We start from the raw sequence: 111,801 nt of genomic DNA on the forward strand, positions 1-111,801 counted from the left end.
CAGCTGTACGTCGCCGCGGGCATCTCCGGCGCGATCCAGCACCGCGCCGGCATGCAGACCTCGAAGACCATCGTCGCGGTCAACAAGGACCCCGAAGCCCCGATCTTCGAACTCGTCGACTACGGCGTCGTCGGCGACCTGTTCACCGTCCTGCCCCAGCTCACCACCGAGGTCAAGGCCGGCTGACAGCCTGTCACCAACCGTCCCGGAAGGGCGCGACCGCCATGGTCGCGCCCTTCCGCATTTTCCGCTCGCGGACGCCCCGCGCTTGCGCCTCCCCCACCTCTATCGTCTACAGTCGCGTAGACGGTCTACTGCTCTGTAGACACTGAGCGCCTCGGAGGCCACGCCGTGTACGCCCACTCCGCCCTGCTGGCGGTCAACCCGCTCGACGCATCCTCCCTGCTCGGGGCGTTCGGTGCGCTCGGCATCGCCGCCGTGCTGTTCGCCGAGACCGGGCTGCTGATCGGCTTCTTCCTGCCGGGCGACTCGCTGCTGTTCACCGCCGGCCTGCTCTGCACCCCCGGCCTGCACTCCGGCCCGCACCTCAGCCTCCCGCAGGTCCTGGCCGCCTCCGTCGTCGGCGCCCTCGCCGGGGCCCAGGTCGGCCACCTGCTCGGCCGCAAGAGCGGTCGCGCCCTGCTGGAACGTTCCCGCAACCGCCGCCTGCACGAGGGCGCCCAGCGTGCCGAGGAGCTGCTCGCCCGCTACGGCCACGCCAAGGCCATCACGCTGGCCCGCTTCGTCCCCGTGGTCCGCACCGTCCTCAACCCGCTGGCCGGCGCCCTCGGCGTCCCCACCCGCACCTTCGCGCTCTGGCAGACCGTCGGCGGCCTGATCTGGACCGTCGGCCTGGTCCTCGGCGGCTACGCGCTCGGCTCCACCATCCCCAACGTCGACCACTACCTGCTCCCCGCCATCGCGGTGATCGTCGTCGTCTCCCTCCTGCCGCTCGCCCTCGAGTTCCGCCGCACGCGCACCGCCCGCCGCTGACGGACCGTCAACAGCTGGCGACAGTCGGCCTGTTCACTCCTCAGCGGACGACGTCGAAGACCTGCTTCTGCACGCCGTTGCGGTAGACCTCGTGCTCGACCAGCGCCAGCTTCTGGACGTCCTTGTCGGTGGCGCTGAACATCCGCTTGCCCGCGCCGAGCAGCAGCGGGAAGACCAGCAGGTGGTACCGGTCGATCAGCCCGGCGTCGGACAGGCCCCGGTTCAGGCTCGCACTGCCGTGGACGATGATCGGACCGCCCTCGGTCTCCTTCAACGCGGCGACCTCGTCCAGTGAACGCAGAATGCTGGTCTCGCCCCAGTTGGAGACCAGCTGGTCCGCACCGAGGGTGGACGAGACGACGTACTTCGGCAGCGTCCGGTACCGCGCGAACTCCGCCATCTCCGGCCAGACCGGGCTGAACGCCTCGTAGCTGACCCGGCCCAGCAGCATCGCCCCGGACTCCTCCTGCTCCCGGGCCTTGATCTCGAACGCCTCGGGAACGAACTCGATGTCCTTGAACGTCCAGCCGGCGTTGCGGTAACCGGGCTCGCCGCCCGGGGCCTCCACCACGCCGTCGAGCGAGACGAAGGCCGTGCTGATCAGGGTGCGCATGATGGGTGCTCTCCTCGGTGTACGGATCTGGTCTGTGTGGTCAGCGCCTCGCGCTCTGCGCGTTCGGCACGCTCAGCACGCTCAGCACGTCCGCGCTCACTGCTTCGACGCTCACTGCTTCGGCGCCCGGCGCTCGACGCTCAGCGCCTCGACGCTCAGTGCTCGGCGAGGACGCCGGCCGCCCACTGCTGCCACCCGGTGGCCGCGGCGGCGGCATCCGCATCCCGGCCGAACAGGTGGTGGAACATCAGCACCGGGCCGGGGCCGTGGTGGAAGGTGTACAGCCCGTCGGCGGTGCGGACCTCGCAGCGCTCCTCGTCGGACCACGTCACCTCCCCGGCCAGCGGCGGCAGCCCGGCCGGCTCGGCGTGCGCCCGCGCGCCGACGTCGACGGTGGCCGGCAGCGACAGGCCGCGGGCGAGCGCCGCCCGGACCTGCCGCGCGGGCCGTTCGCCGGGCAGCGCCATGGCGAAGACGGGGGTGCCGGTGCGCCCGGCGAAGTACGTCAGGTACTCGCGGAGCGTGTGCAGGTGGAACGGCCAGCCGCGGCGCAGCGCGTCGTACTCGTCCTGCCAGTCGTCGCCGAGCATGCCGCTGTGGACGACGCGCAGGACGGTGCTGCCGCCCTCGCGGCCCTCGATGAGGTACTCGAAGGCCATGAACCGGCCGTCCTCGGCGGTGCCCGTCCGGGTGGCGAACCGTTTGCCGGGCTCGTACGCGGTGACGACCGCCTTCTCCCGGTGGCCGCCCACGTCCATGGCGGCGGTGCCGTTCTCGCGGGGTTCGACCTCGTTGCGGCCCATGAACCAGGAGTCGATGCCGGGCCCGGTGGCGATCGCCTCCCAGACCTGTTCAGGGTCGGCGGGCAGGACGATCTCCTGCTCGATCTCGAAGGGGTGCGTCATCGGGAGGTCTCCTGTGCTGCGTCGGGCCGGTGACGGTCGGCGGCCGGGTGCGGGTCGGGGATCTGGTGCAGGCCGATCACCACCCGGTGCTTGCGGCCCTGCGGCGCGGACTCGTCGTGGTACCGGCCGACCAGGCCGGCCACGGCCTGCGCCAGCTCGTCGGCGAAGGCCGCCCGGTCGGCGGCGGAGGCGAACCGCACCTCGGCGTCGATGCCGAAGCTCGCCACCCGCTGACCGGCCCGGGCCGCGCCGGTCAGTAGCGACCCGACCTCCTGCACCAGCCGGGCCCCGAGCGCCAGCAGCCAGCGGGCCGACAGCTGATCGGGCGACCGGGCCGGATCGGGGCTGACGGCGGCCAGCGCGCTGGGCGAGATCACGTACGAGGCGGCCGTGGCGCGGTAGACCCGTTCGGTGACGTTGCCCTTCCGGCGCTCCTCGGCGAGCTCGACCAGCCCGTGCCGCTCCAGCTCCTTCAGGTGGTAGTTGACCTTCTGCCGGGGCAGCTCCAGCCGGCCCGCCAGCATGGCGGCCGAGCCGGGCTCCGCCAGGGCGGCGAGAATCCGGGAGCGTATCGGGTCCAACGACGCCTCGGCCGCGGCGGGCTCTTCGATCACTGCGACGTCCAGCACTTCTCCACCCTCCGCTTCGAACGCCCCCGGCGCTCCCGGGAACGACTCCAGCCTCCCTCCGAACAGAATTCCTGTCAAGACAAAATAATTTGTCGGTGAGCCCCTATGAGATATGGCCGCGCGGACGCCCGGTGCGCCTGCACCTCGGGGGCCCTGGGCACCTGCACCTCGGTCGCGCGCCGGGCTATGATCGCCCACCGACCGATCGACCAGGGGGAACCGATGCCGGCCACCACCACGAGCTTCGACACCAACGAACGCACCGCCTGGACCGGGCGGGCCGCCGCCTACGCCGCGACGTTCGGGCGGCTCTGCGCGCACACCGCGCCCGAACTCCTGGACGCCGCCGAGGTGTTCGCGGGAACCCGACTGCTGGACGTGGGCACCGGGCCGGGCACCGTCGCTGCCGCGGCCTGCGCCCGGGGTGCGGAGGTGACCGCGGTGGACGCCGAGCCGAGCATGGTCGAACTCGCCCGCCGCGCCGCGCCCGCGGCCCGGGTGGAACTCGGCACGCTGCCGGAACTCCCCTACAGGGACGGCGAGTTCGACGCGGTGGCGGCCAACTTCGTGCTCAACCACGTCGGTCGCCCGCTGCTCGCCCTGGCGGAGCTGCGCCGCGTCCTGCGACCGGGCGGCCGCCTCGCCCTGACCATCTGGTCGGGCACCCCCGCCCCGGGGCAGGCACTGATCCCGCTGGCCATGCAGGCCGCCGGCGCCGTCCGCCCGCCGCACCTGGCGCCACTCGACCCGGCCGACGACTTCCCCCGCACCCCGGACGGCCTGGCCGCGCTCCTCACCGACGCCGGTCTCCGGCAGGCCGGTTGCCGCACCGTCGACTGGGACCACCGCACCGCCGCCGACGACTGGTGGGCCGGCCCGGCCTCCGGCGTCGCCACCATCGGCCAGGTCCTGCTCGCCCAGAGCCCCGAAACCCAGTCCGAGGCGCGCCGCCAGTACGACCGCCTCGCCGCTCCCTTCCGCACCCCGGACGGCACCCTCGCCCTCCCGCACACGGCGCTCCTCGCGACCGGAACCCGCTGAAGCCCGCACTGCGGCGCGGTACAACTCCCGCCGCAGTGCGCCCCGTTCGGAATCCCGGACCGCTCACAGCCCCGTCCGAGGCTCACCAGCCACCGCCCGCCCACGGCTCACCAGTCGCGCGGCGCGATCAGCTCCTCGTGGTCCGCGCCGGTGAAGCCGTACGCCGCCGCGACGAACGCGAAATCCGCGCCGATCGCGTCCCGGGCGACCGTCTCGATCTCGCTGCCGGCGTCCTCGAACGCCTCGCCCAGGCGGTTGAACTCCTCCGTCGCGGCGTGCGTCAGCACGTACAACTCCGCCAGGTCGAGCGGCCGTTGCGCCTCGATCCGTTCGCACAGCGCGCGCAGCACCGCACGCCCCTGCTCGACCAGGTGGGCGGGGTAGTACGAGTCCCTGCCCATCTCGGGCAGGAACTCGTGCCCCGCCACCAGCTCGTTGCCGATCGCCATCCCGGTCGCTCCGTCCACTGGGGGATTCTCCTGCCGATCATCCCTCCGAGGACCGACAGCCCGTCAGGACGCAGGAACGGCTCCGCGCAGGAGGTCGGCGACCTCGCGGCGGGGGGTGGCTGCGCCGCGCGGGCCGTAGCCGATCCGGAGGACCACCTGGACCGTGCCGATGCCGGCCTCGGGGTTGCGCAACCGCCAACGGGTGTCGGGGAGTTCGACGGCCTGGTGGAGGACGGAGACGCGGACGCCGTGGGCGGTGGCCACCAGCCAGACGCGCTCCATCGACTGGCCGGCCCGCAGCCAGTCGGCGGCGGTGTCGCCGCGGGTGGAGATGGTCACCAACTGCGGGAGCGCCTCGAAGCGTTCCGCGTGGACGGGGCCGTGTCCGGTGAAGTCCCGTACGGGGACCCGGGCGTCGTGGTCCTGCGGGCCGAGCGCCTCGACCGGGATGCCGTCCGCGGAGGGTTCGCCGCGCAGCCAACTCCCGGTCTCCGCAAGGCGGGCGGCGTCGGCCACGATCCGGGCCTCGGCCTCGGCGATCAGCGCCAGCACCCGGCGCGCCTCGGACTCCTCCAGCGCGTCGAGGACGGTGTCCTCGGCGGCGGCGGCCGCGATCAGCTCGCCGATCACCGCCTCGGGGACGTCGCGGTTGTTGAACGGCTCCCGGCTGGAGTGCCGCAGCGCGATCGCGTCCGCCAACTCGGCGGTCTCGTCCGGGACTCCACGCCGGCCGAAGTGCACCACTGCGACCGGGGCGTCCGCCGCGACGGGGCCGGGCAGCAGTTCCAGCTCCTCCACGGGCAGGCCCTGCCGGGCGGCTGCCACCCGCAGGTTGAACAGGGCCGCACCGACCGAGAGCAGCATGCCGCGACCATCGGGGTCGGCCACCGGGACGGCCCGGTCCGGGTCCGCGAACACCAGCACCCCGTGGCCGTCCTCCGCCGCCCGGAACTGCCAGGGCTGGGAGTTGTGCAGCGACGGCGCGGCTCCGGCCGCCGCCACCAGGACCCGTAGCTCCTGCACGCCCAGTGCCGCCCCCGGCCCGCCCCTCGTACCCGCCGTCGACTCGACCATCGCGGATCACTCCTCGCCGCATCCTCGTCGCGTTCCACGTGCCTCTCTGTCTTGAGCGTGCGCCTCGGCCCGGCCGCGCCGGTAGGGCCCAAAGACCCCGGCCCGACGACCTCCGTCCCGTTTCCGGCGCACGGCCCACGCACGTGCCGCGTATGGCCCACGCACGTGCCGCGCACGGCCCACGCACGACCGGCTGCGGGCCGCGCGCATCCGTCCGCAGGCCGTGTCACGCCGACGCGGTGCGCTGCACGAACACCTCCAGCCGGGCCGACTCCAGGGCGGTCGCCACCGCGCCCAGCAGCACCGCGTCCTCACCGAGCGTGCTGGCCACCACCCGGGGTCGCAGTTCGCAGGTTCGGTGCAGCGCGTCCTCCAGCGGCGGCAGCAGCAGGTCCGCGCTGCGGCCCAGGCCACCGCCCAGCACGACCAGTTCCGGGTCGGCGACGGCGGCCACCACCGCGACCGCGAAGGAGAGTTGCTGCGCGTGCCGGGTGATCGCGGCGCGCGCGGCCGGATCGCCCGCCCGGGCCGCCGCGCACACCTCCTCGGCGGTGCTCGCACCGGTCAGTCCGAGCCGCCACGCCTCTCCGACCACGGCGTCCGCGGCCACCACGTCCTCCAGCGGAACGTCCCGGCGGCTCGCCAGGTCGCCCGGCGGGCACGGCAGTTGGAGCATGCCTATCTCGCCGGCCGCGCCGTGCGCCCCGGTCCACAGCTCGCCGTCGCGCACCAGGCCGACGCCGACGCCCGTTCCGACCAGCAGGTAGGCGAAGACCGAACTGCCCGCCCCCGCACCGTAGGTGTACTCGCCGAGCGCGGCGAGGTTGGCGTCGTTGGCGACCTGCACGGGCATGCCGAGACCGTCCGCGATCCGGTCGAACAGGCCCGTCCGGGCCCAGCCGGGCAGGTGCGCGGCGTGCCGCATCGCCCGCCGGCGCTCGTCCCACACGCCGGGGCTGCCGATCACCGCCCGCACCACCCCGTCCGCCGGGCAGCCCGCGGGGCCGCCGGCGCCCCCGGCGAGGCCCGCATCGGCGAGCGTGTCCCGGGCGGTGGCGACCAGCGCGTCCGCGACGGCGGAGCCGGTCCAGCCGCGGTTCGGGGCGTCCCGGCGGGCCACCACCCGGCCCGACAGGTCGGCGACGGCGACCCGCAGCCGGGCCCGGCCGACGTCCATCCCGAGCACGTGCCCGGCTCCGGCATGGGCCCGGTACAGCACGGCGGTGCGACCCCGGTCGGGGGCCAGGGTGCCCGCCTCCCGGACCAGCCCGGCCGTCTCCAGCGAGCCCAGCGCGGCGGACACCGTCGGCTTCGACAGGCCGGTGTCGCGGGCGAGTTGGGCCCGCGAGGACGGGCCGCCGGTGCGCAGCAGCTCCAGCAGCAGCCACTCGTTGTTGCTGCGCAGCCGCTGCCGACTCCATCTGGCGGGCTCGGGAGCCACGCCTGCGGGCCGTCTCCGCCCGGGCGACGCCGCTTGCGGGTGGGTCACGGTTCCTCTTCTCCGGTCGGGACAGTCCGCCCGCCCCCGCCGGCAACACCGTCACAGACTCAACTGTCGTCCACGTCCAGGTCGTCACACCCGCACCGGCGCCAGGAAACGCGACGCCGACACGCCCGCCCGACACCGGCCCGCTCCGGTTCCTGCGGCACGGCGATGGTACCCACCGGAGCCGTCAGCTGACGTACCGTACAGATCATGGAATTCCGTCACCTGGGCCGCAGCGGCCTGATCGTCAGTGAAATCGCCTACGGCAACTGGCTCACCCACGGTTCGCAGGTCGAGGAGGACACCGCGGCGGCATGCATCCGCGCCGCCCTCGACGCGGGCATCACCACCTTCGACACCGCCGACGTGTACGCGGAGACCCGCGCCGAGTCGGTCCTCGGCCGGGCGCTGAAGGGCGAGCGCCGCGAGGGGCTGGAGATCCTCACCAAGGTGTTCTGGCCGACCGGGCCCGGCCGCAACGACCGGGGGCTCGGCCGCAAGCACATCATGGAGTCGATCGACGGCTCGCTGCGCCGCCTTCAGACCGACTACGTGGACGTGTACCAGGCGCACCGGTACGACCCGTCCACGCCGCTGGAGGAGACCATGGAGGCGTTCGCCGACGTGGTGCGTTCCGGCAAGGCGCTGTACATCGGCGTGTCCGAGTGGACGGCCGACCAGATCCGGGCCGGGCACGCGCTGGCCCGCGAGCTGCGCGTCCCGTTCGTCTCCAACCAGCCCCAGTACAGCGCGCTGTGGCGGGTCATCGAGGGCGAGGTCGTCCCGGTGTCCGAGGAGCTGGGGCTCGGCCAGGTGGTGTGGTCACCGATCGCGCAGGGCGTGCTCACCGGCAAGTACCGGGTCGGCGCCGAGCCGCCGGCGGGCTCCCGGGCCACCGACGAGAAGGGCGGCGCGAACTTCGTCGCCCGCTGGCTGCGCGACGACGTACTGGAGCGCGTCCAGCTGCTGCGTCCGCTCGCGGACCAGCAGGGGCTGTCGCTGGCCCAGCTGGCCGTCGCCTGGGTGCTGCAGAACCCCAACGTGTCCGCGGCGATCATCGGCGCCTCCCGGCCCGAGCAGGTCACCGAGAACGTCAAGGCCGCCGGTGTGAAGCTGGAGCCGGAGCTGCTCGCCCGGATGGACGAAATCCTGGCGCCCGTCGCCGAGTTCAACCCGGCGAAGACCGCCGAGCACGCCCCGAAGAACCGTCCCTGACGCCGCACCGGGCCGGCGCCCCGCGGAAGACCGATCCGCGGAGCCGCCGGCCCGCCCGCCGACTCCCCCGCCCGCTACGTGTCGCTCCCACCGAGCCCGCCAGGGTCGTCGAGCCCGCCGAGGTCGTCGAGCCCGCCGATCTCCAAGTCCGGGACGCCCGTTGACGACAGGTCCTGCTGCGCCCAGATGGTCTTGCCGTGCCGGCCGGAGCGGGTGCCCCAGCGCTGCGCCAGATGCCCGATGATGAACAGTCCGCGGCCGCCCTCGTCGGTGCTCTTGGCGCGCCGCATGTGCGGGCTGCTGGCCGAGTTGTCCGACACCTCGCAGATCAGGCCCTGGTCGTGGATCATCCGCAGCCGGATCGGCGGCTCCCCGTACCGGATCGCGTTGGTGACCAGCTCGCTGACGATCAGCTCGGTGGTGAACTCCAGGCCCTCCAACTCCCAGGCGGCGAGCTGGTGTTCGGCCAGTCGGCGGGCGGTGCGCACCACCGCCGGGTCGTCCGGCAGGGTCCACACCGCGACCCGCTCGTCCGGCAGCGCCCGGGTGCGGGCCAGCAGCAGCACGGCGTCCTCGCGCTGCCGTTCGGGCAGCAGCGCGTACACCACCTGGTCGCACAGGTCGGGCAGTTGTTCCTCGTTGGCCTGCGCGAGGGTCCGTTCCAGCACCGCCCTCCGGGTGCCGACGTCCTCCGCCGGCCTGCCGTTCTCGCCGGTGTGCCGGGCCCGGCCGGACATCAACCCCTCGGTGTACAGCGCCAGTACGCAGCCCTCGTCCAGTTCGGCGGTGGTCGTCTCGTAGCAGCAGTCGCCCCAGCCCAGCGGCGGCGCGGGTGCGAGCTCGAACGGCAGCGGCCCGCCGTCCGGGCCGATCAGCACCGGCGAGGGGTGGCCGGCGGACGCGGCGGTGCAGGTCCGGGAGATCGGGTCGTACACCAGGTACAGGCAGGACGCGAGGCCGTCCGGGAGCCGGTCAGCTCCGGTCGGCAGGCTGCCGCGCTGCTCGTCGGTCAGGACCCGCGCGACCTCGTCGAGGCGGACCAGCAGTTCGTCCGGCGCCAGGTCCTGCACGGCCAAGGTGCGCAGCGCGGTGCGGAGTTGGCCCATCAGGGCGGCGGCTTCGATGCCGCTTCCGGTGATGCTGCCGATCGCCAGGCCGACCCGGGCGGCGGACAGCGGGATGACGTCGTACCAGTCGCCGCCGGGGCCGATCGCGCCCGGCAGGTACACCTGTGCGGTCTCCACGGCGCTCAGTTCGGCCGGTTCCCTGGGCAGCAGTTGGCGTTGCAGGGTGGTGGCGATGGTGCGTTCGCGGGCGTAGCTGCGGGCCTTGTCGATGGAGAGGGCGCCGCGGGCGGCGAGGTCGGCCGCAAGGTCCAGGTCGGCCTGTTCGAACGGGTCCGGCCGCCGCGTCCGGTAGAGGGCGAGCAGGCCGAGGACGGTGTCGTGCGCGACCAGGGGCGCGACGATCATCGAGTGCACGCCGAGTCCGGCCAGTCGGCGGCCGCGGACCGGGTCGGCGGTCAGCCAGTTCTCGTCGCCGTTCAATCCGCGCACCAGCCGGGCCCGCCCGTCGTCCAGCACCTGGCTGTACGGCGTGGGTGCGCCGTAGGTGGAGAGTTCGCCGTGCGGAATGGGCCCCTGTTCGAGGGGCGAGCGGCCGGAGCCGTGGGTGGCGCGGTAGGCGGCGCGGCGCAGCGGGGCGGTGGGGTCGACGGGTCCGGTACGGGGCGGCAGGCCGCGCAGTGGTTCGTCGAGGAGGTCGACGGTGGCGATGTCGGCGAGGCGGGGCACGGCGACGTCCGCGAGTTCCTGGGCGGAGCCGATGGCGTCGAGCGAGGCGCCGAGTTGGCGGTGTGCGGTGTGCAGGATGTCGAGGCGTTCGTGGGCGGCCTGGCGTTCGGTGACGTCCTCGACGGTGGCGACCAGGTAGCGGTGGCCGGTGGCGGAGTCGATCGGGAAGAACGTCACGGCGTCGACCGTGTCGCGGCCGGGCTCGCCGGGGGTGCGGACGCGGACCAGGTGCTCACGGATCCACTCGCCGTCGTGGAGGGCCTGCCGGGCGAGGGCCTGGAGTTCGGTGTCGTCGAAGCCGGGCGCGAGGTCGCCGACGCGGCGGCCGGCGGCGCCGGGGCTGGTGCCGGGACCGGGGCTGCTGACGGGACCGGGGCCGGGGCCGGCGGTGCCGGGGCTGCTGACGGGACCGGGGCCGGGGCTGGTGCCGGGCGGGCTGTCCGCGTGGCGGGCGGCGGCGTTGCGGCGGACCGGGCGCAGGTCCTGGTCGAGCAGGTAGAGGCTCATGGGGGCCTGCTCGAAAACGGCGTCGAGCACTGCCGCGTCGTCGGTACCCGGGGCGACCTGGCCGCCGTCGGGGGCGGTGTCGTGCGGCCCGCCGGCGGTCTCGGACCCTTCCCGGCCGCCGCCAGGAGCAGCACCTCGCGACCCGCCAGCAATCTCAGACCCTTCCCGGCCGCCGCCAGGAGCAGCACCTCGCGACCCGCCAGCAGTCTCGGGCCGTTCCGGGCCGCCGCCAGGAGCAGCAGCTCGCGACCTGTCGGCGCTGGTGCCGGGCCGTTCCGGGTCGTCGTTGGGGGTGGTCATGCGGGTCTCCCCGGCCGGAAGGCGATCAGGGCGATGTCGTCGCGGACGTCGACGACCCGGCCGGCCAGGTGTGCGCAGAGGTCGGCGAGTGGGCGGTGGCGGGCTTCGGCGGCGGCTGCGCAGAGGCGGGCGATGCCTTCGCCCAGGTGTTCGCCGGGGACTTCGACCAGCCCGTCGGTGTAGAACAGCAGCGTCTCGCCGGGGCCTATCGGGTCGCGGTGGGTGACGCGGGGGCGGCCGGGGTCGACGCACAGCGGAACGTCGGCGTCCTCGGCGGTGAGCAGGCGGGGCGGGCCGGTGACGGGGACCAGGACGGGCGGCGGGTGGCCGGCGTTGCTCCACTCGACCTCCCAGGCGCCGTCCGCGCCGTGCCGGGTGAGGCGGGCGTGCACGGCGGTGGCGAAGCTGCCGACGCCGAGTCCTTCGGCGGCGGTGTCGAGTTCGCGCAGGGTGTCGGCGGGGGTGTGGCCGTGCGGGCGGGTGTAGGCGATGGAGCGCAGCATGGCGCGGAGTTGGCCCATGGTGGTGGCGGCGGCGAGGTCGTGGCCGGCGACGTCGCCGATGGTCATGGCGAGTGATCCGTCGGGGAGGGTGAAGGCGTCGTACCAGTCGCCGCCGACTTCGGCGCTGCGGCTGCCGGGGCGGTAGCGGGCGGCGAGGTCGGCGCCGCCGATCCGGGGCGGGGTGGTGAGCATGGCGCGTTGCAGGACGACGGCGGTGTGCCGGGCGCGTTGCAGGGCGAGGGCCTGGCGCAGCGGGGCCTGGGCGCGTTGCAGGATTTCGTGCTGGAGGTCGATGTCGGCGGGGCCGGGCGGGGGTGCGCCTTCGCAGTCTGCGGTGACGGCGAGGGCGACGACGGCGCCGTCGACGACGATCGGCAGCAGGGTGAGGCTGGTGGCGCGGGCGCGGACCAGCCAGCGGACGGAGATCTCGGGGAGGCTGCCGCCGGGGACGTCGGCGCCGGTGAATTCGATCGTGACGGGGGTGCGGTCGGAAACCGCTTTCCGGGCGCGTTCGCCGAGGGTGAAGGTCTGCCGGTTGATGGGTGGCAGCGGGGGCAGTCCGGGGCGGGCGACGGAGGCGATGCGGGTGGCGACGACGTCGCCGCCGGCGGCGTCGGGTTCGCGCAGCAGGTAGACGGCGCACACGTCGGTGAGGTCGGGGACGAGGGTGGCGGCGAGTGCGGCGAAGGCGTCCTCGGGGCGTTCGGCCTCGGTGACGGCGCCGGCCCGGGCGAGCAGGCGCTCGCGCAGGCGGTTGCGCCACTGGTCCTCGATGTCGCTGGTGGTGCCGATCCATTCGGCGGGTCCGCCGTCGCGGACGATGGGGACGGCGCGGGCCCGGACGTGCCGGTAGCCGCCGTCCTTGCCGTGCACCCGGAAGACGTGTTCGAAGGCGGTGGGCAGGTCGCGGGCGGCGTCGGCCCAGCGGGTGGCGACCTGGTCGCGGTCCTGGGGGTGGACGACGTTCAGCCAGCCGGTGCGGGCCGCTTCGGCGAACGGTTGGCCGGTGAGGGCCTCCCAGCCGGGGACGAGTTCGTCGGCCGTGCCGTCGGCGTGGACCAGCCACACCATCTGGGAGGCGGCGGCCATCAGTGCCTCGTAGCGCCGCAGTGTCTGCAGGCGTTCGGCGGAGAGGCGTTCGGTCTCCAGGGCGGAGTGCAGTTCGGCGGTGGTGTCGACGGCGGCGGTGAGGATGGCGGGGCCGTACGGGATGCCGGGGCCGTGCAGGGTGCCGGCGGGCGAGCTGGAGTAGACGAAGTGCCGGTGGGCGGTGCCGCTGTCGGGGCAGCCGAGCGTGCGGGGGGTGGTGACCTGGCGGGCGGTGCCGTCGGCGAGCACCGCGTCGAGGGTGGCGACGAACCGCTCGGCGCCCGGTTCCGTGAAGACGTCGCGGGCCGGGGCGCCGAGCGGGCGGTCGCCGAACAGGTCGCGGAACGCGTCGTTGACGTACACCAGGCGGTGGTCGCTGCCGGCGGTCAGTGCGATCGCCACGATGGCCCGGTCGAACACCTCGGGTGTCAGTGGTGTGTCCGGCACCCTGCCGTTCCTCCTCCCGCCCGCCGGTCGGCGGGGTCTCAGGCGAGCAGTTTGCTCTTCGCCGCGCGGTATTCGTCGTCGGAGATGGCGCCGCTGTTCTTCAGGTCGGCGAGGCGGGCGAGTTCGTCGACGTGCCGGGCTCCGGCGTCGCGGTTCTCGGTGCCGGCGGCTTTGCGGATGTAGTCCTGGAAGTCGCCCTCGGCTTTCATGGCGCGTGCCCGGTCGCGGTTGCCCATGGATTTGCCTCGGGCGATCAGGTAGACGAGCACGCCGAGGTAGGGCAGCAGGATGACGAAGATCGTCCAGCCGGCCTTGCCCCAGCCGCCCATGTCGTGGCTGAGGAAGATGTCGGTGATCACCTTGAACAGCAGGAAGAGCCAGAGGATCCAGAGGAAAAGCCACAGCATCGTCCAGAACAGGTTGAGCAACGGGTAGTTCATCGGGGCTCCCTTCCACAGGTCCTTCGAGAGGTATCACCACATTCCGGGCGGCGCACGCTCAGCAGCCGGGCGCCCGGCGGCAGGTTCAGCGGTCGTTCGGGGAGATCCGCCAGGCGAGCAGGACGACCAGGAAGGACGCGGCGCTGAAGCCGGTGGACCACCAGGCGGTGGCGGTCTCGCCGCGCATCCAGGCGTCGGTGGCGACGGTGAGCGCCCACAGCTGGCCGATGACGACGGTGATGGCGAGGCCGACGCGGGCGGAGAGGATCGCGGAGCGTTCCGGCTGCGGGTCGGTGCCCGCGCCGGGGCCGGGGCCGGTGGCGGTGACCCGGGCGTCGGCGTAGCCGGAGGTCGGCCGGATCTGCGGGTAGCGTTCGTGGACGGGCCGGTTGAGGCGCGGTTCGTCGCTGCCGGGGTGGTAGCCCCCCGGGAAGTGGCCTTCGGGGACGCTCACCGCACTCTCTCCTGACGCTCCGTCAACTCTCTTCCACAAGTGCTCATTTGCCGCTCTTCCTGGTCGGGCATCCGGCGGCCTCGGCCAGTGCCGGGTTGCGGCCGCGCAGGCCCCGGCAGAGGCCGCTCTGCTCGTCCTCGCCGGAGCGGGCGGTGCCGATCGCCCACACCGCTCCCCGGGCGTCCTCGACCATCACCACCTTGGGCAGCGGCCGGGGCGGCGGGCCGGCTGTCACCGCGCCGGTTCGGGCGTCGAACTTCCCTTCGTGGCACGGGCAGTAGAGGTCGCCGTCGATGCCCTGGTCGGCTCGCCACAGCACGCCGCAGGCGAGGTGGGTGCAGACGGTGGAGTAGCCGACGAGGGTGCCGTCGGGCAGCCGGATCGCCATCGCCCGGTCGTCCTCGCCGGGGTAGTCGAAGCTCACCGCCTGCCCGTTCTCCAGCCGGTCGGCGACCTTCAGCGGGGCGGCGATGCCGTCGCCGTGCCGGTGCAGGGCGCCCGCCGAGACGACGACGGAGCCGGCCGCCAGGCCACCGGAGACGGTGGCGACGATCCGCAGGTAGTCGCGGCGGGTGGTGAGCGGGTCGGCGCTGATCCGCTCGCGCAGCGCGTCCTGCTCGGCGCGGTGGCGGTCCTCGGGGCTGTCGGGATCGGACGGGTCGACGGGGCCGGTCACGCCGGTGCTCCGTTCCCGGGCGTGGGCCGCCCGTTGACTTCGATCACGTTCAGCAGCCCGCCGGGGACGGGTGCGCGGCGCTCCGGCGGCACCACCATGGCGACGCCGGTGGAGACCGTGGTGGCGCCGAACACGAACTCGGTGGAGACCTGCACGCCGGGCCGTTCGGCCTGCAGCTCCTCGGCGGTGCCGTAGAACAGCGCGCCGGTCGGGCAGACGGTGGCGCACATCGGGGCCAGGCCGTAGGAGGTGCGGTCGTAGCAGAGGTTGCACTTCATCTGGAGCTTCGCGGCCAGGTCGATCTTGGGCACGCCGAACGGGCAGGCGTTGACGCAGTTGGCGCAGCCGATGCAGCGCGTCGCGTCGGCCTCGTGGACGACGCCGTCGGCGGTGATCAGGATCGCCTCGGCGGGGCAGACCTCGGCGCACGGGGCTACCGGGTCCTCGCAGTGCATGCACAGGGTGGGCAGCGAGGCGACGGTGCGGCCCTCGTCGGTGTAGTCCAGGTGGATCATCGTCTTTCCGCGGTGCGAGTCGCATTCGCGGCACGCCGACACGCAGGCCTGGCAGCCGATGCAGCGCCCGGGGTCGATGAAGACGGTGCGTCCGAGCATCGTGGCTCAGCCCCTCTCTCCGGTGCCGCGGCCCTGCGGCGACGTCGGCGGCAGCGGGTCGGTGCGCGACGCCTGGGCCTCCGGGTACGCCTCGCGGCCCGGCGGGGTGGGCGGCGCGGGCACGGGTTCGACGGTGCGGGCGCGTTCGATCCGCACCGCGCACACCTTGTACTCGGGGATCTTCGAACGCGGGTCGAGGGCGTCGATGGTCAACTCGTTGGCGGCCACCGGGTACGGCCAGTGGTAGGGCACGAACACGTGGTCCGGCCGGATCGCCTCGGTGACCAGCGCCGGCAGCACCTCACTGCCACGCCGGGTGACCACCCGCACCGGCTCGCCGTTGCGGAAGCCCTGCGACGGGTGCACCTCCACCCACGGGCGCGGTGTCTGCTCGACCAGCCCGCCCAGGCGCCGGGTCTGGTTGCCCGACAGGTAGTGCGCGACGGTGCGGCCGGTGGTCAGCGTCATCGGGAACTCGTCGTCGTACGGGTCGGCCGGCGGGTGCCACTCGACCACCTGGAGGTGGATCTTCCCGTCCGGGTGGTAGCTCTTCCCGTCCTCGAACAGCCTTGGCGTACCCGGGTGTTCCAGGCCCGGGCAGGGCCACACCAGGCCGCCGGTCTGCTCCAGCCGGTCGTAGGTGATGCCGTAGTAGTCGATCACCGTGCCCGCCGAGGCGCGGCGCAGTTCGTCGAACACGTCGCGCGAGTCCTCGAAGGCGAACTTGCTTCCCGCGCCGAGCCGTCGGGCGATTTCGCACATCACCCAGGTGTCGGTGCGCACGCCCTCGGGGGGTTCCTGCGCCTTGTTGTGCTTGACGACACGGGCCTCGGCGTTGGCCATCACGCCCTCGTCCTCGGCCCAGGTGGTGACGGGGAAGACCACGTGCGCGTTGGCGGCGGTCTCGGACAGGAAGAAGTCGAACTGGGCGTGGAACTCCAGCTTGTCGTAACCGTCCTTCACCACCGCGTAGTTGGGCAGCGAGACGAACGGGTTGTTGCAGATGCCGATCAGGCCGCGGATCTCCTGGCGCTGCATCTGCCACACCATTTCCATCATCGACGTTCCGGCGGGCGGGAGTTCGGACTCCTCGATGCCCCAGATCGCGGAGATCTGCCGGCGGTGCGCCGGGTCGTTGATGGACCGGCCGCCGGGCAGCAGGTCGGACTTCTGGCCGTGTTCGCGGCCGCCCTGCCCGTTGCCCTGGCCGGTGAGGGTGCCGTAACCGGCGCCCGGGCGGCCGAGGTTGCCGGTCGCGGTGCACAGGTTGATGACGGTCAGGCAGTTCTCCACGCCCTGGGTGTGGTGCTCGATGCCGCGCGCGTGCCAGCCCATCGCCCGCCGCGCCCGGCCGAACGCCCGTGCCACTTCCACGACTTGCTCGGCCGGGATGCCGCAGATCTCGGCGGCCCGGCTCGGCGGGTACTCCTTGACGGCGGCCTTCACCTCCGCCCAGCCGGTGGTGTTCGCCGCCAGGAACGCCTCGTCGGTCAGCCCCTCCTCCACGATCACGTGCAGCACAGCGTTGAAGAACGCGGAATCCGTACCGGACTTGAGCGCGACGTGGATGTCGGCGGTGCGGGCGACCGCGGTCTCCCGCGGGTCGACGACGATCAGCGTCGCGCCCCGGTCGCGGGCTCCCCACACGTACTGGGTCAGCACCGGGAAGCACTCGCCGACGTTGGAGCCCGCGATCAGCAGGCAGTCGGTCTGCAGGATGTCGGCGAACGGGTTGGCCGCCCGGTCGATGCCGAATGCCAGCTTGTTGGCGCCCGCGGCGCTCACCATGCACAGCCGGCCGTTGTAGTCCACGTGCCGGGTCTTCAACGCGACCCGGGCGAACTTGCCCACCAGGTAGGTCTTTTCGGAGAACAGGCTGGCCCCGCCGAGCACCCCGAAGGCGTCCCGGCCGTGCTCGCGCTGGATCCGGCCGATCTGCTCCACCGTGAACTCCAGCGCCTCGTCCCAACTCACCTCCCGCAGCGGCTGGTTGCGCTCCCGCCGAAGCAGCGGCGCGGTCAGCCGGTCCGGGTGGTTGACCTGCTGGTAGGCATTGATTCCCTTGGGGCACAGGCGCATTCGGTTGATGTCGTGGTTGCGCGGCTCGACGCCGAACACCTTGCCGCGGCCGTCCACCCGCAGGTACATGCCGCACTGGACGCCGCAGAAGCAGCAGTGGGTGGGGACAAGGGTCTGCTCGGTCTGGTCGGCCCGCCAGGCAGCAGCGGGCAGGCCGCCGGCGTCGCGGAAGTTCCGCGTCCCGATCGGGGCGACGCTCGGGTCCAACGGAACGTGCTCGGCGCTCACTTGAACCCCCGCTTGACGTTCGACAGGTACGCGGTGCCGCGCAGCACCCGCTTGCAGCGCGGGCAGTACTCGACCCACTCGTCGAAGCCGAGCCGCAGGTCCCGCATGGTGGCGCGCAGGTTGTCGACGGCGGCGACGGTGTCGATCGGCTGCCCGCAGCGGCGGCACGCCCGCAGCTCCACGGCATCCGAACCCTTGCGCCCCGCCGTGTACTTGAACAGCTGCATGCCGACCGCGGCCGGGCGCTGCATGATGTGGAAGAACTTCCCGAACGGCAGGTAGACCAGGGTGAGCACCACCGACGCCATGTGCAGGATCGCCAAGAACTCGTAGCCACCGCCGTGCAGGAACATCTCGGAGAAGGTCAGCAGCAGGCCCGTCACCGAGATCGTGAGCAGCGCCAGCAGCGGAAGGAAGTCGTAGCCGAACCGCTGACCGGTGGTCGCGGCCCGGTCCCGTACCCGGCGCCACAGGAAGTAGCCGACGCCGCCGATCACCATCACCGCGGCCAGGTCCAGCCCGTGGTAGAGCGCCCAGCCGAGGAAGCTGCCGGAGTCGAAGCCGAACAGCTTCAGCCCCCACAGCCGCATCTCGTAGCCCGGACCGGTCGCACTGGAGGCGGTGAAGGTGAACCAGCCCCAGGTCAGCGGGAAGGTGATGACCGCCGCCAACAGGCAGCCCCAGAAGATCAGTTGATGTGCGGCCCAACGGGCGTGCGAGCGCGCGCCGAGGAACTTCTGGAAGCCCAGGTAAGTGACGGCCATCCGCGGCAGCGCGGTCGGCGAGCGCTTCAGGTTCTCCCAGGACAGGGCCGCACTCCAGCCCTCCCGGAACAGTCGGCGGGCGGCCGGCGCGGAGACCCACATCATGTACCGGTACACCACGCCGAAGGTCAGGAACACCGACGCCACCGCGTACGGCACCAGCGCCGAGTCGAAGTCGCGCAGCTCCCGGCTGCCCATCAGGATCGCCGCGATCAGCAGCACGCTCGCCGCCCCCGCCACCATCGACGCCCGACCGGCCGGCGAGGTCGTCTCCACCGGACGCGAATCCGCGCGCGCGGCGCCCGCGCGGTACGGAGGCGGCCCGTCCCCGGCCGAACTGCCCTCCGTACCCCCGTCCGGTGTCCCCCCGGGGGGCGGCGGTGTCGCGGCCACGCGCACTCTCCTAGCGCTCGACTCGGTCCGATCCTCGATCGGGCGGCCCGGCACGGCACCGCGGCCCGGATGCCCTCCCGCCCTCGGACGCTAACGAGCACCTCCCCTCCCCGCGCGCCGACTGCGCCGTCGGCGGCGCGTCGCTGCGCCGAACGGTCGAGCGGGCGAGACCTGTCGCCAAGCCGCATTCTCCGCCGGTGGGTTGATCGGCCGTCAGTCAGGCTTCGGGGCTGGACCATCAGGGTGACAGCATTTAAGGTACTGCTTCATGTTGAAGGACGTACATAACTTGCCCGCCCCTGAACCCACTCCCGAACCCGCTCTCGCCACCGACCCCGACGGTCACCTCTACGACCCCGGCGTGCGCGCCTCCATGGCCGCATTCGCGCTCGACGACGACACCCTCGCACTCGAAGCCGCCGCCGCCGTCCGCTCCGCCTCCCAGTCCGTCGACCGCCTGCGCGCCCGCGGCGCCGGCGGCCGCGGCCTCAGCGCCGGAGCCCTCGATCTGCTCACCCGGCTCGGCAACGCCGGCGCGGACGGCCTCACCATCGGCGAACTCGCCCGCGCGGCCGGCGTCAGCTCCCGCAACGTGACCGGCCTGGTCGACACCCTGGAACGCGAGACCCTGGCCCGCCGCGTCCAGCACCCCGAGGACCGGCGCTCCGTCCGCGTCACCATCACCCCCGCCGGTCGCGACTGGCTCGACGCCTTCCGTCTGCCGACCCAGCGCGCCATGTCCGCCGTCTTCCGCGGCTTCACCCCCGACGAGCTCACCCAGTTCCGGCACCTCTGCCTGCGCCTGGTCGTCAACCAGCAGCAACTGGAGCAGTACCTCGGCGGCGGGCAGTCCTGACGCTCCTCCCCGCCGCCCACTCCGGTCCGCCGCAGCGCCTTTCCTTCCCTGCGGCCGACCGGAGGACCGCCCACCGCGGCACGTCGCCGTCCGGCCGGAACGCGTCGGCGCTGCGCGCTCAGCCGGTCGCGCACGCGGCCGGCCGGCTTCCCAGCGGTCGTGCCACGGTGCCGGTGCGCGGCCCGACGGTGTCGGCGCGCAGCAGCGTGACCCGCTCGACGACGGCACCGGCCGGCGCCTGCGGCACTCCGCCGGGAAAGCGGGACGGGACCGCCTCGGCGGGCCTCTCCACCGGGCGGACCGCGATGCGGCGGCCGGTCGCCGTCACGAGGATCCGGACCTGCTCGGCGACCGTGAGGCGCTCGTCGCCGAGCAGCACGCATTCCGCGCGCGCCTTCGCGGCCGTCCCCGGTGCGGACCTTGGCGGCGACGGCGGCGATATCGGCCGGCTCCCAGAAGGCAGCTCTCCGCGCGGATCGTCGACACCCACTCGACGGCGCCGGTCATGACGCCGCCGGGCCGCAGCACCGCCGAATGCCGCAGCCGCGCACACTCTCCTCGCGTTGGCGGTGCCAGCCCCGCACCGCGAGCATCGGGCCGCCCAGCCCGCCCGCCGACAGGTGCACCACACGGGGCACTCCCACACCCCCGGCGGTGGCAATGGCGTGCGCGGTGTTCGTGGTGTGCACGGTCCCGATGCCGGGCATCCGCAGGAACAGCCTCTCCACACCCGCCAACGCCCCTTCCGACGTGGGCGGTTCGCTCAGATCCCCGGCGAAACGCTCGGCACGGGCGGGCAGCCCGGCGGCCCGGTCCGATGCGCGAACCAACGAACCAACAGGCGCAGCTCGGCGTCCATCATGTCGAGCGTGTGCACCAGCTCCCGCCGGGTGTTCCCCGGTCGCGCCGATGATCAGTATCATCGACCCCCCTGAGGACGTTAGCCGACTAACGATCCGGCGGGAACGTCAACCAAAAACTGATTGACCGTCAATCAATCCTCCCCGCAAGCCCGTTCCGACCCCAGCCCCACTCCCCTCCGGAGGCCGCGATGCCCGAGTTCCTGGACCTGCACGGCAAGACCTCGAAGGCGCTCCGGGCGCTCGCCGACGGCGCGATGCGCCGCCACGGCCTCCACCTCGGCCAGAACCATCTCCTCGCCGCCCTGTGGGAACGTGACGGCCGCACCCCCGGCGAAGTCGCCGCCGCGCTGAACGTCACCACCCCCACCGTGGTCAAAATGGCCACCCGGATGGCCACCGCCGGCCTCCTCACCCGCCGCCCCGACAACCATGACAACCGCCTGGTGCGCCTCTGGCTCACCGGCGCCGGCCGCGCCCTCCAACACCCCGTCGAAACCGAACGTCAAACCATCGAGGACCAGGTCATGGCCACCCTCACCCCCACCGAGCGCAAGCACCTCCTGATCGCCCTCGCCAAGATTCACCGATCCGCGACCGACCTCCTGTCACCCCCGACCGACGGCTGCCCCCGCCCCGGGAGCACCGCACCCCGCAAACGGTCCGCACCGCATTCGGGACAGGGTGCATAGTGTGCGCATGGACCGGTACTTGGGCCCGGCACGCATGGAATGGCGGGCCAATGACTAGCTCTGCATCGACGAGTACGACATCGACCTCACCGTGACGGTCGACGCGGCCGGCACGCGGCGCGCGTCCGGCCGGCATTCCTCGACGCTCGGCACGGATCGACGTGCGGGCTGGGACTTCCTCATGGGGACGGACCCCCACTTCTCGCTCGCGTTGCCCAACTTCTCGCTCACGTCGCCCGGTGAGGATCGCGGCTGCCTCATGGTGCGGGTCGACGAGGCAGCGGACGGAACGCTCGCCCTCCGGGAGGCACCGGACCGGGACGGCTCCACCGCCCCCCGGGCCGAGCTCAGCTGAGAGCGGCAGTCCGCCGCCCGGCACACCTGCGTGGGCGCCGCCCCTGTCACTCGGCAGCGACCGGAACAGCGCCCGAGCCCACAGTGCGCACGATTCCGCGGCCCGGCGCGCGGGCCGAACGCGAACGACTTCGGCCCCCGGTCCCGACGCTGGCACGTGCCGGGTGGAGCTGACGGTCAGGCGAGGCCCAGCGCGGGGAGGCACTCCTGGACACCCGCCAGCTCGATGTCCTCGCGGCGGGTCCGTTCCCACGCGTCCCGGGTCAGCAGCCAGCGCTGTATCGGTGCGACCTCGCCGCGGCGGCTGTCCCAGGTGGTGCCGTTCGGCTCGTAACCCAGTGTCCGGGACACCTTGTTGGACGCGTGGTTGTCGACGAACGCATCACTCTCGGCCTCACGGGCGCCCAGCCCGGCGAACGCCAGGTGCAGGACGGCCGCGCGCATCTCCCGTCCGATGCCCTGCCCCCGGCGGTCCGGCGCCAGCCACGAGAAGGAGGAGACCGTCCCGAACCTGGCGAAGTCGGCTCCCACCAGGTCCTGCATCCCGATCGGCTCGCCGTCCAGCAACACCACGAAGTACAGCCGCCAGAAGCTCTCGCTCACCCGCGCCCGCCCCGCCCAGATCGCCCGCAACCACTTCCACTCGCGGTCCGGGCTGTCCGCGTACAGCGACATCGGATCGTCGAACGGCCACGGCGGCTCATTGGCAACTCCCGCACGCACCAGCGGAACCAGCCGCTCCAGCAGCTCGTCCGTCGCCCCGGCGAGCGTCAGCCGCGGCGTCCTGATCCGAACATTCAGCGGCGGGTAGGTGTGGGTCACAGCCGGACGCTACGAGGGCACGCTCGCCGGGCGCAATCGTATTTCCCACCGCCCGGCCGGCGCCGAGGCCCGAACGTCAGTACAGCTCGCACTCCCACGCCTCGAGCTCGGGCTCGCCCGGCGGCAACTGCCCGGTGCAGTACTGGTAGAGGTACGTTGCGGCCCGGCGCTCGGCGTACTTCTCGTTGACCGGCTCACACCTGGACCGAGAGACGAAGCCATGCCGGACACTCGATGCCGCACGGTCCGCCCCGTCTGGACAGGACGGATGAAACGGATGAGACGCACTGCCCGAACGGCCCGAACGGCCCGCGCAGCCCGGACGGGACGGCATCGCGGCAACGCTCACCCGCGAGCCGAGCCGTCCCGCTCCGTCCCGTCCCGTCCCGCTCCGTCCCGTCCCGTCCCGGGCCGCTCCATCCCGTCCCGACGCGACGTCAGTCGGTCCGCGGTGCGGCCGTGCTGTCGCGCAGCACTACCTCGGCTCGGGCGGAAGCCGTGTCGGCCCTGCCCTCCCGACCGCCGCCCTCGCGCAGGGCCAGTCGGACGGCGGACTCGCCCATCCTGGCGAGCGGCAGGCGGACGGTGCTCAGCGCCGGGGCCAGGTCGGTCGCCAGCGGGATGTCGTCGAAGCCGGCCACCGAGATCTCGTCGGGGACGGAGATGCCGCGGTCGCGCAGTTCGGCGAGGACGCCGGCGGCGCAGATGTCGGAGAGGGCGAGCACGGCGGTGGGCAGCGGGGTTCCACTCTCCCGGGCGACGTCCAGGATGCGGGCCATCGCCGCCCGACCGCCCTCACGGGTGAACTCCGTGCGCTGGAGCATCCCTTCGGGCAGCGTGAGCCCGTTCTCGCTCAGCGCGTCCAGGACACCGTCGAGGCGGTCCTCGGCGACCCGCATCCGCTCGGGGCCGGTGATCACCGCGAAGTGGTCGTGGCCGAGTTGGGCCATTGAGTGGGTGAGCGACGCGGCTCCCGCCTTGTTGTCCACCTGGACGGTGTCGTACAGCGGGCCGTGGTCGGTGATCGCGGCGACTCGGCCGCCCTGCTCCTGATAGGCCGTCAACGCCTCGTCCAGCTGCTGGATCACCGAGACGTCGTTGTACGCGGACCCGGCCAGGATGATCGCCCGGGCCCGGTGCGCGTGCAGCATCCGGATCGCCTCCAGCTCCCGCCGGGGATCACCGTCGGTGCTGGTCACCAGCGACAGCAGGCCCGCGCGGGCGGCGGCGTCGCCGATACCGCGGGCGATGCCGCCGAAGTACGGGTCGGCGACGTCGTGCAGCAGCACGCCGATGGTCGCGCCGGACGACCGGGCCAGGGCCTGCGCCGGCGCGTTCGGGAGGTAGCCCAGAGCATCGGCACTCGCCCGAACCTTCGCCGACAGCTCCTCCGTCACCGACCGCGCCGAGCCGTTCAGGGCCCGGGAGGCGGTGGCCAGCGAGACACCAGCGTGCCGCGCCACATCCCCGAGAGTGACAGCCACCCGATACTCCCCGCTTTCCGCGCCCTGCTTGCCAATGATCGAGGGACAGGGTACCGCTCGGCCGGGTCCGGGCGGCCGAGGCGACCGCAACGCCTTGACCGGGGCGGGCGGGCCGCTTAGCCTCGGCGCATGGAAAGCGCTTTCCAAGGGTCTTGCGCGGCCGCTGCGGAAAGCGCTTTCCAGCAGGCCGCACAGGGCCTCTGCAGCACCTCGACCCACCCCTCGAACACCATCGCGGGCCGGTCGGCCAACCGAACTGGAAAGCGCTTTCCCGCACCGTGCCGGGAACGCCAGCGGAACACCCCGGGAACGTCCAGGGATCGCCCCCGGGACGCCCCTGGGTCGCTCCCGGGCCAACCCCTGCGGGTCGCTCCCGGGAGTGACCCAGGGGCCGTTCCCTGGCTTCTGCGGGCGCAACCGGTAAGCGCTTTCCAGCTCCGTCGGCCGCCCCTCCCCGTCACCACAACTTCCGTCCACGGAAAGGACCCCCCATGTCCCGCAGGGTCATCGGCATCGTCATGAACGGCGTCACCGGCCGGATGGGTTACCGCCAGCACCTGGTGCGCTCGATCCTGGCCATCCGCGAACAGGGCGGCCTGCCGCTCGGCGACGGCCAGGTGCTGTGGCCGGAGCCGATCCTGGTCGGGCGCAGCGCCGCGAAGCTGGAAGAGCTGGCGAAGCGGCACGGCCTGTCGCACTGGACCACCTCGCTGGACGAGGCGTTGGCGCACCCGCTGGCTGAGATCTACTTCGACGCGCAGGTCACCCAGGCCCGGGAGTCCGCGATCAAGGCCGCGATCGCGGCCGGGAAGCACATCTACACCGAGAAGCCGACCGCCGAGTCGCTGGACGCGGCGCTGGAGTTGGCGCGCCTGGCGCGGGCCGCCGGGGTCTGCAACGGCGCGGTGCAGGACAAGCTGTTCCTGCCGGGTCTGCTGAAGCTGAAGCGCCTGGTGGACGGCGGCTTCTTCGGCCGCATCCTGTCGGTGCGCGGCGAGTTCGGCTACTGGGTGTTCGAGGGCGACTGGCAGGACGCGCAGCGTCCGTCCTGGAACTACCGGGCCGAGGACGGCGGCGGCATGATCCTGGACATGTTCCCGCACTGGCGTTACGTGCTGGACGGCATCATCGCCCCGGTCCGCTCGGTGTACGCGCACGCTGCCACGCACATTCCGCAGCGGGTCGACGAGCAGGGCCGCCCGTACCCGGCGACGGCGGACGACGCGGCGTACGGCGTGTTCGAGCTGGAGGGCGGGATCGTCGCCCAGGTCAACTCGTCGTGGGCGGTCCGGGTGGACCGGGACGAGCTGGTGGAGTTCCAGGTGGACGGCACCGAGGGCAGCGCGGTCGCCGGTCTGCGCAACTGCCGTATCCAGCACCGTGGTTCGACGCCGAATCCGGTGTGGAACCCGGACCTGCCGGCCACCGAGCAGTTCCGCGAGCAGTGGCAGCAGGTGCCGGACAACGCCGAGTTCGACAACGGCTTCAAGGTGCAGTGGGAACTGTTCCTCAAGCACGTCGTGACCGGCGCGCCGTACCAGTGGGACCTGCTGGAGGGCGCCAAGGGCGTGCAGCTGGCCGAGCTGGGCCTGCGTTCGGCCCGCGAGGGACGCCGACTGGACGTGCCGGAGCTCAGCCTCTGACCGTCCCGCCCCGCCCCGCCTCTCTCTTTCCTCCCCGCACCTCCCTCCGCCCCTCCCCTCTCGTCGATCCGTGTGATCGCCCGATCCCAAGGCCTGACACCATGACTCATCTCGATCTGCCCGGCATCGGCCGGTACCAGTTGCGCGAGCCCGTGGCGCTCGCCGCCCCGTCGGGGCCGGCCGCGTCCCGGGTGGCGTTCGCGGCCGCCCACGTGGTGGCCGATCCGCTGGGCGGGAACGCGCCCGGTGCGCCGGCCGCCGTGGACTGGGAGGGGACGCTCAAGTTCCGGCACCGGCTCTGGGAGTTGGGCCTTGGTGTCGCCGATGCGATGGACACCGCGCAGCGCGGAATGGGCCTGGACTGGGCTGCGACGCAGGAGCTGATCGCCCGTTCGGGTGCGGCGGCGAAGTCCGTCGGCGGCCGGCTGGCGTGCGGCGCGGGCACCGACCAACTGACGTCCGTGAACGTCTCGTTGGCCGAGGTGTCGGCGGCGTACGAGGAGCAGCTCGCGGTGGTCGAGGCGGCGGGTGCGCAGCCGATCCTGATGGCGAGCCGGGCGCTGGCGGCGTCGGCGCGCGGTCCGGAGGACTACCTGTCGGTGTACGGGAAGCTGGTCGAGCAGGCCGAACGGCCAGTGATTCTGCACTGGTTGGGCGAGATGTTCGATCCGGCGCTGGCCGGCTACTGGGGTTCGACGGATCTGGATGCGGCCGCGCAGACGGTGCTGGAGCTGATTCGCAGCCACCCGGGGCGGATCGACGGCATCAAGGTGTCGCTGCTGGACGCGGGTCGGGAGATCGCGCTGCGGCGTGAACTGCCGTCCGGGGTGCGGATGTACACCGGTGACGACTTCAACTACCCGGAGCTGGTGCGGGGTGACGAGGTCGGGCACAGCGATGCGCTGCTGGGTGTGTTCGATCCGATCGCGGAGGTCGCGGCGGCCGCGTTGCAGGCGCTGGACGCCGGTGATGTGGCGCGCTACGACGAGCTGTTCGGGCCGACGGTGCCGCTGGCCCGGCACTTGTTCGCGGCGCCGACGTTCCACTACAAGACCGGCATCGTGTTCCTGGCCTGGCTGTGCGGGCACCAGGACCACTTCACCATGGTGGCGGGTGCGCAGAGCGGCCGTTCGGTGAGTCACCTGGTGGAGCTGTTCCGACTGGCGGACGTGGCCGGGGTGTTGGGCGATCCGGAGTTGGCGGCCGGTCGGATGCGGGAGTTCCTGGCGCTGGCGGGGGTGCGGGCATGAGCGCGGCGGTGCTGAAGGTGGCCGAGGGGTGCGAGCGGCTGTCGCTGAACCAGATCACCACCAAGGGCTGGAGCCTGGAGGAGGCAGTGCGCGGCTGCGTGGACGCCGGGATTCCGGCGATCGGCCTGTGGCGCGACAAGGTCGCCGAGGCGGGACTGGCCCGGGCGGCGCGGCTGTGCCGGGACGCGGGTGTCGCGGTGAGCAGCCTGTGCCGGGGCGGGTTCCTGACCGCCGGTGACGAGGAGGCGCGCCGGGCGGCGCTCGCGGACAACCTGGCGGCGATCGAGGAGGCGGCCGAACTCGGCACCGACACACTGGTGTTGGTAGTGGGCGGCCTGCCGTCGGGCAGCCGGGACCTGGTCGGGGCGCGTCGGCAGGTGGCCGACATGATCGGTGAACTCGCCCCGCACGCGGGTGACTTCGGGGTCCGGTTGGCGATCGAGCCGCTGCACCCGATGTTCTGCGCGGACCGGGCGGTGGTCTCCACGCTGGGCCAGGCGCTGGACCTCGCCGAGGCCCACCCGGCCGAGCAGGTCGGCGTCGTGGTGGACAGCTACCACGTCTGGTGGGACCCGGAGTTGGAGCGCCAGATCGCCCGCGCGGGTGCGGGTGGCCGGATCGCCTCCTACCAGGTGTGCGACTGGACGCTCCCGCTGCCGGCGGACGCGCTGCTGGGCCGGGGCCATGTCGGCGACGGGCACATCGACTTCGGTTGGCTGACCGACCGGGTGGCTGCCGCCGGCTACGACGGCTGGATCGAGGTCGAGCTGTTCAACGAGCAGGTGTGGAACACGCCGGGCGCGCAGACCCTGGCCACACTGAAGGAACGTCACCGGACGCACCTGGTGCGTCGCTGACCCTGGTGCGTCGCTGACGCATACGGACGGGCACGCGGGCCGGCCGCTCTCCGGTCGACCCGCACCCGCCCTGCCGTTGCTACCACGCGGTGCCACGCTGCGTCGGATCGTGTCGTGGTGGTGGGCGTACGGTTCGGTCCGGTTGAGTGGTACCGCGCCAAGGGCACCGGCCACGGCGCGACCGGCCGGTCCGAGGTCGGCCGGTCCGACCTGGCGAGTCAGAGGCGGCCGGTCCGAGGTTGGCCGGTCCGAGGTAGCGAGTCAGAGGCGGCGGGTCGGCGACGGCCGGTCGAATCGAGAGAGGCGGAGGTGGGGCGGATGCGGATCGTCGTGGCGCCGGACTCGTTCAAGGGAACGATCGACGCGGCGGACGCCGCCGAGGCGCTGGCTGCGGGCTGGCGTTCGGTCCGGCCGGCGGACGAGGTGCGGTGCGTTCCGATGGCGGACGGCGGGGAGGGGACGCTCGCGGCAGTCGTCTCGGCCAGCCCCGGCGCGCGACTGGTCGACGTCCCGGACGTCACCGGGCCGGACGGGCGCCCGGTGCGCGGGCAGTTCGCGCTGCTGCCGGACGGCACGGCGGTGGTCGAGCTGGCCGTGGCCAGTGGACTTCCGCTGCTGGGTGGCGAGTTGCGCCCGCTGACCGCGACCACGCAGGGCACCGGCGAGACCATCTCCGCCGCGCTGGACGCCGGCGCAACCCGGCTGCTGATCGGCCTCGGCGGCTCGGCATCCACCGACGGCGGTTTCGGGCTGCTGTCCGCGCTCGGCGCCCGCCTGCTGAACGATGCAGGCCAGGAAATCCCTTACGCTCCGTCAACTTTCGATGCAGCAATGGCTGTTGCGGTCACCTTCGACAGGTCAAGGATGCGTTCCGCCCCGCCCGCCGGGGTGGTACTGCTCACGGACGTGACCAATCCGCTGCTGGGCGAGCGTGGCGCGGCAGCCGTGTACGGTCCGCAGAAGGGTGCCGGTGAGAACGAACTTCCGCTGCTGGAAGGGCGATTGACGCGCCTGGCAGAGCTGATGGGCGGCGATCCGTCACATCCGGGCGCGGGTGCGGCAGGCGGAACGGGCTACGGGCTGTTGGCCGGTTGGGGCGCGGTGGTCGAGCCGGGCGCCCCGGCGGTGGCTCGACTCCTCGGGCTGCCGGGGCTGTTGACGTCGGCAGACCTGTTGATCACCGGCGAGGGCCGGTACGACGCGACCAGCCTCCAGGGGAAGGCCGTCGGCGAGGTGGTGCGCCTGGCCGAGACGGCGAACGTCCCGGCGAGCGTGGTGGCGGGCGAGTCGGCAGTGGACGGGGTCCTCACCCTCTCCTCGTTGGCCGGCTCCGCGTCCGCGGCCCGGTCCGAGCCGGCTCGCTGGCTGCACCGGGCGGGCGCCGTCCTCGCCGAGCGATGGACGGCCGGGCCGCTCACCTGATCGGCCGTCAACTTTCCGGCATCCGAGCCGCCGACCGGGTGTCCGCTGGTTCGACTTACCGGAAATCTTGTTGACCGGCCACCGGCAACCGGGAAGGCTCTGCCGCCATGTCCGCCTTCTCCGACGCCCCCCGGGCCGTCCCAGCCACGCCGAGCGACTCCCCCGCCCTGGCCGTTCCGTCGACCCCGGCCGTTCCATCCGCTCCGCCCGCTCCGTCTGCTCCGCCCTCTCCATCCGCTCCGTCCGCCGACTGGACGGACTGGCAGGCGGCCAATCGTGCGAACTGGGACGAGCGGGTACCGGTCCATGTCGGTGGGGCGTTCTACGACGTTCCGGCGTTCGTGGGCGGTGCCGAGGTGTTGCGGGACTTCGAACTCGCGGAGGTCGGGGACGTCACCGGAAAGCGCTTGCTGCACCTGCAGTGCCACATCGCCCTGGACACCCTTTCGTGGGCGCGGCGCGGTGCGCTGGTGACGGGGTTGGACTTCTCCGAGCCGGCGCTCGTGGAGGCCGCGCAGTTGGCGAGGCGGATCGGCGTGGACTCGGCGCGGTTTGTCGCCTCGGATGTGTACGGGGCGGTGGCGGCGCTCGGCGGCGAGACGTTCGACGTGGTGTACACGGGGATGGGTGCGCTGAACTGGCTGCCGGATCTGGCGCGTTGGGCGCGCACGGTGGCGGCGCTGGTCCGCCCGGGCGGGTTCGTGTACCTGTCGGAGTTCCACCCGGTCGCGGAGCTGGTCGCGGAGGACGGCCGCACCGTGGTGGAGGACTACTTCGACCGCGCGCCGGCCGTGCTGGACACGCCGGGCAGCTACGCCGACCGGGACGCGTCGATGTCGGCGACCCGGACGGTGCAGTGGCGGCACGGCATCGGCGACGTCGTCAGCGCGCTGGCCGCGGCCGGACTGCGCCTCGAGTTCCTGCACGAGCACGCGTACGGCCACTTCTTCCTGCCACCCGGCCCCCGCCTCCCGCTGGTCTACTCGCTGCGCGCCTCCCGGCCGTCCTGAAGCCTCGCCGCCGGACCGCCGGACCGCCGGACCTTCCAGCGGCCGACGGCACCGGGCCGAGAGGCGATCCGGACGGACTTTGACACCGGATGTCGCGGCTCTCGCACGGCTCCCGTGTCCACCGATCAGCGCGCCTCGTCGGCCAGGGCGTCGATGGCTGCCCGGACGGCCGCCGGGCGGTCGAGCAGGTCGGTGCTGTCGGCCCACTGGTCGACTGCGCCGGTCAGCGGGAGGTCACGCAGTTCGGGGTCGGTGACGGTGTGTCGGAGGGCGCGGGCGAACCGGTCGGCGTGCAGGACCTGGTACGGGCGGCTGTGGTACGAACGGCGGGCCGGGTCGAGCGGCTCGGTGAGCGCCAGCGCGTTGTGGGTGCGGGCGGCGGACTCGTAGGCGTCGCACAGGTGGCGTTCGCGGGTGTCGTGGTCGGTGGCGGCGAGGGCGGCACGCAGTGCGGGGCCGAGGGCGGGGTCGGCGGGCAGTCGGGTGAACGCTCGGCCTAGCCACTTGCTGTAGGGCGCGTAGGCGCGATGTTGCAGCAGGGTGAGCCGCATCAGGTCGCGGGCCAGGCGGGCGGCGACGACGGCCGCTCCGAGGTCGTCGTCGGTCTCGGCGCAGCGGCCGACGAACGCCTCTTCCTGGCCGATGCGCTGCCACTGGCAGGCCATCAGGTACCGCCACAGCTGCTCGGGGTACCAGTGGAGGCGTCGGCGGACGGCAGTGAGGGTTCCGTGGTCGTCGCGCAGGACGGTGCCGGCGGTGAGTTCGGCGAGTCGCTGTTGCGGGAGGGCGAGCCAGTCGGCGGTGGTGGGGTCGGCGTCGGTCCAGCCGGCGGCTCCGGGGCCGAGGTGGGTGGTGAGCCAGCCGGGCAGCTGGTGGACGGTGACGCGGTGGTCCACGGTGCTGCCGGCGGCGGGTTCGAGGTGGCTGACCGGGTTGTCCGGGTCGCCGGTGTGCCGGAAGTGGGTGGACCAGCCGCGGATCTGCCGGGGCAGGCGGTCGGCGAGCAGTGCGGTGATGGCCGCGCCGTGCCGCTCGGTGTCCTCGGGGGTGAGGAAGAGTTGCAGCCGCGGCCCCCAGTCGTGGTCGGCGGAGCGGGCGGTGTCGAAGCCGAGTACGTCGGAGCCGGGGCCGATCCGCGCGGCGGCGTAGCCGAGCTGCGGGTAAGCGCTTTCCAACAGGGGTCGGACGGCGTCCCCGTACAGTGCTGCGGCGAGTTCGAGTCCCGGTACGAACGGTGGATCCGGCGTGATCATGCGGCCCACTGTGGCAGTGGGGGCAACTGGGGTCCATCGCTTATCCGCGCACGGCGACCTGCGGTGTCTCCGTCCGGCCGACGGCGGCCGGGCGTTTGCGGGACCGTCCGGGGCGGGGGTTGTCGACGGGGACTGCGCCCGGTCCGACGGGGTCGGCGCCCGGTCCGGCAGGGGCGGTGCCCGGTCCGGCGGTGCGGGTCCGGGGAGGCAGGGGCGCGGTGGGCTCCGGGTGGTCGTCGGGGCGGTGGCGGATCGGCATGGCGACCAGCAGCGCGAAGGTCACCAGGACGTAGGCGCTGCCGCCGAACAGGGTGCCGGGGGTCCGTCCGTCGGGGCGCCAGAGCCACACCATGCCGCTGGAGAGCACCAGTTGGAGCAGCCAGCTGACGGTGAGCAGGTCGCGACGGCGTTCGCGCAGGGCGGCGTCGGCGAGGACGACCAGGGCGGGCAGTGCCCACACCAGGTGGTGCACCCAGGTGATCGGGCTGACCAGGCAGCAGGCCAGGCCGGTGAGGCTGTAGGCGGCAAGGGTGTCGCGGGCCCGGGTGGCGCGGCGAAGACGGTGGGCCCAGATCGCGAGGACGGCGACCGAGGCGGCCACCCACAGGACGCGGCCGGGGAGTTGGGGGCCCAGGCGGGCGATGAGCCCCTGCAGGGACTGGTTGGACATGTTGGCGAAGCCGCCGACCCGGTCGGTGTCCCAGAGTGTGCTGGTCCAGAACTGGCGGGACACCTCGGGGCCGATCAGGAAGCCGACTCCGGTGGCGCCCAGTGCGGTGACGGTGGCGGTCGCGGCGGCGCGCCACTGGCGGGTGAGCAGCAGGTGGGCGATGAACAGCGCGGGGGTGAGTTTGATCGCGGCGGCCAGTCCGGTGCCGATGCCGGCGAGGAACTTCCAGCGGCTGTCGGCGAGTTGGCGATCGGCAAAGACCAGGGCCACCAGGAGCAGGTTGACCTGTCCGAAGCTGAAGGTGTCGCGCACGGGGTTGGTGAGGGCGCACAGGCAGGCCGCCAGTCCGAAGGCGTACCAGCGGCACCAGCCGCGTCGGCGCGCGATCGGGTCGATCAGCCAGTACAGCAGCAGACCGGTGGCGACGGCGGACAGCGTGACGCCGACCGCGATCGCGGGGTGCCAGCCGAGCAGGCGCATCGGCAGCATGCAGACCGCGGCGAACGGCGGGTAGGTGAACCCGTAGACGGTGCCGGGGCGGACGTAGTCGTAGAGCCGGCCGGTGTCCAGCCAGTGCTGCACGGCGCCGTAGTACACGCCGATGTCGAACCAGCCGCGGTGGCCCGGGATGACCGCCAGGACAACGGCCGTGACCAGCACGGCGACGGAAAGGACCGCCGCCCGCCCGCCCGTGGTGCCTCGGGTCAGCACGCCAACTGCCTTTCGTCGAAGAGCTTCCCGCGTTCCGCCGCCAGTACGGCGGCGGCCCCGATCACGAACCCGCCGACGGCGAGCACCAGTTCCGCGCCGTCGGGGCTGAACCCGTCCGGCATCACGGTGAACGCCAGGACAGCGCACCCGAGTTCGGCGACCCGGCGGACGGTCGGGGAACGGGCGGCAAGCGCGGCGGGCAACACGGCCCACAGCCCGTACCAGGGCCGGAACGCCGGTCCGAGCGCGACCAGGGCGGTGAACGCGAGCGCCAGGGCCGCCACCGGTTCGTCCTCCCGTCGGGCAACTCTTCGTACCAGTACGGCGATTGTCACGGCTGCGAGCACCATCCCGAGCAGTCGGGCGGCGGCGACCGCGCCGTCCGGGCCAACGCCGGTGAGGGCGGTGGCCAGTCGGCCGAGGCTGGTGCTGGGTGACCAACTGGTGCTGGTGGCCGAGGTGGTGAGGGCGGCGATCCAGCCGTATCCGGTTCCGGCGGCGGCGGTGACGGCGAGCACCGTCACGGTGGCGGCGGCCACTGCCTTTGCCGCTGCTCGCAGTTGGGGACGCCAGGCGCGATCGGTCTCGGCGAGCAGGCACGCCACGGGCAGGGCGATCCCGGCCGGGGCCTTCACCAGTGCGGCGAGGGCGATCAGCGCGGCGGCGAGCACGACCCGTCGTCGGGTGGCGGCGAGCAGTCCGCCGAACAGCAGGGCGAACGCCAGGGCGTCGTTGTGCGCACCGGCGATCAGGTGCAGCAGCACCAGCGGGTTGAGCGCGCCCAGGCGCAGCGCGGCGGCGGGGTCGACGCCGAGGGTGCGGGCGAGGGCGGGCAGCAGGGCGGTGAGCGCGGCGACCGCCAGTACGGCGGCCAGGCGCAGGGCCAGCGTTCCGGCCCAGGGGTGTTCGGCGAGCGGGGCGGCGGCGCGGGCCAGCAGCAGGAACGCGGGCCCGTAGGGGGCGGGGGTGTGCTGCCAGACTTGCGGTATCTGTAGGGCAGTTGGGCCGCCGAGGTCGGCGGGGCCGTGCGTGTAGACGTCCAACCCGTGGGCGAGCATGGCCCCTTGGGCGAGGTAGCTGTAGACGTCGCGACTGAACAGCGGCGGCACGAGCAGCAGCGGGGCGGCCCACCAGGCCAGGGTGGCGGTCAACCAGCGGGTTCCGGGGGGTGGTTGGCCGTCTGCGGGGCGTCCGAGGAGCAGCCAGGCGGCGGTGAGGGCGGCGAGGCCGGCGAAGACCAGGACGGTGCCGGCGCCACCGGAGGCGCGCAGGGTGGGGCCGGTGTCGGCGGCGGACCGAGCGCCTGCGGTGAGGGCGCCGGCGGCGAGGGCGAGCGACCCCAGGAGTCCGAGCCACCGGTACCGGCTCGGGTAGGCGTTCGCGCCCGTGTTCGGCATGTCGGGAACGCTGGCAGAGTGGCGTGGCGGCCGGGCGACAGGTCCGCGTCCGGCCGGTGACCACCGGGCGTCCGGATCGGGGCGGGACCGGATCGGGGCGGGGCCGAACCCGGCCAAGGCCGAACCCTGGCGGGCCGGACCCGGACGGACGGACCCGGGCGGCAATCGGCGTTCGGGCGGGGACGGACTCGGGCGGGGACAGATCCGGGCGGCAAGCGGCGTCCGGGGGATCACGAACTGCCCTACTCCGCTTGGCGAACCGGTCATTCAGCAGGTGCACATCTGGTCTCCCTCGGGTGTCCACCTGAGGGCCAGGCGAGTCGGGGAGACATACCCATGCCGCTCGCGACCGGCTCCGCCCGACCGGCGGACCGGCGGCGGGCGCCGTGTCGTCGCGTGTCGTCCCGTGCTGTTCGCCGCCACCGTACCGTGCCCCGAGACCCCGGAGAGTCCGCCATGACCACCGCCCCTGTCCGTCCCGTCCAGTCGTCCGCCGTCCCCACGCTCGCGGCGGCCGGTCAACAGCCCTCCTACCAGCTGGTGTTCGCACGGACCGAGGAGGACGTGCGGGCCGCGCAGCGGCTGCGGTACCAGGTGTTCGCCCAGGAGATGGGGGCGGTGCTGGACTCGCCGCTGCCGGGCCTGGACGCGGACCCGTTCGACGAGTACTGCGACCACCTGCTGGTACGCGAGCAGCCCAGCGGCGAGGTGGTCGGCACGTACCGGCTGCTGCGCCCCGAACAGGCGCGCCGCGCAGGCCGGTTGTACTCCGACACCGAGTTCGACCTGAGCCGGCTCGGCGGCCTGCGGGACGGCCTGGTGGAGGTCGGCCGGTCCTGCATCGCCGAGGCGCACCGGGGCAACGGCGCGGTCATCAACCTGATGTGGGGCGGCATCGCCCGCTACATGACGGCCACCGGCAACGCGTGGCTGGCCGGCTGCTGCTCGGTCCCGCTGTCCGACGGCGGCACGACGGCCGCCGGGGTGTGGGACGCGGTGTCCGCCAAGTACCTTGCACCGCAGGAGTACCGGGTCACGCCGCTGCGCCCGTGGTCGGCGGACGGGATAGCCCGCCAGGGCCGGACCCCGATCCCGGCGCTGCTGCGCGGCTACCTGCGCCTCGGTGCGTGGGTGTGCGGCGAGCCCGCCTACGACCCGGACTTCAACGTCGCAGACCTGTACGTGCTGCTGTCGCTGGAGCGCACCGACCCGCGCTACCTGCGGCACTTCCTGGCAGCGGCCGCCGACCTGCCGATCTCCACCATCAACTCTCTTGAGAACGGCGACACTTCCGACAATGCTGCAACAACGGCGACGCCGACCACGGTAACGGCGGCGACCGCGGCATGAGTGCCTGGCTGCCGACCGCGCCCTGCACGCCCGGTGACTGCGTGACGGTCACCGGGCCCCGGGTGGGGATGATCCGCCGGGCGCTGCGGCTGGCCGGGTGCCTGACGGTGCTGCTCGCGGGCGTCGCGGCGACGCCCGTGGTGCGGGCGCTGACGTGGCTGCCGGCCGAGCGGCTGGTGCGCTGCTGGGCGCGACTGCTGCTGGGCGCGCTCGGAGTACGGGTGCGGCCGATCGCCGTACCGGGCAGGCAGGTTGGCGGCTCGCTCCTGGTGTCCAACCACATCTCCTGGCTGGACATCCTGCTGGTCGCCGCCGTCCGCCCCGGCCGCATGCTCGCCAAGACCGAGGTCGGCCGCTGGCCGGTGCTCGGCCCGCTCGCCGCCTGGGGCGGCACCATCTTCATCGACCGCGACCGCCTGCGCGCCCTGCCCTCCACCGTCGACCGCATCGCGCTGGCGCTTCGCCGCGGCGAGCGGGTGGTCGTCTTCCCGGAGGGCTCGACCTGGTGCGGCCGGGGCGGCGGCCGGTTCCGCCCCGCCCTGTTCGAAGCGGCGGTACGCGCCGACGTTCCCGTTCAACCGCTGGCGCTGCGCTACCGTACGGCGAGCGGGCCGAGCACCGTACCGGCCTTCGTCGGCGAGGACGGCTTGCTGCCGTCGCTCTGGCGGGTGGTCTCGATGCGCGGCCTGGTCGGCGAGGTCGAGTTCCTGCCGCAACTGCCACCCGCGCTGTTTCCCGGCCGCCGCCAACTGGCTGCCGCCGCGCAGCGGGTGGTGGACCGCCACCGCTACACCGGGCACCGGACCTGCACCACCCACCTGTCGGAACCGCCGGTCCGCGTCCCCGACCGCCGGGAGGCCCCGCGGCCCCGCGCGGACGCCGCGCACCGACCCAAGCCGTCCGTACACGACGGGAACGGCAGGTACGACCGTACGGCTCCCGTATGATCGGGCGAGTTCAGAGAAGGCGAGGAGTGCTCCATGCAGGTGGACGAGGAGGCCGTCGGCGCGGTGCTGAACCGACTGCGCCGAGCCCAGGGCCAACTGACCGGCGTGATCGCGATGATCGAGGCCGGCCGCGACTGCAAGGACGTGGTCACTCAACTCGCCGCAGTGTCGCGGGCCCTCGACCGGGCCGGGTTCAAGATCCTGGCGAGCGGGATGCGGCAGTGCCTCGCGTCGGGCGACGAGAACGCTCCGCCGATGACCGAGGCGGAACTCGAGAAGCTGTTCCTCACCCTGGCGTAGTCGGGCGTGTCCACCTCGCGCAGCGCAACTGCGAGTCGGTAGCGCTCCTCACCGGCACCGACACCGGCCCGGTCGCGGCCCTTCTGGAGGACCCCCGCGCACAGCCCGTCGCGGTGCTGCACCAACTCGCCGATCACGGTCGCGGGTTGGCTGCCGTTCTGTCCCGCCGCACACTCCCCCGCCTGGGCGATTCCCGCCCGTCAGGCCGTGGCGCCGCTGGTCGCCGCCGCGTCCAGCCAGTCCTCCCGCAGGACTCGGCGGACCGCCTGGAGTGGTGGCGGCTGCGGTGGAATCGCGGGGCCGCCGAAGGAAGGTTCACGTCCGAAGCCGACCTGGCGACGGCACGCACAACGAGGCCACAGGCGGCCACCTGCCGATGGACACCTGCGGCCTCGCGCTGTGGAGGTTGAGCCGACGCCGAACGTCGCCCCGCCCTGAAGACGCTCAGCCGAGCGTGAGGGCTCCGAGGACGCCCGGGCGAGCATGGGGCCCCGAAGACGCTCAGGCGAGCGTGAGGAACAGCTTCTCCAGCTCCGCCTCGCTCATCGGCGCGCCGCCCTCCTCCGCCTCGGCCATGCACTGGCGCATGCCGCTCGCGACGATCTTGAAGCCGGCCCGGTCGAGTGCCCGCGAGACCGCGGCGAGCTGGGTGACGACGTCCTTGCAGTCGCGGCCGGCCTCGATCATGGCGATGACGCCCGCCAGCTGGCCCTGGGCTCGGCGCAGCCGGTTCAGTACGGCGCCGACGGCCGTGTCGTCCACCTGCATCGGGTCTCCTCCTTGTGCTGGGCCTTGCTCCGGCGGGTGCCGGGCGGGGCCGGTAATACCCCCGCCGGTATCAACCGGGGCGGCGGGCGGGACATTCCCGCCCACCGGTCGTGGCGGGGTCGGTCGTGGTCAGGCGGCGGATTCCCATGCGCCGTAGCCGCCGAGCAGGTCGGAGATCTGCGGGTGGCCGTGGTGGCGCAGCAGGCTGGCGGCGATGGACGAGCGGTGGCCGCCGGCGCAGTGCACGACGACGGCGCGGTCCTGCGGGACCTCGGCGAGACGCTTGGGGAGCTCGGCCAGCGGGAGGTGCATCGAGCCGGGGATCAGTCCGCCCTCGCGCTCCGCTCCGCCCCGCACGTCGAGCACCAACGGCGGCTCGCTGCCCGCGAGTTCGGTGCGCAGGTCGGCGACGGTGCGGCGGGCGGCCTGGCGCATCTGCTCGGGGACCGTGCGGAACGTCGCCTCGGGGTCGGCGAGGTGGCCGGCGACGCGGTCGAAGCCGATCCGGGCGAGTCGGGTGACGGTCTCCTGCTCGCGGCCTTCGGGGGCGACCACCAGCAACTGCCACGACGGGTCGAGGACGGTGCCGGACTGTTCGGCGAAGCGTCCGTCGGCGGGGACGTTGATGGCGCCGGCCAGGTGTCCGGCGGCGAAGTCGAGCGGATCGCGGGCGTCGACCACGATCGCGCCCTCGGCGCGGCGGGCGAGGAAGGTCTCGGTGTCCAGCGGGGTGGCGAGCGCGGCGGCGTCGAACAGTTCGCGCTCGCGCCGGTTGAGGTCGGCGTCGTAGCCGAAGTAGCCGGGGGCGGCGGGCTGGCCGGCGGTGACGATGGCCACGAACTCGTCCTCGGCCATCGGCGCGCAGGCGTAGTTGGTGAGGCGCTGCTGCCCGATGGTGGACTGCAGTTCGGTGGACAGGTTCTTTCCGCAGGCGGAGCCGGCGCCGTGCGCGGGGTAGACCCGGACCTCGTCGGGCAGCGCCATCAGCTTGCGCTGGACGCTGTCGTACAGCATCCGGCCGAGCTCGTCGGCGGTGACGCCGGCGGAGGCCAGCAGGTCGGGGCGGCCGACGTCGCCGATGAACAGGGCGTCGCCGGTGAGCACGCCGTACGGGACGGTGTCGTCGGCGTTCTCGCGGACCAGGACACTGATCGACTCGGGGGTGTGGCCGGGCGTCTCCAGGATCTCCAGCTCCACGGCGCCGAGGCTGATCCGCTCGCCCTCGGCGAGCTTGCGGATCGGGTACTCCGTCTCGGCGCGGCGGCCGTAGCCGATCCAGGCGCCGGTGCGGGCGGCGAGTTCGAGGTGGCCGGAGAGGAAGTCGGCGTGGAAGTGGGTGTTGATGACGCCCTCGACCGTGAAGCCGCGCGCTTCGGCCTCGGCCAGGTACTCGTCCACGTCGCGGCGCGGGTCGACCACCACGGCGCGGCCGGTGGTCTCGTCCGCGATCAGGTACGAGGCCTGGGAGAGGCAGTCGAGGTAGTACTGGGCGAAGAACACGGGCGTCCTCATTCTCTGCGTCGGCCGGTCACGGCCGGAGGGTGGGAGGTGCGGTGCGGGCGGTGGATCCGCATGCGGGCGCAGGTGGCTGTTCCGCCGCCCCACGACCGGGCCCGCCGATACCCCTATGGGTATTATTGCAGGCAGTTCCCGACTGTAGCGGATCTCGGACGATACGGGTGGGGGTATATGCTCGACCCCAACGATATACCCCCTCCGGTATCTTTCTCCGGGGGTCGCGGCCTCTGCGGCACGCAGCCGCGGCACGCCTCCGCGACACGCCGCTGTGGCACGCCGCTGTGGCACGCCTCTACGACGCCCGCCGCTGTGGCCCGCTGCCGTGGAGTACCGCTTTGGAGTGCCGCCGGACCCCCGGCGCGCACTCCGCACGCCCACCCTCATCACCGCCCAGGAGGACCCCGTGGCCCTGTCCCACCAGCCGCCCGCTCCCGCGCAGATCGACCCCGCCGAGGCGCACCGCCTGGCCGCCGCCGGCGAGGCCGTGCTGCTGGACGTCCGCGAGCCCGCGGAGTACGTCGAGGTGCACGCCCCCGACGCGGTGCTCGTCCCGCTCGGCCGCCTCGGCACGTACGACGGCTTCGACGGCCCCCGCGAACCCGGCGACGAAGGCCCGCTGGTGCTGGCGCTGTGCCGCTCCGGCAACCGGTCGAAGGTGGCCACCGACCTGCTGAACGCCCGCGGCGTCCGGACGGTCAACGTGGTCGGCGGAATGCGCGCCTGGCTGGAGGCGGGCCTGCCGTCGCACCAGGGCACGTGTTCCCACGGCGCCGCGATATGACAGCCGTCGTTCTCGCCCTGATCGCCGGCGCGGTGGTCGGGCTGGCCCTCGGCGGGCTCGGCGGCGGCGGCAGCATGCTGGCCGTCCCCGCGCTGATCTACCTGCTCGGCCTGACGCCGGGCACCGCCACCACCGCCAGCCTGATCATCGTCGCCGTGACCTCCCTCACCGGACTGGTCGCCCACGCCAGGGCCGGCCGCGTCCGCTGGCGCAGCGGGCTGCTGTTCGGCGCCGCCGGACTCCCGTTCGCCGCCCTCGGCGGCGCCCTGTCCCGGCACCTGCCCGGCTCGGCACTGACCGCCGCGTTCGCCCTGCTCGCGGGCCTGGCCGCCTGGCGGATGCTGGCCTCCGGACGCAACCCGCGCCCCCGGCACGCCGCTTCGAAGGCCCACCCCGCTCCGAAGGCCTCCGTCCCCACCCAGGGACGGGCCCCGGAAGCCGCCCCGGCGCTCGCCCTCCAGGGCGCGACGGGGACACCGGACGCGACAGGCGCGACGGGCACAACGGGGACAACGCGCGCGACGGGCGCGACGGGCGCGGCACAGGCAGCAGCCGTCGGCGGTGTGCCGGAGCCGGCACGCGTCGCGGATCAACAGCGGGAAAACGCTTTCCCACTGCCTTCCGAGCAGGCCGCGAGCGCGTCCGGGTCCGCCGCCTCGGACCAGCCGGACGGGTCCGCCGAAACCGATCCCGCTCCCGTCCCGGCGTCCGCGAAGCGGTCCGCGCTGGCGGGTGCGGGGCTGGGGGCGGCGACCGGCGTCCTGGGTGTCGGCGGCGGGTTCCTCGCCGTTCCCGCGCTGGTGTCGTTCCTGGCGTTCCCGATGGCCGAGGCGATCGGCACCAGCCTGCTGGTGATCACGCTGAACTCGCTGTCCGCACTGCTGCCCCGGCTCGGCGGCGCCGCCGACATCCCGTGGTCGGTGGTCGGCCCGTTCGCCGCCGCAGCGATCCTCGGCGCGTGGGACGGCAAGCGGCTGGCGTCGAAGCTGTCCGGCCGCACCCTCCAGCGGATCTTCGCCGCGGCGCTGCTCGCGGTGGCCGCCCTGATGCTGGTGGACGCCGTACTCTGACCGCCGCGCCCCACAGCGCGGCAGCCATCTGCGTCGTCCATCCCGCGCAGTCCCACCTGCGCACCCGCTCCACTGCCCCACCCGGCGGCAACACCGTACGCCGGACCACTCCTGTCGAAAGGCCCCACTCCCTATGACCACGCCCCTGACCGTCGACCAGCTCCAGCCCCGGCTTCAGCAGCTGACCGTCATCGACGTGCGATCGCCCGGCGAGTTCGCCGGCGGCCACATCCCCGGCGCGCACAACGTGCCGCTGGACCAGCTCGCGCAGGCGCTGCCCGCCCTGCGTGCCGCCGCCGAGCGCGGCGAGCTGGCGATCACCTGCGCCTCGGGCGCGCGGGCGCTCAACGCGTGCGAGCAGCTGTCCGCCGCCGGAATCTCGGCGCTGCTGGTCTCCGGCGGCACCGCCGCCTGGTCGTCCGGCGGCCACCCGCTGAACCGGGTGCCGGGCGAGAAGGCCCGCTGGGCGATGGACCGCCAGGTCCGGATGGTGGCGGGCTCGCTGGTGCTGGCCGGCGTGGTGATCGACCTGGCAGTGCCGGGCGTGCGCTGGGTGTCGGCCGCGGTCGGCGCCGGCCTCCTGTTCTCGGCGGCCACCAACACCTGCGCGATGGGCGCGATGCTGGGCAAGCTGCCCTACAACCGTCCGCGCAACTCCGGTGCCGCGTTCCAGACGACGCTCGCCGCCCTGCACAACGGCAAGTGACCCCGGCCGCCCCGGCACCCGGCGCCCCGTCCTGACGCCGGTCCACCCGGCGGTGGGTGAACTCGGCCCTCGGTGCCGCCCGTTGCCGTCACTGGCAGCGGCACCGAGGGCCTACGTAGGTCTCTCATCGGCCTGCGGGGTCACACGCCGTTGGCGCGGGAATGGCCCATTTTCAGAGGTTCCGGTGTACGCCGCCTCCCCCTCTGGTCGAAACCACTGTCGACGCGATGCGGCCCCGTAGATCGATGAACCACCTGCATGGGCAGGCTGCCACCCGTGACCGCGGAGGCTTCGCAAAAGGTGCTGCCATGCGGCGAGGACGAGCGTCAACAACGACATCGAGAACATGGCGGGCGGCCACCCCGGCTTCCGCGCCATTCACGGTCGGCGACCTGGTCGGCGGGCTGCGGGATCACCGCCCGGATCCCGCGCCGTCGCAGGACGGCGCGGATCGTCCGCGATGAACAGGCCTTGTCGGCCAGGACCGCCTCCGGTCTCGTGCGGGGCCGGGCGACCGGCCGGGGAACCCGGATCCGCGCCATGACCCGCCCGAACGCCGGCGCGTCGCCGGCCCGGCCCGGCGTGATCACGAAGGCGAGCGGCCCTCAGCGCCGCCCGTCGGCGGCCAAGTCGACCTCGTCGTCGCCCCACCGCGGAAGCGTCCGAGGGCACGATCGGCGGGCTCGCCGCCAGCCGCCCCTTTTGACGGGCGCCGGCGGCGTGCCGATGCGCGCGAACGATCGTCGAGTCGACCGCCACGACCCGGTCCGGCTCGCCGTCCGCGTCCGTCTGCGCCGGCAGGGCGGTGGACACCTTCTCCCTCGTGCCGCCGGGCGCCCACATCCGCAACCGGTTGTGGGCGCCCTTCCACGGCCCGAACCGCTCCGGCAGATCCGCCCACGGCGTCCCCGTGCGGTACTTGAACGCGATCGCGTCGATCACCTCCCGGCGATCCCGCCACCGCCCGCGCCGACGAGGCGTCCGGTCCGGCAACAACGGCTCCAGCCGCGCCCACTGCGAATCAGTCAACGGCACCCCAGATCCAATGGTCTGATGATCTGATAGGCGGCAAACTCGGGGCAGGACACTCGCCAACTGGGCCCCACCCACACGCCTTTTGTCAGTGCTCCGGCCTAGCCTTCGGCCATGCCACTGCCCCTCGAAAGCGTTCTCCGCAATGCGCTCGTACAGAACCTGGAGCTGATCGAGCCAGGGCTCCGGCCGGTGCAGTTCGAGGAGTACCCGCTGCCCAACACACACGGCACCAGGGGCAGCATCGACATCCTGGCCCGTGACCGTCATCAGATGTGGGTGGTCATCGAGCTGAAGCGGTCCCGGTCCAGCGCGCGGCAAGCCCTGCACGAGGTCAACAAGTACACCGAGCTTCTCTGCCGGGAGAAGAACATCGCGCCGGACCGCATCCGTGCGGTGATCGTTGCCATGCCGGATGACTGGGAAGAACTCCTGATCGCCGCCAGCCATGCCGCACGCGACTGGAGTCATGATCTTCGCGGCTACCAACTACTCCTGGACAGCGACGGCACACCCATCGGAGCCGAACGGGTGAAGCTTCTGCCTCGGGCCTTCGAACCCCGTATCACCCCCATCCACAACCTGTTCTTCTTCGCCACGGAGGAACAGCGTGAGCAGGGCTGGCGAATCATCTGCAAGGTCGCGGACGAGTTGGGGGCACTCGACCTGCTGGCGGCGGATCTGGACCGGGTAGCGGAGAAGCACTGCGTTCCTGCGCCGTTCGGCCTGTACCTGGCGGTCGGCCGGGTGAACGAGGAGCTCGCTGCAGCGGATCTTCTGGGTGGTTACGACGGGCCTGAGCCGTTCGCTGACGAGCACCAGGCGGAGTACCTGGCGCTCTGCGAGATCTGCAACCGTCTTGCGCGCAGCGAGCTACGCGGAATGAACATGGAGTCCGCACGGCCGGGGCTGTTGAAGAACCTTCAGGAGGACCCCAACTGGGCGGTCCGAGGCTTCCGCGGCACCGGCGCCTACGACGTCACAGCCGCGTTCGAGCAGCAGGACCTGTTCCGGTTTCTGTCCGGGGATGAACGAGGCGACAGCCAGATCCTGTACACAGGCACCGCCAGCCCGCAGGTAGCCAGCCGTTGGAAGGCATTCAGACAGGAGGCTCGGCAGAGCCTCGCCGGCAACCACGAGTGGGAGTCACTCTTGGACGGCTGGCTCGACGAGGTGGGTCCGAAGGTTGGCGAGGGAGACGTCGGACTACACGTCTACAACCCCTGTGACCTCCTGCAGGCCATCATCCATGGGTGGCCGGACGGCCTGGAGAATCTTCTGCCCATGGTCATGGCCGAGGCCGTACCCCGCCACGGGCTACGGCGCTCGGTGCGTGGCGCCCTGTGCTGGAACGGCCGAGGCATGTCGTTGCCCGATGCGGTACGGCTGGTGTACCGCGATCCGCTGTTCCTGATGGCCAACATGTACGCGGGGACCGTGTGGGAACGTGACCGAGAGCTCTTGGATCTCCTCGGCCTGCACTACGTGCTCCTGGAGAAGATCGGACCTTCTGGGGCCGAGCCGACAATGGCCGACGAGCACCGCATCTGGATACATCGAGAGCAGAGTCCTCGCGTCTACTCCTCCCGCACGGACCCTCGCGAGTACGCACAGGCATACGCGAGCATCGCGGCTGACGGCGAGATCGTCTCGATCGGGCAGTACCTCCACAGGCATTTCCACGAGGTGGAGCTGGTGGCCCGGGAGTACCGTGCCTTCACCCATGGCGTATAGGCCCGCTCCTTCGGATCGTCTCGCTGACCAGATGTAGATGGCGGCGAGGTGAAGTGCGGCGAGGTGACTGGTGGCGGTCTCGTCGAAGCGGGTGGCGAGGCCGCGCCACTGCTTGAGCTTGCCGATGCAGCGCTCGACCGTGTTGCGCCGCCTGCAGGTGTCACGGTCGAACGCCGGCGGACGGCCTCCGCGGCAAGGTGCGGCTAGTGTCCGGCGGCCGGGGTGCAGAGCCCGGCGGGTGCCGTGGGTGGTGCGGGTGCCGCGGGTGTGGCGGGTGCTGCGGTGTCGTGATGTCCGGCCAGCCAGAAGCCGATCAGCAGGCCGGCGATGCCAAGTGCCTTGTGGCGGTTGCGTTTCCACCATGAGGGTGTGCCGGCGGCCATGAAGCGTAGTTGGGTGAATTCCGGGTGTTCGCGCGGCGGTGCGTCTTTGAACAGGCCCATCGCGGATGATCCTCCTCTCGCGTCGGGGGAGTTCATGACCATACGCGGGGACCGCACCCGCCGCAGTTCATTAATCCCGTTTCCGGGCCCCTCACGCGCCCCTCACGCCCCCTTCCGCCCGCTGCGCCCGACCCGGACGCACCCCGGCCGGGGCCGGCATCACCAGTGCGCGGGCCGGGCCAGTGCGGAGCCGATGCGGGTGGTGGAGTCGCCCTTGGCCGCGTTGAGTTGGGACTGCGTCAGGAACAGCGCGCCGGTCAGGTCCGCTCCGCGCAGGTCGGCGTCGCGCAGGTCCGCACCGATCAGGTCGGCGCTGCGCAGGTCCGCCCCGGACAGGTCGGCGGCGATCAGGTAGGCGCCGCGCAGGTTCGCGCCGCGCAGGTCGGCGCCCTTCAGGCGGGCCCCGATCAGGTCCGCACCGCGATGGTTGCGCTTCTTGCCGGGCAGCGCGTTGCGCGCCAACTCGCTGGCGCGCAGCAGGAGTTCGCTGGTCTCGGCACGGATCGCGGGGACGTCGGCGGCGATCAGGGCGGCGGCGTCCCGGCGGGTCAGCTCGTCGATGGCGTCGCTCGCGCGGCGCAGTTCGGCGTGCACCGGCCGGGCCTGCGGAAGTTCCAGCGCGTCGGTCAAGTACTGGAGCAGTTCGTGAAGTTGACGCATCACCGGGAACGCCTCGAACATCTTCCGCGCGGTGTCCGGGTCTTCGCGCCAGCTGCGTCCACCGAAGGTGTGCTGGGAGATCTTCTGGCCGGCGCCGAGGCAGTCGAAGACGGTGCAGCCCTGGTAGCCGCGGTCGCGCAGCTTGACGTGGATTCCGCAGCGGTAGTCGGCGTCGAGGTTGCGGCAGGGAGTGCCGGCGTTCTTGTTGGCCGCGAAGTCGGCGGACTTGGCGAAGGGCAGGGCGACACAGCACAGCCCGAAGCAGGCGGAGCAGTCGGCGAGCAGGTCGAGGCGACGGCCGGTCGGGGCAGGATGCTGCTGGTCGGTCACGGTGCGGGGTCTCCTGCGGGGCGGGGGCGGCGGACTCGGATCGGTTCCGTCCGGACACCATTGTCCCCGGTCACCGAGGTGCACCCGCCCGAGGGCTCGTTCTCCGGCCCGCCCGGGCCCGCTCCCGGCCGTCCGGGGGCCGCTCTCCGGTCGGCGGGGCGCAGCGGAGGCCTGTGCGGCGCACTCGGGTCATCCCTGGTGCGGTGTCCGCGCGTCGCCGTCGCCCGGGCGGCCGGGGGCGGCACAGTGGTGGCTGCCGCGTCCGGGCCGGGCGTGGCGGCGGCCGGCAGGGCAGCGGGAGGAGCAGCGTGGGCATCACCGGCGACTGGTACAGCGAACTGGGTTCGCACATGCGGCTGGTGGCGGGTCCGGACGGATCGCTGACCGGGTCGTACGTGTCCGCGACGGGCCGGGCGAGCGGCGCGTATCCGCTGGTGGGACGCCTGGTGGCACCGGCGCAGGCCGGGCACGGCACAGCGGTGGGCTGGACGGTGGCGTGGCACAACGACCTCGGCGACGCGGGCTCGGTGACCTCCTGGAGCGGCCAGTACCAGCAGAACGGGGCGGAGTGGATCTCGGCCGCCTGGCTGTTGACGCGGTCCGCGGAGGCCCCGGACGACTGGGAGTCGACAGTGGTCGGGCACGACCTCTTCACCCGGCAGGAGCCCGATCCGGCGCGCCTGGAGGAGGTACGGCGGCTGGCCCGTCCGCTGCCGCATCCGAAGCCCTGAGCGGGGTGCGCTGCGAGTTGCCTGCCGAAGCGTGGACGGAACCGGTCGGCCGATGTTCGCCGACGCGGTGGGCTCGGGCCGTGACCGGCGCCGAGGTGGAGTACCACGCGGGAGCGGCTATGATGATCTTCGCCCATGGTGCTGACAAGCTTTGGGAATTGGTCCGGCAGCCGTGCGGTTCGGCACCTGCCCAGGCGGGTCCGCGAGAGCGGGCGGCTGTCGGGCCCGCAAGTCCGTTCGATCCATGTTTCGCGCGCCTCTCCGCACACCTCGCGGGCCGTTTGCGCGCCTCGCCGTGGCGGTGGCGGTGGCGGGTGACGGTCGGCAGCCGGCGGCCGGTGGCGTCGCCCGGGTGTGCGGAAATGGCGGCAGACGTTCGTCTGCGCGAAAGATCCCCTTGTCCGGGCGCACGCCCGGCTTGGCCACAACGTTGGCATGCGAGTCGCCATCGTCACCGAGTCCTTCCCACCCGAGGTCAACGGGGTGGCCCACAGCGTGCTTCGGGCCGCCGAGCACCTCGTCCGGCGGGGTCACCAGCCACTGGTGATCACGCCCGCGCCGGCCCGGGGCGCGCACTGTCCGCCGCAGTCCTTCGGTCCGGAACGGGAACCGCTGCCGGTGGTGCGCATCCCGTCCGTTCCGCTGCCCCGCTACCCGCAGGTCCGCATCGCGCTGCCCAGCCGCCGGCTGGCCGCCGCGCTGACCGCCCACCAGCCGGACGTGGTGCACCTGGCCAGTCCGTTCGTCCTCGGTGCGCGCGCGGCCAGGATCACCGAGCGCCTCGACCTGCCGACGGTGGCCGTCTACCAGACCGACCTGGCCGGGTACGCGCAGGCGTACCGGATGGGCCGCGGACTGGGGTCGGCGCTCGCCTGGGCGCGGATCCGCTCCGTGCACCGCTCCGCCGCGCGCAACCTCGCCCCCTCCACCCCCGCCGCCCAGGACCTGACCGCGCACGGCGTGCGCAACGTCCGGATCTGGGCGCGCGGCGTCGACTCGGCACGCTTCCACCCCGACCACCGGGACGAGGCGCTGCGCCGTTCACTGGCCCCCGGCGGTGAAGTGCTGGTCGGCTACGTCGGCCGGCTCGCCCCGGAGAAGCGGGTCGACCTGCTCGCCGAGACCTCCCGGCTGCCCGGGGTGCGGGTGGTGGTGATCGGCGACGGGCCGAGCGCCCCCGCCTTGAAGGCCGCCATGCCCGGCGCCGTGTTCCTCGGCCGCCGCACCGGTGCCGAACTCGCCCGCTGCTTCGCCTCGTTGGACGTGTTCGTGCACACCGGCCCGTTGGAGACCTTCTGTCAGACCATCCAGGAGGCGATGGCCAGCGGCGTCCCGGTGGTCGCGCCGGCCGTCGGCGGCCCGCTCGACCTGGTCGGCCACCACCGCACCGGTCTGCTGGTCGCCCCGCGTGACGCCGGAGCCGTCGCCCGTGCCGTCGCCGACCTCGCCGCCGCCCCCGCCCTCCGCGCCCGCTACGGCGCGGCCGGCCGCGCAGACGTCACCGACCGCACCTGGGAGGCCGTCGGCGACCAACTCGTCCAGCACTACCAGGACGTCCTCGCCGAATACCGTGCCCGCCTCGCCACCGCGCCCCCACGCACCAACGGGAAAACGCTTTCCCGCTCCTCTGCCGCTTCCCCCGCGCCTGATCCGGTACCTGCCCCGGGGTCCGGACCGGGAGCTGGCCCGGGGTCCGAACCGGCGGAGGAGCAGACCGTTCTGCCGCCGATACCGACGCCCCGTCAGCCCTCGCCTGCACCGGCCCTGCCGACCCCGACCACCCTGCCAGCCCAGACCTCCCTGCCCGCTCCGTCTGCCCTGTCCGCCCCGGCCGCTGCGCCCGCTGCGGCCACCGTGCCCGCCGCGGCCGGTGAGCTCGTCGAGGAGCAGCCGGCGTGAGTGGAGAACTGAGGATCGTCCGGGTGGCGAACTTCGTCACCCCGGTGTCGGGCGGCCTGCGCACCGCGCTCCGACACCTCGGTGCCGGCTACCTGGCGGCAGGTCACCTGCCGGTGCTGGTCGTCCCCGGGGAGCGCCGCCACGACGAATGGACGGAGCAGGGCCGGGTGATCACTCTGCCCGGCCCCCGGGTACCGGGCAGCGGCGGCTACCGGGTGCTCCGGGACCGACGTCAAGTGGCCTCCGTCCTTGAGCAGTTGGCCCCGGACCGGCTGGAGGTCTCGGACCGCACCACGCTGCGCTGGACGGGTGCCTGGGCGAAGGCTCACGGGGTACGGTCGATGATGGTCTCGCACGAGAGCGCCACGGGCGTCCTCGGCACCTGGGGCGTGCCCGGACGCACAGCCCGCGGCCTCGCCGACCGGCTCAACTCCCGTACGGCGAAGGCCTACGACACGGTACTGTGCACGACCGCATGGGCCGCCGAGGAGTTCGAGCGGATCGGCGCGGACAATCTCGCCCAGGCCCCGCTGGGCGTCGACCTCACCACCATGCATCCGGATCGCCACGACCCCGAACTGCGGGCGCGACTGGCCGATCCGGGCCAAGTACTGCTGGTGATGTGCTCGCGGCTGTCGGGCGAGAAGCGCCCGGAGCGGGCCCTCGAAGCGCTGGCGGAGCTGCGTCGTCGCCATCGCGTCCCGGCAGTGCTGGCCGTCGCCGGAACGGGCCCGCTGCGCCACCGGCTGGAGCGGCAGGCCGCCGAGTGGCGGCTGCCCGTGACCTTCCTCGGCCATCTCTCCGAACGTTCCGACGTCGCAGCCCTGTTGGCGACGGCGGACGCGGTGATCGCCCCCGGGCCGGTGGAGACCTTCGGCCTGGCCGCGCTCGAGACCCTGGCCTGCGGCACCCCGGTCGCGGTCAGCCGCTCCTCCGCACTGCCGCAGGTGGTCGGCCGGGCAGGCCTCGCCGCCGCCGACACCGGCCCCGGATTCGCCGACGTCGTAAGCGAGTTGCTGAACCGCCCCGAACCCGAACGCCGCAACGCCGCCCGCAGCCGCGCCGAGCAGTTCAGCTGGGACGCCGCCACCACCGCCTTCCTCACCGCCCACGACGCCCTGCACCCCGCCACCACCGGCCCCACCACCGCACGCCTCACCACGTAGCGAACGGCCTCCAACTCCCCCGGCCCCACCGGGCCCGCCGCCTACGTCTCGCGCCTCGCACGCTTCGCACGCTTCGCACGCCAACGGCCCGGTCCCCCGACTCCACACCCGTCACCCGTCACCCGTTGCCCCTTGCCCGCTGCCCGCTGCCCGCTGCCCGCTGCCCCGGACAAGTGGGCCCGATTCCCCGTCACACACCACTACGGGCGAACGCCAACTCCCCACCGGGTCCGCCGCCCACGCCTCGCACCACAGCGAACTGCCCCACTCCGCCCTCCCCAACGGGCCCGTCGCCCGCCGCCCGCCGCCACCAATGACGGAATCAACTCCCCACTCCCCCACCGCAATTCAATCCCCACCCAACCCCACTTGGAGGGACGTGATGACGGTACGGTTCGCTGCTCTCGGCGACTCCCTCACCGAGGGTGTCGGCGACCCCGTCCCCGGCGGCCGACGCGGCTGGGCGGCGCTGCTCGCACCCAGCCTCTCGCCGGGCCCCGTGAACTTCCGCAACCTTGCCAACAGCGGCGCACTCAGCCGGGACCTGCTGGTCTCCCAACTGCCCGCCGCGCTGGCCCTGCGGCCGCAATACGCGGCGGTGGTGGTCGGCGGCAACGACACCCTGCGCGCCTCTTTCGACCTCGATCTGACGGCTCGCCATCTATCTGCTGTTCTACGCTCGTTGACGGCAGTCGGCACCGTTCCGCTCACCGCATGCCTGCCCGATCCGGGTCGGCTGTTGCGGCTGCCGACACCACTCGCCCGCCCGCTGGCGCGCCGGATGCGCGGCGTCAACGCGGTGGTCCATGCGTTGTCCGAGCACCACCACGCGGTGCACCTGCATCTCGCGGACCTGCCGTGGACGGCCCGGCGCGCCCTGTTGAGCGTGGACCGGCTCCATCCCAGCGCCGCCGGGCACCAGTTGATCGCATGCGGCTTCCATTCCCTGCTCGTCGAGGCCGGCCACCCGGTGGGCCCGCCGCCTGCCGAACTGGCCACCGTCGCACCGGCTCCCGGCGCGGACCTGTGGTGGATGGCCACCCAGGGCACCCGCTGGGTCGCGGCGCGCTCCACGGACCTGCTCCCGGGCCTCCTCGCCCTCGCCGCGATCGAGGCCCGCCACCAGCTGCGCGGATCGGCCCGCCGCCTCGACCTGGCGGAGGCCGAGGCGACCGCCGCCATCGTCGCCCGCCTCACCGTCCCCACCCCCGAACCGTCCATCGGCGACCTGCCGGCTCCGTCCACGGCAGACACCTCGCCCACCGCGTAAAGCGGTTGGCGACACAGCAGCTCGGTACGGCAGCTCCCGCTCGGTGTCGCAGCAGCCACCGCGCACCCGCTTCCCGCCGATTCCGGCACCGGGCACGAACGGCGCCGCCCCTCTCGCGCGCGGCCCGCACATCGGTGGCGGCGCAGGTGCCCGCAGCGCCCGACGCCGCCCCCGCGGCACTCGCGCTCCCCGCAGAGCGGGCCCGACGCAGTCGCTCCCGGCAAGGCCCTGACCCCCGACTCGGCCAGGGGGACAACCCCACCAGCCACAGGGCCGGTGGCCCGACCGCGGATCCACCTGCTGCCACCATCGCGCAGTGGATCACGGGCGAAGCAGGCTGAACCCATACGCGTTCCCCGAACGGAAGGAACTGTCCGTGTTCAACCTGAAGCCGTCCCGCCGCAGTGCGACCCGGCTGGCCACTGCCGGAACCCTCGCCGCCGTCGCCTGCACCACCGTCCTGGCCGGAAGCGCCGGGGCCATCGTCAACGGTGGTGCCGCCAGCCAGAGTTACCCCTTCATGGCGGTGATCCCGATGGCGGCCCCGGACTACGGCCTGTTCGACGGCAGCTGCGGCGGATCGCTGATCGACCGCCAGTGGGTTCTGACGGCGGCGCACTGCGTGACGGGCGAGGGCATCGAACTGGACGGCACGGTCCGCGTCGGCAGCGACCACCGGAAGTCGGGCGGGACCGTCCGGAAGATCGACCGAACGTTCGTCCACCCCGGCTACCTGAACGGCGGCGGGACGGGCCCCAACAAGGACGACATCGCGCTGATCCGCCTCGACCGACCGGTCAGCCAGCAGCCCATCAGGATCGCGAACGAGGCGGGCCGGCCCGGCACTTCGACCCGCCTGCTGGGCTTCGGCACCACTGTGGACGGCGAGTTCGCCTTCTCGGAGCAGCTCCGGGAGCTGAACACCCGGATCGGCGCCGTCGACGAGTGCGCCCCTGGCTACGCGACCTCGAACAGGCTCTGCACGATCAGTCAGAAGGCCAACGCCATGGCCTGCAACGGCGATTCCGGCGGCCCGCAGCTCCAGAAGGCCCGCAACGGACGCTGGGAACTGGTCGGCGTCACCTCGGGCCCCGGCGCCCCGGGCGTTCCGTGTTCGGGAGGGCCGGGCCTCTACGCCAGCGCGCCCGCGTACGCCAAGTGGATCAAGCAGACCATGAGGGAGGCGACCGGCCACGGAGCTGCGGCTGCGAGCGGCGACGTGAACGACGAAGCCCAGTAGGCACGTTCGAGATCCGGGTGGACGACGAGCTGGGGTCCGAGGACGAGGCGTTCGTGGCCGCACACCACCCGGGGGCGGCGCTGCTGCTGCATTACGTGAACCCGCTCAAGGGACTGCGAAGAGCTGCGCGAGGAGGACTTCGCCGTGCCGCCCGCGTTCGCCACGGCCTTGACGGGCCCGTCAGCCCGTCGCCGGACGGATTCCGAGTGGACGCCGAGACCCCTTGAACGGCCGACCGAGCCGCGCCCGGGGTCCGCGCCGCCGTCAGGAGGACTTCGGCAGCCGGATCACGGCCGAACCTCGGGTGAGGTCGATTCGGCTGCCGTGGGGCGGGGCTCCGTCCTCGTCCTCGTCGCGGAGCATCAGCGCCGACTGCCGCTCCTTCAGCTCGTTCTGCTTGCCCGCCGAGAACTGGGCGTGCAGCTGTTCGAACCCGGTCGCCGATATCTGCCCCTGCCGGCCGCCGGGCCGCCAGGGCAGCAGGCCTGCCCGCCCGGCCCGTAGCAGCACCTGGTCGACCACCGCGAGTGCGGTGAGTATCAGCACCAGGCCCGGCAGCGTCATGAAGACGATGAACCCCATGCGGACCAGTATCGCCACCCGGCCGCCGCTCGAACAGGCCACCCCGCACGCATACGGCCGCGCCGTACCGCCCGACACGCGGAGTCCCGTCGTAGCATCGCCGTCGAAGCAGTCGAAGCAGTCGAAGCACCATACGCGCCCCGACCGGGAGGCAGTGAGCATGGACGTCGGTTTCATCGGTCTGGGCGCAATGGGGCGGGCGATGGCTCGTCGGCTGCTGGAGGCGGGGCACTCGGTACGGGTGTGGAACCGGTCGGCAGAGCCGGTGGCGGAGCTGGTCGCGGACGGGGCGTCGGCGGCGGGGACGCTCGCGGAGGCGTTCGGCGCGGAGGTGGCGATCTCCATGCTGGCGGACGATCAGGTGGTCGAACGGCTGCTGCTGGACGAGGAGTTGCTGTCCGTGGCACGGGTCGCGTTGCACGTCAACATGGCCACCGTCTCGCCGGGGTTGGCGCGCCGCGCCGCCGCGTTGCACGCGCAGCACGGTCTCGGGTACATCGCGGCTCCGGTGCTGGGCCGGTCGGATGCGGCGGCGGCCGGGAACCTGAACATCCTGGCGGCCGGTCCTGCGGCCGAACTCGACTGGGTGGCACCGCTGTTCGACGCCATGGGCAGGCGCACCTGGAATCTCGGCGAGGATCCGGCGGCAGCGAACGTCGCGAAGATCAGCGCCAACTTCCTCCTCGTGTCGGCGATCGAGGCGTTCTCCGAGGCCGCCGCGCTCGCCGAGTCGAACGGGCTCGCGCCGTCCGCACTGCTCGACGTCCTCACCAACTCCCTGTTCCCGGGCCCTGTTTACGCGGGCTACGGCGCGATGATCACCGAGCAGGCGTTCGAACCGGCCGGGTTCCGCCTTGCGCTCGGCCTGAAGGACGTGAACCTCGCCCTGGACACTGCCGCCGGCGCCAACGTCCCGCTGCCCCTCGCCTCGTTGCTGCGCGACTCCCTGCTCCAGGCCATCGCCCACGGCCACGGCGACCGGGACCTCGGCGCAATCTCCACCACCTCCCGCACCCGCGCGGCACTCTGACGCCACACAGAGCCCGCACGCACCAGCCCCGCACAACCCACCCCCACACCAGCACCAGCACCGCGCCGCACCGCACCCGCACCCGCACCCCGCGCCAGCGCCCCGCGCCGCAGACGGAGCGCTGCACGGCCACACCCCCGAACCCCCTTTTCGTCGTATTGACGACAACGGTCGGCCAGCCTTATCGTCATGGAGACGAAAAGAAAGGACGGTCGCGACACCATGGCCGACATCACCCGCCGCTTCGGTTTCCGCCACCTGCGCTCCGCCCCCACCAGCCACATCCGCCACCTGCGCGGCGGGCAGCTCGCCCACGAAGGCGTCGGCCTCGCTTTCTGGTTCCGACCGCTCACCGCCGCGATATCCGAAGTACCGGGTGACGACCGCGAGTTGGCGATGATGTTCCACGCCCGCACGTCCGACTTCCAGGACCTCGCCGTACAGGCCACCGTCACGTACCGGATCAGCGACCCGGCGCTCGCCGCCACCCGCATGGACTTCGGCATCGACCCGGACACCGGCGTGTGGCGGGCCGAGCCGCTCGCCCAGCTCGCCACCCTGCTCACCGAGACCGCGCAGCAGCACGCCCTCCAACTGATAGCCCGAACTGCACTGGCAGACACGCTGGTTGACGGTGTGGCGGCGGTCCGCGAACGGATCACCGAGGGCCTGGCCGCCGAACCCCGGCTGGGCGAAATCGGACTAACAGTGCTTGCGGTGCGCGTCACCGCCGTCCGACCCGAGGCCGAGCTGGAGCGGGCGCTGCGCACCCCGGCCCGCGAGCAGGTCCAGCAGGAGGCGGACCGGGCGACCTACGAGCGCCGCGCGGTCGCGGTCGAGCGAGAACGCGCCATCGCGGAGAACGAGCTCGCCAGCCGGATCGAACTGGCGCGCCGCGAAGAGGAATTGGTGAAGCAGCACGGCACCAACGCCCGCCGCGAGGCGGAGCAGAAGGCGGCCGCGGACGCGGTGCGCACCGACGCCGAGGCAGCCCGCCGCACCCGCCTGGCGGTGGCAGAGGCCGAGGCGGCGGGCACCCTGGCCGCCCAACAGGCCGAGGCGGCACGGTCGCTGGGCGAGGCGAAGGCCGCGGCCGAGGCGGCGTGGCTGTCGGCGCACCAGCAGGTCGGACCGGAGATCCTTCAGGCATTGGCGCTGATCCGGTTGGCCGAGCACCTACCGCGGATCGACAGCATCACCCTCACCCCGGACGTGCTGACCGGCCTGCTCACCCGGCTGTCCACCCCGATGCCCGCGGCCGCTGCCGGCACCCCGACCACTCCCGGCACCCCGGCCACTTCCGACACCCCAGACGCTGCCGACACCCCGGCCACCAAGGCCACCAGGTCCGCCCCGGGCCGCACCACGGGTCGGCCGGAGCGGTGAGCCTCGCCCCACGCGTGGTGCTGGTCCACCGCCGCACCGAGTACCAGGAGTTGATCGCCCACCACGGCACGCACGGCCAGGCGGAGTTCTTCCTCGCCGGCCGGGGCCGGTCGCTCGACGAGGCGGAGCGGCGGCACGACCTCGCCCGGGACGCGCTGGCCGAGGTCTCGGCTGCGGTGCCGCTGGACTGGCGGCAGACCCGGGTGGAGCGCGCGGACCTGGACCGTTTCCTGTTCGCGCCGGAGGACCTGGTGGTGGTGGTCGGCCAGGACGGGCTGGTCGCCAACACCGCCAAGTACCTGACCGGGCAGCCGGTGATCGGCATCGACGCGGAGCCGGGCCGCAACCCGGGCGTCCTGGTCCGCCACCGCGCCGGCCGGGCCGGGGCGCTGCTGCGGGCGGCCGTCGGGCCGGGCGCGGAGAAACGGCTGGAGCTTCGCACCATGGTGGAGGCGGTGGCGGACGACACCCAGCGGCTGTTGGCGCTGAACGAGATCTACCTCGGGCAGCCCGGTCACCAGACCGCCCGCTACCGGCTGTCCGCACCCGGTGGCGACCCGGAGTCGCAGGCGTCCTCGGGCGTGCTCGTCGGCACCGGCACCGGCGCGACCGGGTGGTGCCGGTCGGCCTGGCTGGAGCGGTCCAGCCGGCTCCCGCTGCCCGGACCGGCGGCGGCAGAGCTGTCCTGGTTCGTCCGGGAGGCGTGGCCGTCCCCGGTCACCGGCACCTCCCGGGTGGAGGGTCTGCTGGGCGCCGACCAGCTGCTGACCCTCACCGTGGAGTCCGAGCGACTGGTGGCGTTCGGTGACGGCATCGAGTCCGACGCCCTGCACCTCACCTGGGGCCAGACCGTCCGGGTCGGTCCGGCCGCGCAACGTCTCCACCTGCTGGCCTGACCGGGCCGCGGTCTCCGCTGCCTGGGAGCGACCGGCGGGCCGGGCGCTGCCTAGGATGGAACGAACGACCGGAAGGAGGTCCGGCCATGGCTCGACGATTCGCTCTCACCTTCCCCGGGGAGATCGGCGGCCACGCCGATCAGGACGTGGTGGTGGTCGAGGCGACCGGCACCCGAGGGCCCGGCGGGCACCCCGTGTACGCGGACGCGTCCGGCATCGTGCAGGCCGAGATCAGTGACGCCGGCGAGGTCCGGATGATGGCGAGCGGCGGCCACCAGACTCCCCGGACGCCGATGCACGCCGAACCACTGCCCTGATCCCCGCAGCGACACTCCGCCGCCACGCTGGACGCCACTACACCCGAACGCCCGCCCCGCCCCGCCCCAGCCCTGAACCCAGCCCCCGAAGCCTGAACCCCGGGCCCGAACCCTGAACCCCGGACAGCAACGGGAAAGCGCTTGCCGACACCACCCGGCAAGCGCTTTCCCGTTGTCGGCGCAGATCCGGGCGGATGAAACGGTTGAGCGGAAACGACCGTACGCGTGCACTCCGGGACGGATGCGGATGCACCGGCAGACAAAGCGGAACCCACTGACCGGCCCACGCTTGGCAAAGCCCAGTCGAGCGGAAGGTGCGCCATGTCCGAATCAGCCGGCCCTGCCCTCGCCCCCGTGCACGGCGCTATCGCCGTTGCGTCCGACTCCGCTCAGGCTGCGCCCGAACCGCGGTCGGGCACGGACGCCGGGTTCTCCGGCCGGCCCGGACACAGGACCGCAGGCTCGCCGAGGACATCGACGCCGAGCCGCGTGAGCACGGCCCCGACGGCACGCTCCAGGTGAGGCGCGAGCCGCAGCAGAAGTACCGCGACCTGCTGCTCGCGCACAGGCAACACGATCACGGCAGAGCGCCCGGCCTCAACCACACCCGCACGGCCGCCGGTGTCGAAGCTCCTCGTCTCCGTGAACGCCCACACCCGCGCCCACACCCGCACCCGCACCCGCACCCACTCCCGCGCCGATGCCCAGCTGCGGTCTGACACCTCGTCACCGACGTCGGCCCCGACTCGCTCCGGCCCTGCCCAGCCCCACAGCCGAGCCCCAGCTCCAGCCCCACAGCCCCAGCCCCAGCCCCAGCCCCAGCCCGGCCAGCGGAACACAACGCCCCACCGGAAGGTCCTGCCCCTGTCGAGCATGCCTTCGTCCGTGTGCCGAACCGGAAGATCCAGCCAGCCAGAACACCACAGGTCGTTTGAGGACAGTCCCGTGCGCGGCCTGTCCTCGGAATGGGAGTAAATGACAATGCAGAGACCTGCCTCGACCGACTCAACAGGCCGCGGCCGACGGCGAAATGTCGCCGTCTCAGTCGTGCTCACGCTGGCGGCCGGCCTGCTGGGCCTGGTGACGGCGGCGCCGGCTGCCGCCGTTCCAGGCTCGCCGCCGCTGATCACCTGGAACATGCAGGGTGCCCAGTCGGGTGGCCAGAGCAAGTGGACCATCAACATCGGCAACATGGTCAACGGGGCGGTGAGACCGCCGATCCTGGCGCTCCAGGAGATGGGATCGGACGTGCCGCGGGAGGCCCGCGGGACCACCAGGGAAAACCTCAGCCTCGCCAACGGCGGCCTGGTGCCCATCCCGGGCAATGCCAACCTCCAGGGCACCCTGCCGCCCTCCGCGAACGCGGGCGGTCCGCAGCAGGTGCGCCACAGCCAGTGGGCCTCCGGCGGCGTCAACCACGACGTGTACTTCCTGCAGACGGACACGCAGAACGGCACCTGGGACGGCGGGCGCGTCAACATCGGCTTCGTCACCGAACGGGGGGCGGACGATGTCGTCATCGTGCCCAACCCGCTGGGGCCGCAGACCGGTTGGGCGGCGCGTGCGACGCTGGGCCTGCGATTCGGCAGCACCTGGTACTTCACCGTCCATGCCCTGTCCGGCACCGGCGGCCCCGACGCTCCCGGGCTGCTGCGGAACATCAGCCAGTTCGTGGCGGCCCGCAATCAGGGCGAGGACTGGGTCGCCCTCGGCGACTGGAACCGGAGTCCGGCATCTCTCCAGGCGGCGGGGCTTCCCGCCGGGGCCGGCATCTTCAGCAGCGGGCAGCAGACCCAGGCGTCGGGCGGCGAACTCGACTACGCGGTCTACTCCGGCGGCAACCCTGGCGGTGTGATGGTCGCACCGATGGTCAACATCAACCGGGACTTCCTCGACTCCGACCACATGCCCGTGCTCGTCGGCCAGTTGACGGCCGCCGCGACCCACACGCAGTCCGTCGGCGGACGGGCGGTGGAGAGCATGGCCGCCGGCGGCGTCCTGGACGTCTACCACGAGCGGACCGACAACCTCACCCCCGTCGACTCCTACATCCGCAACGGACAGAGCAACCAGAGCTGGACGCTGGACTTCTACGGCGACAACACGGTCCGCTTCCAGGGCGAGGGCAGCGGCAGGTGCATCGACATCACCAACAGCGAGCAGAATCCGGGTTCCGGCCGGTCCCTCTCGCTCTGGGACTGCTCCGACACGGCCAGCCAGCGGTGGGTGCCCGTCTCCCTGGGCAACGAGCAGTACCAGTTCCAGAGCGTGCTGCTGCCCGGCCTGTGCATGAACATCGACGGCGGCCAGAGCGACCCCAACCTGACCGCGAACATCATCCTGTACGGCTGCGAGAACACCCCCAACGAACGGTGGGTCATCACGCCCGCCCACCCGAGCAACACGCAGGTCGCGCACCCTGACGACCTGTCGCGGATCACGCCGGCGACGGTCACGATCGGGGCCGCGATCTCCGGCGGCGTCCTGGACGCCTACCACGAGCGGACCGCCAACGACACGGACATCGTCTCCTGGCACCGCAACGGCCTGAGCAACCAGGGCTGGATCCCCCACTGGCGCGGAGACAACGTCGTCACCTTCGAGGGCGTGGGCAGCCACCGCTGCATCGACATCTACCAGAGCGACCGGAACGTCACCGCCGGCCGCAAACTCGTCCTGTGGGACTGCAGCGGCGGGACGAGCCAGCTCTGGCACGCCTACCAGCTCGACGACGGTCAGGTGGTCCTGCAGAGCGTCCTCTACCCCGATCTGTGCATGGACGTCGCGGGGGCTCCCAGCAACCCCAACGACGGCTACCTGGACGCCTGGAACTGCAACGCCGACCCCAACCAGCAGTTCATCCTCAGCCCGTTCGACCTGACCGGCTCACCGCAGCGCGACACGGACCCGGACGGCTTCGAGTCGTACCTGCGCATCGTCACCCCCGACGCCGGTCAGCCCGCGCAGCGGGTCGGCTACTACACCGGCTGGTCGACGTACGCCAACGCCTTCTACCCGAAGAACCTCGACACCGACGGCATCGCCGACAAGCTGACCGTCCTCAACTACGCGTTCGAGAACATCGACCCGGTCAACCTGACCTGCATGGCGGCGAACAAGCCGTCGTCGCCGGACGAGAGCGACACCACCGGCAACGACGGCTCGGCCGACGCGTACGCCGACTATCAGAAGATCTACACGTCCGACATCAGCGTCGACGGCAGCAGCGACAACTGGAGCCAGCCGCTGCGGGGCAACTTCAACCAGCTCAAGCAGTTGAAGGCCAAGTATCCGAACCTGAAGGTCCTGGTGTCGATCGGCGGGTGGACGTACTCGAAGTACTTCTCGGACGCGGCCGCCACCGACGACGCCCGCAAGAAGTTCGTCAGCTCCTGCATCGACATGTACATCAAGGGCAACCTGCCGACGGTCGGCGACGACCCGGCCGGCGGTGCCGGCGTCGCGGCCGGGGTCTTCGACGGGTTCGACATCGACTGGGAGTTCCCGGGCAGCGCCAACGGCCACGCGGGCAACCACGTCTCCCCGCAGGACGGGGCCAACTACACCGCCCTGCTCAACGAGTTCCGCAGCGAACTCAACGCCCTCGGCGGCCAGCACATGCTCACCGCCGCGCTGCCTGCCGGGCCCCGCGAGATCAACAACCTCGACCTCCCGAGCATCGCCAACGCCCTCGACCTGGGCGACGTCATGACCTACGACATGCACGGCGCCTTCGAGACCAACGGGCCCACCAACTTCCAGGCCCCGCTGTACGACAGCCCCGCAAGCCCGGCCTTCGGCACCGGCTTCACCGTCAACGACGCGATCACCCACTACCTCGGCGGCGGCTTCCCGGCCGGCAAGCTGGCCCTGGGCGTCCCGTTCTACGGACGCGGCTGGACCGGCGCACCCGACGGCGGACAGCACGGCCGCTACCAGTCCGTCACCGGCCCCACCGCGCCCTTCCCGCTCTCCCAGCAACCCGGCACCGCCGTCTGGAAGGAACTCAAAGCAGCAGGTCTGACCGGCAGTTACTACTACGACCAGCAGGCCAGGAGCACCTGGATCTACGACGGCACCAACTTCTGGAGCATCGAGACCCCCGACTCCCTCGCCGACAAACGGCAGTACATCAAGAGCATGGGCCTCGGAGGCATCATGATCTACTCCCTCGACGGCGACGACTCGTCGAGCACCCTGCTCAACGCGGCAACCGGCATGGGCAACTGACACCCCGGCACCGTGGGAGGCCCGTGCCCCGGCACGGGCCTCCACACATGTGGTCACGCCAACAGAAGCGGGCGGCGGGAGCGGAGTCGGACGCGGAGGCGGACGCGGAGGCGGAGGCGGAGGCGGAGGCGGAGGCGGAGGCGGGAGCGGGAAAGCGCTTGCCGACACCGACCGACACCACCCGACACCGCCCGACAACGCGTCCGACGCCGTCCGGTAAGCGCTTTCCCGTTGCCTCGCGGACGGTCAGCCGGCGCTCACCAGCGCGAGTGCACCTGCGCCCGCAGGCGGCGGTCGTACAGGTCCTGGACGGCGGTCAGGGTCTGCGGCGAGAGCGGCGGCAGAGCGGCCGTCTCGGCGTTCGCCCGCGCCTGCTCGGGGTTGCGGGCACCGGGGATGACCGTGGTGACGCCGGGCTGCTGAACGATCCAGCGCAGCGCGGTCTGCGCGGAGGTGGCTCCGGGCGGGGCGAGACGGGCGAACTCCTCGGCGGCCTCGACGCCGGTCGCGAAGTCGACGCCGGAGAACGTCTCGCCCTGGTCGAACGCGGAGCCGTCCCGGTTGTAGGTGCGGTGGTCGTCCGCGCCGAACAGGGTGCTCTTGGTGTACTTGCCGGACAGCAGGCCGGACGCCAACGGCACGCGGGCGATGATGCCGACCCCGGCCTTCTCGGCGGCGGGCAGCACCTCGTCCAGCGGCTTCAGCCGGAACGGGTTCAGGATGATCTGCACGCTGGCGACGCCGGGCCGGGCGATCGCGGTCAACGCCTCCGCGCACGTCTCCACGCTGACGCCGTACGCCGCGGTGCGGCCCTCCTCGACCAGGGTGTCGAGCGCGTCGAACACCTCGTCACTGGAGTACACCGCCGTGGGCGGGCAGTGCAGCTGCACCAGATCGAGCCGCTCCACGCCCAGGTTGCGACGCGAACGGTCGGTCCACTCACGGAAGTTGGCGAGGGTGTAGTTCTCCGGCAGCTGCGGCAGCCGCCGGCCGAGCTTGGTGGCGACCGTCAGGCCCTCACCCTGCCGGGACTTCAGGAAACGCCCGATCAACTGCTCGCTGCGGCCGTCCCCGTAGACGTCGGCGGTGTCGAAGAACGTCACCCCGGCGTCGGCGGCGGCATCGAGCACCGCCAGCGCGTCGTCCTCCAGCACCACGCCCCAGTCGGCGCCCAGCTGCCACGTCCCGAGACCCACCACCGACACCGGACGCCCGGTCCGGCCAAGTACACGCTGTTCCATGCGCCGAGCCTGCCACACCGCCCGCCCCCACCCAACCCCGACACCCCCGCCGCCACCACCGCGCCGCACCGCACCGCACCGCACCGCACCGCACCGAGACGACCCGACTGCTGCGCGGATGTCTTGTCACCGACGACCCGCCGCCGAACCTGCCGACGCCACCGTGCCGTTCGCCGAGCCTCGTCGAGGGTGCGGACCACGCCCGGTCCCACGCCTCCGTCGTAACGGCCGCGCTGGCGGCCGCGCTGGGAGCTGCGCCCACCGCGCGGCGACGGGCCGCCGCATCGTCAGCCCGTCTCGGCCGGAAGGTGCGGTTCGTCGAAGCGAGCGCAGAAAACGCGACGGGGGCCGGATCCCTCGGATCCGGCCCCCGGCTTGACCGCTGAATGCGTCAGACGTTGACGCCGTAGTCCAGCGCGATGCCGCGCAGGCCCGACGCGTAGCCCTGGCCGATGGCGCGGAACTTCCATTCGGAGCCGTAGCGGTAGAGCTCGCCGAAGACCATCGCGGTCTCGGTGGACGCGTCCTCGGTCAGGTCGTAGCGCGCGACCTCGCTGCCGTCGGCCTCGTTGATGACGCGGATGAATGCGTTGCGGACCTGGCCGAAGCTCTGGCGGCGCTGCTCGGCGTCGTAGATCGACACCGGGAAGACGACCTTGGCGACCTGCGGCGGGACGGCCATCAGGTCGACCTTGATCTGCTCGTCGTCGCCGCCACCGCCGCCGGTGAGGTTGTCGCCGCTGTGCTCGACCGAACCCTCGGGGCTGCGAAGGTTGTTGTAGAAGACGAAGTGCTGGTCGCTGAGGACCCGGCCGGCCTCGTTGCACAGCAGTGCGCTGGCGTCGAGGTCGAAGTCGGCGCCCGTGGTGGCGCGAACGTCCCAGCCGAGGCCGACGATGACGGCGGTGAGCCCCGGGGCCTCCTTCGTCAGCGAGACGTTTCCGCCCTTGGCGAGCGAGACTCCCATGTTGCCCTCCTGTGGTATCCCCGTGCCGGGCCCGGCAGTTCGGCCCGGCGGCCGGCCCCCGGCCGCGTCCGCAGGCCCAGGCCCCGTTCTTGAATCTACAGCACTGTAGATCAGTACGGAATCCACCTTCACACCGTCAGCACCCCTGGGACGGCAAAGGAAACCCCTGAGCGGCGTCAAACGTCACCCCCACCCCCGCCCGCACAATCCCGCCCCACCTGCCACCGCAACCCGTCGAGCCCGCCTCGCAAATCGCGCGGCGTCACACAAGGTCGCACAACGTCGCGCAGCGTCGCGCCGCGCCCGGGCCCCGTCTTACCGGCGTCGGCCGCCACCCCCGGCATACCCTTTCCGAGGAGGTGCCCGAGATGAGTGACGACACGACGATCCCCGGTATCGACCCGAAGGTGCCGCCCAGTGGCGACGGCTGCGTGGAGTGTCTGGCCGGCGAAGGTCAGGGCTGGTGGTTCCACCTGCGCCGGTGCGCGGCATGCGGACACATCGGGTGCTGCGACTCCTCGCCGTCCCAGCACGCCACCACGCACGCCCGGTCGGCCGGCCATCCGTTCCTGACCAGTTTCGAGCCGGGTGAGGACTGGTTCTGGAACACCGAGACCGAGGAGTTCTACGAGGGCCCGTCGCTGACCGGCCCGTCCGCGCACCCGGTCACCCAGCCGGTGCCCGGCCCGGCCGGCCACGTCCCGATCGACTGGCAGCAGCGCCTGCGCTGACCCGCCCGCCCCGTCCGAAGCGATCACGGCGACCGCAACAACCGCAACGACCGCGCCCGAGCACCGTCCACGCCGGGTACGGTCGTTGCGGCAGCACGGACGGCAGCACGGACGGCAGCACAGCCGGCGACACGGACGGCGGCGCAGCCTGCGGCGGCGAAAGGGGCGCGGACGTGGAAGCGCAGCAGTGGGAGACGGTGCGGCGACTGGCCGCGTGGCTGGCCGAGGGAAGCAGTCAATCCCCGGAGATGCAGCGGGTGTTGCAGTGCCTGAAGGTCAGCGAGGAGGCCGGCGAGGTGGCCGAGGCGGTGATCGGCGCGCTGGGTCAGAATCCGCGCAAGGGCTTCTCGCACACCTGGGACGACGTGGCGGGCGAACTGTGCGACGTGATGATCACCGCGATGGTCGCGCTGGCCCGGGTGCACCCGGATCCGGCCGCCGCGTTCGACGCTCACCTGGCCAAGGTCGCCGCCCGGGCGCTGCCCGGTCCGCGGACCGACACAGCCCGAAGTAAGGACACCGGTACAGCCCCGAAGTAACGGCACCGGTGCAGCCCCTCAGCAAGGGGCACTGGGGCAGCCCCGCGGCAGAGGGGTGCCGGCGCAGCCCCGCGGCAGGGGCGGTGTCAGCGGTGGCCGACGACGAACAGCAGGCCCACGAAGCCGGCAAACAGGTGGGTACCCACGATGTAGATCAGCGCGCGGATCATCATCTGCTTGCGACGCGCCTTCTCGTCACGCACGCCGTCGCTGGTCACACCGGTCTCCTGTCGTCGTCGCCCGCTCGCGTCTGCCCGTCCCCCGCACCCATGAAGAGTAGCCCGGCGAGGGCCCGTGGCGGAGATCACGGTCCGCTACCGGCCACCTACGGTGGCGTAGGTCACTTCACACAGTGAACTATCTCCTCCATGGCCGACTACCAGGAGACCCTCGACATCAGTTCGTACGCCGCGCTCGGTGACAGTTTCACCGAGGGCCTGAACGATCCCGGCCCCGACGGGCAGTTCGCCGGCTGGGCCGACCGGCTGGCCGGCATGCTGGCCGCGCGACGTCCGGAGTCCGACTTCCGGTACGCCAACCTGGCCGTGCGCGGCCGTCTGCTGGACCAGATCGTCGCCGAGCAGGTCCCGAAGGTCCGCGAACTCCAGCCCGAGCTGGTCACGTTGTGCGCGGGCGGCAATGACATCCTGCGTCCGGGCAGCGACCCGGACCTGATCGCCGAGCACTTCGAGTCGGCCGTCCTGGAGCTGCGCGAGCATGCCGGTCGGGTGCTGATCTGCACCGGCTTCGACACCCGCACCGTGCCGGTGCTGCGTCACCTGCGCGGCAAGGTGGCGACCTACAACTCCCACCTGTGGGCGATCGCCGACCGCAACGGCCTGGCCGTCGCGGACCTGTGGTCGCTGCGTGCGGTGCACGACCGCCGGGCCTGGTCGGAGGACCGGCTGCACCTGTCGCCGGAGGGCCACCAGCGGGTGGCGCTGCTGGCGGGGCGCGCCCTCGGCATGACGGGGCTCGACGACCCCGAGGCGGCCTGGCCGCCGGCGCCGGTCACCACCCCGGCGGAGCAGCGCCGGGAGAACCTCCAATGGGCCCGCACCTACCTGCTGCCGTGGGTGGGCCGTCGCCTGCGCGGCGAGTCGTCCGGCGACCACATCGAGGCGAAGCGCCCGGAGCTGCTCCCGCTCTGACCCGAGGCTTACCGGCCGACCCCCGGCCCGACCCACGCCCGGCCCGACCCAAGCCCGGCCCAACCGCTCGACCAACCGCTCGACCAACCTATCGACCGGTCGAGCAACCGAGCGACCGAGTCCCGGCCGGGCAAGTACCCGGACCACGCCGGGGAAGCACCTGGACAACGCCGGGCAAGCGCCCGTACAGCGCAGGGAAGTACCCGGACACCACTGCGGGCCGCTCCGCCCCCACGCGGATGCGGCCCGCAGACCCCAGGTGAGACCCCTGCCTGCTGCCTCTGCCCTACTCGACGATCAGCTCCACCGGAATGTTCCCGCTGATCGCCTTGGAGTACGGGCAGACCTGGTGGGCCTGCTTGACCAGCAGTTCACCGGTCTCGCCGGCCAGGTCTTCCGGCAGTTCCACCCGAATGACGACGGCCAGGCCGAAGCCGGTCTCGTCGGTGCCGATGGTGACCTCGGCGGTGACCGAGACGTCCGAGATGTCGACCTTCGACTGGCGGGCGACCAGGCCGAGCGCGCCCGAGAAGCAGGCCGCGTACCCGGCGGCGAACAGCTGCTCGGGGTTGGTGCCCACACCGTCGCCGCCCAGCGCGGGCGGCATCGAGAGCTTGAGGTCGAGCTTGCCGTCCGAGGTGACGGAGCGGCCCTCGCGGCCGTTGGAGGTGGCAACGGCGGTGTAGAGCGGTTCCATGTCGAGCTCTCCTGTCGTCCTGATCCCAGCGTTCGTCTTCGGCGGACCGGTTCCGTCCGGCGGCACTCGTCCGCGGCGCCGTCCCCGGCCTGCCCTGCCCCAGAAGTAAAGCACCCAATTCAATTGCGCACAACTCAATCGGGCTCGACCGACCCGCTTGCTACCCTTGAACCATGACCAGGCACGAGACCAGGCCCGACGAGAACCGAACTCCCGGGGCACCCCACGGAGTTGACGCGACGCTGGACGACCTCGCGGCCGCTGGCTCCGACCTGCTCCTGCTCGACCAGCAGCTCTGCTTCTCGCTGAGCGCCGCGTCCCGCGCGTTCGGCAGCATCTACCGGACGGCGCTGAAGGACATCGGTCTGACGTACCCCCAGTACCTCGTGATGCTGGTGCTCTGGGAGCACGACGAACTCCCCGTCAAGCGCCTCGGCGAGCGCCTGCGGCTGGACTCCGGCACGCTCTCCCCGCTGCTCAAGCGGCTGGAGGCGACGGGGCTGGTGGTGCGCGAGCGCAGCCCGCAGGACGAGCGGTCGGTGATCGTCTCGCTCACCCCGACCGGCCGCGACCTGCGCGAACCCGCCCGCGCCGTCCCCCGGTACATCGGCGCCGCGGCCGGACTCCCCCTCTCCGACCTGCGCACGCTGCGCGAACTGCTCACCCGCCTGACCGCGAACCTGGACGCGGCCGGGGCCTGAGACGAAGCGGCCGCACCCCGAAAACCCGGCAGCCGCAGCCGCAACCAGCCGCAACCGCAACCCAGCCAGCCAGCCAGCCGCAACCCGAACCCACCCAGCCGAAGCCTGAACGACGCAATCGCAACCTGAACCACGCAGCCGGCGCCCGGCCAGGGAGGTTCCTCCCCGCCCGGGCGCCGGCTGTCGTCAGGAGAGCGTCGCCCCGGCCGGTCCTACCGGTGCCGCAGGTACGCCGCCGCGGTCTCGCGGAGCTGCTCGTGCAGCCCGTCGTACGCGCGGGCCCGGCCGAGGACGGACTTCGGCAGCTTGGCGACCATCGTGTAGTTGGTGTCGCAGACGTTCGCGGCCGGCGCCAGACCGGCCTGGCTGACCAACTGGTAGGCGTCGAGCTGGTCCAGACCCAGGAGTTCGCCGGTCCAGCCGACCAGGTCGTGCTGGCTGATCCGGAACGCGTCCTCCAGCGGGCGGGCGGAGCCGGTGCTGATCAGGTAGTCGTCGTTCTCCAGGCGGGGCCAGGCCGGTCCGCCGCCCTTGATCAGGTCGACGATCACGGTGGTGCGCATGGCCGCCTCGACGGCGGTGCCGCACACCTCGCCCTCGCCCTGGCGGGCGTGCCCGTCGCCGATGGCCAGCAGGCCGCCATCGACGTTGACGCCGAAGTACGCGGTGGTGCCGGCCCGCATCTCGGGAGTGTCCAGGTTGCCGCCGTGCGCGCCGGGCGTGATCGAGGCCAGCACCTCGCCGGCGGCGGGGGCGACGCCGACGGTGCCGTGCATCGGGTCGAGCGGCAGCGCGACGGTGAAGTCGCCGCGCCGGGCCCGGAAGTGGCACAGGCCCGCGGCGACGTCGAGGTCGTAGATCCAGACGCGTTCCTCCAGCGCGGGGTGCAGCATCGCGGTCTGGTGGGTGGCGGTCAGCGCGCCGAAGTGCGGGAAGGTGCTGGAGATGCCGTGGTCCCGGGCGGGGGTGATCTCCACGAAGTGCACGGCGAGGACGTCCCCGGGCTCGGCCCCGGCCACCGCGATCGGGCCGGTCACGGGGTTGAGGTAGGGGAAGACGCAGACCTGGCTGGGCAGGTCGCCGGTGCCGCGGACCTTGCCGCCGAAGCAGTCCTCGGTGGTCAGTTCGACGATGCTGCCGGGCTGAACGGTGGTCAGCGGGGCGCGTCCGCCGAAGGTGTACGCCCAGTCCTCCGGCGCGGGGTTCAGCTGGACGATCTCGGGCAGGCTCACTTCTCGGTCTCCTCGGGGGTGGTGGTGGCGGCGTCGGCCTCGGTGACGGCCAGTCGGGGCCGGCGGCCGGTCAGCATCAGGCCGGCCAGGACGATCCCGCCGATCAACAGCCAGACGAAGCCGAGCCGTTGGGCGGCGATGTTGGCGTTGACGACCACGTAGGCGAGGATCGCGAAGCCCAGCAGCGGGGCGATCAGGTGCCGCCAGTAGTCCTTGCTGCGCTTGCGGATCAGGTAGTGGACGACGACGGCGACGTGCAGCACCAGGAAGGTGGTCAGCGCACCGAAGTTGACCAGGGTGCTGAGCAGGGTGATGCCGTCGCTGCGCGAGGCCATGTACAGGCCGAGCACCAGCGAGATGCCGGCGGTCAGCAGGGTCGCGTTGACGGGCACCCGGCGGGTGGGGTGGATCTTGGCGAGGAAGCGGGGCAGCTGGCGGTCGCGGGCCATCGCGAACAGCAGACGCGAGGTGGCGGCCTGCGCGACCAGCGAGTTGGCGAAGCCCCAGGCGACGGCGGTGGACGCGGCGGTCACGGTGGCCAGCCAGCCGCCGCCGGCGGTGCGGGCGGCGTCGTAGAAGGCGGTGCCGTTCGGGTCGCCGTCGCGGATCAGCGCGTCCGGGTCGGCGACCAGCAGCGACGCCACCCAGGTCTGCACGATGAACAGGGTGCCCGCGAGCAGCAGTGCGGCCACCATCGACCGGCCGATCGCCTTGGTGGAGTCGCGGTTCTCCTCCGAGAGGGTGGAGATGCCGTCGAAGCCGAGGAAGCTGAGCACCGCGATCGAGACCGCGCCGAAGGCCAGGCTCCACGAGAAGGTGTGCGAGTTGTACAGCGGCGTGAAGTCGAAGCCGCGGCCCTTGCCGTTCGCGAGCGCGATCACGCCGACCACCAGGAACACGGCGAGCACGACCAGTTCGCCGACCAGCACGGCCTTGTTGACCTTGGCGGTGGTCTCGATGCCCAGGTAGTTGACGACGGTGTTGAGCAGCACGAAGCCGACCAGCCACAGCCACACCGGGACGGACGGCACCAGCGAGTTCATCGCGACGCCGGCGATCAGGTAGAGCAGGCCCGGCACCAGCACGTAGTCCAGCAGGATCATCCAGCCGGACAGGAAACCGACGGGTGCGCCGATGCCGCGTCCGGCGTAGGTGTAGACCGAGCCGGCCATCGGGAACGCCCGGGACATCTGGGCGTAGGACAGGGCGGTGAACATCATCGCCACCATGCCGAGGACGTACGCCAGGGCGACCATGCCGCCGGAGCCCTGGAAGACGCCGCCGAAGATGCCGAAGGGGGCGATCGGCACCATGAAGACCAGCCCGTAGACGAGCAGGTCGGTGAAGGTCAGCGACCTGCGCAGCTCCTGTTGGTAGCCGTAGTTCTCGATGCCTCGGGGCGCGGGTGTGTCAGCCATGGTGCTCTCTCTCCGTGACGACCCTGCGGGTGTGTGGGGGAGACTGTAGAGCCAAGTATTTCCATATGGAAGGGTTTTGCCACGGCGTTCCGCCAGCTGAGAAAGCGACCGCTCAGCGGTACCCGCAGGTCAGCGGGCGCGAGGTGACGGCAGGACGGAAAATCCGAGACCCTCGGCGCGGGCCAGGTGCACGGCGCGCGGCGCGCCGCGCAGCAGTCGGCCGGCCGATCGGGCGAGGCCGCCCGGTTCCAGCGCGTGACGGTCGGCCAGTGCCGCGAGCAGCTGCAGCCCGTCGTAGAGCCCGACCGCGTAGGCGTCCAGCACGGGCGCCCACGGCCCGCACAGTGCCCGGTGCCGCTCGCCGAGCAGCTGCCGGGGCTCCTCGGCCAGGGTGGCGAAGGACGGCATGGCGGCGTACAGCGTGCCGGTGTCGTCGCCGCCGAGCGCGAGCAGGCCGTTCTCCTCCAGCGCGCCGGACAGCCGCACGAGCCGCCGGTCGAGCCCGCTGCGGCGCAGCGCGCGGTTGAAGTGGACCTGGTCGCGGCCGATCAGGCTGAGCAGCAGGGCGTCGGCGCGGGTGCTGCGCAGCGCGTCGAGCAGTGCTTCGACGGCCGGTTCGACGGTGCCGAACGGGATGCGGCGCTCCAGCACGATCCGGGCCCCGGCGCGGGTGGCGAGGTCGGCGGCGGCGCGGTGGACGGAGCGCGGCCAGATGTAGTCGTTGCCGATCAGGGCCCATCGGCGCAGTCGGTGACGCTCCGTCAGCTCGGTGACGGCGAAGGCGAGTTGGCCGGTCGGGTCGGTGCCGGTGCACAGGACGCCGGGGCGGCGGGTGCCGCCTTCGTGCGGCGGGGTGTAGATGTAGGCGAGGCGTCCGGCGGTGACGGTTTCGACGGCGCGGTGGACGTCGCTGGTGTGGCAGCCGGCGATGGCGTCCAGGGCGCCGGCGTCGAGCAGTCGGCGGACTTCCGCGGCGACGGGGCCGGGTGCGCCGCCGCCGTCGACCAGGACGAGGTCGAGGGGGCGGCCGTGGATGCCGCCGCGGGCGTTGATCTCGTGGGCGGCGAGCAGGGCGCCGTCGAGTGCGGACGGGCCGGTCAGGCCGAGCGGGCCGGACTGCGGGACGACCAGGCCGACGCGGAACGCGCCGCCCTCCCTGGGGAGGTGCAGCGCGTCGAGCGGGTCGACCAGTCTGACATCCGGCATCACCAGGGCGAGTATGGTCGGGATCCCGGCCCCGGGAAAGCCCGGGAGGCTCGGGGAGACCTCGGAACGGGAGGGTCGGATGGCCACGAAGGTCGCTGCCGCGAAGGATTCCGCCGTGCCCGCGGCGGCGGTCGAGCCGCCGCTGCTGGTGGAACTGGTGGCGCTGGCCCACCGCCGGCTCACCTCCGGCCTGGCGGCGGCGCTCGCGGAGGAGGACTGCACGGTCGACCAGTGGCGGGTGCTGCGGGCGCTCGCGGACGGCGAGGGCCGGGCGATGGGCGAGTTGGCGCAGGCCCTGCTGATTCCGCAGGCGAGCCTGAGCCGCCTGGTGGACGCGCTCGCGGACGGCGGGCTGGTCCACCGCCGCCAGGGCGACCACGACCGCCGCCGGATCACCGCGCACCTCTCCCGCCAGGGCCGCACCCGGCTGTCGCGCCTCGACGCCCTGGCCGCCGCCCACGACGCCGCCGTCCGCACCGCCTGCGGCCTCCCCGACCCGACGGGCCCGCTCACCCGCCTCGCCACCCTCTGACAGCCTCACCGCCCTCCCCGCTCCGGCCCGCCTCCCGGCCCCGGCTCGGCCCCGACGCCCCCCGGCCCGGCCCGCCCCCTGCCTCAGGCGAGTTGCGCCGCCACGTGGTCCAGCGCCACTCGCACCGCCCCCAGCGCCACCGCGTCCTCCCCCAGCGCCGAGGACGCGACGCGGGGCGGCATCGGGCAGAGGGTGTCGAGGGCGTGCTGGACGGGGGCCTGGACCAGGTCGTCCGCGCGGGAGAATCCGCCGCCGACGACGACGAGTTCGGGGTCGAAGGCGAGGGCGACGGTCGCGGCGCCGAGGGTGATGGCGCCGAGGAAGCGGCGGATCCGTTCGGCGGCGTCCGGGTCTCCGGCCCGCGCGGCGGCGATGAGCGCGGTGACGGCCTGTTCGGAGGATTCCGCGTCGGGGTCGTCGACCAGGTGGCCGGGGGCGGCGTTCCAGCCGATCTCGGGGAGGGCGCCGATCTCGCCGAGCGAGCCGTTGTGGCCGCGTTGCAGGACGCCGCCGTTGAGGACGCCGACGCCCATCCGCATGCCGGCGAGCAGGTAGACGACGTCGTCGACGTGGCGGGCGACGCCGAGCCAGCGTTCGGCGACGGCGGCGAGCCGGCAGTCATTGTCGACCAGGACGGGGCAGGCGAAGGTGCGGCCGAGTGAGCGGGCCAGGTGCAGGCCGGTCCATTCGGGGAGGGCGGAGCTGAGTTTGATCCGGCCGTCGCGGTCGACGATGCCGGTGGTGCCGGCGGTGACCGCCCACAGCCGGTCGGCGGTGAGCCCGACGGCGGCGAGGGCCGCCTTCGCCGCGGTGCGGGTCGCGGCCAGCCGGGCCTTGCGCGGCTGCGCCGGGTCGACCTCGACGCGGTGGGTGGCCACCACGTCGCCGTCGAGGTCGGCGACGACGGCGAGCACCTTGTACTTGCCGATGTCGAGGCCGAGGACGTGTCCGGCGCCGGGCCGGAAGCGGTAGTTGCGGGCGGGTCGGCCCATGCGGCGTTCGCCGGGGTCGGGGGCGAGTTCGCCGACCAGGCCGTGCGCGGCGAGCCGGTCCAGGGCGACTTCGACGGTGGGGCGGGAGAGTCCGGTCGCGGCGGCGGCCTCGGCGACCGTGACGGCCGGCGCGGTGGCGGCGCGCACCGCGGCGAGCACCTGGGCCGCACTGGCCGGCAGCATCGGCACCTGGGCGGCGGGTGGGTCCGCCGCCGCTTCCGGGTCGCCGCCTGCCGAAGTCGTCGCACGTCCCGCGGTCATCTGCCGCCTGCCTTTCGTATGTCGTCGGTGCGGACCGGCTCGAATCCGGCCCGGGCGCGGTCGGCCTGTCGGACATCGTTGCGCGCCGAAGTCTTGACGGTGGCCGGTTTCGCTCCCCATGATTCCACAAGCCACTTACATAAGTGGCCTTGGAAAGTCATCTTCGCACGGCTCGGGCGCCCGGTGTGCCGTCCGGCCGGAATTCGCCAACTGCTGGGAAATCGGGGTGTGTTGTGCCGGACAAGCAGGTGACGCTGGCCGTCGTCGGAGCGGGGCTGCGGGGCGGGGTCTACGCCCGCAGCGCGCACCGCGGCGACCGCGCCCGGATCGTCGCGGTCGCCGAGCCGGACCCGGAGCGCCGGGCGGCGTTCGCCGCCGAGTACGGCGTCCCGGACGACGCGGTGTTCGCGGACTGGCGGGAACTCGCGGCCCGGCCGCGGCTGGCCGACGCCGCGGTGGTGGCCACCCAGGACAACCAGCACACCGCGCCGGTCGAGGCGTTGGCGCAGGCGGGCTACCACCTGCTGCTGGAGAAGCCGATGGCCACCACCGAGGAGGACTGCCTGCGCATCGTGCGGGCCGCCGAGCGGGCCGGCGTGCTGCTCGCGGTCTGCCATGTGCTGCGCTACACCACCTACACCCGCACCCTCAAGGAGATGATCGACTCCGGCCGGATCGGCGAGGTGGTGTCCATCCAGCACCTGGAGCCGGTCGGCTGGTGGCACCAGGCGCACTCGTTCGTGCGCGGCAACTGGCGGCGCGAGGACGAGTCCTCGCCGATGCTGCTGGCGAAGTCCTCGCACGACGTGGACTGGCTGCTGTACCTGATGGGGCGTCCGCCCGAGCGGGTGTCCTCGTTCGGGGGCCTGGTGCACTTCCACGAGGGCAACCGGCCGGCCGCCGCCACCGACAACTGCCTGGACTGCCCGGTGGAGTCCAGCTGCCCGTACTCGGCGCCGCGGCTGTACCTCGGCTGCCTGGGCGACCCCGACAAGGAGTACTGGCCGCTCGGCGCGGTCACCGCCGACCGCACCGCGGACGGGATCCGCCAGGCGCTGCGCACCGGCCCGTACGGCCGTTGCGTTTACGCCTGCGACAACGACGTGGTGGACACCCAGGTGGTGGACTTCGACTTCGGCGGCGGCCGCACCGCGTCGTTCACCATGTCCGCGTTCACGCCGCTGGACTTCCGCAAGACCCGGGTCTTCGGCACCCGCGGCTACGTCGAGGGCGACGGCGTGCGGCTGTCGGTGCACGACTTCACCACCGCTGCCTGGGAGTTCATCGACGCCACCGACGTACCCGGGGCGGACGCCTCGGCGGCGGCCGGGCACGGCGGCGCGGACGACCGGCTGTTCGAGGCGTTCGTCGACGCGGTCGCCACCGGCGCCGGCGACCGGATCCGCTCCAGCGGCCGGGACAGCCTGGCCGCGCACCGCACCGTGTGGGCCGCCGAACAGGCCCGCCGCACCGGCGCCGTTGTCACCCTCGCTCCGGCCGACGACTCCATTCCTGCCCCCTGACCCACCCCCGACCCACTCCGACCCACTACGCCATACCCGCCTCGTGATCCGCTTCCGACCCGCTCCGGCCGACGCCGCCGCACCTGCCCCCTGACCCACCCCTCCCCTCTCCCCCACCGCCCGGCCACGCCCCCTCGATGGAGAAACGTCATGTCCCGTACCCCCTCCCCGGCCACCGCGGCCGCGGTCGCCGCCTCGCTGGCGGCCGTGCTGCTGGTGTCCTCCTGCGGCGTCAAGAACTCCGGCGGCGCGCAGGCCGCCAAGGGCGGTTCGGCCGCCGATGTGGCCTCCGCCGCGAAGGCGCAGGGCCAGGTCGACTACTGGTCGACCTGGGGCGAGAAGGAGCCGCAGGCCGCGATCTTCAAGGCGGCGGCGGACGACTTCACCGCGCAGACCGGCATCAAGGTGAACATCAAGTACCTGGGCCGGTCCGGCACCACGACGATGCCGCAGGCGATCGCCTCGGGCAGCGGCCCGGACATGTTCGACAGCGGCACCGACCACATCGCGGCGTTCGCGGGGCAGCACATGACGCAGCCGATCGACGCGGTGCTGAAGCTTCCGGTGCCGGGCGAGGACGGCAAGTCGGTGGCCGACGTGCTGCCGCCGAACGTCCTGAAGTCGGCCATCGACAAGGACGGCCGGCTGGCGTTCGTCCCGCACACCCTGATCTCCACCGCCGTCTGGTACGACGCGGCCCGCACCCCGGCGCTGGCGGCGCACCAGCCGGCCACCTGGACGGAGTTCCTGACGCTGCTCCAGCAGCAGAAGGCGGCGGGCGCCACGCCGATCGCCCAGGACGGCCTGGTGAACTTCTACAACGCCTACTGGTTCTACGAGTTGATGATGCGGTACGCGGGCCCGGGCTCGCTCTCGGCCCTGGGCACGGACGCCTCCGCGTGGGACCGGCCGGAGGTGCTGAAGGCCGCGCAGGGCGTGGCGGAGCTCAAGCCGTACTTCCAGGACGGCTTCATGGGCACCAAGTACCCGGCGGCGCAGAACGATTGGGCGCAGGGCAAGGCGGCGCTGAACCTGAACGGCACCTGGCTGCCGTCGGAGACGAAGCCGCAGGCGCCGGCCGACGCGAAGCCGAGCAGCTTCACCTTCCCGATGGTGGACGGCGGGCACTCGACCGTCGAAGTCGGTTCGCTGGGCTGGTCGGTGAGCGCGAAGGCGAAGCACCCGGAGGCGGCCGAGCTGTTCCTCAGCTACCTGCTGCGCTCCCAGGTGATCGGGAAGATCGGCACCGACGCGCTGAACATCCCGTCCCGGGCGGACGCGGCGGCGCCGGACGCGCTGCGGACGGCGCAGGAGGCGATCTTGAAGGCGACCGAGACCAACACCACGTACGACGGTGCGACGGCCAACGACAAGTGGTGGAACAACGTGTTCCTGCCGCTGGACGACCAGTTGCTGGCGGGCACGCTGTCGCCGGCCGACTTCGTCGCGCAGGGCAAGAAGAAGACCGCGGATGCGCTGGCCAATGGCTGACACCGCGACGCGAGGCGCCACGTCCACGTCCCGCGGTTCCCGGCCCGCGTTCCGCACCGCGGGCCGGGCCCGCCCGGGCACGGCCGCGCAGCGCGACTCCAAGGGGTACTTCCGGCTGTTCACCTGGCCCGCGCTGCTGATGTACACGCTCGGGTTCCTCGGCCCGTCGATGTACGGCGTGGTGATCTCGTTCGCCAAATGGTCGGGTCCGGGCTCGCCGGTCACCTGGGTGGGCTGGCGCAACTACGTCCGGGTGTTCCGGGACGACACGGTGCGGCAGGCGTTCTGGAACACCGCGGTGATCGTGCTGGTCGGCGGTGCGGCGGTGTTCGCGCTGGCGTTCCTCGCGATGGCGGTGCTGCGCGACATGCGCGGGCGGGCGTTCGTGCGGGCGGCGCTGTATCTGCCGTCGATCATCTCGATGATCGCGATCGGCACGTCGCTGGGCTTCCTGCTGAACCCGGGCGGGGTGGTCAACCGGGTGCTGGGCCTGATCGGGCTGGAGTCGTTGCAGCAGACCTGGCTGGATCCGCAGCACATCTTCGGCTGCATCGTGGTCGGCGTGGTGTGGATGGGGTCGGGTTTCTACATCGTGCTGCTGATGACGGCGGTCGACGCGATCCCCAAGCACCTCTACGAGGAAGCGCAGTTGACGGGTCTGACCCGGATGCAGCAGTTCCGCTGGATCACCCTGCCGCTGTCCCGCGACATGATCGCGATCGCGGCGGTGCTGTGGACGGCGAACAGCCTGCGCACCTTCGACATTGTGATCGGCTTCGTCGGCACGGCCGGCACCCCGTCCGTCAACTCCCGTACCTACGCCGTGCAGCAGTGGCTGTCGGCGGGGCACACCACCGGCGGCGGGGCGCCCGAGCTGGGCTACGCCTCGGCGATGGCGACGCTGCTGACGGTGCTCACCGTGGCGCTGGTGGTGCTGGTGCGCCGGCTGGGCCGCAGCGAACGACTGGAGATCTCGTGAAGGCCCAACTGCGGACTGTCAGAAGGTTCTTCGGCGACCTGGCGGTGCCCGGCGCCGTCAAGGTCCTGCTGTGGGCGGTGGCCGCGTTCAACGTGCTGCTGCTGGCGTGGACGTTCCTGTCCTCGGCGCGCACCTCTCGGGCGCTGTGGTCCTCGCCACTGGGCGTGGACGGGCTGGACCTGAGCGGCTACGCCCGGGCCTGGCACGCTGCGGACTTCGCCGGAATGCTGCTCAACACCGTTGTGGTGGTGGGTGTTTCGCTGGCGGCCATCCTGCTGGTCGCGACCCCGGCGGCGTACATGCTGGCGCGTTCGTCGCGCCGCTCGGCCGGGCCGACGCTGACGTACTTCGCGGCGGGTCTGGCGCTCCCGGTGCAGGCGGTGCTGATCCCCTATCAGACGCTGGCGTCGTCGGTGAGCCAGTTCATGGTGGACTGGGTGACCGGCTGGTGGGACGACCGGATCTCGCTGGTGGTGGTCGACGTGGCGATGTCGCTGCCGTTCACGGTGTTCGTGCTGACCGGCTACTTCCGCTCGCTGCCGGCCGAGTTGGAGGAGGCGGCGGCGCTCGACGGGGCCGGCCCGGTGCGCACCTTCTGGACGGTGATGGTGCCGGTGGCCCGGCCGGGCCTGACCACGGTGACGGTGCTGAACGCGATCGGCCTGTGGAACGAGTTCCTGCTGGTGTCGGTGATGGTGCACGACCCGGCGAAGTTCACGCTGCCGGCCGCCCTGAACCAGCTCAGCAGCACCATGCAGTACACCTCCGACTGGGGCGGCCTGTTCGCGGGCGTCACCATCCTGGTCGCGCCGATGGTCGCGCTGTTCTTCTGGTGCGGCCGGCGGATCATGGACGGGATGACCCTCGGCGCGACCAAGTAGCCGCCCCCGCGACCGGATTCGGTCCGGTCTCCGCGAATCCCATCTCAGGAGAGGGCAGTACGTGACCTCGACACACACCCCCGGACGGCCGAGAAGCCTGAGCGGCCTGGCGGCGCTCACCCTGGCCGCCGCGGCCCTGACCGTCGTCGCCGCCCCGGCCGCGCACGCCGCCGGCACCACCTACTACGTGTCCGCCTCGACGGGCAGCGACAGCAACAGCGGCACCTCGCCCGACGCGCCGTGGAAGTCGCTGGCGCAGGTCGGCCGGCAGACGTTCCAGCCCGGCGACACCGTGGCGTTCCGCTCCGGCGACGCCTGGACCGGACAGCTCGCCCCGCACGGCTCCGGCACGGCGGGCGCGCCGATCACCTTCACCTCGTACGGCGCCGGCGCCCGGCCGAAGCTGGACGGGCAGGGCGCGGTGGCCTCCGTGGTGCTGCTGGCCAATCAGCACGACGTCACGGTGAACGGCTTCGAGATCACCAATTCGGCCGGCCCGATCACGAGTTCGACGCCGTACCGGATCGGCGTGAACGTCTTCGCGCAGGACGTGGGGGCGGTGCCGAACGTCCGGATCACCGGCAACTTCGTGCACGACATCGACGCGCCGCCGAACAGTTCCAACCCGGGCTCGGGCGGCATCATCTACACCGTCCGCGGCTCGGCCACGCCCACCTACTTCACCGGGCTGACGGTGCGCGGCAACGAGGTGGCGAACATCGCCTCGTACGGCATCTCGGGCTGGTCGACCTGGATGCAGCGCGACGGCTGGACGTCGCTGTGGCCGTTCCTGGGCGCGCCGACCACCGAGTACCGGGCGTTCACACCGAGCACCGGCACGGTGATCGCCGACAACTACGTGCACGGCATCGCGGCGGGCGGCATCGCGCCGCTGGTGGTGCGCGACACCCTGGTGGAGCACAACACGGTCGCGGACACCGCGCAGGCGCACGGCAACGTGGCGATCTGGTGGGCGGACGCCGACAACACCACCGTCCAGTTCAACGAGATCTCCGGCACCAAGTACAACGGCCCGCAGATGGACGGCGACGCGCTGGACGCGGACGAGGACAGCCGCGGCAGCCTGGTGCAGTACAACTACTCGCACGACAACGGCGGCGGGTTCTTCATCTCGGTCTCCGGCGACTCGGCGCCCGCCACGGCGGTGGTCCGGTACAACGTCAGCCAGAACGACCGCAACGAGATCTTCACCTTCTCCACCAACACCACCTCGGTGCAGGTCTACAACAACACGGTGTGGGTGTCGCCGAACAGCGGCGCCGCGATGACCGCGCTGACGGCGGTCTACCACAACGCGGCGGGCGTGACGATGGCGAACAACATCGTCCACAACGGCGCCAACCTGCCGTACAACACCGGCAGCGCCATCAGCTACGACCGCAACTGGTACGACGGCGGCCCCGTCCCGGCCACCGACCGGGCCGCGCTGACCGGCAACCCCGGCCTGACCGCGCCGGGCACGGCCGCCTCGATCGCCGACCTGGCCGGCTACCGCCCCACCGCCACGTCGCCGGTCCTCCAGCAGGGCCTGGAGGTTCCGAACAACGGCGGCCGCGACGCGGCCGGCACCGCGCTGCCGCAGGGCATGCCCGACCTCGGCGCGCTCCAGCGCACCGCCGGCCCCGGCCTCGGCGAGGCCGCGCCGACCGTGACCAGCTCGTACGCCACCGGGCAGGGCGCCCTGGCCGCCGTCGCGGACGGCTCGGACACCACCAGCTGGGCCTCGCCGTCCAGCGGCGTCACGATGGGCGGCGACCTGACCCTTGCCTACCCGAACCCGCGCACCGTCTCGCAGGTCGAACTGGCCACCCACTTCGGGGCCGGCCAGGGCATCACCCGCTTCGACGTCCAGTACTGGAACGGCACCGCCTGGGTCACCGCGCTCGCCGACGCCACCGTCTCCTGGTCGCTCAACTCCGCGACGGTGGAACGCCGTTCGGTGCGGCTTCCGGCGCCGGTGACGACCGGCCGGCTGCGGCTGGTGGTCCGCGCGGCGAACCTCCAGTGGGGCAACTTCGCCGTCAACGAGATCGGCACCCGCTGAGTCCCGGCCCGGGGCCGGACCCGTCGGGCCCCGGGCCACCACCCACACCCTGGAGCGTCCCGTGCTGTCGCTGGTCCCCCGCCCCGCTTCCATGACGGTGACCGGCCCCGGCGGCTGGCACCTCACCCCGACCACCCCGCTGCACCTCGCCCCCGGCCTCGAACCCGTCGCCGACCTGCTCCGCGACGTCCTCGGCCGGCCGCTGCCGCTCACCTCCACCGCCCTGCCCGGCGCGCTGACCCTGCGCACCGAGCCCGCCCTCGCCGCGGAGGCGTACCGGATCTCGGTGACGCCCACCGGCGCGACCGTCACCGCCGCCGGCCCCGGCGGCCACCGGATCGCCGCCCAGACCCTGCGTCAACTCGCGGACGAGGGACGGCCCGACGGGCGCGGCGGCGTCCAGGTGCCGTGCGTGGAGATCGCCGACGCGCCCCGGTTCGGCTGGCGCGGGCTGCTGATCGACGTCGCCCGGCACTTCTTCCCGATCGAGTTCCTGCACAAGCTGGTCGACGTGGCCGCGCTGCACCGCCTCAACGTCCTGCACCTGCACCTGACGGACGACCAGGGCTGGCGGATCGAGATCGAGAAGTACCCGCGGCTGACCGAGGTCGGCGCCTGGCGGGCGGAGACCCTGGTCGGCCGCTACACCCGCCAGGACGACCCGGACGCGGTCTTCGACGGGACGCCGCACGGCGGTTTCTACACCAAGGCCGAACTGCGCGCCCTGGTCGCCCACGCGGCCTCGCGCGGCATCACGATCGTCCCGGAGATCGACCTGCCCGGGCACATGCGGGCCGCGATCGCCGCCTACCCGGAGCTCGGCAACGACCTGGAGCCGGCCCGCCCGGTCTGCACCACCTGGGGCATCACCGAGCAGATCCTCAACGTCGAGGAGTCCACCCTCCAGTTCTGCCGGGACGTCCTGACCGAGGTGCTGGAGGTCTTCCCCGGCCCGTACGTCCACCTCGGCGGCGACGAGGTGCCCAAGCGCGAGTGGCGGCAGTCGCCCCGGGTGCAGCAGCGGATGCGCGAACTCGGCCTGCCCGACGAGTCCGCGCTCGCCGCCTGGTTCACCCGGCAGCTCGCCGAGTTCCTCACCGCCCGGGGCCGCCGCCCGATCGGCTGGGACGAACTCCTCGAGGACGGCCTGCCCGCCGGGACGGCGCTGATGTCCTGGCGCGGCGAGGAGGGCGGCGAACGGGCCGCCCGGCTCGGCCACGACGTCGTGATGACGCCGCACCAGCTGCTCTACTTCACCGTCTACCAGGCCGACCCGGACCTCGTCGAGCAGCCGCTCGCGGTCGCCGAGGTGCTCACCGCCGCCGACGTGTACGCCTACCGCCCCGTCCCGGCCGGCCTGCCGCCGGGCGCCGCCGCCCACGTCCTGGGCGCCCAGGGCTGCCTGTGGACCGAGCTGATGCCGAACAGCCGGCACGTCGAGTACATGGCCTTTCCCCGGCTGTGCGCCCTCTCCGAGGTGCTGTGGGGCACCGCCGGCGACTACCCGGAGTTCGTGTCCCGCCTCACCGGGCACCTGCGCCGGCTCGACCGCCTCGGCGTGGCCCACGGCCCCCTGCCGTCCACCCGCCGGTAGCCGCGCCCGCACCGGGACCGGAACCGTCGGACCTCGTACCGTCGGACCTCGTACCGTCGGACCTCGTACCCGCTAGGACTCGTACCGCTCGACCTCCTCGACGCTGCGCACGGCGGCCTGGTTCGGGTCCTCGCCGGCGTCGGTGCGGGCACGGCGCTGGCGCAGCAGGTCCCAGCACTGGTCGAGCTGCTCCTCGAGGTCCTTGAGTTCGCGCTGTTCGGTGGACGGGTCGATGCGGCCCTCCACGAGGGCGGCGCGCAGCTTCCGTTCCGTGTCGACCATGTCGCTGATCCGGTCCAGGATGCGGCGGTCGGCGCCGCCCGTGTTCCGCTCGTCCATCGGGGCTCTCCTCGTGGTCGTCTGCACCTCACTGTAGGAAGCGGGGGCCGGGCGGGCGGGGGCGGCGTTCCGGCGTGGCGCGGGGCGTTGCCCCGAACGGGGGAACGCGATTGACAGGGCGTCAGGGGGATTGCCAGGATCCATTATTGAAAACGACTTCCACTTCCATTCACTGGAAAGGCCCTACCCCCATGTCGCTGGACGTCTCCCCCTCCCTGCTGGCGCTGGCCGAGCGCGACGAGGTCGCCGACGCCGACTTCCTCGCCACCGTCCGCACCTCGCTGCCCTACGCGTACCGGCTGGTCAACGACCTGACGGCGGAACTCGCCACCACGGACGCCGAGTTCGCGGACAACACGGTCGCCCCGACGGACGCCGAACGGGCCCAGCTGCTGCGCGCACTGGCCAGCGACTCGATCCGCGGGGCGCTGGAGCGGCACTTCTCGGTGAAGCTGGCCTTCCAGAACTGCCACCGTCTGGCGGTCTTCCACCCGAACGCCGAACAGACCGACGCCTACCGGAGGTTCACCTCGCCGCGGGCCCAACTGCTGAACCAGTCCCCGGAGTTGCGGGACTGCTGAGCACGACCGCCGCCGCCCGGATGCCCGCCGTCCCGGCACGGGGTCCGGGGCGGCGGGCATCCGGGCGGCATCCGCCCATCCGATTCCCCTCAGCCGAGGGCGACTTCACTGTCCCGCTCGGCCGCCGCGGGCTCCACCGGCGCGGCCACCGGGCGGGCGCGCCGGGACGGCACCAGCAGCGCGGCGAGCGCCGCGGCCAGGCAGAACGCCGCGAGCAGCGCGAAGCCGTCGGTGTAGCCGGACTCCAGCGGGCGCCCGGAGGGCTGCAGGTGGCCGGTGACCAGGCCGGTCATCAGCGCGGCGCCCATCGAGCCGCCGATGGTGCGGATGTTGGCGTTCATGCCGGTGGCGGCGCCGGTCTGGGCGGGCTCGACGCTCTGCACGATCAGGTTGCTCATCGAGGCGAACGCCAGACCGATGCCGAACCCGAACACGCCCGCCGCGAGGGCGACGTCCGCGGGCGTGCCGTGCCGGGCGGCCAGCAGCGCGCAGGCGACGGCGCCGAACAGCGCGCCGGTGACCAGCTGCGCCTTGGCGGGGAAGCGGCCGGCCAGGCGTCCGCCGAGGATGCCGGAGACGAACATCGCGCCGACCATCGGCAGCATCAGCAGGCCGGCGCCGGTGACGGTGGACCCGAAGCCGTAGCCCGCACTGGCGGGCGTCTGGACGAAGCCGGGCAGGAAGGCCCACACCGCGTACATGCCGCCGCCGAACAGCAGCGCCGCGGTGTTGGTGGTCCACACGGCGTGCTGCCGCATCACCCGCAGGTCGATCAGCGGGTTGCGGGAGCGGGCCTCGTTGAGCGCCCAGAGCGCGAACAGCACGACGGCGGCGGCGAGCAGGCCGAGCACCCGGGCCGATCCCCAGCCCCACTGGGCGGCCTGACTGACCGGCAGCAGCAGGGCGACCAGCCAGCCGGACAGCAGCACGGACGAGATCCAGTCCACGCTGCCCTCACTGCGGGTGGGCGACTCGGGGACGTAGCGCCAGGCGAGCAGCACGGTGGCGGCCACCACGATGACGGGCAGCCAGAACAGCCAGCGGTAGTCCAGCGCGCCGACGATCGGGCCGGCCAGCACCATGCCGAGGCCGCTGCCGACGGCGATCACGGCGGACATGTTGCTGATGCCGGTGGCCACCCGGCCGGGCGGGAACTCGTCGCGGATGATGCCGAAGGACAGCGGGAACAGCGCGCCCGCGATGCCCTGGAGCACCCGGGCGATCAGCAGCACCGCGATGTTGGGGGCGAGCGCGGCGACCAGGCAGCCGGTGAGCAGCGCGACCAGCGCGGCGACCAGGGTGCGCTTCTTGCCGATCAGGTCGCCGACCCGGCCGAGGATCGGGGTGAACACCGAGGCGGACAGCAGGTAGGCGGTCATCACCCAGGTGACGGTGGACTGCGAGGTGTGCATCGCCTCCTGAACGATCGGCAGGGCCGGTGTGATCAGCGACTGGAGCAGCGCGAACACGCCCGCTCCGGCGGCGAGCACGCCGAAGGTGACGCGGTGGGACTGGCGATTCATCGAACCCTCTCGGGACTCGGGTCGCGGCGCACGGGGACAACGGCGCGCCACGGCGCACTACTGGCAGGCAGACGCCCGAACGGGCGGTGGTGCGAAGAAAGGAGCGATCCGCGGGTGCGGGCGGTCAACGCCGCCATGGTCAAACGGAGTTGACGACGGCGGTGCGGATGCCGTCCATCACGATCGACGGCGATGGTGCGGGCCCGGTCAACCCCGGCTGACGGCAGGGATGCCGGCAGGGGCGACACGGGCGGCCTGTCGTCGATGGGGCGGCAGGCCGAAGTTCGGGCCCCGGTGCTAAAGTCGAGGCATGCCTCCAGATTAGCGGAGGTGAGCCTCCGGTTCAATCCGGATGTGTCGAAACGAGGTCCCCGTGTCCGAACCGGTCTCCGTCGCCGAGTTCCTCGCCGCCCGGCGCCCGCGCCGCGCCGACGCCGCGCGCAACTTCGACGCGCTGCTCACCGCCGCCCGCGAAGCCTTCGCCGAACACGGCGCCGAAGCCTCCCTGGAGGACATCGCCCGCCGGGCCGGCGTCGGCATCGGCACCCTCTACCGCAACTTCCCCACCCGCCGGCACCTCTTCGAGGCGGTCTACGCCAACGAGGTCGAGGACCTCGGCCGGGTGGCCGCCGAGCTGACCGACCGGCCCTCCTGGGACGCCCTGAACACCTGGCTGCGCCGCTTCGTCGACTACGCGATGACCAAGCGCGCCATCCGCGAGGCCCTCCAGGGCGAGGAGTCCGCGGTCTTCGTCGCCTGCCGGATCTCCATGTACGACTCCGGCACCCCCCTGCTGAGGCGCGCCCAGCAGGACGGCGTGGTCCGCACCGACATGGACATGGACGACCTGCTCCGCATGGTCTCCGGCATCGCCTCCGTCGCCTTCCCGGACGACCGGCAGCGCGCCAAGGTCCTCGCCATCGCCCTGGACGGCATCCGCCCCCGCCCCTGAAACCCCCTCCCCTCCTCCTGCCGCTCCCTCAGTCGCCGCCGAACGGGTCCGCGGGATCGCGGCCCACCAGGCCCAGCAACCGGGACTGCGGATCGGCGTCGGCCGGCACCGGCACCGCGTCCGCGAACAGGCCCGAGGCCGACAACGCCCCGGCCTGCGGGGCGACTTCGGCCAGCGCGAAGTCCGCCGCCGCCGGATCCATCCGGGCGTCCGCGCCGATCCCGGTGGCCAGGTCCCAGCCGTGCACGATCGCGTCCACCGTCATCTCCCGGCAGTACCCGGCCGCCCGCCGCTGCCCGTAGGAGAGGTGGACGGTGCGCTTCAGCGCGCCCGGCGCGGCGAACGCGGCCCGGGCGGCGTCGGCGGCGGCCGTCCAGGCCGCCACCGGGTCGTCGCCGAGCACGTCGCCCTCGTAACGGTCGCCGACCTCGGCGACGGTCGCGCCGGACAGCAGGTCGGGCACCCACAGCTGCTCGTAGGTCAGGTGCTCGACCAGCCGGCGGACCGTCCAGTCGGTGCACGGCGTGCGGGCCTGCCAGCGGTCGTCGGGAACGGCGCGGACCAGCCGGCCGAAGTGCTCCAGGGCCCGGGCGTGCAGCGCGAGCAGGTCCTGGTCGTCGAGGTGTGTCGCCATGGGCCCACGCTGGCCCGCCCGGACCGCCCGGGCAAGGCGACACCCCGCGCCGACGACGGACTACTCGACCGGCGCCTTCTCCCGCAGCAGCTGCACGAACGCCCGCATCCACCCGGGGTGGTCGGGCCAGGCACGGGCGGAGACCACCGTGCCGTCCACCACCGCGTCCCCGTCCACGAAGTCCGCCCCGCCCGCGGCCACGTCCGGCTCCAGCGCCGGATACGCGGCGGTGCGGCGGCCGGCCATGGAACCGGTCCGCAGGGTGATCAGCGGGCCGTGGCAGATCTGCGCGAGCGGCTTGTCGTCCGCGACGAAGTGCGACACGATCCGCTGCACCTCCGGGTCGTTGCGCAGGTACTCCGGCGCCCGGCCGCCGGGCAGCACCAGCGCCACGTACTGCGCCGGGTCCACGTCCGCGAACGCCAGGTCGGCGGGCCAGGTGTAGCCGGCCTTCTCGGTGTAGGTGTCGAAGCCCGGGACGAAGTCGTGCACCACGAACTGCAGGGTCTTCTTGGCGGGCGCGGCGATGTGCACCTCGTACCCCTCCTCCAGCAGCCGCTGGTAGGGGTAGAACACCTCCAGTGACTCGGCCGCGTCACCGGTGATGATCAGGATCTTTGCTGCCATTCGTGGCTCCCGTCCCGTTCCTCGCGCCTGGCGCGTCGCCCACCCCCCGACGGGGCCGACGCTGCCACCCTGCCTGCTGACACGCCGTCAATCAATGGGGCGCGCGCAGCACGGCGCGCGGCCGGGGCGTGCGCTCCGCCGCTCGATGCAGTGGCCCGCCCGGCCGGGGGTACTCCGGGGGCGACCCGCCCGGGGCGCGCCTAGCGTGCTGACGGGGCCGGACTGCCGGGGTGACGCTCGCGGCGCCGCCGGGCCCGGCCGCGACAAGTCCGCCGGCAGGGAGGTCGTCATGCAGCACTCGCACATCGTTGACTCCGCCACCGTCGCCAACCTGCGCGACCTCGGCGGCATCGACCTGCCCGGCGGCGCCCGGGTCCGGTCCGGACTGGCGCTGCGTTCCGGCCAGTTGGACCGGCTGGACCCGGCGGGCGACCCGATGTTCGACGCGCTCGGCGTGCGCACCGTGATCGACCTGCGCAGCGGCCCCGACCGTGCCGCGTACCCGGACCGGGTGCCCGGCGGGGCGCACCTGCTGGTCGCCGACGTGCTCGCCGACCGGGCGGGCCACGGCGTGACCGCCGTGCTGACCGCCGCGCTCGACGACCCGGCCGCCGCCAACCGCACCCTCGGCCGCGGCCGCGCCGCACTCGCCCGCACCGAGGACTACCGTGCCTTCGTCACCTCCGCCGCCGCCCGGCACGCCTACAAGCAGCTGATCACCGCGCTCGCGCACCAGGGCGGCGGCCCGGTGCTGTTCCACTGCACCGCGGGCAAGGACCGCACCGGCTGGGGTGCCAGCCTGATCCTGCTGCTGCTCGGCGCGGACGAGGCGACCGTGCGCACCGAGTACCTGTCCGTGGACCCGGCGGTGCACGCCCGGTACGCGCCATTGCTGGAACGTTTCCTCGCCGGGGGCGGCGACCCCGAGATCGCCGACGCGGTCCTGTCGGTCCGCGCCGAGTACCTGACCGCCGCCCTCGACACCCTCGCCGACCGCTGGGGCGACCCGGAGAGCTACGCCCGGGCCGCCCTCGGCCTCAAGGACGAGACCCTGGACAGCCTCCGCACCCGCCTGGTGCAACCCGCCTGACGGGGCGTCGGCGGGCGGCGGGCGGAAAGCGCTTACCTGGCGGCGCGGCGTCCTTTCCCCGAGGCAACGGGAAAGCGCTTTCCGGCTGACCGGCAACCGAAAAGCGCTCGCCCCGACCTGGCGTCAGCCCGTGGCGCCGGCCGCTCCGACGCAGGCCTCGTTGCCCTCGGGGTCGGCGAGGATCCACAGGGTGGGCGCGTGTTCGTCCGTCACCAGGCGTCCGCCGACGGCGAGGGCGGCGGCAACCCGCTGCGGGGCGACGTCGTGGGGCACCCACACGTCTACGTGCACCCGGTTGCGCTGCGGGCGGGGCTCGTCCATCTGCTGGAAGTAGAACGGCGCGCCGCGGCGGGCCGGGTCGATCAGGTCCTCGGGGCTGCCGGCCCGGTCGCGGTAGCCGAGCAGGGCCTGCCAGAAGGCGACTACGGCGGGCCGTTCCAGGGCGTCCAGGGTGACCTGCACGGTCTGTACGGCGTGCGGCTCGGCGGCGGCGCCGGCCGCGCGGGCGGCGGTGGAGATCCGGCGGGCCAGCTCGATGTGATGTTCCGTCAGGCCGTAGTAGTCCTGGCCCGCCGTGATCAGCCGGACGGTGACGCCCTCCGGCCGCAGGTCCACGTCGGGTGCGCCGAGACCGTCCACGGCGGTGGCGATCGCGGCAACCAGGCGGGCTCCGTCGGCGAAGGAGCCGGTGCGGAAGAACGCGCACGCCCCTTCGCCGAGGACCCGCCAGTCCTCCGTGCCGGGCGCGGCGTGGAACGCCAGAGGCCGGATGGGGTTGTTCGTCTGCGCCTGATGCTCTGTCATCCGGGCAGCGTAGCGCGGCAGTCCGACAGAACGATCACCCGCCCGGATCCGCCGCCCGGGCCACCGGCTCAGCCCCTCCGGCCGCCAACTCCGGCCGCCGGCTCAGCCGCTCGCGCCACCAACTCCGACCGTCGGCCAAGCTCACAGGCCCACTGCCCCACAGGCCCACACGCCCACACGCCCAAGGCCCAAGGCCCAAGGCCCAAGGCCCAAGGCCCACAGGCCTCAACGCGCGCCGGACCAGGCCAGCAGGTGGTCGACCGACCAGGCGTTGACGATCCGCTCGGCGTCCAGGCCCAGCGCGGCGGCCCGTTCGCAGCCGGCGATCTGCCAGTCGAGCTGGCCGGGGGCGTGCGCGTCGGTGTCGATGGCGAACAGGCAGCCGAGGTCGGCGGCCAGTGAGAGCAGGTCGTCCGGCGGATCCTGGCGGTCCGGGCGACAGTTGATCTCGACGGCGGTGTCGTGCTCCCGGCAGGCCGCGAACACCGCCTCCGCGTCGAACTCGGACTGCGGGCGCGGCTTTTCGCCGAGCCGCCGCCCGGTGCAGTGGCCGAGCACGTCGACCAGCGGGTTGCGGACGGCGGCCAGCATCCGGCGGGTCATCGCGGCGCGGTCCATCCGCAGCTTGGAGTGCACCGAGGCGACCACCACGTCCAGCCGGCCCAGCAGTTCCTCGTCCTGGTCGAGCGAGCCGTCGTCGAGGATGTCGCACTCGATGCCGGACAGCAGCCGGAACGGGGTGAGCCGGCCGTTCAGGTCCTCGATCACGTCGAGCTGTTCGCGCAGCCGCTCGGCGCTCAGGCCGCCGGCGACCGTCAGGCGCGGCGAGTGGTCGGTGAGCGCGGCCCACTGGTGGCCGAGGTCCTGCGCGGTGCGGGCCATCAGTTCGATCGGCGCGCCGCCGTCGGACCAGTTCGAGTGCAGGTGGCAGTCGCCGCGGAGCTGCTCGCGCAGGCGGAGCGCGGCGGTGGACGGCGCGGGTCCGGCGGCGGCCCGGGCCTCCGCCTCCAACAGGTACTGCGGGGTGCGGCCCGCGGTGGCGTCGGCGATCACCCGGGCGGTGACCGGCCCGACGCCCGGCAGGCGCTCCGCGTCGGCGACGTCGACCGGCCCCGCGGGCAGTCCGGTGGCGGCCTCGGCGGCGGTGCGGAACGCCTTGACCCGGTACGGGGAGGCGAGTTCACGCTCCAACAGGAAGGCGATGCGTTCCAGGGCGGTGACCGGGTCCATGCGGCCAGTCTGCGCGGGGCCGCCCGGGGCTGCATGCGGGTTGCCGCCGGACGGCCGCGGGGCCGCTGATCTGCCCCAAACCCTTGTTGACAGTCTGTCTCATTGGTTTACTCCTCCTGGAGCCCTGCCACCGCCACCTCCGGAGCCCGTCCATGCCCGACACCGCCGCCCCCACCGGAACGCTCGCCCAACAGCGCAACGCCGACCGCGAACTCAACGCCGCCCGGCTGCTGCGTGCCTCCGCCAAGCACTCCTTCGACCCGCTCACCGAGGTCGACTGGGCCGCCCCCGTCGACCCCGACCACTACGCGCTGCCCGCCCACCGCGTCACCCTGTACGGCACCCCGCTCTGGGACCGCCTCGACGAACGGCAGCGGGCGCAGCTGAGCGTCCATCAACTCGCCTCCACCACCGCGGCCGGCATCTGGTTCGAACTCGTCCTGATGGAGGGCCTGGTCCGGCACGTCTACGCGAACGACCTCACCACCGGGCACGCCCAGTACGCGCTGACCGAGGTCGCGGACGAGTGCCGGCACTCCACCATGTTCGCCCGCTACATCGCCGCCACCGGCTACCCGTCCGCCCGCCCGACCAGGCGCGCGGAGCGGCTCGGGCGGCTGCACATGTTCCTCAACGACACCACGATGACCTTCGCCGGGGCGATCTTCGTGGAGGAGTTCACCGACGCGATGCAGCGGGAGATGATCCGCGACGAGAGCCTTCAGCCGCTGGCCCGCTCGGTCGCCCGGATCCACGTCGTCGAGGAGGCCCGGCACATCGGCTACGCCAAGCCCGAGCTGGAGCGCCGCTGGGCCCGGATGACCCCCGCCCGCCGTGCCCTGTTCCGCCACGCCCTCGCCCACCTGGCCCGCCAGTCCGTCGCCGAGATCGTCCACCCCCGCGTCTACTCCCTGGCGGGCCTCGACCCGGCCGAAGCCCGCCGCGCCGCCGCCGCCAACCCGCACTGGAAGCAGGCCCGCGTCGACTGGTCCCGCAAGGCCGTCGACTTCTTCTCCGACCTCGGCATCATCACCCCCGCGACCACCCGCCGGTGGCAGCGCGCCTCACTCCTCCCCTGAAACGTCCGAAACATCCGAAACGTCCACCCGCCTACCTACCCCGCACCCGCCACCCGCCACCCGCCACCCGCCGAGCGGTCGCCATCCGGGCGGCGGGCGGCGCAGAACGGGGACCGCTGTACGAAACCGGCCCCGGGGGTCGTCCGGAGGCCGTTCGGGAGGCCGAGCCGCTCCTCAGTGGAGCCGAGTCACCGTGATCTCGCCCGCGTCGGGGCCCGCCTGGGTGACCATCTCTCCGTTCCGCCCCCAGACACCCGAGCCGCCGGAGGTCTCCGCGAACGATCCGGTGGGGCCGGCCGCGGTGGAGAGAACGACCCAGACGCCGTGAGCGGCGGCCCGCTCGCTCATGTGGGAGTCCCGGCGGGCCGCGGAGTCGGGGCCCGGGCCGTAGATGGCGCCGGCCACGTAGGCGTCGATGCCGAGTGCCGCCGAGTCGGCGGCGTGCTGCGGTACGGCGGCGTCGTAGCAGATGGCCAGCCCGAGCCGCCAGCCGTCGACCGTGAGCACCACCGGCTTCTCACCGGGGCTGAACCGGTCGAACTCGGGCCCGTGCAGCCACATCTTCCGGTAGCCGACGGTCACGCCGTCACCGGTCACGGCCAGCGTGGCGATGTACTCGCGACCGTCCTGGTCGCGGACCGGCGCGCCGACCAGTGCGATCGAGCCGGCGAGGCGGCACGCCTCCACCAGGGGTTCGAGGCGGCGGTCGTCCGCCGTCAGCGCGGGCGCGCCGAGGTCGTACCCGGTGAGGGAGAGCTCGGGAAAGACCACCAACCTGGCGTGCGCCTGTTCGATGGCCCGTACGTGCTCCCCGACGTTGTCCGCGACATCGGCCCCGGCCCACACCGGCTGGACGGCGGCCACCGTCAGCGGATTCCTCTTCGTTTCACTCGTTGCCATGGCCCTGATTGTTCAGGCCCCGCCCGCACCGCTCGGAGTCGGGCCACCTGCGCCCGCCCGTTCCCCCGCGGCGCCCGCTTCGCCCGGGGTGACGGTGCGTGATACCCGCGAACCGGGTGGACGGTATGCGCGGCGGGATGGTCGGGTGCCGGTTCCTGACGGAGGATTGGCCGCATGAGCGATGCGGCGGGTGTGGCCGGCGGGATTCGGTTGGGGACGGGGCGTGGGCGGTGGGTCGTCGCGGCGACCGCGCTGGGGTCCGGGATGGCGATGCTTGACGGGACGGTGGTGAACGTCGCGCTGCCGCGGATCGGCGAGGATCTGGGGGCGAACCTCGCGTCGCTGCAGTGGACGATCAACGCCTACATGCTGACGCTCGCCGCGCTGATCCTGCTGGGCGGTTCGCTCGGTGACCGGTACGGCCGCCGCCGGGTGTTCCTGATCGGGGTGTGCTGGTTCGCGCTGGCCTCGGCGGGCTGCGCGGCGGCGCCGAACGTGGAGGTGCTGATCCTGGCGCGCGCGCTCCAGGGCATCGGCGGCGCCCTGCTGACGCCGGGTTCGCTGGCGATGCTTCAGGCGGTGTTCCACGAGGACGACCGGGCGGGCGCGGTGGGCGCGTGGTCGGGGCTGGGGGGCGTCGCGGCGGCGGTCGGCCCGTTCCTGGGCGGCTGGCTGGTGGACGGCCCGGGCTGGCGGTGGATCTTCCTGCTCAACCTGCCGTTGGCGGCGGTCGTGGTGGCGGTGACGGCCCGTCATGTCCCGGAGACCCGCGACCCGTCCGAGCAGGGCCGGTTCGACGTGCTGGGTGCGCTGCTCGCGGCGCTCGCGCTGGCGGGAGTCACCTACGCGTTGACGGAGGCGGGGAGCGGTCTGACCGTCGGCGGGCTGCTCGCGGGGCTGGCGGGCATCGTGCTGGCCGTCGCGTTCGTGTTCGTCGAGCACCGTTCGCCGAATCCGATGCTGCCGCTGTCGCTGTTCCGCTCCCGGCTGTTCACGGCGGTCAACCTGGTGACGCTGTGCGTGTACGCCGCGTTCAGCGGGGTGTTCCTGCTGCTGACGGTGCAGTTGCAGATCGTCTCGGGGTTCACCCCGTTGCTGTCGGGCGTGGCGCTGGTGCCGATCACCGTGCTGATGCTGCTGTTCTCGGGGCGGGCCGGCCAGTTCGGCCGGGCGGTCGGTCCGCGCATTCCGCTCACCGCCGGTCCGCTGCTGGTGGCGGCGGGCGTGCTGCTGATGCTGCGGATCGGACCGGACGCGAACTACTGGGTGGACGTGCTGCCCGCCGTGACCGTCCAGGGTGCGGGGATGACGCTGCTGGTGGCGCCGCTGACGGCGACCGTTCTCGCCGCGGTGGATGTCCGCCGGGCGGGCATCGCGTCGGGGGTGAACAACGCGGCCGCCCGCGCCGCGGGGCTGTTCGCGGTCGCGGCGATTCCTCCGCTGGCCGGTCTGAGCGGTGACGCGTACCGGATCCCGTCCGAGGTGGACAGCTCGTTCCGCACGGCGATGCTGATCTGCGCCGGCCTCCTGGTCGTCGGTGCCGTTCTCTCCTTCACCACCATCCGCTCCGACGCCCTCGCCCCGCCCCACCCGGTCGCCGAGCCCAGCTGCGACTGGTACTGCGGCCCCACCTCGCCCCCGATCCACCCGGACGAGGGATCGGCCAGTTCCGGCCGCCCTGCCTGAAACCGTCGCCGAACCGGGCCGCAGCGAACCAGGCCGGAGCGGGCCGGATCGGAGCGGGGATCGAACCGGGCCGGATCGGAGTGGGCCGGATCGGAGTGGGGATCGGACCGGGCCGGGCTCGTCGGAATCCGACCGCAGCCCCAAGGGAAGCTCAACTCACGCCAAAATCACGGATCTTGACCTGCCCGTGCTTGACGTGGCGTCAGTTCGACGGCTAGTCGGGGGGTGCCTCGACGGGGGTCAGGGGCTAGACTCCGGGTCACGCGCGCCCCACCCGGGAGGGTTACCCACAGTGGTGGCGTGTTGACGATAGGGTAGGCGTCCGCGCGTTCCGACTCGGTTCGAGGCCGGACGAGCGGTACTGACGAGGCAGGACACCGGAGGCTCTCCTCCGGGTGCGACGACGAAGGCGGGGACGAAGGGCCGGGCGGGCGCCGAGGCGTGCCGGTTCGACCCAGTGGCGCTAGTGAGACGGCACCGAGATGCGGCCGGCGGCGGGATTCTTCACCGTCTCCGGCCGTTGCTGGAAGAGGTACGGCCGGTGGGCCGCGCCGATTCCACCCGGGGGGCGCCACCGAGCGGCGGCTCCCCTTCGGGGTCCGGCCGGGAGGTTCCGGCGCCCCCGTCAGTCAGCTCCTGAACCGAGCCGGCCACCGGTCGGCTCACCTAGCCCGAAGCGAGACCGCTACCCGTGACCACCAGCGCCACCGAGCCCCCGTCTCCGGAGCCGCCCGCCGCCGGGCGGCCGAACACGCCGACGCCGCACGTCCCGCGCCAGCCGCAGAGCGGGCCCCGCCGCAGCGCGCAGCCCGCCGAGCCGCCGCAGGACACGCAGGGCACGCGGGACCCGCAGGCCGGGCGCACGCCGAAGCAGCCGGCCCGGCGCCGGCCCGAGGCACTGGTGCCCGTCGCGCCCGAGCAGGTGGGCACCGGCTGGCCGGCGTTCCTCGACCGGCAGCTCACCCTGCTGCGCGAGATCACCCGGGACACCGGCGACACCGTCCGGTTCTTCGGGGCGGTCGGCGGACTGGTGCTCCTGCTCGGCGGGGCGATGGCCGGCGCCGCGTTCATCCTGCACAGCATGCCGCTCGCCTCCGCCGGCACGTTCGGCAGCGGGCTGCTGACCTGGTGGGGCGTCGCCCGCACCGCCAGGGCGAACCGCCGGCGCCGCGAGCAGGCCGAGCGGGCCGTGCCGACCGAGCAGGCCGAGCGGGCCGCACCGACCGAGCGGGCCGTGCGGGCCGAGCAGCAGCAGGACCCCGGGGGCGACCTCGACGACCGCACCCCGAAGGGCCGTTGAGCGAGGGAGCCGGTGTCAGCGCCCGTGCCGCTGCGCCATCACCACGAGCACCCGGTCCGCGCTGAGCACCGAGGCGACGCCGAGCGGGACGAAGAAGGCGAAGAACACCGCCACCGTCGCCACTCCGGCCGTGGCGCCGGTGAACGCGCGCGCGAGCACCGCCGACAGCAGCAGGTCCAGCGCGCCGACCACCCCGAGGTAGCCCACCACCGTGCGGACGGGGATCTGCGTCCCGGCCCTCTGATTCGTCGGTCGCATCGCTGACTCCCCGCGCGGGTTCGAGGCCTCCGCCGGCGCCTGCGCTGTCGACGTCATGACGGACATACTCTGTCTACCCTTCGAGTCGCACGCCCGATCACCGGTTCCGGTGGTTTGCCCCCATCGGGTGCCGCGTGCGTGTAGCGTGCTGTCTCCCCCGTGCCGAATCTGCCCGGCGGTCATGAGCGGAGGTCCTCGCGGCGGCGCGGTTCAACGCGAAGGCACAGCGTAGGACACTGAGATCGGCCCACCAGACATTCCCCCGTTTCGTCTGACAAGGCATCAGATGCATATGCACGTGCAAGGCGTAACTTACCTGCCCGTAGAGGGAATCGGGCAACCGCCCCGGCCGGTTGTCGACCGGATCTCGTAATCGGACCGGAACACGCCGCCCCCCGCTCCGAATGTGGCCGATCGCTCGCACAGCGTGGCCACGCCCGACCCTACGGCTCCGCCACGACCGTTGCCAAGGGCTCCCGACAGCGCACTGCCCGCCCCCGACTCGGCGTCGGGGACGGGCAGTTGGGCACCGAAGGCGGTGCGGGGCGTCAGAGGATGTCGCCCGGCGCGTACTTGGCGGCCTCCGGGTGGGCGGCGGCCACGGCCTCGATGCGGCGGACGAGTTCGCCGACCTGGGCGGCGGCGGCGCCGGTGAAGGAGAGGCGGTCGGCGAGCAGCGCGTCGATCGCCTCGCGGTCGAGCGGGATCCGGGCGTCGGCGGCGAGCGCCGGCACCAGGGTGTTCTCGCGGGCGCCCTCGCGCATCGCCAGGGCGGCGGCCACGGCGTGCTCCTTGATGACCTCGTGCGCGGTCTCCCGGCCGACGCCGGCCCGGACGGCCGCCATCAGGACCTTGGTGGTGGCCAGGAACGGGAGGTAGCGGTCGAGCTCGGCCTCGATGACGGCGGGGAAGGCGCCGAACTCGTCGAGGACGGTGAGGAAGGTCTCCAGCAGGCCGTCGAAGGCGAAGAACGCGTCCGGCAGCGCGACCCGGCGGACCACGGAGCAGGAGACGTCGCCCTCGTTCCACTGGTCGCCGCCGAGCTCGGCGGTCATCGAGGCGTAGCCGCGCAGGATGACGGCGAGGCCGTTGACGCGCTCGCAGGAGCGGGTGTTCATCTTGTGCGGCATCGCCGAGGAGCCGACCTGGCCGGCCTTGAAGCCCTCGGTGACCAGCTCGTGGCCGGCCATCAGGCGGATGGTCTTGGCGATGCTGGAGGGGCCCGCGGAGAGCTGGACCAGGGTGGAGACCACGTCGTAGTCGAGCGAGCGCGGGTAGACCTGGCCGACCGAGGTGAAGACGTTGTCGAAGCCGAGGTGGCCGGCCACCCGGCGCTCCAGCTCGGCGAGCTTGTCGGCGTCGCCGCCGAGCAGGTCGAGCATGTCCTGGGAGGTGCCGACCGGGCCCTTGACGCCGCGCAGCGGGTAGCGGGCGATCAGCTCTTCCAGACGGGCGAAGGCGACCAGGACCTCGTCGGCGGCGGTCGCGAAACGCTTGCCGAGGGTGGTGGCCTGGGCGGCGACGTTGTGCGAACGGCCGGCCATCACGAGCTCGCCGTACTGGGCGGACAGGCGGCCGAGGCGGACCAGCACGGCCACCGTGCGGTCGCGGACGTGCTCCAGGGACTGGCGGATCTGGAGCTGCTCGACGTTCTCGGTGAGGTCGCGCGAGGTCATGCCCTTGTGGATCTGCTCGTGCCCGGCGAGTTCGGAGAACTCCTCGATGCGGGCCTTCACGTCGTGCCGGGTGACCTTCTCGCGGGCGGCGATGGACGCCAGGTCGACCTGGTCGACGACGCGCTCGTAGTCGGCGATCGCGGTGGGCGGCACCTCGATGCCGAGGTCCTGCTGGGCCTTCAGGACGGCCAGCCACAGGTGGCGTTCCAGCACCACCTTGTGCTCGGGGGACCACAGCTGGGCCAGGGTCGCCGAGGCGTACCGGGAGGCCAGGACATTGGGGATCTTGGGCTTCGCGCTCACGCTTCGCAAGCCTAACAGTCGAGGTCAGGGGGGAACGCAGCGCCTCCGCGATCCTGACGCAGTCGCCGCGCGGCGGGCACGACCTGTACGTGGCGCCGACCCGGGCCACCCGCCGGCTGACGGTGGAGCCACGGTCTGCTGCCGGAGCCGCTGCGGGCGGCGTTCACGGGCGGCGGGGCGGGGGCGGCGTCGACGCCGGCGCTGTAGGGCACCGGCCGGGCGAAAATGGGGTGAAGCGGACGGGCCGGCCGGGTTAGGGTCCCGCCATGACGACTCGTACGTTCCGAATCATGGTGCGCGGTTCCTTCGACGCGCTCACCCCCGAGCAGCACGCCGAGCTGACCGCCGAGGCGGCCGAGCACGACGTGCTGAAGGCGCAGTTCACCGACGAGGGGCACCTGACGTACGACCTGTCGGCGCGCCCGTTCTTCACCTTCCGGTTCCTGGAGTACGGGGAGGCGGAGGAGGACATCGTGGCGGCGTCGGTGCGGGCGGAGACGGCGGCGGAGTTGTGGCTGACGGACCGCGGGTACGGCTACAAGAACCTGAAGTCGCAGGCGCAGGACATGACGCTGGCGGCGGTGGGCGCCCGGGGCAAGCAGGAGGCGCGAAAGAAGAGCTGAGTATTCGTCAGAACAGCGTGTCCTGTTCGGCGGCGGGGCGGGCCCGGGGCAGCAGGGTGAGGCCGTCGCAGGCGTCGGCGGCCTCGGCGTGCAGGGTCCAGCCGGTGAGCAGGCGGGTGTCGAGGAGCAGCGGGGGCCCGGCGGGCGGGTCGAGGAAGAGGTGGCCGCCGATCGGTCGGCGCAGTCGGCCGGTCAGGCGGGCGCCGTCGCTGAGCGCCTTGACCTGCTGGTACTGCTCGGGGGCGCCGTCGGTGAGGCCGTACAGCTCGACCTGGTCGGTGACGGGGTGGTCGGGCAGCAGGGTGAGCGGGTGGCCGTCGAGCAGGCGGAGGGCGCGGGTGCGGCCGGCGGTGAGTTCGGCGTGCCGGTCGGCGGGGGTGGGCAGGGCCCACCAGGCGGGGTACTTGGCGGTGGCGGGGATGCGTTCGCGGGCCAGTTTGGCGTGGGCGAGGGTGAGTTCGGCGCGGCGGACGGCGGGCAGCGGGCCGTGGGCGAGGAACGTCCAGGTGAGGGCGGCCTGTTCGAGCAGGCGGACGGTGCCGCGTTCTTCGGCGGTGAGGCCGACCTTGAGCAGGCCGGGGCCGAACCAGGCGAGGTAGAGGCGGTAGCTGCGGCCGTCGTCGAGGATCCGGTCGCGGGCGAGTTGCAGGCCGCGGTCGGCGTTCTGGCAGGTGGGGCACTGGGTGGTGGTGCCGTCGGGTTCGATGGCGGCCTGGTGCGGGCAGGGCCGGTGGCCGCGGGCGGTGGTGGCGCCGGTGCAGCGGCGGGGGCCGGCGATCCGCCAGGCGACGGGGAGTCCGTCGGTGAGGGGCCGGTCGTGCCTGGTGGTGCCGTCGGTGGCGGTGAGGCGGGGTGCGCCGTCCAGCCAGCGCAGCCCGGTCGAGGTCCATCCGTTCGCCTGGTGCATCCGGTGAGCGTAGGGCATGGGACAGACAGTGAGCACCCGGCTGCCGACGGGCGCCCGGCGGCCTCCGTGCGGCGGTCGGGCGGGCGGCGGGCGGGCGGTCAGGGGCGGAGCAGCGGCAGGACCTGTTGGCAGAGTCGGGACAGCGCGGTGCGTTGCTCGGCGTCGAGGCTGTCGAAGGCCTGGCGGGCGCGGGTCATGTCGTCGCGGATCCGGTCGAGGACGGTGCGGCCGTCGTCGGTGATGGTGACGATCTTGACGCGGCGGTCGGCGGCGGCGGCTTCGCGGTGGGCGTAGCCGAGCGCTTCGAGGCGGTCGACGATGCCGGTGACGTTGGAGGCGTCGCAGCCGAGGCGGCCGGCCAGGGCGCGCATCGGGACGGGTTCGAGGACCGCCTTGAGTGCTTTGGCCTGCGAGGAGTTGAGGCCGTGGCGGGCCGCGGCGGCGGCGAAGTCCTGGAAGTATGCCGCGCCGACTGCCGCGACCTGTTCCATCAGTTCGCCGGTGGAGGGTGCGGTGCCGGTGGCTGTGGTGCTGCCCATGGCGGTCAGAGTACGCCCATCGTTTCAGTGCCTCCAGTATTGAGTGAGGCAAGTAGTCGGGATGTCCAGGAAAGGCGGGCGTTACAGCACCAGACGGTCGAACAGGTGGTGGAGTTCCGCGTCCGGATCGGTGGTCAGGCCGGTGTGCACGGGGCCGGGCTGGACGACGGCGCTGCGCGGGGCGGTGAGCCAGCGGAAGCGCTGTCCGGGGCTGTCGGCGGCGGCCGGCCCGGCGGCTTCGCCGCCCGCGCAGACCGCTTCGATGCCGCGCAGGGCGCGCCGGACGCCGTCCACGTCGGCGACCGGGTCGAGGGCGAGCAGCCGGCCCTGGTCGAGGTGGGTACGGGCGCCGAGGAAGCCGGAGTCGCGGCAGTACAGCAGGACGCCGATGTTGACGCACTCGCCGCGTTCGACCCGGGGGACGGCGCGGATCAGCGCGTACTCGTAGTCCTTGGGGTGCTGGTCCATCAGGCGGCCACCTCCGGGAGCCAGTCGCGGGGCCCGGCGAGGCGGGCGGTGAGCTGCGCGGTGTAGGCGGCGCGGACGTCGTCGGGGGTGTCGAAGCCGGGCTCGTCGGCGAGCCAGACGTCGGGGAGGGCGGCGACGGCGGCGGGCAGCGCGGCCTCGGCGAGGGCGGCGAGTTCGGCGTCGACCTCTCCCAGGTGGCCGGCGGCGTGCCGCAGGGCGTGGTCGGAGGCGTCGTAGGGCTTGCGCCGCCAGGCTTCGGCGCGCGGCCAGCTGTGGTGGAAGATCAGGCTGGCGCCATGGTCGATGAGCCGCAGGCCGCCGGCGGCGACCAGCAGGTTGGGGTTGCGCCAGGACCGGTCGACGTTGCCGATCAGGGCGTCGAACCAGAGCACCCGGGCGGCGGTGTCGGTGTCGACCTCGAAGCACAGCGGGTCGAAGTTGAGCGCCCCGGACACGTACGCCATGCCGAGGTTGGTGCCGCCGCTGGCCCGCATCTGGTCCTGGATCTGCACCTCGGGCTCGCTGCGGGCGAGCACCGGGTCGAGGTCGACCAGGGCGAGTTCGGGCACCGGCAGGCCGAGCCGGCGGCCGAGTTCACCGGCCAGCACCTCGGCCACCAGCGCCTTGCGGCCCTGGGCCGCGCCGACCCATTTCAGCACGTACAGGCGGCGGTCGTCGGCCTCGATCAGGCCCGGCATCGAACCGCCTTCGCGCAGCGGCGTCGCGTAGCGGACGGCCGTCACCTCGGAGAGCATCCCGACAGCCTAGCGGCCCTCACCGGCGGGCACGGGCCGGGGAGCGGTTGGAGATGCACCCGCCCGGGGGCCGTGCGAGTGTGGCCAGCAGTCGTCCTTAAGTCAGTCACGGACTGTTGCCAACAGTCGTTCTCAAGTCAGTCACGGACTCAGTCACGGACCCGCAAACGTAGGGGATGAACGATGGAACGACCTCGGATCCTGATCGTCGGCGGTGGCTTCGCCGGGCTGGAGTGCGCGCGCCGTCTGGAGCGCAAGCTCGCCCCTTCCGAGGCGGAGATCTCGCTGGTCACGCCGTTCAGCTACCAGCTGTACCTGCCGCTGCTGCCGCACGTCGCAGCCGGGGTGCTGACCCCGCAGTCGGTGGCGATCTCGCTGCGGCGCACGCTGCGGCGCACCCACATAGTCCCCGGCGGGGCGATCGGCATCGATCCGCGCTCCAGGGTGGCGGTGGTCCGCAAGATCACCGACGAGGTGGTGGCGGAGAAGTACGACTACCTGGTGCTGTCGCCGGGCAGCGTCACCCGGACCTTCGACATCCCGGGTCTGCCGGACTACGCGCGCGGCATGAAGACCCTCGCCGAGGCGACGTACATCCGCGACCACGTGATCGCGCAGCTCGACCTGGCGTCCGCGTCGATGGACGAGAAGGAGCGGGCGTCGCGGCTGCAGTTCGTGGTGGTCGGCGGCGGCTACGCGGGCACCGAGACGGCGGCCTGTCTGCAACGGCTCACCACGGCGGCGATCAAGCGCTACCCGCGGCTGGACCCGGACCTGATCAAGTGGCACCTGATCGACATCGCGCCGAAGTTGATGCCGGAGCTGGGCGACAAGCTCGGCGAGACCGCGATGGAGATCCTCCGGGGGCGCGGCGTGGACGTGTCGCTGGGCGTGTCGGTCGCGGAGGTCGGCGCGGAGACGGTGAAGTTCACCGACGGCCGGACGCTGCCGTGCCGGACGCTGATCTGGACGGCGGGCGTGGCCGCGTCGCCGCTGATCGGCACGCTGGACGCGGAGACGGTGCGCGGGCGCCTGGCGGTGACGGCGGAGATGCGGGTGCCGCAGTACGAGGGCATGTTCGCGCTCGGTGACGCCGCCGCGGTGCCGGACCTCGCCAAGGGCGACGGCGCGGTGTGCCCGCCGACCGCGCAGCACTCGGCGCGGCAGGGCCGGCGGCTGGCCGACAACCTGGTGGCGGCGGTGCGCAACCAGCCGTTGCAGCCGTACTTCCACAAGGACCTGGGCCTGGTGGTCGACCTCGGCGGCAAGGACGCGGTGTCCAAGCCGATGGGCGTCGAACTGCACGGCCTGCCCGCCCAGTTGGTGGCTCGCAGCTACCACGTGATGGCGATGCGCACCAACTCCGCGAAGTACCGCACCAGTGCCAATTGGCTGCTGAACGCCACCGCCGGCGACGACTTCGTGCGCACCGGCTTCCTGGCCCGCCAGCCCGCCCGGCTGCGGGACTTCGAGTACACCGACGCGTACCTCTCCCGCGACCAGGTCCGCGAACACGCCCAGGCCCTGCTGGCCAAGGGCTGACGCCCGCGCCCCCGACAAGGCCCCCGTCCGGCTGCCGGGCGGGGGCCGCGTCGTGCGGGCGGGCGGCGTCACAGGGTGTACGGGTACAGCTCGGCGTGCTCGCGCGGGACGGCGATCTCCAGCGGGCCGGGCGGGCGGCCGGGCAGGTCGAGCAGCACGACGGCGGTGCCGATCCGCAGCACCCCGTCGCCGTCGAACTCGCCGCGCAGCACGAGCAGTTCGCCGTCGGTGCGGATCTGCGGGCCGGGCCCGGCGGCGGGGCGGACGACGGCGTGGTCCTCGTCGATCGTCCACTCCACGGCGTACGGCCCGGGCGGGTCGGCCGGATCGCCGCGCCAACGGGCGACGGCCGGGCCGTAGGGGGTCGCCACCTCGGCGAGCACGGGCGGGCCGGGGTGCAGTCGGGCCAGGTCGATCCGCATCTCAGGTCACCCGCGAGCCGTGCACCGGGCCGTGCAGGACGTCGGCGACGGCGGCGGCCAGGGCGGGGGCGTCGGCGGGGTCGAGGGGGGCGATGCCGATCCGGACGGCGGGCGGCGAGGCGAGGCGGAAGCGGGAGCCGGGGGCGACCACCCAGCCGCGGTGCAGGAGGGCGGCGCAGACGGCGGTCTCGTCGGGGACGGGCACCCAGACGTTGACGCCGCTCTCGCCGTGGGCGCGGACGCCGTGCGCGGCGAGCGCGGTGAGCAGCGCGTCGCGGCGGGCCCGGTAGGCGGCGGCGATGGTGGCGGCGGGCGCGGCGTCGGTGCGGCGCAGTTCGACGACGGCGCGTTGCAGCAGGTGGCTGACCCAGCCGGTGTCCAGGCGCTGGCGGCCGAGGACGCGGGCGACGGTGTCGGCGTCGCCGGTGAGGACGGCGACCCGCAGGTCGGGGCCGAGGGCCTTGGCTGCGGAGCGGACCAGTGCCCAGTGGGTGACGGTGGTGCCGCCGCGGCCGTCGGAGGCGAGCGACCGGAAGGGCTGGTCGACCATGCCGTGGCCGTGGTCGTCCTCGATCAGCACGGTGCGGGGGCGGGCGGCGAGGACGGTGCGCAGGGCGGCGGCGCGGGCGGGGGTGAGGGCGGCGCCGGTGGGGTTCTGGGCGCGGCTGGTGACGATCAGGGCGCGGGCGCCGGCGTCGAGGGCGGCGGCGACGGCGTGCGGGAGCGGGCCTTCGTCGTCGACGGGGACGCCGGCGGTGCGCAGGCCGAGGGCGGGGACCAGGTCGAGGACGCTGCCCCAGCCCGGGTCCTCGACGGCGACGGTGTCGCCGGTGCGCAGGGTGGCGGCCAGGACGCGGCCGATGGTGTCCAACGCGCCTGAGCAGACGGCGAGTTCGCCGTCTGGGGCGCCGTCGGCGCGGAACTCGGCGCGGAAGCCGTCGAGGAGTTCGGGTTCGGCGACGGGGTGGCCGTACATGACGGTGGGGCCGGCCGCGGCGGCGGCCAGCGCGGGGCCGAGCGGGGGCAGCAGGGCGGGGTCGGGGTTGCCGGCCGACAGGTCGCGGGCGCCGGGCGGGACGGGCAGCCGGGCCTCGTCGCGGGGGGTGGTGGCGGGGCGGGGCCTGATTCGGCTGCCGCGCCGGCCGGCGGTCTCGATGACGCCGCGTTCGCGCAGCAGGCGGTAGGCGGCGGCGACGGTGTTGGGGTTGACCCCGAGTTCGCCGGCCAGGTCGCGCAGCGGCGGCAGGGCGGCTCCGGGCTCCAACTGTCCGTCGGCGATGGCGCGTTCGACGTCGGCGGCGATCTCGCTGGCCCGCCGACCCGTGATCCGATACTCTCCTAGCACAAACGCAATTATGCACTAGTACAGAGGGGTTGTCATGTCGGACCTGCCGAAGGACACGTACGCCCGGAACGCCCTCACCACCCCCACCCGCAGCAAGGAGCGCGCCGACTGGGACCGGTACTCGCTGCACGCGATCCTGGACGCCGGGTACCTGTGCCACCTGGGCTTCGTCCGGGACGGCCGGCCGGTGGTGCTGCCCACCCTGTACGCACGGGTCGGCGAGCGGCTGTACATCCACGGCTCGACCGGCAGCCGCCCGCTGCGCGGGGCGCAGGACGACCAGGGCCTGGCGGTGTGCGTGACGGTCACGCACCTGGACGCCCTGGTGCTGGCCAAGTCGGCGTTCCACCACTCCGTCAACTACCGCTCGGTGGTGGCGCACGGCACCGCGTACCAGGTCACCGACCCGGCGGAGCTGCGGGCGGCGCTGGACGCGATCGTCGATCAGGTGGTGCCGGGCCGGTCCGCGGACTGCCGGCCGGGCAACGCGAAGGAGCTGGCGGCGACGGCGGTGATCCGGCTGGATCTGGACCAGGTGTCGGCGAAGTCCCGCACCGGCGGCGTGAACGACGACGAGGCGGACCTCGACCTGCCGTACTGGGCGGGCCTGGTGCCGGTCTCCCCCGTCCGCGGCGCGCCGGAGCCCTCCCCGCACACGGACGTCCCGCTGCCCGGCTACCTGGCGGGCCCGGCGTGCTGATCCGGGGCTGGGACCGGGGCACGGACCGGGAGTGGCAGGAGTGGCTGGCGGCCGGGCGGGACTTCGGCACGCTGGCCGCCAACGGCCCCGAGGGCCCGGTGCTGGTGCCCACGCACTTCCTGCTGGACGCCGCGGCGGGCGAGGTCCTGCTGCACCTGGCCGCCCCCAACCCGCTGCTGGGGGCGGTGCGCGCCGACCCGCACGTGACGCTGGCGGTCACCGACGACTACGCGTTCGCGCCGGGCCGCTGGCGCGACGCGCCGTACACGCCGACCAGCTACTACGCCTCGGTGCAGTTCTCCTGCACCGCGGAGCTGGTGGAGGACCCGGCCGGCAAGGCGGAGATCCTCAACCGGCAGCTGGCGCACTCCCAGCCCGAGAACACCGAGGACCGGGTGACGGTCGGACAGGCGCCGTACGGTCCGCTGCTGACCGGCCTGTGCGGGCTGCGGCTGACGGTGCGCCGGGTGCGGGCGAAGTTCAAGTACGACGACAAGAAGCCGGTGGAGCTCCAGCTGGAGATCGCCGAGCGGCTGGCCGAGCGGCACGCGGCGACCGGCAACCCGCAGGACGCGGCGGCCCGGGCGCAGCTGCTGCGGCGGCGCACCCGCCGCCCGGCCCTCGGGGTCGGCGGACCGGCCCCCGGCGGTTCGTCGGACTGACAGCTCATCGGTTCCGGGCGTGTCGAAGCCGCGCCACGGGGTGGCCGCTGGTCGAATTACCTCCGGATAATTCCGCCCGTAACCGGACGGATCGTCACGTAGGGAGAGAGCACTGGCTACCCACCCCTCCGTCCGGGACGAGCACCTCGGCCATGTGGTGTTCATCTCCGCCGCCGCCGCGATGGGCGGCTTCCTGTTCGGCTACGACAGCGCGGTGATCAACGGCGCGGTCACCGGCATTCAGAAGCACTTCGGCGTCGGCAACGGCGAGACCGCGTTCGTGGTGGCGATCGCGCTGCTCGGCTCGGCGGCCGGCGCGGTGATGGCCGGCTGGCTGGCCGACCACCTGGGCCGGGTGCGGACGATGCTGCTGGCCGCGACGCTGTTCGCGATCAGCGGCGTCGGGTCGATGTTCCCGCCCAGCATCCAGGTGCTGGGGGTGTGGCGCGTGCTCGGCGGCATCGCGATCGGCATCGCCTCGGTGATCGCCCCCACCTACATCGCCGAGGTCGCGCCGACCGCGTACCGGGGCCGGCTCGCCTCGTTCCAGCAGATGGCGATCGTGCTCGGCATCACCGTCTCGCAGCTCGCCAACTGGGCGCTCAACCAGGCCGCGGGCGGCGAGTCCACCAACCACCTGGGGGGCATCCAGGCCTGGCAGTGGATGCTCGGCGTGGAGGCGGTGCCCGCCCTGGTGTACGGGCTGATGGCGCTGGCCATCCCCGAGTCGCCGCGCTACCTGATCGCCGACGGGCGCGAGGAGCAGGCCCGCAAGGTGCTGGTCGAGGTGGAGGGCGAGCACGTCGACCTGGACAGGCGGGTGGCGGAGATCCGCCGGGTGCTGGACACCCGCCGCAAGCCGCGGCTGTCGGACCTGACCGGCGGCCGGCTCGGCCTGCTGCCGATCGTCTGGGTCGGCATCGGCGCCTCGGTGTTCCAGCAGTTCGTCGGCATCAACGTGATCTTCTACTACTCGTCGTTCCTGTGGCAGTCGGTCGGCATCAACGAGTCCAACTCGCTGCTGATCTCGCTGTCCACCTCGATCGTCAACGTCATCGGCACGGTGGTGGCGATGGCCCTGGTCGACCGGATCGGCCGCAAGCCGCTGGCGCTGGCCGGCTCCGCCGGCATGGCGGTCGCGCTCGCGCTGGCCGCCTGGGCGTTCTCCTACCGGCACGGCACCGGCGACACCGCCACCCTGGCGAACGCCTACGCGACGACCGCGCTGATCGCCGCGCACGTCTTCGTGTTCTGCTTCGCGTTCTCCTGGGGCGTGGTGGTGTGGGTGCTGCTCGGCGAGATGTTCCCGAACGCGATCCGGGCGCTGGCCCTGTCGGTCGCCGCGTCCGCGCAGTGGATCGCCAACTGGGCGATCACCGTCTCCTTCCCGACCCTCTCGGACTGGAACCTGTCCGCGACGTACGTGATCTACGCCTGCTTCGCCCTGCTGTCGATCCCGTTCGTGGCCTTCTCCATCAGGGAGACCAAGGGCAAAGCGCTGGAGGAGATGGGCTGAACTCTCGCTGACACACCCTCGGTGTGCCGCTGACGGCGGCGGAACCGGGCCTAGAGTGCCAGACGAACCTTCCTGCCCGCCGCCGCCCGCGCGGCCACCCCGACGGAGAGGCCATGGGCGCTGCCCGCCAGAACGTCAGCTTCGCCGGCCCCTCCGGCCGGACCGTGCACGGCTACCTGGCGGTGCCGCCCGCCGGGGTCGGCCCCGGAGTCCTGGTGATCCAGGAGTGGTGGGGGCTCACCCGGCACATCGCCGAACTCACCGACCGGCTCGCCGCAGAGGGCTTCCTCGCGCTCGCGCCCGACCTGTACGGCGGCACCGTCACCCACGACCGGGAGTCCGCCGCCCGGATGAAGCGCGAACTGCCCGCCGAGCGGGCCGCGGAGGAGCTCGCCGCCGCCGTCTCCTACCTGCTGGCGCACCCCGGCTCGGTCGGCGACGCGATCGGCGTGACCGGCTTCTGCATGGGCGGCGGCCTCGCCCTTCAGCTCGCCGCCCGCGAGGGCGACCGGGTCGCCGCCGTCGTCCCGTTCTACGGCCTGCCCGGCGACCCCGACTACGACTACCGCGGCCTGACCGCGCACGTCCTCGGCCACTACGGCGAACAGGACGCCTCGCTGCCCGCCGCCGCCGTCGACGAGGCCGCGATCCGGATCGGCGAGGCCACCGACCGCCGCCCCGAGATCCACTTCTACCCGGCCGGCCACGCCTTCATGAACGACGAGAAGACCCCCAGCAGCTACGACCCGTTGCAGGCCGCCATCGCCTGGCGCCGCACCCTCACCTTCCTCTGGGCGCACCTGGGTTGACGCCCCGGCGGGAATTCCCGCTGGCGGGGGCCGGGCGGCCGGTGGTAGCTCTGACGGATGCTGATCGGAGCGAAGACCCTGCTGCGGGCCCGGCGCGAGAGCGACGTCGCGGTGCTGCACGAAGAACTGTACGAGGACGTCGCGATGCGCACCCGGACGGACGGGCGGCCGTGGCGGCCGCTGCCCGTCGAGGCGTCGCCGTTCCGGGCCACGGGCACGGAGGAGCCCGCGGTGTTCTCGGTGGTGGAGCGCGAGGGCGGCGCCCTCGCCGGCGCCGCCGTGGTGTGGGGCGTCGACACCCACCACCGCTCCGCCCACCTCGGCCTCTCCCTGCTGCCGGCGATGCGCGGGCGCGGCCTCGGGGCGGACGCGGTGCGGGTGCTGTGCCGGTACGGCTTCGAGGTCCGCGGCCTGCACCGCCTGCAGGTGGACACGCTGGCGGACAACACGGCGATGATCGGCGCCGCCGAACGGGCCGGGTTCCGCGTCGAGGGGACGATGCGCGGCGCCGCCTGGGTGTCGGGGCGGTTCGTCGACGAGGTGGTGCTGGGGCTGCTCGCGGACGGCTGGACGCCCTGAGAACGGCCGGGCGCCCCGAAATTCGGTGGACAGGGCGGGCGTTCGGGAGTCATCGTCGGGCAGTGCGCATCACCTACCCGGCCTGGGCAGGCCGGAACTACCGGATTCAGACCGCCGCCACGGTGGTGAGCGGGCTCGGCAACGCCGCCGCGCCGATCGCCACCGCGTTCGCCGTGCTGGGCGTGGCGGGCTGGGGCGCCGCCGAGGTCGGCTACGTGACGGCGGCGCGGACGGTGCCGCTGGTGGCGCTGATGCTGATCGGCGGGGCCGTCGCCGACCGCTGGCCGCGGCACGTGGTGATGGTGGGCGCCAACGTCTTCAACGCGGTGTCCCAGGGCGCGCTCGCCGCACTGGTGCTGATCGGGCATCCGCCGCTGTGGGGGCTGATGGCGCTCGCCGCGGCCGGCGGCGCCGGGCAGGCGTTCTACACCCCGGCCGCCGAGGGCGTGATCCTCCAGGCGGTGCCGGCCGAGCACGCGTCGAAGGCCCTGTCGGTGTTCAAGATGGGCATGAACGGCGCACAGATCGCCGGCGCCGCGCTCGGCGGCCTGCTCGCCGGGCTGATCGGCCCGGGCTGGGTGCTGGCGGGGGACGCGCTCTGCTTCGCGGTGGCCGCCCTGATGCGCACCGGCCTGACGCAGGTCGGCGAACGGCGCGAGACCGGGCCCAGCCTGGTGCACGAACTGCGGGCCGGCTGGCGGGAGTTCGTCTCGCGCCGCTGGCTGTGGGCGATCGTCGTGCAGTTCTCCCTGATGAACGCCTGCGTGCTGGCCGTGGAGACGGTCTACGGGCCGGTGGTCGCCGAGGAGCGGATGGGCGGCGCCAAGGCGTGGGGCACCGCGATGGCCGCGCTCAGCGTCGGCATGGTGGTGAGCGCGGTGCTGATGGCCCGCTGGCAGCCCCGCCGGATGCTGCTGGTCGGCAACGGCGGCGTGTTCCTGTTCGGCCTGCCCGCGCTCGCACTGGCCCTCGGCCTGCCGCTGATACCCGTCGTGGCGGCGATGTTCCTGTCCGGCGTCGGCGTCACGGTCTTCGTGGTCGGCTGGATGGTGACGCTCCGTCAGGAGATCCCGGAGGAGATGCTGTCGCGGATCTCCGCGTACGACGCCTTCGGCTCGTTCGCGCTGATGCCCGCGGGCACCGCGCTGGCCGGCCCGGCGGCCGACGCACTGGGCCGGTCCGGCGCGCTGTGGGCCTGCGCGCTGACCTGTCTCGGCCTGGCCGCGGCGGTGCTGCTGGTGCCCGAGGTACGGCAGTTGGAGCGCGCGGTGCCCGAGGCGCGCGGCAACACGGTGCAACCGGAGCCCGCCCCGTCCGGGTGACTGCCGCCCCGGCCTGCAACCCCCGGGGGCCCGGCTGCGTCCGTGCGGGCAACTGGCCACGACCCGGTGAGGAACCCGCATGGGCAAGCCGCTGCTGTACGTTGACGTCGACGGGGTGCTGAACCCGGTGTTCCCGCACCCCGACGGGGACTTCGACTCCCATACTCTGCTGGGCTATTCGGTGCTGCTGTCACCGCGCCACGGCGAGTGGCTGCACGAACTGGCCGACCGCTACGACCTGGTGTGGGCCACCACCTGGGAGTACGAGGCGAATCGGTACATCGCCCCGCTGCTGGGCCTTCCCGAACTCCCGGTGGTGAAGTTCAGCGGCTACGTCCCCCAGCCCGGCGACCCGCGGGTCCCGCTGATGGAACTGTTCTCCGCCTTCAAGTGGGCGCCGCTGCTGCGCTACGCCCAGGGCCGCCCGTTCGCCTGGATCGACGACTGCATCCCGTCCCGGCTGGTGCGCCGCAGCCTGCTGCGCCCGGACCGGCTGCTGATGCCGATCGACCCGGCGCAGGGCCTGCTGCGCGAACACGTCGACCGGCTGCTGCGCCGCCCCCCGGCGCAGAGCTGGCTCAACCGGCGGACGGGCTGACCGGCGCCGGTGCGGGATCGGGGCGCGCGGCCGACGGCGCGTCCACCACGACCCAGACCCGCTCCCAGCGGGCGGTGCGGCTGTGCCCGAAGCGGTCGCCGTGCCGCAGCACCCGCAGCACCGCCAACGTCTGGGTGTGGTCCGGGCGTTCGGCGACCTTGAGGCTGACCTTGGTGCCTCCGCCGGCCCGGTCGCGTTCGACCAGCGGCTCGATGCCGGTGAGCTTGTGCAGCGCGTCCGCGATCCGCCGGGCGCGCTGCCGGCCCCGGTCGCCGTGCCAGCCCTGCTGCCCGTCCATGCCGCTCCCGCTCCCCTGCTCGCCGACGCGCCGCGCGCCCACCCGGCCTCACCCTACCCGCAGGTGACGGCCAGTCAGCAAAGGCCGGGTCAGGAGGGCAGCCAGCTGAGGTGGCCGGCCAGCAGGGCGTAGCCGATGAAGCCGACCATGTCGATCAGGCCGTGCGCGGCGACCAGCGGGCCGACCCGGCGCCAGCGGCGGTACAGCAGGCAGAACACCACGCCCATCACGATGTTGCCGGTCAGGCCGCCGATGCCCTGGTACAGGTGGTAGGAGCCGCGCAGCAGGGCGCTGGCGGCGATGATCGCCGGCCAGGTCCAGCCGAGCTGGTGCAGGCGGCGCACCAGGTAGCCGACCACCACGACCTCTTCCAGGACGGCGTTCTGCCAGGCGGAGGCGATCAGCACGGGGATCCGCCACCACACGTCCGGCAGGCCGGATCCGGCGACGGTCAGGTTGAAGCCGGCCGCCTGCATGGCGACGTAGAACGCGAGGCCGGAGCCGCCGATCGCGGCGGCGAGCAGCGTGCCGCGGCCGAGGTCGGAGAGCTTGTGCCGCAGGTCGAAGCCGATGGTGCGCAGCGAGGCGCCTTCGCGGACCAGCAGGTAGCCGACCAGGGCGACGGGCATCAGGGCGCGGGCGATGTAGAACAGCTGCCAGGCGAGGTCGAGCCAGGGCCGGCCGGGGGCGCGGGAGGCGTTGAGGGTGGCGACCTGTTGGCCGAGGCCGCCGGGTTCGGTGAGCGAGCCGATGAAGCTGATCAGCGCGGAGACGCCGCTCGCGCCGAGCGAGAGCCCGAGGACGATGAGCAGTTCGACGACGAGCAGGCGGCGGGAGGGCGTCGTGGTGGTGGCGGGCTCGGCCGAGGCGGTGGTCACTGGTCTCCCCGAGGACGGATGCGGCCCGGAGCTCACTTCCGAGCTCCGGGCCGATCATCTTTCCACAGGACGATGAGACGTTCTCGGACCCCGGGAGGCGGTCAGTCCACCGGCCAGGTGTGCACGGGCTCGCCGCTGCGCATGCCCTCGATGTAGCGCCGGGTCATCGCGGCGATCGCGGCGTTCGGGTCGAGGCCGTGGCGTTCGCGCAGGCGGTGCACGGTGGCGGCCTGCCAGGCGGCGCCGTTGGTGCGGCGCAGGCAGCGCTGCTCGATGATCCCGAGGTAGTGGTCCCGGTCGCGGGCGGCGATGCCCCACTCGTCCAGGCCCTGGTGGGCGAGCGGCAGCAGCTCGTTCAGCACCAGGTCGGTGGCGGGCAGTTCGACCAGGCCGCGGGCGCCGCGGCCGGAGCGGGGCCACCACTGGACGGCGTCGATGCCGTAGCGGGCGCCGTTGCGGAAGTTCTCGTCGGCCTTCTCGTAGGGCAGCCTGCTCCAGATCGGGCGGGGCTGCTCGGCCAGCACCCGGACCAGGCCGTAGAAGAAGGCGGCGTTGGCGAGGACGTCGGCGACGGTCGGGCCGGCGGGCAGGCAGCGGTTCTCCACCCGCAGGTGGGCGACGCCGTCGGCGACGTCGTACACGGGGCGGTTCCAGCGGTAGATGGTGCCGTTGTGCAGCCGCATCTCGCCGAGCCGGGGGGCACCGCCGGAGGCGAGCACCTTGACCGGGTCCTCGTCGTCGCAGATCGGCAGCAGCGCGGGGAAGTAGCGCAGGTTCTCCTCGAACAGGTCGTAGGCGGAGTCGACCCAGCGCTCGCCGAACCAGGTGATCGGGCGCACGCCCTGGGCCTTGAGTTCGGCCGTGCGGGTGTCGCAGGCCTGCTGGAACAGCACCGGGCGGGTCTCGCGCCACAGCTCGCGGCCGAACAGGAACGGCGAGTTGGCGCCGAGGGCGAGCTGCACGCCGCAGATCGACTGGGCGGCGTTCCACACCGAGGCGAACCGGGCGGGGGTGACCTGGAGGTGCAGTTGCAGGGAGGTGGCGGCGGCCTCGGCGACCATCGACACCGAGTCGATGGTCAGCCGCTCCACGCCGTCGATGTCGAGGGCGATGTCCTCGCCGCGGGCGGCCAGGATCTGGTCGCTGAGCAGGGTGTAGCGGTCGTTGCTGCTCATCGCCTCCAGCCCGGCGTGCTCCAGGTCGAGGGTGGGCAGGATGCCGACCATGACGAGCCGCCCGCCGGCCGCCTCGGCCCGCCGGTCGGCGTAGCGCAGGGCGGTGTCGAGCTCCTCGCGCAGGTCCTCGAAGACGTGCCCGCCCAGGCGGCGGGGGGCGATGTTCAGCTCGATGTTGAAGCGTCCGAGCTCCGTCTGGAAGTCGGCGGAGGCGATCGCGTCCAGCACCGCTTCGTTGCCGAGCATGGGCAGTCCCTGCTCGTCGGCCAGATTGAGTTCGATCTCCACGCCCATCATGGCTTTCGGGCGGTCGAACCGTTCCTCCTTGAGCATTCGCCCCAGGACGTCCAGACAGGACTGGAGCTTGCGGCGGTACAGCTGCCGGTCGGCCAGCTCCGCCCGGGTCGCCACGACCTTCTCGCCCACGGTGCCTTTCCTCCTCTCGGTCGACAGTGCCTGTGCATCATGCCCAGCGCGAAGATTTCTAGCCCACGGTCCGAACGGATGAACGAGGCGCAGTTTCTGACGGTTCGTCAGTTCAAACCCGCTTGCGCGATACCACGGAACGTGATATGAAGGTCACCCTGCGCACTTGTTCGAGTAGAATTCGCACGCCGCTCAGGCCAGGTCAGGGCCGTCCGAGAAACCCCCACTGTCGAGGGACTCGTCGACGACCCGCCCACCCCCTCGGCGATCTTGCCCAACCGGACACGGCCAGACCCCCACTGTCGAAGCCATGCCGGTATGCCGCAGTACGCCGATCTCGAACGGAGAGGCGACTCACCATGACGTTGCACCTGTCCCAGCCCCCGGCCGGCGCCCTGCGCGCCGTGTGCTCGGCCCTCGCACCCGAGGCGGCCCTGCCGCCGTCGGCGGCCGCCGTGCTCCGCCATAGCGCCGACCGCCCGGAGCCGCTGCTCGCGCTGCCGGTGCACGCCCTGCGCGGGCCGGAGCCCCGGCTGGCCGGGGCGGACTGCATCGGCTGGCGGTTCCTGCTGGCCGCCGGTCCGGACGCGGCGGGGCCGCCGTGTCCGCACGGGGACTGCGACGTCGCGGGCGGGCGGGCGGAGCACCGGCCGCTGGTCACCGGCGAGTTCACCGAGGACGGGCTGGAGCAGGTG

Annotated in this window: 107 protein-coding genes and 4 pseudogenes (1 of these 111 only partly in view); 57 read left to right on the plus strand and 54 right to left on the minus strand. The window is 72.9% G+C overall.

Going from position 1 to position 111,801, the window contains the following annotated elements; all coding sequences use genetic code 11:
* A pseudogene (locus tag ACIQF6_RS25550) lies at positions 1-186 on the plus strand (electron transfer flavoprotein subunit alpha/FixB family protein); the annotation flags it as partial.
* Positions 187-351: 165 nt separating this feature from the next.
* Positions 352-993, plus strand: coding sequence for a DedA family protein (locus ACIQF6_RS25555; RefSeq protein WP_400898886.1), 642 nt, complete (start codon positions 352-354; stop codon positions 991-993).
* 40 nt (positions 994-1,033) lie between these two features.
* On the opposite strand, the gene ACIQF6_RS25560 is transcribed toward ACIQF6_RS25555, so the two are convergent.
* The 3 genes from ACIQF6_RS25560 to ACIQF6_RS25570 all read right to left on the minus strand — a co-directional run bounded on the left by ACIQF6_RS25560 (position 1,034) and on the right by ACIQF6_RS25570 (position 3,140).
* Entirely contained in the window at positions 1,034-1,606 is a 573-nt protein-coding gene (locus ACIQF6_RS25560) for a dihydrofolate reductase family protein (RefSeq protein WP_400898888.1), read from the minus strand.
* Between the two features lie 155 nt (positions 1,607-1,761).
* Positions 1,762-2,511, minus strand: coding sequence for an SRPBCC domain-containing protein (locus ACIQF6_RS25565; RefSeq protein ID WP_400898890.1), 750 nt, complete (start codon positions 2,509-2,511; stop codon positions 1,762-1,764).
* Positions 2,508-3,140: an ArsR/SmtB family transcription factor gene (locus ACIQF6_RS25570; protein WP_400898892.1), complete on the minus strand. Its 633-nt coding sequence runs from the start codon at positions 3,138-3,140 to the stop codon at positions 2,508-2,510. The genes ACIQF6_RS25565 and ACIQF6_RS25570 overlap by 4 nt, the downstream gene beginning before the upstream one ends.
* A gap of 222 nt (positions 3,141-3,362) precedes the next feature.
* Between ACIQF6_RS25570 and ACIQF6_RS25575 the strand changes: the two genes are divergently transcribed.
* Positions 3,363-4,181, plus strand: a complete 819-nt coding sequence (locus ACIQF6_RS25575) for a class I SAM-dependent methyltransferase (protein ID WP_400898894.1) — start codon at positions 3,363-3,365, stop codon at positions 4,179-4,181.
* Positions 4,182-4,288: 107 nt separating this feature from the next.
* Here the strand turns inward: ACIQF6_RS25575 and ACIQF6_RS25580 are convergent, their stop codons facing one another.
* The 3 genes from ACIQF6_RS25580 to ACIQF6_RS25590 all read right to left on the minus strand — a co-directional run bounded on the left by ACIQF6_RS25580 (position 4,289) and on the right by ACIQF6_RS25590 (position 7,145).
* On the minus strand, positions 4,289-4,630 hold the full coding sequence (locus ACIQF6_RS25580) for a DUF5713 family protein (protein WP_400899364.1): 342 nt from the start codon (positions 4,628-4,630) through the stop codon (positions 4,289-4,291).
* A 63-nt stretch (positions 4,631-4,693) separates the two neighbouring features.
* Positions 4,694-5,704 (minus strand): Acg family FMN-binding oxidoreductase, encoded by a 1,011-nt coding sequence (locus ACIQF6_RS25585; RefSeq protein WP_400898896.1) that lies wholly within the window; start codon positions 5,702-5,704, stop codon positions 4,694-4,696.
* Positions 5,705-5,930: 226 nt separating this feature from the next.
* Complete coding sequence (locus ACIQF6_RS25590) at positions 5,931-7,145, minus strand: ROK family protein (protein ID WP_400898898.1); 1,215 nt, start codon at positions 7,143-7,145, stop codon at positions 5,931-5,933.
* A gap of 255 nt (positions 7,146-7,400) precedes the next feature.
* Here ACIQF6_RS25590 and ACIQF6_RS25595 point away from each other — a divergent pair, with 255 nt between their 5' ends.
* Positions 7,401-8,405, plus strand: coding sequence for an aldo/keto reductase family protein (locus ACIQF6_RS25595; protein WP_400898900.1), 1,005 nt, complete (start codon positions 7,401-7,403; stop codon positions 8,403-8,405).
* A gap of 74 nt (positions 8,406-8,479) precedes the next feature.
* On the opposite strand, the gene ACIQF6_RS25600 is transcribed toward ACIQF6_RS25595, so the two are convergent.
* The 8 genes from ACIQF6_RS25600 to ACIQF6_RS25635 all read right to left on the minus strand — a co-directional run bounded on the left by ACIQF6_RS25600 (position 8,480) and on the right by ACIQF6_RS25635 (position 18,542).
* Entirely contained in the window at positions 8,480-10,705 is a 2,226-nt protein-coding gene (locus ACIQF6_RS25600; RefSeq protein WP_400898902.1) for a SpoIIE family protein phosphatase, read from the minus strand.
* 296 nt (positions 10,706-11,001) lie between these two features.
* Entirely contained in the window at positions 11,002-13,044 is a 2,043-nt protein-coding gene (locus ACIQF6_RS25605) for a SpoIIE family protein phosphatase (RefSeq protein WP_400898904.1), read from the minus strand.
* A 38-nt stretch (positions 13,045-13,082) separates the two neighbouring features.
* Positions 13,083-13,484: an SHOCT domain-containing protein gene (locus ACIQF6_RS25610; RefSeq protein WP_400898906.1), complete on the minus strand. Its 402-nt coding sequence runs from the start codon at positions 13,482-13,484 to the stop codon at positions 13,083-13,085.
* Positions 13,485-13,569: 85 nt separating this feature from the next.
* Entirely contained in the window at positions 13,570-13,938 is a 369-nt protein-coding gene (locus ACIQF6_RS25615) for a hypothetical protein (protein ID WP_400898908.1), read from the minus strand.
* Positions 13,939-13,981: 43 nt separating this feature from the next.
* Complete coding sequence (locus tag ACIQF6_RS25620; protein WP_400898910.1) at positions 13,982-14,614, minus strand: ubiquinol-cytochrome c reductase iron-sulfur subunit; 633 nt, start codon at positions 14,612-14,614, stop codon at positions 13,982-13,984.
* Positions 14,611-15,228, minus strand: coding sequence for a 4Fe-4S dicluster domain-containing protein (locus ACIQF6_RS25625; RefSeq protein WP_400898912.1), 618 nt, complete (start codon positions 15,226-15,228; stop codon positions 14,611-14,613). Before ACIQF6_RS25625 ends, ACIQF6_RS25620 begins: the two co-directional genes overlap by 4 nt.
* Positions 15,229-15,234: 6 nt before the next feature.
* Entirely contained in the window at positions 15,235-17,535 is a 2,301-nt protein-coding gene (locus ACIQF6_RS25630; protein ID WP_400898914.1) for a molybdopterin oxidoreductase family protein, read from the minus strand.
* Positions 17,532-18,542 (minus strand): MFS transporter, encoded by a 1,011-nt coding sequence (locus ACIQF6_RS25635; RefSeq protein WP_400899366.1) that lies wholly within the window; start codon positions 18,540-18,542, stop codon positions 17,532-17,534. Before ACIQF6_RS25635 ends, ACIQF6_RS25630 begins: the two co-directional genes overlap by 4 nt.
* Before the next feature lie 439 nt (positions 18,543-18,981).
* Here ACIQF6_RS25635 and ACIQF6_RS25640 point away from each other — a divergent pair, with 439 nt between their 5' ends.
* Positions 18,982-19,548, plus strand: a complete 567-nt coding sequence (locus ACIQF6_RS25640) for a MarR family winged helix-turn-helix transcriptional regulator (RefSeq protein ID WP_400898916.1) — start codon at positions 18,982-18,984, stop codon at positions 19,546-19,548.
* A 118-nt stretch (positions 19,549-19,666) separates the two neighbouring features.
* On the opposite strand, the gene ACIQF6_RS25645 is transcribed toward ACIQF6_RS25640, so the two are convergent.
* Complete coding sequence (locus ACIQF6_RS25645; protein ID WP_400898918.1) at positions 19,667-19,927, minus strand: hypothetical protein; 261 nt, start codon at positions 19,925-19,927, stop codon at positions 19,667-19,669.
* A 124-nt stretch (positions 19,928-20,051) separates the two neighbouring features.
* Entirely contained in the window at positions 20,052-20,276 is a 225-nt protein-coding gene (locus tag ACIQF6_RS25650) for a hypothetical protein (RefSeq protein ID WP_400898920.1), read from the minus strand.
* Positions 20,277-20,599: 323 nt separating this feature from the next.
* Between ACIQF6_RS25650 and ACIQF6_RS25655 the strand changes: the two genes are divergently transcribed.
* Both ACIQF6_RS25655 and ACIQF6_RS25660 read left to right on the plus strand, forming a co-directional pair.
* Positions 20,600-21,100, plus strand: a complete 501-nt coding sequence (locus tag ACIQF6_RS25655) for a MarR family winged helix-turn-helix transcriptional regulator (protein ID WP_400898922.1) — start codon at positions 20,600-20,602, stop codon at positions 21,098-21,100.
* A gap of 91 nt (positions 21,101-21,191) precedes the next feature.
* Entirely contained in the window at positions 21,192-21,455 is a 264-nt protein-coding gene (locus tag ACIQF6_RS25660) for a hypothetical protein (RefSeq protein ID WP_400898924.1), read from the plus strand.
* Between the two features lie 176 nt (positions 21,456-21,631).
* On the opposite strand, the gene ACIQF6_RS25665 is transcribed toward ACIQF6_RS25660, so the two are convergent.
* A complete protein-coding gene (locus ACIQF6_RS25665; protein ID WP_400898926.1) occupies positions 21,632-22,276 on the minus strand; it encodes a GNAT family N-acetyltransferase in 645 nt (214 codons plus the stop codon).
* A gap of 437 nt (positions 22,277-22,713) precedes the next feature.
* Positions 22,714-23,760 carry a LacI family DNA-binding transcriptional regulator gene (locus ACIQF6_RS25670; protein WP_400898928.1) on the minus strand — a complete coding sequence of 349 codons (1,047 nt, stop codon included), beginning with the start codon at positions 23,758-23,760 and terminating at the stop codon, positions 22,714-22,716.
* Between the two features lie 491 nt (positions 23,761-24,251).
* Between ACIQF6_RS25670 and ACIQF6_RS25675 the strand changes: the two genes are divergently transcribed.
* From ACIQF6_RS25675 to ACIQF6_RS25695, 5 genes are all read left to right on the plus strand, one after another.
* The gene (locus ACIQF6_RS25675) at positions 24,252-25,403 is read left to right on the plus strand and encodes a Gfo/Idh/MocA family protein (RefSeq protein ID WP_400898930.1); all 1,152 of its coding nucleotides are present in this window, start codon (positions 24,252-24,254) and stop codon (positions 25,401-25,403) included.
* A 101-nt stretch (positions 25,404-25,504) separates the two neighbouring features.
* Positions 25,505-26,653, plus strand: coding sequence for a dihydrodipicolinate synthase family protein (locus tag ACIQF6_RS25680; RefSeq protein ID WP_400898932.1), 1,149 nt, complete (start codon positions 25,505-25,507; stop codon positions 26,651-26,653).
* The gene (locus tag ACIQF6_RS25685) at positions 26,650-27,510 is read left to right on the plus strand and encodes a sugar phosphate isomerase/epimerase family protein (RefSeq protein ID WP_400898934.1); all 861 of its coding nucleotides are present in this window, start codon (positions 26,650-26,652) and stop codon (positions 27,508-27,510) included. The genes ACIQF6_RS25680 and ACIQF6_RS25685 overlap by 4 nt, the downstream gene beginning before the upstream one ends.
* Before the next feature lie 318 nt (positions 27,511-27,828).
* Positions 27,829-28,932, plus strand: coding sequence for a glycerate kinase (locus ACIQF6_RS25690; protein WP_400898937.1), 1,104 nt, complete (start codon positions 27,829-27,831; stop codon positions 28,930-28,932).
* A gap of 107 nt (positions 28,933-29,039) precedes the next feature.
* A complete protein-coding gene (locus ACIQF6_RS25695) occupies positions 29,040-29,942 on the plus strand; it encodes a class I SAM-dependent methyltransferase (protein WP_400898939.1) in 903 nt (300 codons plus the stop codon).
* A 125-nt stretch (positions 29,943-30,067) separates the two neighbouring features.
* On the opposite strand, the gene ACIQF6_RS25700 is transcribed toward ACIQF6_RS25695, so the two are convergent.
* Genes ACIQF6_RS25700 through mptB form a run of 3 tightly spaced genes read right to left on the minus strand, consistent with a single transcriptional unit; the run spans position 30,068 to position 33,973 of the window.
* Positions 30,068-31,195 carry a DUF4037 domain-containing protein gene (locus tag ACIQF6_RS25700; RefSeq protein WP_400898941.1) on the minus strand — a complete coding sequence of 376 codons (1,128 nt, stop codon included), beginning with the start codon at positions 31,193-31,195 and terminating at the stop codon, positions 30,068-30,070.
* Between the two features lie 40 nt (positions 31,196-31,235).
* Positions 31,236-32,576 (minus strand): glycosyltransferase 87 family protein, encoded by a 1,341-nt coding sequence (locus tag ACIQF6_RS25705; RefSeq protein WP_400898944.1) that lies wholly within the window; start codon positions 32,574-32,576, stop codon positions 31,236-31,238.
* Entirely contained in the window at positions 32,570-33,973 is a 1,404-nt protein-coding gene (mptB, locus tag ACIQF6_RS25710; RefSeq protein WP_400898946.1) for a polyprenol phosphomannose-dependent alpha 1,6 mannosyltransferase MptB, read from the minus strand. The genes ACIQF6_RS25705 and mptB overlap by 7 nt, the downstream gene beginning before the upstream one ends.
* Before the next feature lie 456 nt (positions 33,974-34,429).
* Between mptB and ACIQF6_RS25715 the strand changes: the two genes are divergently transcribed.
* From ACIQF6_RS25715 to ACIQF6_RS25725, 3 genes are read left to right on the plus strand one after another with little or no spacing between them, the layout of a single operon-like run.
* Positions 34,430-35,323 (plus strand): GNAT family N-acetyltransferase, encoded by an 894-nt coding sequence (locus ACIQF6_RS25715; RefSeq protein WP_400898948.1) that lies wholly within the window; start codon positions 34,430-34,432, stop codon positions 35,321-35,323.
* On the plus strand, positions 35,320-36,270 hold the full coding sequence (locus ACIQF6_RS25720; protein WP_400898950.1) for a lysophospholipid acyltransferase family protein: 951 nt from the start codon (positions 35,320-35,322) through the stop codon (positions 36,268-36,270). The genes ACIQF6_RS25715 and ACIQF6_RS25720 overlap by 4 nt, the downstream gene beginning before the upstream one ends.
* A gap of 33 nt (positions 36,271-36,303) precedes the next feature.
* Positions 36,304-36,570: a metal-sensitive transcriptional regulator gene (locus ACIQF6_RS25725; protein ID WP_400898952.1), complete on the plus strand. Its 267-nt coding sequence runs from the start codon at positions 36,304-36,306 to the stop codon at positions 36,568-36,570.
* A gap of 501 nt (positions 36,571-37,071) precedes the next feature.
* Here ACIQF6_RS25725 and ACIQF6_RS25730 read toward each other — a convergent pair.
* Both ACIQF6_RS25730 and ACIQF6_RS25735 read right to left on the minus strand, forming a co-directional pair.
* Entirely contained in the window at positions 37,072-37,338 is a 267-nt protein-coding gene (locus ACIQF6_RS25730; RefSeq protein ID WP_400898954.1) for a metal-sensitive transcriptional regulator, read from the minus strand.
* Between the two features lie 129 nt (positions 37,339-37,467).
* On the minus strand, positions 37,468-38,838 hold the full coding sequence (locus ACIQF6_RS25735) for a rhodanese-like domain-containing protein (protein WP_400898956.1): 1,371 nt from the start codon (positions 38,836-38,838) through the stop codon (positions 37,468-37,470).
* Between the two features lie 421 nt (positions 38,839-39,259).
* On the opposite strand from ACIQF6_RS25735, the gene ACIQF6_RS25740 reads away from it, so the two are divergent.
* The 4 genes and pseudogenes from ACIQF6_RS25740 (at position 39,260) to ACIQF6_RS25755 (ending at position 41,413) form a co-directional block, all read left to right on the plus strand.
* Complete coding sequence (locus tag ACIQF6_RS25740; protein WP_400898958.1) at positions 39,260-39,637, plus strand: rhodanese-like domain-containing protein; 378 nt, start codon at positions 39,260-39,262, stop codon at positions 39,635-39,637.
* A pseudogene (locus tag ACIQF6_RS25745) lies at positions 39,634-40,080 on the plus strand (TSUP family transporter); the annotation flags it as partial. The gene ACIQF6_RS25740 and the pseudogene ACIQF6_RS25745, both read left to right, overlap by 4 nt.
* A 258-nt stretch (positions 40,081-40,338) precedes the next feature.
* Positions 40,339-40,707 (plus strand): annotated as a pseudogene (locus ACIQF6_RS25750) (TSUP family transporter); the annotation flags it as partial.
* A 133-nt stretch (positions 40,708-40,840) separates the two neighbouring features.
* On the plus strand, positions 40,841-41,413 hold the full coding sequence (locus ACIQF6_RS25755; RefSeq protein WP_400898960.1) for a rhodanese-like domain-containing protein: 573 nt from the start codon (positions 40,841-40,843) through the stop codon (positions 41,411-41,413).
* Positions 41,414-41,791: 378 nt separating this feature from the next.
* Here the strand turns inward: ACIQF6_RS25755 and ACIQF6_RS25760 are convergent, their stop codons facing one another.
* Positions 41,792-42,673, minus strand: coding sequence for an IS5 family transposase (locus ACIQF6_RS25760; protein ID WP_400898962.1), 882 nt, complete (start codon positions 42,671-42,673; stop codon positions 41,792-41,794).
* Between ACIQF6_RS25760 and ACIQF6_RS25765 the strand changes: the two genes are divergently transcribed.
* Positions 42,560-44,179 (plus strand): endonuclease NucS domain-containing protein, encoded by a 1,620-nt coding sequence (locus ACIQF6_RS25765; RefSeq protein WP_400898964.1) that lies wholly within the window; start codon positions 42,560-42,562, stop codon positions 44,177-44,179. The genes ACIQF6_RS25760 and ACIQF6_RS25765 overlap by 114 nt on opposite strands.
* 203 nt (positions 44,180-44,382) lie before the next feature.
* On the opposite strand, the gene ACIQF6_RS25770 is transcribed toward ACIQF6_RS25765, so the two are convergent.
* Both ACIQF6_RS25770 and ACIQF6_RS25775 read right to left on the minus strand, forming a co-directional pair.
* Positions 44,383-44,622 (minus strand): hypothetical protein, encoded by a 240-nt coding sequence (locus ACIQF6_RS25770; RefSeq protein ID WP_400898966.1) that lies wholly within the window; start codon positions 44,620-44,622, stop codon positions 44,383-44,385.
* A gap of 159 nt (positions 44,623-44,781) precedes the next feature.
* Positions 44,782-45,612, minus strand: coding sequence for a pentapeptide repeat-containing protein (locus tag ACIQF6_RS25775; RefSeq protein ID WP_400898968.1), 831 nt, complete (start codon positions 45,610-45,612; stop codon positions 44,782-44,784).
* A gap of 308 nt (positions 45,613-45,920) precedes the next feature.
* On the opposite strand from ACIQF6_RS25775, the gene ACIQF6_RS25780 reads away from it, so the two are divergent.
* The 5 genes and pseudogenes from ACIQF6_RS25780 to ACIQF6_RS25800 all read left to right on the plus strand — a co-directional run bounded on the left by ACIQF6_RS25780 (position 45,921) and on the right by ACIQF6_RS25800 (position 51,918).
* Positions 45,921-46,343 (plus strand): avidin/streptavidin family protein, encoded by a 423-nt coding sequence (locus tag ACIQF6_RS25780; RefSeq protein WP_400898970.1) that lies wholly within the window; start codon positions 45,921-45,923, stop codon positions 46,341-46,343.
* A 435-nt stretch (positions 46,344-46,778) separates the two neighbouring features.
* Positions 46,779-47,927: pseudogene (locus ACIQF6_RS25785) on the plus strand (glycosyltransferase family 4 protein); the annotation flags it as partial.
* Positions 47,928-48,238: 311 nt separating this feature from the next.
* Complete coding sequence (locus ACIQF6_RS25790; RefSeq protein ID WP_400898972.1) at positions 48,239-49,408, plus strand: glycosyltransferase; 1,170 nt, start codon at positions 48,239-48,241, stop codon at positions 49,406-49,408.
* A 382-nt stretch (positions 49,409-49,790) separates the two neighbouring features.
* A complete protein-coding gene (locus ACIQF6_RS25795; protein WP_400898974.1) occupies positions 49,791-50,678 on the plus strand; it encodes an SGNH/GDSL hydrolase family protein in 888 nt (295 codons plus the stop codon).
* A 376-nt stretch (positions 50,679-51,054) separates the two neighbouring features.
* Positions 51,055-51,918, plus strand: a complete 864-nt coding sequence (locus ACIQF6_RS25800; protein WP_400898976.1) for a S1 family peptidase — start codon at positions 51,055-51,057, stop codon at positions 51,916-51,918.
* Between the two features lie 264 nt (positions 51,919-52,182).
* Here ACIQF6_RS25800 and ACIQF6_RS25805 read toward each other — a convergent pair whose 3' ends face one another.
* The gene (locus ACIQF6_RS25805; RefSeq protein ID WP_400898978.1) at positions 52,183-52,500 is read right to left on the minus strand and encodes a DUF6191 domain-containing protein; all 318 of its coding nucleotides are present in this window, start codon (positions 52,498-52,500) and stop codon (positions 52,183-52,185) included.
* Here ACIQF6_RS25805 and ACIQF6_RS25810 point away from each other — a divergent pair.
* The 4 genes from ACIQF6_RS25810 (at position 52,499) to ACIQF6_RS25825 (ending at position 56,129) form a co-directional block, all read left to right on the plus strand.
* On the plus strand, positions 52,499-53,530 hold the full coding sequence (locus ACIQF6_RS25810; RefSeq protein WP_400898980.1) for an NAD(P)-dependent oxidoreductase: 1,032 nt from the start codon (positions 52,499-52,501) through the stop codon (positions 53,528-53,530). The genes ACIQF6_RS25805 and ACIQF6_RS25810 overlap by 2 nt on opposite strands.
* Positions 53,531-53,752: 222 nt before the next feature.
* Complete coding sequence (locus ACIQF6_RS25815; RefSeq protein ID WP_400899368.1) at positions 53,753-54,916, plus strand: SPFH domain-containing protein; 1,164 nt, start codon at positions 53,753-53,755, stop codon at positions 54,914-54,916.
* Positions 54,913-55,812, plus strand: a complete 900-nt coding sequence (locus tag ACIQF6_RS25820; protein ID WP_400898982.1) for a hypothetical protein — start codon at positions 54,913-54,915, stop codon at positions 55,810-55,812. The genes ACIQF6_RS25815 and ACIQF6_RS25820 overlap by 4 nt, the downstream gene beginning before the upstream one ends.
* Before the next feature lie 86 nt (positions 55,813-55,898).
* The gene (locus ACIQF6_RS25825; RefSeq protein ID WP_400898985.1) at positions 55,899-56,129 is read left to right on the plus strand and encodes a DUF6296 family protein; all 231 of its coding nucleotides are present in this window, start codon (positions 55,899-55,901) and stop codon (positions 56,127-56,129) included.
* 389 nt (positions 56,130-56,518) lie between these two features.
* On the opposite strand, the gene ACIQF6_RS25830 is transcribed toward ACIQF6_RS25825, so the two are convergent.
* On the minus strand, positions 56,519-56,851 hold the full coding sequence (locus tag ACIQF6_RS25830; RefSeq protein ID WP_400898987.1) for a hypothetical protein: 333 nt from the start codon (positions 56,849-56,851) through the stop codon (positions 56,519-56,521).
* Between the two features lie 325 nt (positions 56,852-57,176).
* Here ACIQF6_RS25830 and ACIQF6_RS25835 point away from each other — a divergent pair, with 325 nt between their 5' ends.
* Entirely contained in the window at positions 57,177-60,359 is a 3,183-nt protein-coding gene (locus ACIQF6_RS25835) for a glycosyl hydrolase family 18 protein (protein WP_400898989.1), read from the plus strand.
* A gap of 257 nt (positions 60,360-60,616) precedes the next feature.
* Here ACIQF6_RS25835 and ACIQF6_RS25840 read toward each other — a convergent pair whose 3' ends face one another.
* Complete coding sequence (locus ACIQF6_RS25840; protein ID WP_400898991.1) at positions 60,617-61,600, minus strand: aldo/keto reductase; 984 nt, start codon at positions 61,598-61,600, stop codon at positions 60,617-60,619.
* Between the two features lie 391 nt (positions 61,601-61,991).
* Complete coding sequence (locus ACIQF6_RS25845; RefSeq protein WP_400898993.1) at positions 61,992-62,567, minus strand: TerD family protein; 576 nt, start codon at positions 62,565-62,567, stop codon at positions 61,992-61,994.
* Between the two features lie 368 nt (positions 62,568-62,935).
* Between ACIQF6_RS25845 and ACIQF6_RS25850 the strand changes: the two genes are divergently transcribed.
* Positions 62,936-63,298, plus strand: a complete 363-nt coding sequence (locus ACIQF6_RS25850; protein ID WP_400898995.1) for a UBP-type zinc finger domain-containing protein — start codon at positions 62,936-62,938, stop codon at positions 63,296-63,298.
* 173 nt (positions 63,299-63,471) lie between these two features.
* Positions 63,472-63,837, plus strand: coding sequence for a MazG-like family protein (locus ACIQF6_RS25855; RefSeq protein WP_400898997.1), 366 nt, complete (start codon positions 63,472-63,474; stop codon positions 63,835-63,837).
* Between the two features lie 86 nt (positions 63,838-63,923).
* Here the strand turns inward: ACIQF6_RS25855 and ACIQF6_RS25860 are convergent, their stop codons facing one another.
* Positions 63,924-64,055 carry a DUF6126 family protein gene (locus ACIQF6_RS25860; RefSeq protein ID WP_232733748.1) on the minus strand — a complete coding sequence of 44 codons (132 nt, stop codon included), beginning with the start codon at positions 64,053-64,055 and terminating at the stop codon, positions 63,924-63,926.
* A 150-nt stretch (positions 64,056-64,205) separates the two neighbouring features.
* Here ACIQF6_RS25860 and ACIQF6_RS25865 point away from each other — a divergent pair, with 150 nt between their 5' ends.
* A complete protein-coding gene (locus ACIQF6_RS25865) occupies positions 64,206-64,988 on the plus strand; it encodes an SGNH/GDSL hydrolase family protein (RefSeq protein ID WP_400899000.1) in 783 nt (260 codons plus the stop codon).
* Between the two features lie 286 nt (positions 64,989-65,274).
* Here ACIQF6_RS25865 and ACIQF6_RS25870 read toward each other — a convergent pair whose 3' ends face one another.
* The gene (locus tag ACIQF6_RS25870; protein WP_400899002.1) at positions 65,275-65,685 is read right to left on the minus strand and encodes an organic hydroperoxide resistance protein; all 411 of its coding nucleotides are present in this window, start codon (positions 65,683-65,685) and stop codon (positions 65,275-65,277) included.
* A 173-nt stretch (positions 65,686-65,858) separates the two neighbouring features.
* Here ACIQF6_RS25870 and ACIQF6_RS25875 point away from each other — a divergent pair, with 173 nt between their 5' ends.
* Complete coding sequence (locus ACIQF6_RS25875) at positions 65,859-66,386, plus strand: MarR family winged helix-turn-helix transcriptional regulator (RefSeq protein WP_400899004.1); 528 nt, start codon at positions 65,859-65,861, stop codon at positions 66,384-66,386.
* Between the two features lie 212 nt (positions 66,387-66,598).
* On the opposite strand, the gene ACIQF6_RS25880 is transcribed toward ACIQF6_RS25875, so the two are convergent.
* The 3 genes from ACIQF6_RS25880 to ACIQF6_RS25890 form a co-directional block, all read right to left on the minus strand.
* Positions 66,599-67,618, minus strand: a complete 1,020-nt coding sequence (locus ACIQF6_RS25880; protein WP_400899006.1) for an acetamidase/formamidase family protein — start codon at positions 67,616-67,618, stop codon at positions 66,599-66,601.
* The gene (locus ACIQF6_RS25885; RefSeq protein ID WP_400899008.1) at positions 67,615-69,036 is read right to left on the minus strand and encodes an APC family permease; all 1,422 of its coding nucleotides are present in this window, start codon (positions 69,034-69,036) and stop codon (positions 67,615-67,617) included. Before ACIQF6_RS25885 ends, ACIQF6_RS25880 begins: the two co-directional genes overlap by 4 nt.
* Before the next feature lie 129 nt (positions 69,037-69,165).
* Positions 69,166-70,242 carry a substrate-binding domain-containing protein gene (locus tag ACIQF6_RS25890; protein WP_400899010.1) on the minus strand — a complete coding sequence of 359 codons (1,077 nt, stop codon included), beginning with the start codon at positions 70,240-70,242 and terminating at the stop codon, positions 69,166-69,168.
* A 79-nt stretch (positions 70,243-70,321) separates the two neighbouring features.
* Here ACIQF6_RS25890 and ACIQF6_RS25895 point away from each other — a divergent pair, with 79 nt between their 5' ends.
* The gene (locus tag ACIQF6_RS25895; RefSeq protein WP_400899012.1) at positions 70,322-70,774 is read left to right on the plus strand and encodes a MarR family winged helix-turn-helix transcriptional regulator; all 453 of its coding nucleotides are present in this window, start codon (positions 70,322-70,324) and stop codon (positions 70,772-70,774) included.
* A gap of 83 nt (positions 70,775-70,857) precedes the next feature.
* Here the strand turns inward: ACIQF6_RS25895 and ACIQF6_RS25900 are convergent, their stop codons facing one another.
* Complete coding sequence (locus tag ACIQF6_RS25900) at positions 70,858-72,027, minus strand: ROK family protein (protein WP_400899015.1); 1,170 nt, start codon at positions 72,025-72,027, stop codon at positions 70,858-70,860.
* 233 nt (positions 72,028-72,260) lie between these two features.
* On the opposite strand from ACIQF6_RS25900, the gene ACIQF6_RS25905 reads away from it, so the two are divergent.
* The 6 genes from ACIQF6_RS25905 to ACIQF6_RS25930 all read left to right on the plus strand — a co-directional run bounded on the left by ACIQF6_RS25905 (position 72,261) and on the right by ACIQF6_RS25930 (position 80,560).
* Positions 72,261-73,550: a Gfo/Idh/MocA family protein gene (locus ACIQF6_RS25905; RefSeq protein ID WP_400899017.1), complete on the plus strand. Its 1,290-nt coding sequence runs from the start codon at positions 72,261-72,263 to the stop codon at positions 73,548-73,550.
* 150 nt (positions 73,551-73,700) lie between these two features.
* Positions 73,701-75,041, plus strand: coding sequence for an ABC transporter substrate-binding protein (locus ACIQF6_RS25910; protein ID WP_400899019.1), 1,341 nt, complete (start codon positions 73,701-73,703; stop codon positions 75,039-75,041).
* Positions 75,034-76,020, plus strand: a complete 987-nt coding sequence (locus tag ACIQF6_RS25915; protein WP_400899021.1) for a carbohydrate ABC transporter permease — start codon at positions 75,034-75,036, stop codon at positions 76,018-76,020. Before ACIQF6_RS25910 ends, ACIQF6_RS25915 begins: the two co-directional genes overlap by 8 nt.
* The gene (locus ACIQF6_RS25920; RefSeq protein WP_400899023.1) at positions 76,017-76,901 is read left to right on the plus strand and encodes a carbohydrate ABC transporter permease; all 885 of its coding nucleotides are present in this window, start codon (positions 76,017-76,019) and stop codon (positions 76,899-76,901) included. Before ACIQF6_RS25915 ends, ACIQF6_RS25920 begins: the two co-directional genes overlap by 4 nt.
* Positions 76,902-76,962: 61 nt before the next feature.
* Entirely contained in the window at positions 76,963-78,966 is a 2,004-nt protein-coding gene (locus tag ACIQF6_RS25925; RefSeq protein ID WP_400899025.1) for a discoidin domain-containing protein, read from the plus strand.
* 61 nt (positions 78,967-79,027) lie between these two features.
* Positions 79,028-80,560: a beta-N-acetylhexosaminidase gene (locus ACIQF6_RS25930; RefSeq protein ID WP_400899027.1), complete on the plus strand. Its 1,533-nt coding sequence runs from the start codon at positions 79,028-79,030 to the stop codon at positions 80,558-80,560.
* A gap of 72 nt (positions 80,561-80,632) precedes the next feature.
* Here the strand turns inward: ACIQF6_RS25930 and ACIQF6_RS25935 are convergent, their stop codons facing one another.
* Positions 80,633-80,899: a DUF2630 family protein gene (locus ACIQF6_RS25935; RefSeq protein WP_400899029.1), complete on the minus strand. Its 267-nt coding sequence runs from the start codon at positions 80,897-80,899 to the stop codon at positions 80,633-80,635.
* A gap of 191 nt (positions 80,900-81,090) precedes the next feature.
* On the opposite strand from ACIQF6_RS25935, the gene ACIQF6_RS25940 reads away from it, so the two are divergent.
* Positions 81,091-81,480 carry an SCO5389 family protein gene (locus ACIQF6_RS25940; protein ID WP_043911687.1) on the plus strand — a complete coding sequence of 130 codons (390 nt, stop codon included), beginning with the start codon at positions 81,091-81,093 and terminating at the stop codon, positions 81,478-81,480.
* A gap of 89 nt (positions 81,481-81,569) precedes the next feature.
* Here the strand turns inward: ACIQF6_RS25940 and ACIQF6_RS25945 are convergent, their stop codons facing one another.
* Positions 81,570-83,003: an MFS transporter gene (locus tag ACIQF6_RS25945; protein WP_400899032.1), complete on the minus strand. Its 1,434-nt coding sequence runs from the start codon at positions 83,001-83,003 to the stop codon at positions 81,570-81,572.
* Positions 83,004-83,376: 373 nt separating this feature from the next.
* Between ACIQF6_RS25945 and ACIQF6_RS25950 the strand changes: the two genes are divergently transcribed.
* The gene (locus tag ACIQF6_RS25950; RefSeq protein ID WP_400899034.1) at positions 83,377-83,955 is read left to right on the plus strand and encodes a TetR/AcrR family transcriptional regulator; all 579 of its coding nucleotides are present in this window, start codon (positions 83,377-83,379) and stop codon (positions 83,953-83,955) included.
* A 28-nt stretch (positions 83,956-83,983) separates the two neighbouring features.
* On the opposite strand, the gene ACIQF6_RS25955 is transcribed toward ACIQF6_RS25950, so the two are convergent.
* Both ACIQF6_RS25955 and ACIQF6_RS25960 read right to left on the minus strand, forming a co-directional pair.
* Positions 83,984-84,589 carry a TIGR03086 family metal-binding protein gene (locus ACIQF6_RS25955; RefSeq protein WP_400899036.1) on the minus strand — a complete coding sequence of 202 codons (606 nt, stop codon included), beginning with the start codon at positions 84,587-84,589 and terminating at the stop codon, positions 83,984-83,986.
* A gap of 60 nt (positions 84,590-84,649) precedes the next feature.
* Positions 84,650-85,216, minus strand: coding sequence for a DJ-1/PfpI family protein (locus ACIQF6_RS25960; protein WP_400899038.1), 567 nt, complete (start codon positions 85,214-85,216; stop codon positions 84,650-84,652).
* Between the two features lie 289 nt (positions 85,217-85,505).
* Here ACIQF6_RS25960 and ACIQF6_RS25965 point away from each other — a divergent pair, with 289 nt between their 5' ends.
* On the plus strand, positions 85,506-86,306 hold the full coding sequence (locus ACIQF6_RS25965; protein WP_400899040.1) for a tyrosine-protein phosphatase: 801 nt from the start codon (positions 85,506-85,508) through the stop codon (positions 86,304-86,306).
* A 123-nt stretch (positions 86,307-86,429) separates the two neighbouring features.
* Here ACIQF6_RS25965 and ACIQF6_RS25970 read toward each other — a convergent pair whose 3' ends face one another.
* Together ACIQF6_RS25970 and ACIQF6_RS25975 are read right to left on the minus strand one after the other, a co-directional pair.
* A complete protein-coding gene (locus ACIQF6_RS25970; RefSeq protein ID WP_400899042.1) occupies positions 86,430-87,110 on the minus strand; it encodes a VOC family protein in 681 nt (226 codons plus the stop codon).
* Positions 87,111-87,335: 225 nt separating this feature from the next.
* On the minus strand, positions 87,336-88,340 hold the full coding sequence (locus ACIQF6_RS25975; protein WP_400899044.1) for a PHP domain-containing protein: 1,005 nt from the start codon (positions 88,338-88,340) through the stop codon (positions 87,336-87,338).
* A 152-nt stretch (positions 88,341-88,492) separates the two neighbouring features.
* Between ACIQF6_RS25975 and ACIQF6_RS25980 the strand changes: the two genes are divergently transcribed.
* On the plus strand, positions 88,493-89,419 hold the full coding sequence (locus ACIQF6_RS25980; RefSeq protein ID WP_400899046.1) for a diiron oxygenase: 927 nt from the start codon (positions 88,493-88,495) through the stop codon (positions 89,417-89,419).
* Positions 89,420-89,593: 174 nt separating this feature from the next.
* Here the strand turns inward: ACIQF6_RS25980 and ACIQF6_RS25985 are convergent, their stop codons facing one another.
* The gene (locus ACIQF6_RS25985) at positions 89,594-90,319 is read right to left on the minus strand and encodes a carbon-nitrogen hydrolase family protein (RefSeq protein ID WP_400899048.1); all 726 of its coding nucleotides are present in this window, start codon (positions 90,317-90,319) and stop codon (positions 89,594-89,596) included.
* 174 nt (positions 90,320-90,493) lie between these two features.
* Here ACIQF6_RS25985 and ACIQF6_RS25990 point away from each other — a divergent pair, with 174 nt between their 5' ends.
* Both ACIQF6_RS25990 and ACIQF6_RS25995 read left to right on the plus strand, forming a co-directional pair.
* A complete protein-coding gene (locus ACIQF6_RS25990) occupies positions 90,494-92,005 on the plus strand; it encodes an MFS transporter (RefSeq protein ID WP_400899050.1) in 1,512 nt (503 codons plus the stop codon).
* 691 nt (positions 92,006-92,696) lie between these two features.
* Positions 92,697-93,305: a hypothetical protein gene (locus tag ACIQF6_RS25995; protein ID WP_400899052.1), complete on the plus strand. Its 609-nt coding sequence runs from the start codon at positions 92,697-92,699 to the stop codon at positions 93,303-93,305.
* A 15-nt stretch (positions 93,306-93,320) separates the two neighbouring features.
* Here the strand turns inward: ACIQF6_RS25995 and ACIQF6_RS26000 are convergent, their stop codons facing one another.
* Positions 93,321-93,563, minus strand: coding sequence for a hypothetical protein (locus ACIQF6_RS26000; protein ID WP_400899054.1), 243 nt, complete (start codon positions 93,561-93,563; stop codon positions 93,321-93,323).
* A 548-nt stretch (positions 93,564-94,111) separates the two neighbouring features.
* Complete coding sequence (gene purB, locus ACIQF6_RS26005; RefSeq protein ID WP_400899056.1) at positions 94,112-95,551, minus strand: adenylosuccinate lyase; 1,440 nt, start codon at positions 95,549-95,551, stop codon at positions 94,112-94,114.
* Positions 95,552-95,808: 257 nt separating this feature from the next.
* Between purB and ACIQF6_RS26010 the strand changes: the two genes are divergently transcribed.
* Positions 95,809-96,165 (plus strand): DUF6204 family protein, encoded by a 357-nt coding sequence (locus ACIQF6_RS26010; protein WP_400899058.1) that lies wholly within the window; start codon positions 95,809-95,811, stop codon positions 96,163-96,165.
* Positions 96,166-96,172: 7 nt separating this feature from the next.
* Here ACIQF6_RS26010 and ACIQF6_RS26015 read toward each other — a convergent pair whose 3' ends face one another.
* From ACIQF6_RS26015 to ACIQF6_RS26030, 4 genes are all read right to left on the minus strand, one after another.
* The gene (locus ACIQF6_RS26015; RefSeq protein ID WP_400899060.1) at positions 96,173-97,090 is read right to left on the minus strand and encodes a DUF2797 domain-containing protein; all 918 of its coding nucleotides are present in this window, start codon (positions 97,088-97,090) and stop codon (positions 96,173-96,175) included.
* Positions 97,091-97,170: 80 nt separating this feature from the next.
* Positions 97,171-97,611: a MarR family winged helix-turn-helix transcriptional regulator gene (locus ACIQF6_RS26020; RefSeq protein WP_400899062.1), complete on the minus strand. Its 441-nt coding sequence runs from the start codon at positions 97,609-97,611 to the stop codon at positions 97,171-97,173.
* Between the two features lie 81 nt (positions 97,612-97,692).
* Positions 97,693-98,082, minus strand: coding sequence for a DUF3037 domain-containing protein (locus ACIQF6_RS26025; RefSeq protein ID WP_400899370.1), 390 nt, complete (start codon positions 98,080-98,082; stop codon positions 97,693-97,695).
* Complete coding sequence (locus ACIQF6_RS26030) at positions 98,079-98,834, minus strand: HipA family kinase (RefSeq protein WP_400899064.1); 756 nt, start codon at positions 98,832-98,834, stop codon at positions 98,079-98,081. The genes ACIQF6_RS26025 and ACIQF6_RS26030 overlap by 4 nt, the downstream gene beginning before the upstream one ends.
* A 183-nt stretch (positions 98,835-99,017) precedes the next feature.
* Here ACIQF6_RS26030 and ACIQF6_RS26035 point away from each other — a divergent pair, with 183 nt between their 5' ends.
* Positions 99,018-100,376, plus strand: a complete 1,359-nt coding sequence (locus ACIQF6_RS26035; protein WP_400899066.1) for an NAD(P)/FAD-dependent oxidoreductase — start codon at positions 99,018-99,020, stop codon at positions 100,374-100,376.
* Positions 100,377-100,444: 68 nt separating this feature from the next.
* On the opposite strand, the gene ACIQF6_RS26040 is transcribed toward ACIQF6_RS26035, so the two are convergent.
* Entirely contained in the window at positions 100,445-100,798 is a 354-nt protein-coding gene (locus ACIQF6_RS26040) for a hypothetical protein (RefSeq protein ID WP_400899068.1), read from the minus strand.
* Between the two features lies 1 nt (position 100,799).
* Positions 100,800-102,143 carry an aminotransferase class I/II-fold pyridoxal phosphate-dependent enzyme gene (locus ACIQF6_RS26045; protein WP_400899070.1) on the minus strand — a complete coding sequence of 448 codons (1,344 nt, stop codon included), beginning with the start codon at positions 102,141-102,143 and terminating at the stop codon, positions 100,800-100,802.
* A 34-nt stretch (positions 102,144-102,177) separates the two neighbouring features.
* Between ACIQF6_RS26045 and ACIQF6_RS26050 the strand changes: the two genes are divergently transcribed.
* From ACIQF6_RS26050 to ACIQF6_RS26080, 7 genes are all read left to right on the plus strand, one after another.
* The gene (locus tag ACIQF6_RS26050) at positions 102,178-102,843 is read left to right on the plus strand and encodes a pyridoxamine 5'-phosphate oxidase family protein (protein ID WP_400899072.1); all 666 of its coding nucleotides are present in this window, start codon (positions 102,178-102,180) and stop codon (positions 102,841-102,843) included.
* Positions 102,837-103,505, plus strand: coding sequence for an FMN-binding negative transcriptional regulator (locus ACIQF6_RS26055; protein ID WP_400899074.1), 669 nt, complete (start codon positions 102,837-102,839; stop codon positions 103,503-103,505). Before ACIQF6_RS26050 ends, ACIQF6_RS26055 begins: the two co-directional genes overlap by 7 nt.
* Positions 103,506-103,617: 112 nt before the next feature.
* Positions 103,618-105,021 carry a sugar porter family MFS transporter gene (locus ACIQF6_RS26060; protein WP_400899372.1) on the plus strand — a complete coding sequence of 468 codons (1,404 nt, stop codon included), beginning with the start codon at positions 103,618-103,620 and terminating at the stop codon, positions 105,019-105,021.
* 113 nt (positions 105,022-105,134) lie between these two features.
* Positions 105,135-105,830, plus strand: coding sequence for a dienelactone hydrolase family protein (locus ACIQF6_RS26065; RefSeq protein ID WP_400899076.1), 696 nt, complete (start codon positions 105,135-105,137; stop codon positions 105,828-105,830).
* Positions 105,831-105,887: 57 nt separating this feature from the next.
* Positions 105,888-106,409 carry a GNAT family N-acetyltransferase gene (locus tag ACIQF6_RS26070; RefSeq protein ID WP_400899078.1) on the plus strand — a complete coding sequence of 174 codons (522 nt, stop codon included), beginning with the start codon at positions 105,888-105,890 and terminating at the stop codon, positions 106,407-106,409.
* Positions 106,410-106,471: 62 nt separating this feature from the next.
* Positions 106,472-107,731, plus strand: a complete 1,260-nt coding sequence (locus tag ACIQF6_RS26075) for an MFS transporter (protein ID WP_400899080.1) — start codon at positions 106,472-106,474, stop codon at positions 107,729-107,731.
* 79 nt (positions 107,732-107,810) lie between these two features.
* On the plus strand, positions 107,811-108,329 hold the full coding sequence (locus tag ACIQF6_RS26080; protein WP_400899082.1) for an HAD domain-containing protein: 519 nt from the start codon (positions 107,811-107,813) through the stop codon (positions 108,327-108,329).
* Here the strand turns inward: ACIQF6_RS26080 and ACIQF6_RS26085 are convergent.
* From ACIQF6_RS26085 to ACIQF6_RS26095, 3 genes are all read right to left on the minus strand, one after another.
* On the minus strand, positions 108,310-108,627 hold the full coding sequence (locus tag ACIQF6_RS26085) for a hypothetical protein (protein ID WP_400899084.1): 318 nt from the start codon (positions 108,625-108,627) through the stop codon (positions 108,310-108,312). The two genes, ACIQF6_RS26080 and ACIQF6_RS26085, sit on opposite strands and share 20 nt — an antisense overlap.
* An 89-nt stretch (positions 108,628-108,716) precedes the next feature.
* Positions 108,717-109,505 (minus strand): CPBP family intramembrane glutamic endopeptidase, encoded by a 789-nt coding sequence (locus tag ACIQF6_RS26090; protein WP_400899086.1) that lies wholly within the window; start codon positions 109,503-109,505, stop codon positions 108,717-108,719.
* A 101-nt stretch (positions 109,506-109,606) separates the two neighbouring features.
* On the minus strand, positions 109,607-111,106 hold the full coding sequence (locus ACIQF6_RS26095) for a glutamate--cysteine ligase (protein WP_400899089.1): 1,500 nt from the start codon (positions 111,104-111,106) through the stop codon (positions 109,607-109,609).
* A 359-nt stretch (positions 111,107-111,465) separates the two neighbouring features.
* On the opposite strand from ACIQF6_RS26095, the gene ACIQF6_RS26100 reads away from it, so the two are divergent.
* Positions 111,466-111,801 carry the 5' portion of a hypothetical protein gene (locus tag ACIQF6_RS26100; RefSeq protein WP_400899091.1) on the plus strand. 333 nt of this gene lie beyond the right edge of the window, so 336 of the gene's 669 nt are visible here — the first part of the coding sequence; its start codon is at positions 111,466-111,468; its stop codon lies beyond the right edge, outside the window.

Origin of the sequence: Kitasatospora sp. NPDC092948, from assembly GCF_044754805.1 — a bacterium.
GTDB lineage: Bacteria > Actinomycetota > Actinomycetes > Streptomycetales > Streptomycetaceae > Kitasatospora.

Coding starts and splice junctions, on each gene's coding strand:
- ACIQF6_RS25965 (WP_400899040.1), top strand. CDS start 85,506: ATGCAGCACTCGCACATCGTTGACTCCGCCACCGTCGCCAACCTGCGC.
- ACIQF6_RS25690 (WP_400898937.1), top strand. CDS start 27,829: ATGCGGATCGTCGTGGCGCCGGACTCGTTCAAGGGAACGATCGACGCG.
- ACIQF6_RS26015 (WP_400899060.1), bottom strand. CDS start 97,090: ATGCCCTACGCTCACCGGATGCACCAGGCGAACGGATGGACCTCGACC.
- ACIQF6_RS25975 (WP_400899044.1), bottom strand. CDS start 88,340: ATGGACCCGGTCACCGCCCTGGAACGCATCGCCTTCCTGTTGGAGCGT.
- ACIQF6_RS25655 (WP_400898922.1), top strand. CDS start 20,600: ATGCCCGAGTTCCTGGACCTGCACGGCAAGACCTCGAAGGCGCTCCGG.
- ACIQF6_RS25850 (WP_400898995.1), top strand. CDS start 62,936: ATGAGTGACGACACGACGATCCCCGGTATCGACCCGAAGGTGCCGCCC.
- ACIQF6_RS25910 (WP_400899019.1), top strand. CDS start 73,701: ATGTCCCGTACCCCCTCCCCGGCCACCGCGGCCGCGGTCGCCGCCTCG.
- ACIQF6_RS25715 (WP_400898948.1), top strand. CDS start 34,430: ATGACCACCGCCCCTGTCCGTCCCGTCCAGTCGTCCGCCGTCCCCACG.
- ACIQF6_RS25595 (WP_400898900.1), top strand. CDS start 7,401: ATGGAATTCCGTCACCTGGGCCGCAGCGGCCTGATCGTCAGTGAAATC.
- ACIQF6_RS25610 (WP_400898906.1), bottom strand. CDS start 13,484: ATGAACTACCCGTTGCTCAACCTGTTCTGGACGATGCTGTGGCTTTTC.
- ACIQF6_RS26040 (WP_400899068.1), bottom strand. CDS start 100,798: ATGCGGATCGACCTGGCCCGACTGCACCCCGGCCCGCCCGTGCTCGCC.
- ACIQF6_RS25770 (WP_400898966.1), bottom strand. CDS start 44,622: ATGGGCCTGTTCAAAGACGCACCGCCGCGCGAACACCCGGAATTCACC.
- ACIQF6_RS25635 (WP_400899366.1), bottom strand. CDS start 18,542: ATGGTGGCGGGGGCGGCGAGCGTGCTGCTGATCGCGGCGATCCTGATG.
- ACIQF6_RS25915 (WP_400899021.1), top strand. CDS start 75,034: ATGGCTGACACCGCGACGCGAGGCGCCACGTCCACGTCCCGCGGTTCC.
- ACIQF6_RS25890 (WP_400899010.1), bottom strand. CDS start 70,242: ATGCCGGATGTCAGACTGGTCGACCCGCTCGACGCGCTGCACCTCCCC.
- ACIQF6_RS25940 (WP_043911687.1), top strand. CDS start 81,091: ATGTCGCTGGACGTCTCCCCCTCCCTGCTGGCGCTGGCCGAGCGCGAC.
- ACIQF6_RS26080 (WP_400899082.1), top strand. CDS start 107,811: ATGGGCAAGCCGCTGCTGTACGTTGACGTCGACGGGGTGCTGAACCCG.
- ACIQF6_RS25980 (WP_400899046.1), top strand. CDS start 88,493: ATGCCCGACACCGCCGCCCCCACCGGAACGCTCGCCCAACAGCGCAAC.
- ACIQF6_RS25865 (WP_400899000.1), top strand. CDS start 64,206: ATGGCCGACTACCAGGAGACCCTCGACATCAGTTCGTACGCCGCGCTC.
- ACIQF6_RS25895 (WP_400899012.1), top strand. CDS start 70,322: ATGGCCACGAAGGTCGCTGCCGCGAAGGATTCCGCCGTGCCCGCGGCG.
- ACIQF6_RS25730 (WP_400898954.1), bottom strand. CDS start 37,338: ATGCAGGTGGACGACACGGCCGTCGGCGCCGTACTGAACCGGCTGCGC.
- ACIQF6_RS25935 (WP_400899029.1), bottom strand. CDS start 80,899: ATGGACGAGCGGAACACGGGCGGCGCCGACCGCCGCATCCTGGACCGG.
- ACIQF6_RS25875 (WP_400899004.1), top strand. CDS start 65,859: ATGACCAGGCACGAGACCAGGCCCGACGAGAACCGAACTCCCGGGGCA.
- ACIQF6_RS25600 (WP_400898902.1), bottom strand. CDS start 10,705: ATGAGCCTCTACCTGCTCGACCAGGACCTGCGCCCGGTCCGCCGCAAC.
- ACIQF6_RS25955 (WP_400899036.1), bottom strand. CDS start 84,589: ATGGCGACACACCTCGACGACCAGGACCTGCTCGCGCTGCACGCCCGG.
- ACIQF6_RS25815 (WP_400899368.1), top strand. CDS start 53,753: ATGGCCGACATCACCCGCCGCTTCGGTTTCCGCCACCTGCGCTCCGCC.
- ACIQF6_RS25810 (WP_400898980.1), top strand. CDS start 52,499: ATGCGGACCAGTATCGCCACCCGGCCGCCGCTCGAACAGGCCACCCCG.
- ACIQF6_RS25795 (WP_400898974.1), top strand. CDS start 49,791: ATGACGGTACGGTTCGCTGCTCTCGGCGACTCCCTCACCGAGGGTGTC.
- ACIQF6_RS25990 (WP_400899050.1), top strand. CDS start 90,494: ATGAGCGATGCGGCGGGTGTGGCCGGCGGGATTCGGTTGGGGACGGGG.
- ACIQF6_RS25675 (WP_400898930.1), top strand. CDS start 24,252: ATGTCCCGCAGGGTCATCGGCATCGTCATGAACGGCGTCACCGGCCGG.
- ACIQF6_RS25900 (WP_400899015.1), bottom strand. CDS start 72,027: ATGACCGCGGGACGTGCGACGACTTCGGCAGGCGGCGACCCGGAAGCG.
- ACIQF6_RS25625 (WP_400898912.1), bottom strand. CDS start 15,228: ATGCTCGGACGCACCGTCTTCATCGACCCCGGGCGCTGCATCGGCTGC.
- ACIQF6_RS26030 (WP_400899064.1), bottom strand. CDS start 98,834: ATGCTCTCCGAGGTGACGGCCGTCCGCTACGCGACGCCGCTGCGCGAA.
- ACIQF6_RS25870 (WP_400899002.1), bottom strand. CDS start 65,685: ATGGAACCGCTCTACACCGCCGTTGCCACCTCCAACGGCCGCGAGGGC.
- ACIQF6_RS26020 (WP_400899062.1), bottom strand. CDS start 97,611: ATGGGCAGCACCACAGCCACCGGCACCGCACCCTCCACCGGCGAACTG.
- ACIQF6_RS26010 (WP_400899058.1), top strand. CDS start 95,809: ATGACGACTCGTACGTTCCGAATCATGGTGCGCGGTTCCTTCGACGCG.
- ACIQF6_RS25765 (WP_400898964.1), top strand. CDS start 42,560: ATGCCACTGCCCCTCGAAAGCGTTCTCCGCAATGCGCTCGTACAGAAC.
- ACIQF6_RS25755 (WP_400898960.1), top strand. CDS start 40,841: ATGACCACGCCCCTGACCGTCGACCAGCTCCAGCCCCGGCTTCAGCAG.
- ACIQF6_RS26070 (WP_400899078.1), top strand. CDS start 105,888: ATGCTGATCGGAGCGAAGACCCTGCTGCGGGCCCGGCGCGAGAGCGAC.
- ACIQF6_RS25695 (WP_400898939.1), top strand. CDS start 29,040: ATGTCCGCCTTCTCCGACGCCCCCCGGGCCGTCCCAGCCACGCCGAGC.
- ACIQF6_RS26085 (WP_400899084.1), bottom strand. CDS start 108,627: ATGGACGGGCAGCAGGGCTGGCACGGCGACCGGGGCCGGCAGCGCGCC.
- ACIQF6_RS25840 (WP_400898991.1), bottom strand. CDS start 61,600: ATGGAACAGCGTGTACTTGGCCGGACCGGGCGTCCGGTGTCGGTGGTG.
- ACIQF6_RS25680 (WP_400898932.1), top strand. CDS start 25,505: ATGACTCATCTCGATCTGCCCGGCATCGGCCGGTACCAGTTGCGCGAG.
- ACIQF6_RS25985 (WP_400899048.1), bottom strand. CDS start 90,319: ATGGCAACGAGTGAAACGAAGAGGAATCCGCTGACGGTGGCCGCCGTC.
- ACIQF6_RS25580 (WP_400899364.1), bottom strand. CDS start 4,630: ATGGCGATCGGCAACGAGCTGGTGGCGGGGCACGAGTTCCTGCCCGAG.
- ACIQF6_RS25560 (WP_400898888.1), bottom strand. CDS start 1,606: ATGCGCACCCTGATCAGCACGGCCTTCGTCTCGCTCGACGGCGTGGTG.
- ACIQF6_RS25685 (WP_400898934.1), top strand. CDS start 26,650: ATGAGCGCGGCGGTGCTGAAGGTGGCCGAGGGGTGCGAGCGGCTGTCG.
- ACIQF6_RS25575 (WP_400898894.1), top strand. CDS start 3,363: ATGCCGGCCACCACCACGAGCTTCGACACCAACGAACGCACCGCCTGG.
- ACIQF6_RS26000 (WP_400899054.1), bottom strand. CDS start 93,563: ATGCGACCGACGAATCAGAGGGCCGGGACGCAGATCCCCGTCCGCACG.
- ACIQF6_RS26065 (WP_400899076.1), top strand. CDS start 105,135: ATGGGCGCTGCCCGCCAGAACGTCAGCTTCGCCGGCCCCTCCGGCCGG.
- ACIQF6_RS25725 (WP_400898952.1), top strand. CDS start 36,304: ATGCAGGTGGACGAGGAGGCCGTCGGCGCGGTGCTGAACCGACTGCGC.
- ACIQF6_RS25825 (WP_400898985.1), top strand. CDS start 55,899: ATGGCTCGACGATTCGCTCTCACCTTCCCCGGGGAGATCGGCGGCCAC.
- mptB (WP_400898946.1), bottom strand. CDS start 33,973: ATGCCGAACACGGGCGCGAACGCCTACCCGAGCCGGTACCGGTGGCTC.
- ACIQF6_RS26035 (WP_400899066.1), top strand. CDS start 99,018: ATGGAACGACCTCGGATCCTGATCGTCGGCGGTGGCTTCGCCGGGCTG.
- ACIQF6_RS25970 (WP_400899042.1), bottom strand. CDS start 87,110: ATGACAGAGCATCAGGCGCAGACGAACAACCCCATCCGGCCTCTGGCG.
- ACIQF6_RS25960 (WP_400899038.1), bottom strand. CDS start 85,216: ATGGCAGCAAAGATCCTGATCATCACCGGTGACGCGGCCGAGTCACTG.
- ACIQF6_RS25720 (WP_400898950.1), top strand. CDS start 35,320: ATGAGTGCCTGGCTGCCGACCGCGCCCTGCACGCCCGGTGACTGCGTG.
- ACIQF6_RS25700 (WP_400898941.1), bottom strand. CDS start 31,195: ATGATCACGCCGGATCCACCGTTCGTACCGGGACTCGAACTCGCCGCA.
- ACIQF6_RS25885 (WP_400899008.1), bottom strand. CDS start 69,036: ATGGCTGACACACCCGCGCCCCGAGGCATCGAGAACTACGGCTACCAA.
- ACIQF6_RS26050 (WP_400899072.1), top strand. CDS start 102,178: ATGTCGGACCTGCCGAAGGACACGTACGCCCGGAACGCCCTCACCACC.
- ACIQF6_RS25945 (WP_400899032.1), bottom strand. CDS start 83,003: ATGAATCGCCAGTCCCACCGCGTCACCTTCGGCGTGCTCGCCGCCGGA.
- ACIQF6_RS25845 (WP_400898993.1), bottom strand. CDS start 62,567: ATGGGAGTCTCGCTCGCCAAGGGCGGAAACGTCTCGCTGACGAAGGAG.
- ACIQF6_RS25585 (WP_400898896.1), bottom strand. CDS start 5,704: ATGGTCGAGTCGACGGCGGGTACGAGGGGCGGGCCGGGGGCGGCACTG.
- ACIQF6_RS25805 (WP_400898978.1), bottom strand. CDS start 52,500: ATGGGGTTCATCGTCTTCATGACGCTGCCGGGCCTGGTGCTGATACTC.
- ACIQF6_RS25565 (WP_400898890.1), bottom strand. CDS start 2,511: ATGACGCACCCCTTCGAGATCGAGCAGGAGATCGTCCTGCCCGCCGAC.